At 63.1% G+C, this 112,778-nt stretch carries 101 protein-coding genes, 1 tRNA gene, 2 rRNA genes and 2 pseudogenes (2 of these 106 only partly in view); 58 read left to right on the top strand and 48 right to left on the bottom strand.

Annotation, left to right across the window (positions count from 1 at the left end; translation table 11 throughout):
- The 4 genes from OVA00_RS21130 to OVA00_RS21145 all read left to right on the top strand — a co-directional run.
- Nucleotides 1-1,849: ribosomal RNA gene (locus tag OVA00_RS21130) — 23S ribosomal RNA — on the top strand (it extends 947 nt beyond the left edge of the window).
- Nucleotides 1,850-1,993: 144 nt separating this feature from the next.
- Nucleotides 1,994-2,108: ribosomal RNA gene (gene rrf / locus OVA00_RS21135) — 5S ribosomal RNA — on the top strand.
- Between the two features lie 224 nt (nt 2,109-2,332).
- A tRNA-Met gene (locus OVA00_RS21140) sits at nt 2,333-2,409 on the top strand.
- A 480-nt stretch (nt 2,410-2,889) separates the two neighbouring features.
- On the top strand, nt 2,890-3,972 hold the full coding sequence (locus OVA00_RS21145; protein ID WP_268089579.1) for a sensor histidine kinase: 1,083 nt from the start codon (nt 2,890-2,892) through the stop codon (nt 3,970-3,972).
- Between the two features lie 96 nt (nt 3,973-4,068).
- Here the strand turns inward: OVA00_RS21145 and OVA00_RS21150 are convergent, their stop codons facing one another.
- Nucleotides 4,069-5,109: a DUF2950 domain-containing protein gene (locus OVA00_RS21150; protein WP_268089580.1), complete on the bottom strand. Its 1,041-nt coding sequence runs from the start codon at nt 5,107-5,109 to the stop codon at nt 4,069-4,071.
- Nucleotides 5,110-5,130: 21 nt separating this feature from the next.
- Nucleotides 5,131-6,510: a DUF3300 domain-containing protein gene (locus tag OVA00_RS21155; RefSeq protein ID WP_034787232.1), complete on the bottom strand. Its 1,380-nt coding sequence runs from the start codon at nt 6,508-6,510 to the stop codon at nt 5,131-5,133.
- Between the two features lie 314 nt (nt 6,511-6,824).
- Between OVA00_RS21155 and OVA00_RS21160 the strand changes: the two genes are divergently transcribed.
- Entirely contained in the window at nt 6,825-7,973 is a 1,149-nt protein-coding gene (locus OVA00_RS21160) for an AI-2E family transporter (protein WP_060517439.1), read from the top strand.
- Here OVA00_RS21160 and OVA00_RS21165 read toward each other — a convergent pair whose 3' ends face one another.
- Nucleotides 7,974-9,740, bottom strand: a complete 1,767-nt coding sequence (locus tag OVA00_RS21165) for a hypothetical protein (protein ID WP_268089581.1) — start codon at nt 9,738-9,740, stop codon at nt 7,974-7,976.
- A gap of 294 nt (nt 9,741-10,034) precedes the next feature.
- On the bottom strand, nt 10,035-12,032 hold the full coding sequence (locus OVA00_RS21170) for a putative bifunctional diguanylate cyclase/phosphodiesterase (RefSeq protein ID WP_060517443.1): 1,998 nt from the start codon (nt 12,030-12,032) through the stop codon (nt 10,035-10,037).
- Between the two features lie 313 nt (nt 12,033-12,345).
- On the opposite strand from OVA00_RS21170, the gene OVA00_RS21175 reads away from it, so the two are divergent.
- On the top strand, nt 12,346-13,389 hold the full coding sequence (locus tag OVA00_RS21175) for a class I SAM-dependent methyltransferase (RefSeq protein ID WP_089044899.1): 1,044 nt from the start codon (nt 12,346-12,348) through the stop codon (nt 13,387-13,389).
- A 99-nt stretch (nt 13,390-13,488) separates the two neighbouring features.
- Here OVA00_RS21175 and OVA00_RS21180 read toward each other — a convergent pair whose 3' ends face one another.
- Nucleotides 13,489-13,962 (bottom strand): TetR family transcriptional regulator C-terminal domain-containing protein, encoded by a 474-nt coding sequence (locus OVA00_RS21180; protein ID WP_268089582.1) that lies wholly within the window; start codon nt 13,960-13,962, stop codon nt 13,489-13,491.
- 40 nt (nt 13,963-14,002) lie between these two features.
- Nucleotides 14,003-14,107, bottom strand: a pseudogene (locus OVA00_RS40060) (TetR/AcrR family transcriptional regulator); the annotation flags it as partial.
- A 252-nt stretch (nt 14,108-14,359) separates the two neighbouring features.
- Between OVA00_RS40060 and OVA00_RS21185 the strand changes: the two are divergent.
- On the top strand, nt 14,360-15,517 hold the full coding sequence (locus OVA00_RS21185; protein WP_162733044.1) for an efflux RND transporter periplasmic adaptor subunit: 1,158 nt from the start codon (nt 14,360-14,362) through the stop codon (nt 15,515-15,517).
- On the top strand, nt 15,514-18,612 hold the full coding sequence (locus OVA00_RS21190) for an efflux RND transporter permease subunit (protein WP_089044902.1): 3,099 nt from the start codon (nt 15,514-15,516) through the stop codon (nt 18,610-18,612). The genes OVA00_RS21185 and OVA00_RS21190 overlap by 4 nt, the downstream gene beginning before the upstream one ends.
- Before the next feature lie 97 nt (nt 18,613-18,709).
- Here OVA00_RS21190 and OVA00_RS21195 read toward each other — a convergent pair whose 3' ends face one another.
- The 3 genes from OVA00_RS21195 to OVA00_RS21205 are packed head-to-tail and all read right to left on the bottom strand — an operon-like array spanning nt 18,710 to nt 21,367.
- Complete coding sequence (locus OVA00_RS21195; protein WP_060517449.1) at nt 18,710-19,468, bottom strand: iron ABC transporter ATP-binding protein; 759 nt, start codon at nt 19,466-19,468, stop codon at nt 18,710-18,712.
- Nucleotides 19,465-20,433: an iron chelate uptake ABC transporter family permease subunit gene (locus OVA00_RS21200; protein ID WP_268089583.1), complete on the bottom strand. Its 969-nt coding sequence runs from the start codon at nt 20,431-20,433 to the stop codon at nt 19,465-19,467. Before OVA00_RS21200 ends, OVA00_RS21195 begins: the two co-directional genes overlap by 4 nt.
- Complete coding sequence (locus OVA00_RS21205) at nt 20,423-21,367, bottom strand: ABC transporter permease (protein WP_060604779.1); 945 nt, start codon at nt 21,365-21,367, stop codon at nt 20,423-20,425. The genes OVA00_RS21200 and OVA00_RS21205 overlap by 11 nt, the downstream gene beginning before the upstream one ends.
- Before the next feature lie 252 nt (nt 21,368-21,619).
- On the opposite strand from OVA00_RS21205, the gene OVA00_RS21210 reads away from it, so the two are divergent.
- From OVA00_RS21210 to OVA00_RS21240, 7 genes are all read left to right on the top strand, one after another.
- Nucleotides 21,620-22,549, top strand: coding sequence for a siderophore ABC transporter substrate-binding protein (locus OVA00_RS21210; protein WP_034787212.1), 930 nt, complete (start codon nt 21,620-21,622; stop codon nt 22,547-22,549).
- Nucleotides 22,550-23,660: 1,111 nt separating this feature from the next.
- Nucleotides 23,661-24,461: a helix-turn-helix transcriptional regulator gene (locus tag OVA00_RS21215; protein WP_060530574.1), complete on the top strand. Its 801-nt coding sequence runs from the start codon at nt 23,661-23,663 to the stop codon at nt 24,459-24,461.
- 540 nt (nt 24,462-25,001) lie between these two features.
- Entirely contained in the window at nt 25,002-26,042 is a 1,041-nt protein-coding gene (locus tag OVA00_RS21220) for a UDP-glucuronic acid decarboxylase family protein (protein WP_082566281.1), read from the top strand.
- Between the two features lies 1 nt (nt 26,043).
- Entirely contained in the window at nt 26,044-27,027 is a 984-nt protein-coding gene (gene galE, locus OVA00_RS21225; RefSeq protein ID WP_034787210.1) for a UDP-glucose 4-epimerase GalE, read from the top strand.
- Nucleotides 27,024-28,988 carry a glycosyltransferase family 2 protein gene (locus OVA00_RS21230; protein ID WP_268089584.1) on the top strand — a complete coding sequence of 655 codons (1,965 nt, stop codon included), beginning with the start codon at nt 27,024-27,026 and terminating at the stop codon, nt 28,986-28,988. Before galE ends, OVA00_RS21230 begins: the two co-directional genes overlap by 4 nt.
- A 50-nt stretch (nt 28,989-29,038) precedes the next feature.
- On the top strand, nt 29,039-29,554 hold the full coding sequence (locus OVA00_RS21235; RefSeq protein WP_034787207.1) for a DUF995 domain-containing protein: 516 nt from the start codon (nt 29,039-29,041) through the stop codon (nt 29,552-29,554).
- A gap of 23 nt (nt 29,555-29,577) precedes the next feature.
- The gene (locus OVA00_RS21240) at nt 29,578-30,534 is read left to right on the top strand and encodes a glycoside hydrolase family 26 protein (RefSeq protein ID WP_060517455.1); all 957 of its coding nucleotides are present in this window, start codon (nt 29,578-29,580) and stop codon (nt 30,532-30,534) included.
- A 147-nt stretch (nt 30,535-30,681) separates the two neighbouring features.
- Here the strand turns inward: OVA00_RS21240 and hppD are convergent, their stop codons facing one another.
- A complete protein-coding gene (gene hppD / locus OVA00_RS21245) occupies nt 30,682-31,794 on the bottom strand; it encodes a 4-hydroxyphenylpyruvate dioxygenase (protein ID WP_268089585.1) in 1,113 nt (370 codons plus the stop codon).
- 131 nt (nt 31,795-31,925) lie between these two features.
- Between hppD and OVA00_RS21250 the strand changes: the two genes are divergently transcribed.
- A complete protein-coding gene (locus OVA00_RS21250) occupies nt 31,926-32,405 on the top strand; it encodes an Lrp/AsnC family transcriptional regulator (protein WP_034787199.1) in 480 nt (159 codons plus the stop codon).
- Nucleotides 32,406-32,409: 4 nt separating this feature from the next.
- Here OVA00_RS21250 and OVA00_RS21255 read toward each other — a convergent pair whose 3' ends face one another.
- On the bottom strand, nt 32,410-32,874 hold the full coding sequence (locus OVA00_RS21255; RefSeq protein WP_060604581.1) for a MarR family winged helix-turn-helix transcriptional regulator: 465 nt from the start codon (nt 32,872-32,874) through the stop codon (nt 32,410-32,412).
- A 176-nt stretch (nt 32,875-33,050) separates the two neighbouring features.
- Between OVA00_RS21255 and hmgA the strand changes: the two genes are divergently transcribed.
- The 5 genes from hmgA (at nt 33,051) to purU (ending at nt 38,121) form a co-directional block, all read left to right on the top strand.
- The gene (gene hmgA, locus OVA00_RS21260) at nt 33,051-34,418 is read left to right on the top strand and encodes a homogentisate 1,2-dioxygenase (RefSeq protein ID WP_112976346.1); all 1,368 of its coding nucleotides are present in this window, start codon (nt 33,051-33,053) and stop codon (nt 34,416-34,418) included.
- Complete coding sequence (locus OVA00_RS21265) at nt 34,415-35,284, top strand: MBL fold metallo-hydrolase (RefSeq protein WP_268089586.1); 870 nt, start codon at nt 34,415-34,417, stop codon at nt 35,282-35,284. Before hmgA ends, OVA00_RS21265 begins: the two co-directional genes overlap by 4 nt.
- Before the next feature lie 69 nt (nt 35,285-35,353).
- Nucleotides 35,354-36,379 carry a fumarylacetoacetate hydrolase family protein gene (locus tag OVA00_RS21270; RefSeq protein WP_034787188.1) on the top strand — a complete coding sequence of 342 codons (1,026 nt, stop codon included), beginning with the start codon at nt 35,354-35,356 and terminating at the stop codon, nt 36,377-36,379.
- A gap of 20 nt (nt 36,380-36,399) precedes the next feature.
- Complete coding sequence (maiA, locus tag OVA00_RS21275) at nt 36,400-37,038, top strand: maleylacetoacetate isomerase (RefSeq protein ID WP_268089587.1); 639 nt, start codon at nt 36,400-36,402, stop codon at nt 37,036-37,038.
- Nucleotides 37,039-37,236: 198 nt separating this feature from the next.
- A complete protein-coding gene (gene purU / locus OVA00_RS21280; RefSeq protein ID WP_034787183.1) occupies nt 37,237-38,121 on the top strand; it encodes a formyltetrahydrofolate deformylase in 885 nt (294 codons plus the stop codon).
- Nucleotides 38,122-38,220: 99 nt separating this feature from the next.
- Here the strand turns inward: purU and OVA00_RS21285 are convergent, their stop codons facing one another.
- From OVA00_RS21285 to OVA00_RS21310, 6 genes are all read right to left on the bottom strand, one after another.
- Complete coding sequence (locus OVA00_RS21285) at nt 38,221-39,402, bottom strand: acetyl-CoA C-acyltransferase (protein WP_268089588.1); 1,182 nt, start codon at nt 39,400-39,402, stop codon at nt 38,221-38,223.
- A gap of 135 nt (nt 39,403-39,537) precedes the next feature.
- The gene (gene lpdA, locus OVA00_RS21290) at nt 39,538-40,932 is read right to left on the bottom strand and encodes a dihydrolipoyl dehydrogenase (protein WP_113187293.1); all 1,395 of its coding nucleotides are present in this window, start codon (nt 40,930-40,932) and stop codon (nt 39,538-39,540) included.
- 7 nt (nt 40,933-40,939) lie between these two features.
- Entirely contained in the window at nt 40,940-42,238 is a 1,299-nt protein-coding gene (locus tag OVA00_RS21295; protein ID WP_034787169.1) for a dihydrolipoamide acetyltransferase family protein, read from the bottom strand.
- 1 nt (nt 42,239) lies between these two features.
- A complete protein-coding gene (locus tag OVA00_RS21300; protein ID WP_034787163.1) occupies nt 42,240-43,253 on the bottom strand; it encodes an alpha-ketoacid dehydrogenase subunit beta in 1,014 nt (337 codons plus the stop codon).
- Between the two features lies 1 nt (nt 43,254).
- Nucleotides 43,255-44,487 (bottom strand): 3-methyl-2-oxobutanoate dehydrogenase (2-methylpropanoyl-transferring) subunit alpha, encoded by a 1,233-nt coding sequence (locus OVA00_RS21305; protein ID WP_034787158.1) that lies wholly within the window; start codon nt 44,485-44,487, stop codon nt 43,255-43,257.
- 420 nt (nt 44,488-44,907) lie between these two features.
- Nucleotides 44,908-46,239 carry an NAD(P)/FAD-dependent oxidoreductase gene (locus OVA00_RS21310; RefSeq protein ID WP_268089589.1) on the bottom strand — a complete coding sequence of 444 codons (1,332 nt, stop codon included), beginning with the start codon at nt 46,237-46,239 and terminating at the stop codon, nt 44,908-44,910.
- A 185-nt stretch (nt 46,240-46,424) separates the two neighbouring features.
- Here OVA00_RS21310 and OVA00_RS21315 point away from each other — a divergent pair, with 185 nt between their 5' ends.
- The gene (locus tag OVA00_RS21315) at nt 46,425-46,826 is read left to right on the top strand and encodes a winged helix-turn-helix domain-containing protein (RefSeq protein ID WP_060517635.1); all 402 of its coding nucleotides are present in this window, start codon (nt 46,425-46,427) and stop codon (nt 46,824-46,826) included.
- Between the two features lie 100 nt (nt 46,827-46,926).
- Here OVA00_RS21315 and modC read toward each other — a convergent pair whose 3' ends face one another.
- From modC to modA, 3 genes and pseudogenes are all read right to left on the bottom strand, one after another.
- Nucleotides 46,927-48,000 carry a molybdenum ABC transporter ATP-binding protein gene (modC, locus tag OVA00_RS21320; RefSeq protein WP_060581243.1) on the bottom strand — a complete coding sequence of 358 codons (1,074 nt, stop codon included), beginning with the start codon at nt 47,998-48,000 and terminating at the stop codon, nt 46,927-46,929.
- Nucleotides 47,997-48,698 (bottom strand): molybdate ABC transporter permease subunit, encoded by a 702-nt coding sequence (gene modB, locus OVA00_RS21325; RefSeq protein ID WP_034787131.1) that lies wholly within the window; start codon nt 48,696-48,698, stop codon nt 47,997-47,999. The genes modC and modB overlap by 4 nt, the downstream gene beginning before the upstream one ends.
- Nucleotides 48,699-48,862: 164 nt before the next feature.
- Nucleotides 48,863-49,656, bottom strand: a pseudogene (gene modA, locus OVA00_RS21330) (molybdate ABC transporter substrate-binding protein).
- Nucleotides 49,657-49,891: 235 nt separating this feature from the next.
- Between modA and ung the strand changes: the two are divergent.
- From ung to OVA00_RS21360, 6 genes are all read left to right on the top strand, one after another.
- A complete protein-coding gene (gene ung, locus OVA00_RS21335) occupies nt 49,892-50,596 on the top strand; it encodes a uracil-DNA glycosylase (RefSeq protein WP_034787127.1) in 705 nt (234 codons plus the stop codon).
- A gap of 97 nt (nt 50,597-50,693) precedes the next feature.
- Nucleotides 50,694-51,464, top strand: coding sequence for a precorrin-6A synthase (deacetylating) (gene cobF / locus OVA00_RS21340; protein WP_089044913.1), 771 nt, complete (start codon nt 50,694-50,696; stop codon nt 51,462-51,464).
- Between the two features lie 110 nt (nt 51,465-51,574).
- Entirely contained in the window at nt 51,575-52,942 is a 1,368-nt protein-coding gene (cobG, locus tag OVA00_RS21345) for a precorrin-3B synthase (RefSeq protein ID WP_268090352.1), read from the top strand.
- A gap of 2 nt (nt 52,943-52,944) precedes the next feature.
- Nucleotides 52,945-53,577 carry a precorrin-8X methylmutase gene (locus OVA00_RS21350; RefSeq protein WP_060581247.1) on the top strand — a complete coding sequence of 211 codons (633 nt, stop codon included), beginning with the start codon at nt 52,945-52,947 and terminating at the stop codon, nt 53,575-53,577.
- On the top strand, nt 53,574-54,311 hold the full coding sequence (locus tag OVA00_RS21355) for a precorrin-2 C(20)-methyltransferase (protein ID WP_034787112.1): 738 nt from the start codon (nt 53,574-53,576) through the stop codon (nt 54,309-54,311). The genes OVA00_RS21350 and OVA00_RS21355 overlap by 4 nt, the downstream gene beginning before the upstream one ends.
- Nucleotides 54,308-55,072 (top strand): precorrin-3B C(17)-methyltransferase, encoded by a 765-nt coding sequence (locus OVA00_RS21360; RefSeq protein ID WP_060517485.1) that lies wholly within the window; start codon nt 54,308-54,310, stop codon nt 55,070-55,072. Before OVA00_RS21355 ends, OVA00_RS21360 begins: the two co-directional genes overlap by 4 nt.
- Here the strand turns inward: OVA00_RS21360 and OVA00_RS21365 are convergent.
- Complete coding sequence (locus OVA00_RS21365) at nt 55,051-55,836, bottom strand: cobalt-precorrin-6A reductase (RefSeq protein WP_082566283.1); 786 nt, start codon at nt 55,834-55,836, stop codon at nt 55,051-55,053. The two genes, OVA00_RS21360 and OVA00_RS21365, sit on opposite strands and share 22 nt — an antisense overlap.
- Between OVA00_RS21365 and cbiE the strand changes: the two genes are divergently transcribed.
- Together cbiE and cobM are read left to right on the top strand one after the other, a co-directional pair.
- On the top strand, nt 55,805-57,046 hold the full coding sequence (cbiE, locus tag OVA00_RS21370; protein ID WP_268089590.1) for a precorrin-6y C5,15-methyltransferase (decarboxylating) subunit CbiE: 1,242 nt from the start codon (nt 55,805-55,807) through the stop codon (nt 57,044-57,046). The genes OVA00_RS21365 and cbiE overlap by 32 nt on opposite strands.
- A gap of 68 nt (nt 57,047-57,114) precedes the next feature.
- Nucleotides 57,115-57,876: a precorrin-4 C(11)-methyltransferase gene (gene cobM / locus OVA00_RS21375; protein WP_060517490.1), complete on the top strand. Its 762-nt coding sequence runs from the start codon at nt 57,115-57,117 to the stop codon at nt 57,874-57,876.
- A gap of 53 nt (nt 57,877-57,929) precedes the next feature.
- Here cobM and mnhG read toward each other — a convergent pair whose 3' ends face one another.
- The 11 genes from mnhG to OVA00_RS21430 form a co-directional block, all read right to left on the bottom strand.
- Nucleotides 57,930-58,301 carry a monovalent cation/H(+) antiporter subunit G gene (mnhG, locus tag OVA00_RS21380; protein ID WP_112771886.1) on the bottom strand — a complete coding sequence of 124 codons (372 nt, stop codon included), beginning with the start codon at nt 58,299-58,301 and terminating at the stop codon, nt 57,930-57,932.
- Nucleotides 58,298-58,579 (bottom strand): K+/H+ antiporter subunit F, encoded by a 282-nt coding sequence (locus OVA00_RS21385; RefSeq protein ID WP_034787089.1) that lies wholly within the window; start codon nt 58,577-58,579, stop codon nt 58,298-58,300. Before OVA00_RS21385 ends, mnhG begins: the two co-directional genes overlap by 4 nt.
- Nucleotides 58,576-59,061: a Na+/H+ antiporter subunit E gene (locus OVA00_RS21390; RefSeq protein WP_268089591.1), complete on the bottom strand. Its 486-nt coding sequence runs from the start codon at nt 59,059-59,061 to the stop codon at nt 58,576-58,578. Before OVA00_RS21390 ends, OVA00_RS21385 begins: the two co-directional genes overlap by 4 nt.
- 3 nt (nt 59,062-59,064) lie before the next feature.
- Nucleotides 59,065-60,681, bottom strand: a complete 1,617-nt coding sequence (locus tag OVA00_RS21395) for a monovalent cation/H+ antiporter subunit D (protein WP_090298015.1) — start codon at nt 60,679-60,681, stop codon at nt 59,065-59,067.
- Nucleotides 60,674-61,021, bottom strand: a complete 348-nt coding sequence (locus OVA00_RS21400) for a Na+/H+ antiporter subunit C (protein WP_034787081.1) — start codon at nt 61,019-61,021, stop codon at nt 60,674-60,676. The genes OVA00_RS21395 and OVA00_RS21400 overlap by 8 nt, the downstream gene beginning before the upstream one ends.
- The gene (locus tag OVA00_RS21405) at nt 61,021-63,966 is read right to left on the bottom strand and encodes a monovalent cation/H+ antiporter subunit A (protein WP_113505402.1); all 2,946 of its coding nucleotides are present in this window, start codon (nt 63,964-63,966) and stop codon (nt 61,021-61,023) included. The genes OVA00_RS21400 and OVA00_RS21405 overlap by 1 nt, the downstream gene beginning before the upstream one ends.
- A 284-nt stretch (nt 63,967-64,250) precedes the next feature.
- Nucleotides 64,251-66,890, bottom strand: a complete 2,640-nt coding sequence (locus OVA00_RS21410) for a bifunctional diguanylate cyclase/phosphodiesterase (protein WP_268090353.1) — start codon at nt 66,888-66,890, stop codon at nt 64,251-64,253.
- A gap of 136 nt (nt 66,891-67,026) precedes the next feature.
- Complete coding sequence (locus tag OVA00_RS21415) at nt 67,027-67,209, bottom strand: DUF3008 family protein (RefSeq protein WP_112771888.1); 183 nt, start codon at nt 67,207-67,209, stop codon at nt 67,027-67,029.
- A gap of 63 nt (nt 67,210-67,272) precedes the next feature.
- Nucleotides 67,273-68,892, bottom strand: coding sequence for a cisplatin damage response ATP-dependent DNA ligase (locus OVA00_RS21420; RefSeq protein WP_090298007.1), 1,620 nt, complete (start codon nt 68,890-68,892; stop codon nt 67,273-67,275).
- Between the two features lie 4 nt (nt 68,893-68,896).
- Nucleotides 68,897-69,907 carry a ligase-associated DNA damage response exonuclease gene (locus OVA00_RS21425; protein ID WP_060517502.1) on the bottom strand — a complete coding sequence of 337 codons (1,011 nt, stop codon included), beginning with the start codon at nt 69,905-69,907 and terminating at the stop codon, nt 68,897-68,899.
- Nucleotides 69,908-69,995: 88 nt separating this feature from the next.
- Entirely contained in the window at nt 69,996-70,949 is a 954-nt protein-coding gene (locus tag OVA00_RS21430; protein ID WP_089044921.1) for a nucleoside hydrolase, read from the bottom strand.
- 204 nt (nt 70,950-71,153) lie between these two features.
- On the opposite strand from OVA00_RS21430, the gene OVA00_RS21435 reads away from it, so the two are divergent.
- Complete coding sequence (locus OVA00_RS21435; protein ID WP_034787066.1) at nt 71,154-71,477, top strand: hypothetical protein; 324 nt, start codon at nt 71,154-71,156, stop codon at nt 71,475-71,477.
- Nucleotides 71,478-71,676: 199 nt separating this feature from the next.
- A complete protein-coding gene (locus tag OVA00_RS21440) occupies nt 71,677-72,336 on the top strand; it encodes a hypothetical protein (RefSeq protein WP_060604785.1) in 660 nt (219 codons plus the stop codon).
- 98 nt (nt 72,337-72,434) lie between these two features.
- Here the strand turns inward: OVA00_RS21440 and lysS are convergent, their stop codons facing one another.
- Entirely contained in the window at nt 72,435-73,931 is a 1,497-nt protein-coding gene (gene lysS, locus OVA00_RS21445) for a lysine--tRNA ligase (protein ID WP_034787063.1), read from the bottom strand.
- Nucleotides 73,932-73,941: 10 nt separating this feature from the next.
- Nucleotides 73,942-75,399, bottom strand: coding sequence for a glutamate--tRNA ligase (gene gltX, locus OVA00_RS21450; RefSeq protein WP_034787058.1), 1,458 nt, complete (start codon nt 75,397-75,399; stop codon nt 73,942-73,944).
- 257 nt (nt 75,400-75,656) lie between these two features.
- Between gltX and OVA00_RS21455 the strand changes: the two genes are divergently transcribed.
- On the top strand, nt 75,657-76,004 hold the full coding sequence (locus OVA00_RS21455) for an ArsR/SmtB family transcription factor (RefSeq protein ID WP_043618487.1): 348 nt from the start codon (nt 75,657-75,659) through the stop codon (nt 76,002-76,004).
- Between the two features lie 225 nt (nt 76,005-76,229).
- A complete protein-coding gene (locus OVA00_RS21460; RefSeq protein WP_060581256.1) occupies nt 76,230-76,610 on the top strand; it encodes a VOC family protein in 381 nt (126 codons plus the stop codon).
- Nucleotides 76,611-76,849: 239 nt separating this feature from the next.
- Here OVA00_RS21460 and OVA00_RS21465 read toward each other — a convergent pair whose 3' ends face one another.
- The 3 genes from OVA00_RS21465 to OVA00_RS21475 all read right to left on the bottom strand — a co-directional run bounded on the left by OVA00_RS21465 (nt 76,850) and on the right by OVA00_RS21475 (nt 79,391).
- The gene (locus OVA00_RS21465; protein ID WP_034787044.1) at nt 76,850-77,599 is read right to left on the bottom strand and encodes a TerC family protein; all 750 of its coding nucleotides are present in this window, start codon (nt 77,597-77,599) and stop codon (nt 76,850-76,852) included.
- A 169-nt stretch (nt 77,600-77,768) separates the two neighbouring features.
- Nucleotides 77,769-78,608 (bottom strand): AraC family transcriptional regulator, encoded by an 840-nt coding sequence (locus OVA00_RS21470; protein ID WP_034787039.1) that lies wholly within the window; start codon nt 78,606-78,608, stop codon nt 77,769-77,771.
- Nucleotides 78,609-78,719: 111 nt separating this feature from the next.
- The gene (locus tag OVA00_RS21475; protein ID WP_226020723.1) at nt 78,720-79,391 is read right to left on the bottom strand and encodes a TetR/AcrR family transcriptional regulator; all 672 of its coding nucleotides are present in this window, start codon (nt 79,389-79,391) and stop codon (nt 78,720-78,722) included.
- A 191-nt stretch (nt 79,392-79,582) separates the two neighbouring features.
- On the opposite strand from OVA00_RS21475, the gene OVA00_RS21480 reads away from it, so the two are divergent.
- The 5 genes from OVA00_RS21480 (at nt 79,583) to xylB (ending at nt 86,425) form a co-directional block, all read left to right on the top strand.
- Entirely contained in the window at nt 79,583-80,794 is a 1,212-nt protein-coding gene (locus OVA00_RS21480; RefSeq protein WP_034787034.1) for an HlyD family secretion protein, read from the top strand.
- A 148-nt stretch (nt 80,795-80,942) separates the two neighbouring features.
- A complete protein-coding gene (locus OVA00_RS21485) occupies nt 80,943-82,532 on the top strand; it encodes a DHA2 family efflux MFS transporter permease subunit (protein ID WP_268089593.1) in 1,590 nt (529 codons plus the stop codon).
- 89 nt (nt 82,533-82,621) lie between these two features.
- Nucleotides 82,622-83,737, top strand: coding sequence for a metallophosphoesterase (locus OVA00_RS21490; protein ID WP_268089594.1), 1,116 nt, complete (start codon nt 82,622-82,624; stop codon nt 83,735-83,737).
- Between the two features lie 145 nt (nt 83,738-83,882).
- Nucleotides 83,883-84,920, top strand: coding sequence for a LacI family DNA-binding transcriptional regulator (locus OVA00_RS21495; protein ID WP_034787022.1), 1,038 nt, complete (start codon nt 83,883-83,885; stop codon nt 84,918-84,920).
- Between the two features lie 50 nt (nt 84,921-84,970).
- Nucleotides 84,971-86,425, top strand: coding sequence for a xylulokinase (xylB, locus tag OVA00_RS21500; protein WP_268089595.1), 1,455 nt, complete (start codon nt 84,971-84,973; stop codon nt 86,423-86,425).
- Between the two features lie 35 nt (nt 86,426-86,460).
- On the opposite strand, the gene OVA00_RS21505 is transcribed toward xylB, so the two are convergent.
- Nucleotides 86,461-86,823: a nuclear transport factor 2 family protein gene (locus tag OVA00_RS21505; RefSeq protein WP_090298098.1), complete on the bottom strand. Its 363-nt coding sequence runs from the start codon at nt 86,821-86,823 to the stop codon at nt 86,461-86,463.
- Between the two features lie 142 nt (nt 86,824-86,965).
- Between OVA00_RS21505 and xylA the strand changes: the two genes are divergently transcribed.
- The 5 genes from xylA (at nt 86,966) to OVA00_RS21530 (ending at nt 92,610) form a co-directional block, all read left to right on the top strand.
- Nucleotides 86,966-88,276 carry a xylose isomerase gene (gene xylA, locus OVA00_RS21510; protein ID WP_034787018.1) on the top strand — a complete coding sequence of 437 codons (1,311 nt, stop codon included), beginning with the start codon at nt 86,966-86,968 and terminating at the stop codon, nt 88,274-88,276.
- A gap of 6 nt (nt 88,277-88,282) precedes the next feature.
- A complete protein-coding gene (locus tag OVA00_RS21515) occupies nt 88,283-88,408 on the top strand; it encodes a hypothetical protein (RefSeq protein ID WP_268089596.1) in 126 nt (41 codons plus the stop codon).
- A gap of 193 nt (nt 88,409-88,601) precedes the next feature.
- Nucleotides 88,602-89,654: a sugar phosphate isomerase/epimerase family protein gene (locus OVA00_RS21520; RefSeq protein WP_034787015.1), complete on the top strand. Its 1,053-nt coding sequence runs from the start codon at nt 88,602-88,604 to the stop codon at nt 89,652-89,654.
- Nucleotides 89,655-89,914: 260 nt separating this feature from the next.
- Nucleotides 89,915-91,096: a Gfo/Idh/MocA family protein gene (locus tag OVA00_RS21525; protein ID WP_060517518.1), complete on the top strand. Its 1,182-nt coding sequence runs from the start codon at nt 89,915-89,917 to the stop codon at nt 91,094-91,096.
- Nucleotides 91,097-91,242: 146 nt separating this feature from the next.
- Nucleotides 91,243-92,610: a GH1 family beta-glucosidase gene (locus tag OVA00_RS21530; protein WP_268089597.1), complete on the top strand. Its 1,368-nt coding sequence runs from the start codon at nt 91,243-91,245 to the stop codon at nt 92,608-92,610.
- Nucleotides 92,611-92,664: 54 nt separating this feature from the next.
- On the opposite strand, the gene OVA00_RS21535 is transcribed toward OVA00_RS21530, so the two are convergent.
- Complete coding sequence (locus OVA00_RS21535) at nt 92,665-93,537, bottom strand: NAD-dependent epimerase/dehydratase family protein (RefSeq protein WP_090297985.1); 873 nt, start codon at nt 93,535-93,537, stop codon at nt 92,665-92,667.
- A gap of 414 nt (nt 93,538-93,951) precedes the next feature.
- Here OVA00_RS21535 and OVA00_RS21540 point away from each other — a divergent pair, with 414 nt between their 5' ends.
- From OVA00_RS21540 to OVA00_RS21560, 5 genes are all read left to right on the top strand, one after another.
- Nucleotides 93,952-95,034 (top strand): methionine ABC transporter ATP-binding protein, encoded by a 1,083-nt coding sequence (locus tag OVA00_RS21540; protein ID WP_089044929.1) that lies wholly within the window; start codon nt 93,952-93,954, stop codon nt 95,032-95,034.
- Entirely contained in the window at nt 95,024-95,689 is a 666-nt protein-coding gene (locus OVA00_RS21545; protein ID WP_268089598.1) for a methionine ABC transporter permease, read from the top strand. The genes OVA00_RS21540 and OVA00_RS21545 overlap by 11 nt, the downstream gene beginning before the upstream one ends.
- 37 nt (nt 95,690-95,726) lie before the next feature.
- Nucleotides 95,727-96,503, top strand: coding sequence for a MetQ/NlpA family ABC transporter substrate-binding protein (locus tag OVA00_RS21550; RefSeq protein ID WP_034786995.1), 777 nt, complete (start codon nt 95,727-95,729; stop codon nt 96,501-96,503).
- A 113-nt stretch (nt 96,504-96,616) separates the two neighbouring features.
- Complete coding sequence (locus OVA00_RS21555; RefSeq protein WP_034786992.1) at nt 96,617-97,024, top strand: GFA family protein; 408 nt, start codon at nt 96,617-96,619, stop codon at nt 97,022-97,024.
- Nucleotides 97,025-97,141: 117 nt separating this feature from the next.
- Nucleotides 97,142-97,612 carry a hypothetical protein gene (locus OVA00_RS21560; RefSeq protein ID WP_268089599.1) on the top strand — a complete coding sequence of 157 codons (471 nt, stop codon included), beginning with the start codon at nt 97,142-97,144 and terminating at the stop codon, nt 97,610-97,612.
- 3 nt (nt 97,613-97,615) lie between these two features.
- On the opposite strand, the gene trhO is transcribed toward OVA00_RS21560, so the two are convergent.
- From trhO to OVA00_RS21575, 3 genes are all read right to left on the bottom strand, one after another.
- A complete protein-coding gene (gene trhO / locus OVA00_RS21565) occupies nt 97,616-98,572 on the bottom strand; it encodes an oxygen-dependent tRNA uridine(34) hydroxylase TrhO (protein WP_268089600.1) in 957 nt (318 codons plus the stop codon).
- 109 nt (nt 98,573-98,681) lie between these two features.
- Complete coding sequence (locus OVA00_RS21570) at nt 98,682-99,590, bottom strand: CHAD domain-containing protein (RefSeq protein ID WP_268089601.1); 909 nt, start codon at nt 99,588-99,590, stop codon at nt 98,682-98,684.
- Complete coding sequence (locus OVA00_RS21575; RefSeq protein ID WP_034786982.1) at nt 99,587-100,060, bottom strand: CYTH domain-containing protein; 474 nt, start codon at nt 100,058-100,060, stop codon at nt 99,587-99,589. Before OVA00_RS21575 ends, OVA00_RS21570 begins: the two co-directional genes overlap by 4 nt.
- Before the next feature lie 201 nt (nt 100,061-100,261).
- Between OVA00_RS21575 and OVA00_RS21580 the strand changes: the two genes are divergently transcribed.
- From OVA00_RS21580 to OVA00_RS21595, 4 genes are all read left to right on the top strand, one after another.
- Nucleotides 100,262-100,900, top strand: a complete 639-nt coding sequence (locus OVA00_RS21580; RefSeq protein WP_034786978.1) for a 2-dehydro-3-deoxy-phosphogluconate aldolase — start codon at nt 100,262-100,264, stop codon at nt 100,898-100,900.
- 207 nt (nt 100,901-101,107) lie between these two features.
- Nucleotides 101,108-101,821 carry a tellurite resistance TerB family protein gene (locus OVA00_RS21585; RefSeq protein WP_034786977.1) on the top strand — a complete coding sequence of 238 codons (714 nt, stop codon included), beginning with the start codon at nt 101,108-101,110 and terminating at the stop codon, nt 101,819-101,821.
- Between the two features lie 120 nt (nt 101,822-101,941).
- Nucleotides 101,942-102,637: a GNAT family N-acetyltransferase gene (locus tag OVA00_RS21590; protein WP_034787278.1), complete on the top strand. Its 696-nt coding sequence runs from the start codon at nt 101,942-101,944 to the stop codon at nt 102,635-102,637.
- Between the two features lie 42 nt (nt 102,638-102,679).
- Complete coding sequence (locus OVA00_RS21595) at nt 102,680-102,886, top strand: hypothetical protein (protein ID WP_034786975.1); 207 nt, start codon at nt 102,680-102,682, stop codon at nt 102,884-102,886.
- 22 nt (nt 102,887-102,908) lie between these two features.
- On the opposite strand, the gene OVA00_RS21600 is transcribed toward OVA00_RS21595, so the two are convergent.
- The 3 genes from OVA00_RS21600 to OVA00_RS21610 form a co-directional block, all read right to left on the bottom strand.
- The gene (locus OVA00_RS21600) at nt 102,909-103,961 is read right to left on the bottom strand and encodes a nickel/cobalt transporter (protein WP_090297979.1); all 1,053 of its coding nucleotides are present in this window, start codon (nt 103,959-103,961) and stop codon (nt 102,909-102,911) included.
- The gene (locus OVA00_RS21605) at nt 103,955-104,599 is read right to left on the bottom strand and encodes a DUF1007 family protein (protein ID WP_034786971.1); all 645 of its coding nucleotides are present in this window, start codon (nt 104,597-104,599) and stop codon (nt 103,955-103,957) included. The genes OVA00_RS21600 and OVA00_RS21605 overlap by 7 nt, the downstream gene beginning before the upstream one ends.
- A gap of 101 nt (nt 104,600-104,700) precedes the next feature.
- Complete coding sequence (locus OVA00_RS21610; RefSeq protein ID WP_268089602.1) at nt 104,701-105,594, bottom strand: LysR family transcriptional regulator; 894 nt, start codon at nt 105,592-105,594, stop codon at nt 104,701-104,703.
- A 695-nt stretch (nt 105,595-106,289) separates the two neighbouring features.
- Here OVA00_RS21610 and odc2 point away from each other — a divergent pair.
- The 3 genes from odc2 to OVA00_RS21625 all read left to right on the top strand — a co-directional run bounded on the left by odc2 (nt 106,290) and on the right by OVA00_RS21625 (nt 108,932).
- Nucleotides 106,290-107,429: an ornithine/lysine decarboxylase gene (gene odc2 / locus OVA00_RS21615; RefSeq protein ID WP_218686560.1), complete on the top strand. Its 1,140-nt coding sequence runs from the start codon at nt 106,290-106,292 to the stop codon at nt 107,427-107,429.
- An 88-nt stretch (nt 107,430-107,517) separates the two neighbouring features.
- A complete protein-coding gene (locus OVA00_RS21620; RefSeq protein ID WP_034786966.1) occupies nt 107,518-108,108 on the top strand; it encodes a GNAT family N-acetyltransferase in 591 nt (196 codons plus the stop codon).
- A 197-nt stretch (nt 108,109-108,305) separates the two neighbouring features.
- Nucleotides 108,306-108,932 carry a LysE family translocator gene (locus tag OVA00_RS21625; protein WP_034786964.1) on the top strand — a complete coding sequence of 209 codons (627 nt, stop codon included), beginning with the start codon at nt 108,306-108,308 and terminating at the stop codon, nt 108,930-108,932.
- Between the two features lie 6 nt (nt 108,933-108,938).
- On the opposite strand, the gene OVA00_RS21630 is transcribed toward OVA00_RS21625, so the two are convergent.
- From OVA00_RS21630 to OVA00_RS21640, 3 genes are all read right to left on the bottom strand, one after another.
- Entirely contained in the window at nt 108,939-109,346 is a 408-nt protein-coding gene (locus OVA00_RS21630) for a VOC family protein (protein ID WP_034786961.1), read from the bottom strand.
- A gap of 144 nt (nt 109,347-109,490) precedes the next feature.
- The gene (locus tag OVA00_RS21635; RefSeq protein WP_268089603.1) at nt 109,491-110,063 is read right to left on the bottom strand and encodes a hypothetical protein; all 573 of its coding nucleotides are present in this window, start codon (nt 110,061-110,063) and stop codon (nt 109,491-109,493) included.
- Nucleotide 110,064: 1 nt separating this feature from the next.
- Nucleotides 110,065-110,697: a LysE family translocator gene (locus tag OVA00_RS21640; RefSeq protein WP_090297970.1), complete on the bottom strand. Its 633-nt coding sequence runs from the start codon at nt 110,695-110,697 to the stop codon at nt 110,065-110,067.
- 274 nt (nt 110,698-110,971) lie between these two features.
- Between OVA00_RS21640 and OVA00_RS21645 the strand changes: the two genes are divergently transcribed.
- The gene (locus OVA00_RS21645; RefSeq protein ID WP_089044937.1) at nt 110,972-111,418 is read left to right on the top strand and encodes a glyoxalase superfamily protein; all 447 of its coding nucleotides are present in this window, start codon (nt 110,972-110,974) and stop codon (nt 111,416-111,418) included.
- Nucleotides 111,419-111,728: 310 nt separating this feature from the next.
- Nucleotides 111,729-112,778: the 5' portion of a multicopper oxidase domain-containing protein gene (locus OVA00_RS21650; protein WP_268089604.1), read on the top strand. The gene runs 78 nt beyond the window's last position; the window shows 1,050 of its 1,128 coding nt (coding positions 1-1,050); the start codon lies at nt 111,729-111,731; the stop codon falls past the right edge of the window.

Raw genomic sequence — 112,778 nt, forward strand, 5'->3', positions numbered from 1 at the left:
CTCCGAATACCGAGGAGTACTAGTCGGCAGACACACGGCGGGTGCTAACGTCCGTCGTGAAAAGGGCAACAACCCTGACCTCCAGCTAAGGTCCCCAAGTCATGGCTAAGTGGGAAAGGATGTGAGGATCCCAAAACAACCAGGATGTTGGCTTAGAAGCAGCCATCATTTAAAGAAAGCGTAACAGCTCACTGGTCTAAATAAGGGTCTTTGCGCCGAAAATGTAACGGGGCTAAAGCCATGCACCGAAGCTGAGGATACGTCGCAAGACGTGTGGTAGCGGAGCGTTCCGTAAGCCTGTGAAGGGATACCCGTGAGGGGTCCTGGAGGTATCGGAAGTGCGAATGTTGACATGAGTAACGATAAAGAGGGTGAGAGACCCTCTCGCCGAAAGACCAAGGGTTCCTGCTTAAAGTTAATCTGAGCAGGGTTAGCCGGCCCCTAAGACGAGGCGGACACGCGTAGTCGATGGGAACCACGTTAATATTCGTGGGCCTGGTGGTAGTGACGGATCGCTTAACTTGTTCACACTTATTGGATTGTGTGGGCGGGGACGCGGTTCCAGGAAATAGCTCCACCGTATAGACCGTACCCGAAACCGACACAGGTGGTCAGGTAGAGTATACCAAGGCGCTTGAGAGAACTATGCTGAAGGAACTCGGCAAATTGCACGCGTAACTTCGGAAGAAGCGTGACCCCAAGGGACGCAAGTCTGTTGGGGTGGCACAGACCAGGGGGTAGCGACTGTTTATCAAAAACACAGGGCTCTGCGAAGTCGCAAGACGACGTATAGGGTCTGACGCCTGCCCGGTGCTGGAAGGTTAAGAGGAGGGGTGCAAGCTCTGAATCGAAGCCCCAGTAAACGGCGGCCGTAACTATAACGGTCCTAAGGTAGCGAAATTCCTTGTCGGGTAAGTTCCGACCTGCACGAATGGCGTAACGACTTCCCCGCTGTCTCCAGCATAGACTCAGTGAAATTGAATTCCCCGTGAAGATGCGGGGTTCCTGCGGTCAGACGGAAAGACCCCGTGCACCTTTACTATAGCTTTACACTGGCATTCGTGTCGGCATGTGTAGGATAGGTGGTAGGCTTTGAAGCAGGGACGCCAGTTCTTGTGGAGCCATCCTTGAAATACCACCCTTATCGTCATGGATGTCTAACCGCGGTCCGTTATCCGGATCCGGGACAGTGTATGGTGGGTAGTTTGACTGGGGCGGTCGCCTCCGAAAGAGTAACGGAGGCGCGCGATGGTGGGCTCAGACCGGTCGGAAATCGGTCGTCGAGTGCAATGGCATAAGCCCGCCTGACTGCGAGACTGACAAGTCGAGCAGAGACGAAAGTCGGTCATAGTGATCCGGTGGTCCCGCGTGGAAGGGCCATCGCTCAACGGATAAAAGGTACGCCGGGGATAACAGGCTGATGACCCCCAAGAGTCCATATCGACGGGGTTGTTTGGCACCTCGATGTCGGCTCATCGCATCCTGGGGCTGGAGCAGGTCCCAAGGGTTTGGCTGTTCGCCAATTAAAGCGGTACGTGAGCTGGGTTCAGAACGTCGTGAGACAGTTCGGTCCCTATCTGCCGTGGGTGTAGGAATATTGACAGGATCTGTCCCTAGTACGAGAGGACCGGGATGGACATATCTCTGGTGGACCTGTTGTCCTGCCAAGGGCATAGCAGGGTAGCTATATATGGAATGGATAACCGCTGAAGGCATCTAAGCGGGAAACCAACCTGAAAACGAGTATTCCCTTGAGAACCGTGGAAGACGACCACGTTGATAGGCTGGGTGTGGAAGTGCGGCAACGCATGAAGCTTACCAGTACTAATCGTTCGATTGGCTTGATCGTTCCCATTGCTCATGCTCATCTTCAGATGAGCGACGTGTTCAAAACAAAACGAGTGAAGGCGATAAACCGCAAGCGGTTTACGCCGACCTCACCAGCTTCTCATCCGGTTTGCGTCCGCTAGACGCAAATCTTGCGCTTTGCCGACCTGGTGGTTCTGGCGGGGTGGCTGCACCCGTTCCCATTCCGAACACGGCCGTGAAACGCCCCAGCGCCGATGGTACTTCGTCTTAAGACGCGGGAGAGTAGGTCGCTGCCAGGTCTGCAAAGCGCAAGAAAATCCGGAAAACAAAGATCACCTTCTCTTCATGCCTCGGCCCAGCCGAAACACGGGCCGCCCTCAAGCGGCCCTTTTGTTTTGCTAGACCGAAGTCATCAGTGCGTCCCTTACACGAGACAAATCGCTTCGCAATTTGCTCGGCACAGACCATAAATCCCTTCGGGATTTACGTTACCGCGATAAATCCCATCGGGATTTACGCTTGGCGCGGGGTGGAGCAGCCCGGTAGCTCGTCAGGCTCATAACCTGAAGGCCGCAGGTTCAAATCCTGCCCCCGCAACCAAATCAAAAAAAGCCCGCATGGAGAAATCCAGCGGGCTTTTTGGCGTTTAAACCGCAGGGAAAAGACCCAGACGGGCGCAGGCGGAACGGGCGCAAGCGGACAGTTCAGGCAAGGGCCAAAGAGCCGATCACGCAAGCCAAGTCCGAGGGCATGACGCCGTAACGCAGCGAGCGAGCTTCGCCGGGCGCTTACGTAGTCGCCACCAAAGCCGCGACATGCCATCACATGATCGCAGCCACGCCCGTTTCGTGGTCAAGCCCGTCCCTCAACGCACTCTCGCCCGACGCCTGCCGTCGTCGGCCCACGTGGCTTTCCACGGGGTCGAGCCATCTCCTCGACTTCCGCCGCAATCTTCGCGCGGAAAGACCGAACCGAGTGATCCTTTTAGTTGCTAAATTTCATTATTTGCTTTTTCAAATAGCCGCCCCTCGTCATGCTGGCGCCTGGGGCTTGGACCCGAATTCAGCACGACAGAGTTTGATGAAGCACATCACCATCCCCACCGACAGTTTCCTGGACGGCAACCGGTTTCGCGTCGTCACCCTGCGGCTGGCACTGATCTACGCGGCGGCCGAATTCCTGATCAGCAGTCCCATCTGGCTCACGATCGGGGACAATCCGCTGAAGCCCCTTCTCGGCAAGCTGGCGCTCGAAGCGGTCTTTGTCCTCGTCGCCATCCTCCTGGCGCAGCTTCTCAGCCGGATGCGGCGGCAGAGCTATGGCCGGCAAATCGCGGCGTGTCTGTTGCTGTCGCTGGTCAGCTCTCTCGGCATGTCGCTGCTGGACGCCTATCTCTATAGCCTGATCATGCTGCCCGTGGTCGTGCCGTTCAACATGATGGATTACGCCTATGCGGTCTGCTATCGCATGTCGATCTTCTTCGGCTGGTCGTTTCTCTTCGTCGCGTTGCTCAATCACATGGACGTGCGCGACCGCGACCTGAAGCTGATCGCCTCACGCGAAGAGGCGCTCGCGGCGCAAATGCGCGCCTTGCAGTACCAGATCAACCCGCATTTCCTTTTCAACACGCTTAATTCCATCACCGGCCTTGTCGAGGAGGGGGCCTCCGAGCGGGCCGAACGGATGATCATGTCGCTTTCGGCGTTCCTGCGCTCGACGCTGCAGCTCGACCCCATGCGTGAGCTCAGGCTTGCCGACGAGATGGCGCTGCAGAAGGAATATCTCGATATCGAAAAGGAGCGGTTTTCGGACCGGATGCGCGTTCGAATCGACATTCCCGGCGAGCTCGAGGATGCGAAAGTTCCAAGTCTCATCCTGCAGCCTTTGGTCGAGAACGCGGTCAAACACGGCGTCGGTCGTTCCAGCAGCACAGTCGAAATCCTGATCCGCGCGGCAAGGCGCGGGGACAGGCTCAATCTGATCGTCGAAAACGATGTTGCCGCAGCGACTGCGGCGGGGATGACGCACGGGCTCGGCATCGGTCTTGCCAATGTGGCCCACCGCGTCAGCACCCATTTCCCGGAGGGAGCTTCGCTGACAGCAGGCCCGATCGAGCCGCGCAAATTCCGGGCCTCGCTCGATATGCCCTTGATACTTGTTTGAGGCAGAGGAAGAGGCTGGCGGACGGGCCGGCGAGGTTATTGTCTGACGCCGCCCGACTGGGCGGCGTTATCGTTCATGCCGATGGTAGCATCCCCGTCAATCGTCGACGACGGACCACTTTTCGTCGGGATCGAAGCGGTCGATGAAGGGTACGATTGCTTCCGTGCTCGGCCCGAGGTCGCGCTCGTAGACGATGCCCTGCTGGTTGACGACGAAGGTCTTCACGCCCGTCTCCGCATAGGTGACCGGCCAGGCGATCAGCGCAAAGCCGCCGATCATGTTGCCGTTGATCACATAGTCGTAGCGACCGCCGGCAATGTTGTCGCCCTGCGAGGTCAGGATGCGGAAGCGGTAGCCGAAGTATCCTTCGCCAGCTTTTGCCTTTTCCAGGGCCGCTTCGCTGATCGAGTCTCCGACGGGGCTTTCGCCATCCCCCTGGTCGGCCGGCCAATAGAGACCGTCGGTCTGGCCGGGCGTGCTGATCAGCTTCTGGGCATATTCGAGCACGCCGTCGGAGTCGCGATCCTCAGAAGCGTATTCCTTCTGGGCATCGACATAGGCTTCGACCGTGTCGATCGCCTGCAACTCGTTCTCGCCGACGCGACGATTGACGATCTCTTCGAGTCCGACATAGGTATCGAAGGCCCATTTGCCGTCATCGCCCTTGGTGAGCGGGAAGGGCAAGGGCCAGAGCCGGTCGCCGATCTGCAGGATCTTGCGGCCCTCCAGATCGCGAACGACGACATTGCGGGCTGCCCCTTCGCGGATAAGAGCGAACGTATCCTTCACCCCTTCGCTGTCTTTCAGCTTCTCCGCATTAAGCCCCAAAAGTTTTGCCAGGCCGTCGAAATCATCGGCGGCCAGCCTGGCCTTGAATTCACCGATGGCTTTGTCCGGATCGTCGAAGACCGGCGGGTCTTCTGCGGCGGCATAGGCATCCAGCCCACCCACCATCTGGTCCGCCGGCGGCTGATCGGCCGACGGTTGGTCTCCTGCAGGCTGATCGCCGGCAGCTTGATCGCCAGCAGGTTTATCGGCAGGCGGTTTGTCCTGCGAATAGGCGGAGCCGATCGGCGTCGCTACCAGAACCAGCGCCATCGCTGATCCCAGGAGAAGGGAATTGAAGAGCTTTGTCATGGTCGTTCTCCTGTGATCCGATCAACGTCTGCGGCCGCCGCCGCCGCGTCCGCCACCGCCACGGTGCATCGGCGGCCGGCCGCCACCACGGCTCATCTGTGGCCGCCCACCGCCGCGATGACCACCGCCAAGGCTTTGCCCGCCGCGGCGTGACGAAGCGACCTCACGCCGTCCGGAATTGACATTGCCAAGACCCGATGGCTTCTTCGGCCGGTTCTGCGCCTTTGCCGCCATCTTCTTCTTGCCACCGCTGCGGTTGACCTGCGACGGCTTGTTGCCCGGGCGATTGATGCTCGGCTTTCCGTCCCCAGCGCGGGCCTTGGCGATCGCCTGACCGCCACCGCCGCCGCCGGGCCGAGCCGCCGGTCTCTGCTGCGCTTTCAGCCCGTCGAGCGTGCTCTTGCGCACATCCCTGATCTGGCCGCCGCCACCTCCGCCGGGCCGTGCGTTCGGCCGGTCGCGATTGATCTCGGCGGCGCGGTTGCGCAGGTTGTTGTTGCCGTTCGCCTTGATGTTGTTCTTGATGCTGTTTCGGTCGAAATGCTGAAGCTGGTCACGATTGAAGTTGATCTTGCTGCGATCGACATTCTTCCAGTCGACGTCGTTCCACTTCACCTTGCCGTTGATGTTGTTGAAGCAGTTGTTGCAGTCGATGTCCATGTCGCCGCCGTTCCAGCGGCCACCCCAGACGCCCCAATCGTCCCAGTCGACGATCGCGGCGAAGGCCGCACCCGTGACCGCGCCGGCGAAGAAGGCCGCACCCGGATACCAGTAGGCGGGATAGGGCTCGTCGTAGTAGCCGATCGGCGCCGGCGCATAGTTCGGCTCGTAGAGCATCTCCGGCGGATACTGCGGCACGTAGATCGTTTCCGGGTTGGCCGCCTGGATGACGACGTTGTCGCCTTCCTGGACCACCTTTACCTTGTCGTCGGTCTTGATGATGTTCTTGGCGACCGCCTCGTCACGCAGTTGCTGGATGGCCATCAGCACGTCTTTCTGCTGATTGGCGATCGCATCGCCGAAAGACTGCGTCCACTCGAGATCCTCGCTCATCATCTTGACGATCTGGGGGTAGTTCAGCAGCGATATGATGCTGCCGTCCCAGTCGTCTTTCGGCTTCATGTCGGGTTTCTTCTCGCGAGCCTCAAGAAACCGTTCTGCCTCGACGATCTGCAAAGGATAGAGTGCGGCGGCGGAAATGAGCGCCACCAACTCGTCCGGGTAGAGCGCGATGCGCGCCACCAGCACCTCGAGCTCATCGTCGCTGAGCGGCTCGGGTGCTGTCTGTTGTTCCTGAGCAGCCGGTGCGGCTGCCGTCTGCTGTGCAAGAACCGCCGTGACGGGTGTTGTTATCAAAACCGCGATTGCGCTGCCGAGCGCGATGATCGTCTTTTTGATCATCTATCCAGCCTCCCTCGTGTATTGGGCAATGGCACGGGCGCTTGAACTGGCGCGCGGGACAGCCCCCTGTCGACGCTTCTTGTTCTGCAATTTCAAGCTGATCGCGCAGCAGTCTCTGACCACAGCCGTCATCAGTCAATGGAATCTCTAGAGGAGGCCGGCGGATCGGGAAGCCCGGCAGGCGTATTCTACTGTATGTTACTGCCCCACGGTTGCCGTGGGCGTGCCATCCACGTGACGGTAGAGCTTGCAAGGTGCCGGCGAGCATAGAGCTGCGGGTGTCGGCTGTTTCGCGTGAGGGGGAAGGGGCTAGCATGGACGAGGATCCTTCCCGATCGAATGTGGTCCGCAACGGAACGAACGGGTCGCCTTCCATCGAGGCGAAGATCACGGATATCGCCCGGATCGGCATCGTCGGGCTTCTGGCCTACTGGTCTCTGACGCTGATCGCACCCTTCGCGATCATTCTGATATGGGCGGCAATCCTCGCGGTGGCGCTCTTTCCAGCCTATGCCCGGCTCGGACGCTTGCTCGGTTCGCGGCGCCTTGCCTCATTCCTGATCACGCTGATATGCCTCGCCGTCATCGTCGCCCCACTGACTGCGATCGCGGTCAGCTTTGCCGAAGGGTTGCAGGCGCTGCTTGCCAGGCTTGCCGACGGTTCGCTGAGCGTACCGGTCCCGCCGGAATACATCCGCACGTGGCCTGTCGTCGGCGAGCGCATACATGCGGTCTGGAGCATGGCGTCGGGCAATATCGAAGCACTGCTGAGCAAGATCGAACCGGCGCTGATGCAAGCCGGGACCAAGGTTCTCGGCAAGGTCGCGAGCGTCGGCGCCGAGGTCTTAAGTTTTGTGGTCTCGGTGTTGATCGCAGGTTTTCTCTTCGGTTCGGCGGAGCGGCTGGCGGAAATGGCACAGCGCTTTGCCGGCAGGATCGGCGGCCAGCGGGGCATCGGTTTCCTCAAGCTGGCGACGGCGACGATCCGCAACGTGGCGCGCGGCGTCATCGGCGTGGCGCTGCTACAGGCATTTCTGTGCGGACTGGTGCTCAGCCTGTTCGATGTTCCGGCGCCTGGGGCGATTGCCTTCGTCGTGCTGATCCTCTGCATCATCCAGATCGGCCCCGCGCTGGTATTGCTGCCCGTCATGATCTGGGCCTGGTTCACCATGGATTTCGGTCCGGCGCTGTTGCTGACGATTCTGTTGATCCCGCTGTTCGTCATCGACAATGTGATGAAGCCGATCCTAGTGGCACGCGGGCTGTCGACGCCGACGCTGGTGATCCTGCTCGGGGTGCTTGGCGGCACGCTGTCCTATGGCCTGATCGGTCTTTTTCTCGGGCCGATCGTGCTGAGTGTCGCGCATGATCTGCTGATGGTCTGGGCGCGCTCTGATGCGGCGCCAGAGAAGGCGGCTGAACCCGCCGTCCGCGACGGCGAGCTTGAACCCGGCAACATCTGATCAGCGTATCGCGCTGGTGGTACCTGCCTGCTGATACTCCGCTTCGGGCACAGCAACGCCGGCGGCGCGCAGGCCGTCGAACAGGCGGTGCTGATCCTCGGGACGGTGAAACTGAAGGGCAATGGCTTGCCCGAGGTCACCGAAGAGAGCCGGGGCGTTGGTCTCGAACCACTTTCGCTCCTCACGCGCCTGGTCCGTCTTGCCGAGCTTTCCGAGAATCGCAAGCAGCAGGACCCGGTCGGCCGGGTTGGCGCCCGGATTGGCGAGACGCGCCCACCGTTCGGCGGCGACATAGTCGCCGGCGAAATAGGCGCAGCTTGCCAACGCCCCCTCGAAAACTCCGGTCTGGCCGAGGTTGCGCTCGGTCGCGTCCGACAGGAGCTTGCAGCCCGCATCCCATTGACCCGACTGCGAGAGCCGGAGGCCGTATGCGCCGGCAAGTTCGGTGTCGTTGGGATTGATGGCAAGCGCGCGGGCGCCGACGGCGAGGGCAGCATCGACTTCGCCGCGAGCGAAGAGGACGAGCATCTGTGCTTCGAGGGCGCGAACGTCGAAGGGGGCAAGATCGACGGCGTGCGCCGCCGCTTCGCCAGCCTGTTCCAGCAGCCCTGCTGAGGCCGAGGGATCGAGGCCATTGCTCAGCGCATCTATATAGCTCATCGACAGAAGCGCCCAGGCGGTGGCGTAGGTCGGGAATTGCCGGGTCGCGCGCTGCAGGCACTCCTCGGCGGAGCGACGGGATTGCGGATCGATGTCGCCGCGATGGTCGTAGTAGGTGAGGGAGCAGGCATAGGCCTGCCAGCCCTCGGGAACCGAACGCCTGAGTTCGGCTACGCTTGCCTGGAAGATGGCGCCATAGGGCTCTGCCACCGCGCTCGAGACCGCGGCCGCCGTCCTTGCCTGCTGATCGATGACGTCGCCGGACTGCAGTCGTTCGTCGTAGGTGTTCGCCCAGACGACTGCCCCGTCGGATCGCTGGATGAGCCTCACGACCAGCCGCAGCCGCTCTGCCTCGAGCCTTACCCGTCCCTCAAGCGCATAGGTTTGATCGGCCGGTGTCCGTAACGGATCGCTGACCGTGATCGGTACGATCTCCTTGAATTTGGCGAGGTTGCTCACGACTTCGTCCGTCAGCCCCTGCGCCATCATCGCCGATTGCCGCGTCCCCGAGATGTCCTCGAAAGGCGTGACGATCACCTTCGGAATATTTGGCCGACTGGCCGCCGTACTGTTGTCACCGGAAAGAAGCAGCAAGCCGGCCGACAGACCGGTGAGGCCACAGACAAGCGCCGCAGCGCCAAGCAGGATGCGGCGGCGATGACGCCAGCCGACCGGCGCGGCTTCGGACGGTGGCATTCCGCTTTCTCTAACGGGTGCTGGCTGCTTTTCGGCTCGTCTTTCGAAGGTCGGCACATAGGCGCCCTTCGGCATCCGGATCACGATCGGGTCGCTGCGTCCGGCGACGAGGTAATAGCGTTCGAGTGCCCGACGAATGCGGCCCGCCTCGATCCGAACGGCGGGATCCGTTTGCGGGTCGAAGGAGGAATCCCGGCCGAAAACCTCGGTGGCAATGGAATAGGCCTTGATGCGGTCGCCGCGCCCGGCCAGTGTTTCCTCGATGACATAGGCCAGGAATTTACGGTCGCGGTCTGGAGCATCGAATTCGGCGCTCAGGCGAATGCGCTCAAGCTGTGCCCGAATCTCCACGCTGCTGGGCGGAGATATGGTCGGTTCGACGCCGACGTCCTGCTGGTCCCCGATGGCCATCACGCGCCTCCATGGGCACAATGTGAGATTGTATCCGGCGGCAGTGTAGTCTCCCGTATCCTACGCACCGGTTCGGTCGGAGCGCAACATTTATTCGCGTCGGGCTTCACGTTCCCTGCCGAGGTTGCGCGGGCGGGCGCTGACGATGCCGAGGACGCGGCGCGCGGCCGGGCGTTTCGCTCGCCGATGTCATTGATCAGCGCCGAACGGGAAGCGGCAGCGGCATTCCCGTCCGCCGATACCGGTTTGCCTTCCTTCGACCGCAAATCGTGGCAAATGAAGTCGACAAGGCTACTAGGTACGGACGCCGTTTCGAAGCGGGAGGCGTGGCTTGTCGGTGGGCGTGCGGAACATGTCCGCTGGCGCCGGGCGTCCGACGTGGAAACCCTGGACGTGGTCGATCCGAAAGCGCCGCATCAGGGCCAGTTGCTCGTCGGTCTCCACGCCCTCGATCAGGATCTTGTGGCCGCGGTTGCGCACGAGCCCGATGATGTCCTGCAGCATCGCGCGGCCCTTCGGCGTGGCGCAATCGTGCAGGAACGACCGATCGATCTTCACCGTGTCGAAATCGATCAGGCGCAGCCAGGAGAGACCGGCGAAGCCGGTTCCAAAATCGTCCAGCCAGATGCGGATGCCAAGGGTCTCCAGGTCGCTGATGCAGCGCAGGATGCCCGAGTGCATCTCCATCTCCAGCCCTTCGGTGATCTCGAAGGCGAGCCGGCTTCCGGCAACCCCGGTTTCTCCCAGGATCGCCGCGACCGAGGTCGCAAAACCCGGCGTCTTCAGCTGGATCGGCGAGACATTGACGCTGACCAAGGGAACGTGATTGTCGACAAGCAGTTCGCGGCACACGGTCTTTATCGCCCAGCGGCCGAGATCGAGAATGGCGCCGGTCCGCTCGGCGACCGGAATGAACAGGCTTGGCGGAACCGAGGTGCCATCCAGCATCGTCAGGCGCATCAGCGCCTCGACGGCATCGACCTCGCCGGTCGTCACGTTCGTGATCGGCTGGTAGACGAGGGATACCAGGTTCTGGTCGACGGCGATCTTCAGGAGGGCCGCGATGTTCTCGCTCTCGTCGCTGCTCTGCGGATCGTTCGGATCGAACAGCTTCGAGCAGTTTCGCCCGCTCGCCTTGGCGGCGTAAAGCGCGCGGTCGGCCTCGTGGATGATTTTCTCGAGCTTGGCGCCGGTGTGATTGCGGGTGAAGGCGGCGCCGACGCTGACGGTGACGATGGACACGCCGTCGCGTCGCTGCTCGTGGATCAGCCCCATGCTTTCAACCGTGCGGCAGATGACCTCCGCAAGCTCGGCCGCCTGCTCGCGCGTATCCAGGCGAGCAAGGACGATGAACTCCTCGCCGCCGTAGCGGCCGATCGAGCCGTGATAGTTCCTGATCGCTTCGCCGAGCGCATTGGCCACGAGAATGAGGCAGCGGTCGCCCTCCTGGTGGCCGTAGCAGTCGTTGTATTTCTTGAAGAAATCGACATCGATCAGCATGGCGGTGAAGTTCTTGCCGAGCTTCTGCCAATCGTTCCAGTAGTCGCGCAGCTGCTGATCGATGGCGCGGCGGTTGTCGAGACCGGTCAGCGGATCGGTGTTGGACAGCCGCAGAAGCGCCATTCCCCGCTCGGAAGCTTCGTTCTGCTGGATCTTCGCCTCGAAGGCGTTGAGGAAAACCTTGTAGCGCTCGCGGTTGAGCTTCCAGTTCACATAGGAGGTGAAGACGAAGCAGGAGACGTAGAACGTTCCGAAGGCGATCAGGTAGGCCGGATCGTGTTCGGAGAAGAACGACAGCGCGATGAAAAACGTCACCAGCACGATGCTGGAGGCGACCACCGAGAGGCGGAACCGTAAGCTGAAAAAGAGATTGGCGCCCATCATGAAGATGGCGCCGAAGATCATGTAGTAGGACATGCTGCTCGTATCGGCCGTCATCATCGCCGGAACGAGCCAGCCTATGTAGCCGAAGACGAGGGCTGCGGCGCAGGTGCCGTCGAGCCATTTGGTCTGGGCCTTCAGCCGAAACAGGATCTCGAAGGTCAGAAGCGAGCCGATGCCGACAAAGAGGCGCGAGACGATCGTGTAGAAGGCGACGTCGGGGACGAGCAGGATGTCCGGGATGAAGAAGAGCAGGTAGACGACGACGGCAACCCACAGCCCCTGCCGGGTCGAGGCGCGCCGGCCAGCCTCGCCCTCCATGCGATAGAGGGTCTGAAGCTCAGCCAGGTGCGGCCTGTGCGGCTGCTTGTGTAGGTCGATGTCAACTACGTCGGCCAACGTGTGCTTCATGCACTGATCCATCGCGCTGCGTCACGGTCAACGGAAATCTGTCGTCGCTTTTCCATCAATGGACGTTGTTTCGGACACTCCCTGCGTGTTCGCCGCGGCCCATATGCAACAAGGGCGGGAAACGCTGCGAGGCATGATAGGAGGTGTCCATTAAGTTTTGTTAAATTAATGGGTCAGGGCATCTGCGAATCGGTATCACCCAAAGGGGTGAGCTCCGAGTATTTACCTTATTATATACAAAAACTTGCATTCCGAGCCGTAATGCGCGCATCTTCGCGACTATTGTTAACAAAGCTTTAACGGATGGTCTCGCGTGCGCCAATTTCAGACTGTTTTCGACGGTCAGAGCCTCATTACTCCCAAGGCAATGGCTGATGAGTTCGTTTCGCCCCGCGGCGAACGACATGACGAACAGCTCTCGACCGCCAAGGCCGAGCTCGCATTGATTCTCAGGGTCGCTCAGGAACAATTCATTCAAGGAACGGATGCGTCGAAAATTATCGACCGGCTCGCGGCCTCCCTCCACCAGACCCGTGCCAAATACCACCCGAGCGTGTGGCAGGAGCTAATCCCGATCGCCCAGGATCACCCGGTTTCGGAGTACTTCCTGCAGGATCCGTTCACCCGGTGGTCGTTCGACAAGCCCAGGGGATATTCGGGTGACGCGCAGTTGCTCGACTTCATCTACGGCCATGCAAGCGTTGCCGGCGAAATCGAGCAGGCGTCGCCGGTCGGGCGCGCCCTTTACGACTACACGAAGGACGCTTCGTCCTCGGTGGCGGTGCGCGAGCGCCGCGATATCCTCACGCGCCACGTCGACGAGATCGCGGCGAGCCGGGGTTCCGAGGCGGAGATCCTGACGATTGCCGCGGGTCATCTGCGGGAAGCCAACCGCTCCAAAGCGCTCGAGGAACGCCGCATCAAGCGTTGGGTGGCGCTCGATCAGGATCCTCTCAGTGTCGGATCGATCAGCCGCGATTTCTCCGGCACGGCGATCGAAGCGGTCGACGGTTCCGTTCGCAGCCTGCTCGGCCGCGACCAGAAGCTCGGCACGTTCGACTTCATCTATGCGGCCGGTCTCTACGACTATCTCGCCGACAAGGTGGCCATCAAGCTGACGCATCGCTGCCTGCAGATGCTGAAGCCGAACGGCGTCTTCCTTTTTGCCAACTTCGCCCAGGACATCGGTGTCGACGGTTACATGGAGACCTTCATGAACTGGGCCTTGCTGCTGCGTTCCGAAGTGGACATGTGGAACATCATCCACAAGAGTGCCGGGAAGTCTGCAATCGATGCGCGCGTCTTCTTCGGTGCCAACCGCAACATCGTCTACGGCGTCATCCAGAAGCATTCCTGAGATTGCTTCGACGAACTGCCTCGGCTTCAAGCCGAGGCGGGCCGGCAACAGGAGACCGCAGGGTGCCGAAGGGCCGCTGCGGTTTCGTATTTCTCACGCTCAGTCTTGCGTGCGCAGAAAGCGGCTTAACAGGCGGTGTAGCAGCACGCCTTCCTCCTTCGGCTTGAAGCCGGGATCGACCGCGACCCTGCTGAAGATGCCGTCGATGATCGCGGCGATCCAGCGGGCAGCGCCCTCCGCGTCGAGGGTCCTGTCGATCTGGTTTCGGCTGGCGGCGTTGCGCAGGAGTGCCACGAGCGCCGACTGGAGTTCCGCGTCGTTCGTCGCCGCTAGCGTCCCGATGCGCTCGTCACGCATCGCTTCGGCGGCGATTTCGAGCGCGAGGCTCGAATAGGCAGGATCGCCCGCGAGTTCGAGAACGCTATCCATAAAGCCCAGCAAGGCGGCGAACAGATCCTCCTCTTCGCCCAGCTTTCGGAAAATCTCCGCCGTTTCTTGACGTTCCTCTTCCACGATCGCCGCGATGATGGTGTGCTTGGTCGGAAAATAATGGAAAAGATTTCCCGGGCTCATGCCTGCCTCGGCGCCAGATCTCGGCCGTCGACGTGCCGTGAAAACCCTTGCGCGAAAAGCAGGCGATTGCCGCATCGAGAATCAGCCGACGCCTGGCCGCATGTTTTTCGGGGTCGATCTTGCGCATCGCCGGTTCTCCTTGCATGCCGTTCAATTATTAGATCAAGCACTCTGATTTCGGTGGGCAGACGATCGGTGTCAAGGCCGCCGGCCGTTTGCATGATCTCCGCCATCTTCCCGCAATGCTCGTGTGTGATCTGCCTTACAATTGTCGCGTTTGATGAATTCTATTGTTAGATTGAATGATCTAATAAATTATCGACGCCCTTTGCCCGACCCGGGATCCGGTATCGCAGGCGCATCACGCCGCCGGCCCCGCCAATGGAAAGCCAATGAAATGAGACGTACAATTGAGTTGAACGTCGCTCTTGCAGCGTTGCTTGTGATTGCGGCGGCTGCTGGTCCGGCGCGCGCCTCGGGGGAGGCCGCCGCCTCCGTTCCCGCCCCGTCTGCCACCCGCACGGTAACGACGCTCGTTGCCGACAGCCGCCCACAGCAATGGACACGCTCCTTTGCCGGCATCTTCGTTGCCCGCGAGGAGATTGCCGTCGGCACAACCTTGACTGACCAGCGTATCGCCAGTGTCGAGGTCGAGATCGGCGATCGGGTAGCCGCGGGGCAGGTGCTCGCCCGGCTGGAAACCGACATGCTGGAGAACCTTCTGCGCGAGGCCAAGGGCCGCGTCGCGCGCGCCAGTGCAGCGATGGCGCGGGAGGAAGAGACGGTCACGCAGGAACAGCGAAAACTCGCGCGCGCCCGCCAGTTGAGCCACCTTCAGGCCGCGACCATTCTCGAGGAACGCGTCTCCGCGCTCGCCCTTGCCGAACAGGCTGTCGAGGTCGCGCGGGCCGATTACGACCAGGCGGAAGCGCTTGAGGCCGAGGCGCGCCGGAGGCTCGATCGTGCCGTGATCGTGGCACCTGCCGACGGGATCGTTTCGGAACGGCTGGCGCGCGCCGGTGCGCTTGCGGGCTCGGACCCGCTGCTCAAGCTCATTCGCGGTGGCGAAATCGAGTTTGCGGCCGACGTGCCGGAAACCGAACTGCCGTTGCTCGCGGTTGGCCAGACCGTGAAGGTCAAGCTTTCGGGCCGAGCCGACTGGCTCCAGGGGCATGTGCGGGTAATCAACCCGAAGATCGACCGCGAGACCCGCCTTGGCACCGCGCAAGTCACGCTGTCCACCGGGCGCCCGCCTTTTGCGGGCACGTTCGGCCGGGCGGAGATCGTGGTGGGCGAGCGCAAGGCGATCATGGTCGACGATTCCGCCCTACTTTTCGGTGCGCCGGATGGCGCCGTCTCGGTCTTCGTCGTCGATGGGGGCCAGGTCGTGCGCAAGTCGGTCAAGCCGGGCATGCGCCAGGGCGGCAAGGTGGAGATTACCTCGGGCCTTTCGACCGGCGAACGGGTCGTCCTTAAATCCGGGGCGTCGCTGCGCGAAGGCGAAGCGGTCGCAACGAAAGACGTCCAGCCGACGCAGACGGGCGACCAGCAATGACGAGCAACATCTCCGCCTGGGCGATCCGCAAGCCGGTTCCGACGATCGTTCTCTTCGTCGTGCTGACGCTGATGGGGATCGCCTCGTTTCTGAGGCTGCCGGTTAACGCCAATCCGAGCGTATCCTTCCCGATCGTCACGGTGACGATCACGCAACCGAGCGCGCAGCCGGGCGAAATGGAAACGCAGGTGACGCGCCGCGTCGAAGGGGTCGCCTCCGGCCTTGTCGGGGTCAGTCACATCCGCTCGACCATTACCGACGGCGTCTCCACGACCACGGTCGAATTCAAGATCGGCACGGATCCGGACCGGGCGGCAAACGACGTGCGCGAGGCCGTGGCGCAGATCCGCGCCGACCTGCCGCAATCCATTCAGGAGCCGATCGTCTCGCGCCTCGACGTCGACGGTAGCGCCATCGTCTACTACGCCGTGCGGGCGCCCCACATGTCGGAAGTGGAGCTGTCCTGGTTCGTCGATGACACGATCACCAGCGAATTGCTGACACTGCCCGGCGTGCAGAAGGTGCAGCGCCTCGGCGGCGTCAGCCGCGAAGTGCGCGTTTCGCTCAATCCCGAACGGCTGCTGGCGCTTGGCGTAACGGCCGACCAGGTGAACACGGCGCTCAGGGAAATCAACATCAACATCCCGAGCGGTCGCGGCGAAATCGGCGGGCGCGAGCAGTCGATCCGCACCGTCGGCAGTGCCGGCTCGGTGGACGAGCTCCGGCAGCTTTCGATCCCGCTTGCAGGCGGCCGCTGGCTGCAGCTCTCCGACATCGCGACGATCGAGGACACTTCGTCCGAGCCGCGCAGCTTTGCCCATTTCGATGGCGAACCGATCGTGAGCTTCTCGGTTTCGCGCAGCAAGGGAGCGAGCGACACGGTCGTTGCCGAGCGCGTCATCGAGCGGCTGAAGGAAATCCAGGCGCGCACCCCCGGCGTCGAGATGACCGAGCTGATCTCTCTCGTCGAGTATACGCAGGAGAGCTACGATGCGGCCGTCACGGCCCTGATCGAAGGCGCACTTCTGACCATCGTCGTCGTCTTCGCCTTCCTGCGAAACTGGCGGGCGACACTGATCTCGGCGCTTGCCATGCCGCTTTCCATCCTGCCGACCTTCGCGGTGATGGACCTGCTCGGCTTCACGCTCAACGGCATCAGCCTTCTGGCCCTGACGCTGGTCATCGGCATTCTCGTTGACGATGCGATCGTCGAAATCGAGAATATCGAGCGGCATGTCGACATGGGCAAGCGGCCGTTCATCGCGGCAATCGATGCGGCCGATGCGATCGGCCTTGCGATCGTCGCAACGACGCTGACGATCGTCGCCGTCTTTGCGCCGGTGAGCTTCATCGGTGGTGCGGTCGGGCAATATTTCAAGCAGTTCGGCCTGACCGTCGCGATCGCCGTTCTGTTCTCGTTGCTGGTGGCACGCCTACTGACGCCGCTGATGGCGGCCTATCTGCTGCGGCCGAAGCCTGGTCACGGCCATGCCGTCAAGCCGTCGCGCATCAGCGACGCCTATCGCAGCATGCTCGGCTGGACCCTCGATCACCGCAAGACCGCGCTCTCGATGGTCGCGCTGATCTTCGTCGGCTCGATCGCGCTTTTGAGCATGCTGCCGACGGGTTTCATGCCGACGAGCGACAGCAACGTCTCGCAGCTTAAGATCACGCTGCCGCCCGGCACGAGGCTCCAGGAAACCGCGCGCATTTCCGACGATCTGGTGGCCAAGCTCAAGGAACGCAAGGAAGTCGAGAACGTTCTGGCGACGACCGACAGTCTCAACGAGGTATCGCTGCGCATCAAGCTCAAGCCGCGCAAGGAGCGTGAACTCGACCGCAAGTCCTTCGAACTGTCGTTGCGGCCCCTGCTGGCGGAGACCCCCGACATCCAGGCAACCTTCTCCTCGACCGAAGGCGCGAAGGACCTCTCCATCTACCTGACGGGCGATGACCCGGAAACGTTGATGGCTTCGGTGCGGCGTCTGGAAAACGAGATGCGTGCACTCCCCGGGCTGGTCAGCGTTCGCTCGACCGAGCCGCTGCTTTCGCCCGAGCTTCTGGTCAAGCCGCGCTTCGACGAGGCGGCAAGGCTCGGCGTGTCGGTGACCTCGATCGGCACCGTCGCCCGTATCGCGACGATGGGCGACAGCGAGAGCAACTCCGCGCGGTTCAACCTCGGTAACCGCCAAGTGCCGATCCGGGTGATGCTCGACCGGTCGGCCCGCGGCGATTTCGACACCTTGCGCAATCTGCGGGTGGGCACGAATGCGGGTGCCCTGGTGCCGTTGACGTCCGTCGCCGACGTCTCCTTCGGCGCCGAGGAAAGCAGCGTCGAGCGTCTCGATCGCAAGCGTCTGATCGCCGTCGAGGCAAACCTCAACGGCATGACGCTCGGCACGGCCTTCGAGGCGATTTCGGCATTGCCGGCCATGAAGGAACTGCCCGCGGGCGTGACGCAGGCCAACTATGGTGACGCGGAATACATGTCGGAGATGTTCCGCAACTTCGCCCTGGCGCTGCTTGCCGGCATCCTGATGGTCGTGGCGGTTCTGATCCTGCTGTTCAAGGATTTCCTGCAGCCGGTGACCATCCTTGTTGCCTTGCCGTTGTCGATCGGCGGCGCGGCGCTGGCTTTGATCCTGTTCGGTGCGGCACTCGACCTTTCGTCGATGATCGGGATCCTGATGCTGATGGGGATCGTCTGCAAGAACTCGATCCTGCTGGTCGACTATGCGATCGAGTGCCGCAACGACGGTGCCGACCGGCGCACGGCGCTGCTGACGGCGGGCGTCACCCGCGCGCGGCCGATCATCATGACGACGATCGCCATGGTGGCGGGCATGGTCCCGGCAGTCATCGGCGTCGGCGCCGGTGCCGCCTTCCGCGCGCCGATGGCGGTTGCGGTGATCGGCGGCCTGATCACCTCGACGATGCTGAGCCTTGTCTTCGTGCCGGTGATGTTCACCGTGATGGACGACATCAACACGAAGATGGGCCGCTGGCTGAAGCGCTTCTCCTCCGTGACGGACGAGGACCACGCGGCGGATGCGGCCCGGATCGGCAAGGAGGGCGCACCCGGCGCGGCCGGATAGCGTCCGCGCTGTTCCGGCATGATCATTGTCGAAGCGCGCTGCATGGGTGCCCGTGCAGCGCGCTTCGCGCATTCGGGCCAAGGCGTATGTCTGCGTTCTAGTCGAAATAGTTGACGAGGCGCGTGTCGCCGACGGCATGGACGCGGCAGTCGACATCGAAGATCGCCTGCAACCGCGACGGCACGATCATGTCTTGCGGCGGTCCCTCGAAGGCGAGGCGGCCGCCCTGCATGGCGACGATGCGGTCGGAATAGGCGGAGGCGAAGTTGATGTCGTGCAGCACGACGACCACCGTCTTGGCGAAATCGTCGGCCAGCCGGCGCAGGAGCTTCATCGTCTCGACCGCATGCTTGATGTCGAGATTGTTGAGCGGCTCGTCGAACAGCATGTAGTCGGTGTCCTGGCACAGCACCATGGCGATGAAGGCGCGCTGGCGCTGGCCGCCGGAGAGTTCGTCGAGAAAGCGGTTCTGGTAGGGTTCGAGCCCGAGATAGGCGATCGATCGGTCGATATGCTCCGCATCGGCCGCGGTCACCCGTCCCTTGGAATAGGGATAGCGGCCGAAGGCGACGAGGTCGCGCACGCTCAGGCGCGCGCTGATGTGGTTGTCCTGGCGCATGATCGACAGCCGCCGGGCAAGCACGTCGCCGGCGGCGCGGCTGACGTCGAGGCCGTCGACCAGCACCTTGCCCGTATCCATCGGCATCAGCCGGCTGACGATCGACAAAAGCGTCGACTTGCCGGCGCCATTTGGGCCGATGATCGAGGTCAGGCCGCCTGCGGGTAGCGTCAGCGACACCCGGTCGACGACCGCGGTGCCGCCATAGGATTTCGTTACCTCTTGGATCTCGATCATCGCGCGGAGCCTCGGACGAGCAGGAAGATGAAGACTAGGCCACCGAAGAATTCGATGACGATGCTGAGCGCCGTGTTGAAGGAAAACAGCCGCTCGAGGATGACCTGGCCGCCGACGAGCGTCGCGACCGCGATAAAGACTGCGACCGGCAGGACGAAGCGGTGGCTGGCGGTGGGTGACAGCTGCCAGGCGAGACTTGCAACGAGCAGACCGAAGAAGGTGACCGGCCCGACGAGCGCGGTGGAGACCGAGACCAGCACGGCGATCAGCACCAGGAGAAGCGTCACCACGCGCTGATGGTCGACGCCAAGCCCGATCGCCGCCCCGCGCCCGAGCGAGAGCACGTCGAAGGTGGGCGACAACCGCCACAGGACGAAGGTCACGGCGAGGGTGGCTGCGGCGGCAATGCCGAGCAGGTTGGCATCGATACTGTTGAAGCTTGCAAACAACCTGTCCTGCAGGACGATGAAGTCGTTGGGGTCGAGAATGCGCTGCAGGAACGAGGAGAGGCTGCGGAACAGGCCCCCGAGAATGACGCCGACCAGCATCAGGAGATGCAGGCTACGGCTGCCGCCCGAAAAGAGGGCGCGGAACAGGAGCAGCGACAGGCCGACCATCACGGTCGTTTCGAGCGTGAACTGCATCTGCGGGTTCATGCTTGCCGCGCCGGCGGCGCCGAGGAAGAACACCATGACCGTCTGCAGCAGCGTGTACATGGCGTCGAAACCGATGATCGACGGCGTCAGGACGCGGTTACCGGAAATCGTCTGGAACAGCACCGTCGAGACGGCGATCGCGTAGGCGACCAGCACCATGCCGAGAAGCTTTGTGCCGCGGAAAGAGAGGATGAAGCTCCAGCTTCCCTTCGCGCCGATGGTCATGAAGGCGATCATCGACAGCAGCGCCAGCGCAGCGGACGCAAGAAGGACGGTCGACGGAGAGATCCGCTTGGCATCAGCCTGCATGGGACCGCCTCGAAAGCAGGAGATAAAGGAAGACGAGGCTGCCGATCACGCCCATGACCGTGCCCACCGGCACCTCGTAGGGCGCAATCACCATTCGCCCGACGATGTCGCAGGCGAGAACAAGCCCAGCGCCGGAGATGGCGACCACCGGCAATGTGCGCCTGAGATTGTCGCCAAGGGTCAGGCTGACGATATTGGGAACGACGAGGCCGAGGAACGGGATCATACCGACGGTCGCAACCACCGTCGCCGTGACCATGGAGACGATGGCAAGTCCGAGGGTGACCACCTTGTCGTAGTCGAGCCCGACATTGCGGGCGATCGCCTCGCCCATGCCAATGACGGTGAAGCGCGCGGCGGTCGCGTAGGCGACCAGCGTCAGCGCGAAACCGATCCACAGCAGCTCGTAGCGTCCGCGAAGGACGACCGAGAAATCGCCGGACATCCAGGCGCCCATCGACTGCATAAGGTCGTAGCGATAGGCGATGAAGGTGGTAACGGCGTTGACCACGCCGCCGAGCATGAGGCCGATCAGCGGCACCATCAGCGCCGAGCGCAGCGGAACGCGGCGCAGGATCTGCAGGAACAGGGCGGTTCCGGCAAGCGCGGTCAGGGTGGCGAAGGCCATCTTGCCTGCCACCGGCAGGCCCGGCGCGATCAGCATGGCCAGAAGCATTCCGAGGGCGGCGGACTCGGCGGTGCCGGCGGTCGACGGCTCAACGAAGCGGTTGCGCGCCAGCATCTGCATGATCGTGCCGGACACGGCGAGGCCGGCGCCTGCGAGCATCAGCGCAAGTGTGCGTGGCAGGCGGCTTTCGACGACCAGAAGCCAGCCGCGGCCGTCGTCGCTGGCCGCAAGACTGCCGACACCGGTAAAGACGCTGACGGCGGCAAGCAACAGGACGACCGGGATGGCGAACAGGACCGGCCTCATGGTTGCGTCACGCTCCAGCTGCTTTTCGTTCTGATCACCGCTCTCGTATCCGTGGCTGCATTTTTCCATCGACCGCCGCAACGAACCCCTGAGGCTTGCGGCCGTGAGGAGGTGCTCGATCGAAGGCTCGCCTTAGTCATATATATGATCGGCTTCGTCAAGTTTTGTGAGGCGGGAATGACGCGGAATGCGCGCATTGCCCTCCCGGCAAAATCGCGCTAGGGAGGAGGAGAAAACATGAGGTAAATAGTCATGAATATATCTCCCTTCTCTAATGGTTTGCGCGGACTGCTCGTCGCGGCCGTGATGACGGTTGGCGGTGCATCGGTGGCGATGGCCGAAACCCTGAAGATCGAACACAGCAGCGGCGTCACCGAGGTGGAGAAAAACCCGAAGACCGTGCTGGTCTATGATTTCGGCATGTTGGAAACGCTGGATATGCTCGGCGTAGCTGTCGCCGGCGTCCCCGGATCGGCCGTCCCGCCGTCGCTCGAAAAGTACAAGGCCGACACCTATGCGAAGATCGGCACGCTGTTTGAACCCGACTTCGAGGCGATCAATGCGGCGGAGCCCAACCTCGTCATCGTCGGCGGGCGGTCGCAGGCGAAATATGCTGAAGTCGCCAAACTGGCACCGACGATTGACCTGACCTCGGACGACAAGGATCTGATCGGCAGCGTCAAGAAGAATGCAGAGATCCTCGGCGAGATTTTCGGCAAAGAAGCCGAGATCAAGGCAAGCATCGCCAAGCTCGATTCCTCGATCGAGGCGCTGCGTGGCCTTGCTGCGGAACGTGGAACGGGTCTCATCCTGCTGACGACCGGCGGAAAGATCAGCGCCTATGGCAAGGGATCGCGCTTCGGCGCGTTGCATGACGTCTTCGGGATCAAGCCGGCCGATCCCGAGCTGCAGGTCGCGACCCACGGCCAGGCGGTTTCCTACGAATACATTCTCGAAACCAACCCCGACTGGATCTTCGTCGTCGATCGCGATGCAGCCATCGGCCAGCAGGCACAGCCGGCGGCGGCCCTGCTCGACAACGAACTCGTGCGGCAGACCAAGGCCTGGAAGGACGGACACGTCGTTTATCTCGACTCCGCCAAGCTTTACCTCACGGCATCGGGCCTGAAGTCGCAACAGGACATTGTCGATCAGCTGGCGCAGGCGCTGAGCAAGAAGTGATCGCAGCGGCGAGCCGCGTTGCGGTGTCGCCGCGTGGTGCCCGATTGCATCATTGAGTGACAGGCAGCGCGCCGCTTTCCAGGCGCGCTGGTCATGGCTGCCTCTTTCGGCGTTGCCTGACGTCGCCGGGCGCGGTTTTCGTTGCTGGAGCGGATTTCGGAAAAAGGGGAGGCCAACACCAAATACCCTTAACTCTTACGGTATTTTTCCGGTGTTGGCTCCGTTTGGAAGAACGATAATATCTTGATTTAGAGATTTTCGCTTTTTTGCTAAATTTATTTTAGTTTTTACTTTTTTATATAATTTATGCCCGGATTTAGGTCCGGTCTTTATGTTGACTTGCTTTACGCTTACTCGGTGGAACGCTGACGCTACTCTCCGGAGGTCGAGGCTTCTCACGGCTGGAAGCGCTTGGTGGCGCTCAGCCGGTCCCTTTTGATCTTCCGGAACGAACGCTCAATTTGACACCAAATGGCGTGGCGCGGAAGATACCAATTCTAGTTAGTGGTTTGTAATTACTGACACTTTCTCGCCTAGCCATCGACCGCAAGCCATTGGCGCAGCGAGGAAATCCCCTGCTTTTTCAGGGGCATCTGCCGACCGGTACCTCCGCGCTTTCCACGATTTGCGCTTGGCTTCGGGCTATCGTCGACAGCAGCGGACGGGCCTCCTAGTACCAACTAAGTATTCCTGCGTATATCGGAGCGGAAGAGGGGGGTTAAGCGCGGCTGCACGAGGCCGCTTAACTAATCCATTTATCGCGTGCCGTAGGGTCCGTCTTGGCAGAAATGCATAGGACGCTCGCTCTGCTGGGGGTATCCTAGAGGCTTGTTTTTGAGAGCGTTCCGCGTCTTGGTAAACAGAACGTTGGCAATATAACCCAAAGATGGTTCGATTTATAACGATTTAAGTGCCCTTCCGGCGCTTCTCTAATCCTTTTGGGCTGTTTCGTTGCGGAGATCTTTACGTTACATTAGCTATCGCGAATTTTATCGCACAGGAATAATCGTGACGCATAAGTGGTTCCGAATAAATTTTTTGAAAGTGGGGCGTGCCCACGGCCAGACCGGGGCACCCATAAAAATAAATGGAAAAATCCTAGGAGGGCGTAATGTATCCTGGAAGCTCCAACGTGGGTGATTTTGAAGATAACAACAAGGCTTTGTCACAAAAGAAAAAAATCGTAATGCTCGCCAAGATCGACCTGTTCGCCGAATGCCTGATGCAGGCCGTCGGGTCCAGGTTTCAAGGGCACGATATCGTCAGCTTCTCCGATCCCGACAATCTGCTTGACGGTAGTCTCGTCGATGTCACGCTGATCATGCTGTACCGGATGCCTCCCAAGTCCTTTCCGGCTATCTTGCGGACCATTCACGAGTTCCACCCGCGGGCATCGATTGGCCTGGTGGTGGAGAATGCCGAGGAACTCGATCCGTCGATTGCCGGCTTCGTCGAAGAGCGCCTCATCCATGGCGTCCTGCCGTTGAACCTCAATCTGGATGTCTGCCTTGCTGCCATCGACTTACTGATGAAGGGCGGCGAACATTTCCCGGCGGCTCTGCTGCGGCGGCTTTCTCCCGAGCCTTTCGCGGCGAACAGCCTTTATGGCCGGCGCGGGGAGGCCCCGGGCCAGACGACCGTTTCGGGAACAGGACGGCGCAAGCGCGATGCTGGCCCCGATGGCCTGACGACACGCGAGGTCCAGATCCTCGATCTGATCTGCAAGGGCACGCAGAACAAGATCATCGCGGACCGGCTCGGGCTGTCGGAAAATACCGTCAAGGTTCACGTCCGCAACATCTATAAGAAGATGAACGTTCGCAACCGTACGGAAGCGGCGTCTCGATACTTCACCAACGATGCGGCGACGGAGCGCAACGGCGACGTCCTCCTGTCGCGTTGGAAGAACTAGGCGCGACGTAAGGCAGACATTTGTCTGCTTGAGGGCTTGGCCGTCGTCGAAGGCGTGCCAAGTTCTATTCGGCCCCAGGTGCGTTCTCCTGGGGCTGATTCCCGAAATCAAATGCTACTTTGAACCTGCCCCGGCGAATGGCCGGGCGGTCCCGCTGTGGCATGTCTCCTCGACAGGTGCGTGAAAGCTCGAAAGATCACACCGAAAATTACCCTAGAATATACTGGTAAATATTTCGTTACTTTTGGCCTGGATTGGCTGAGATGTAATCACATATGATTATGTCAATAGTAATTTGTTGTAATTTCGGATTATTTACTGGAAATAAATTCCATACATATTGACTGGACGGTTCGTATTTGATAATTAGCTAATATTGAAATTGAGAATCTAAAAAATATTGATTGAAATTGAATAGTTTATTTTTTGTCGGGTTGTGCGTGTCGTTGTAATAAAGAGAATATTTTTATTATCTATTGCGCTCGCATCCCGTCTCCAAATCACCAACGAAAATGGTGAGTTTAATAATTGGAGGTGCGCATGCGAAAGGTCGTCACGGGACCGCTGTCCGTGGTCGGACAGCGGGAGTTTCTTAAGAAGATCGCAGGAATACCGAAGAGAATACTAGTAACGGGTGGAAGTGGTTTTCTCGGATCTCATATTTGCGAAAGACTTATTTCCCTGGGTCATACGGTCATCTGTCTTGACAACTTTTCGACCGGCCGGCGCGAAAATCTCTCTCATCTGGCGCAGGACCCCCATCTCCACATCATCGATCACGACGTTCGAAAGCCCTACCTGATCGATGCCGATGTCATCTTCAACTTTGCCTCCCCCGCGTCACCACCGGACTATCAGGCGGACCCGGTCGGGACATTGATGACGAATGTTCTCGGCGCGCTGCATGCGCTCGAAAACGCCAAGGCCACTGGCGCCACCGTCATCCAGTCCTCGACTTCGGAAGTCTATGGCGATCCGCTGACCAGTCCGCAGCGGGAAACCTATTTCGGCAACGTCAACACGATCGGGCCGCGAGCCTGCTATGACGAAGGCAAACGGTCGGCCGAGACGCTGTTCTTTGACTACCACCGGACTTACGGCGTGAAGATCAAGGTCGCGCGTATCTTCAACACCTACGGTCCGCGCATGCGTCCCGACGACGGGCGGGTGATATCCAACTTCGTCGTCCAGGCCCTCCAGGGCAAGGACCTGACGATCTATGGTGACGGGCACCAGACCCGGTCCTTCTGCTATGTCGACGACCTGATCGACGGTTTCCTCCGCCTTTCGGTCTCGGCCGACCCGTGCACCGGGCCGATCAATCTCGGCAATCCCGGAGAGTTCACGGTTCTCGAGCTCGCGCGAATGGTGCTTTCGATGACGGGCTCGCGCTCGCGCATCGTGCATCTGGCGGCGGCCACCGACGATCCTCGCCAGCGGCGACCCGATATCACCCAGGCGCGTGGTGAGCTCGCATGGGAGCCGAAGGTGATGCTGCGCGAAGGCCTCGAGCGCACGATCGCCCATTTCGACGAGCGCCTCAGTGCGGCCGGTCGCGCAGTGGCCGGAGAGGCGGTATGACATGTCTCGCGTCGCACTGGTCACCGGCGGAGCCGGCTTCATAGGCAGCCACACCTGCAAGCGTCTGGCTGAGCAGGGCATCGTTCCCGTCGTCTACGACAATCTCTCGACGGGGCATCGAGCCAACGTGAAATGGGGCCCCCTCGTGGAGGGGGCGATCGAGGACAAGGAACGACTGGCGGCGGCAATCCGGACCCATTCGCCCGAATGCCTCATCCACTTTGCCGCATCCGCCTATGTCGGGGAATCGGTCGAGGATCCGGGAAAATACTACACAAACAATGTCGCCGGCAGCATCGCGCTTCTGGAAGCCTGCCGGGCGACCGGACTTGGACGCATCGTCTTTTCCAGCTCGTGCGCCACCTACGGTATCCCGCCGCAGCTGCCGATTACCGAGGACATGGTTCAGCTGCCGATCAATCCCTACGGCCGCACCAAGCTGATGATCGAACTGATGCTTGGCGACTATGCCCGCGCCTACGGCATCCGCTCGGTGGCGCTGCGCTACTTCAATGCGGCCGGCGCCGATCCGGAAGGGCAGCTGACGGAAAAACACGATCCGGAAACGCATCTCATTCCCCGTGCGCTGATGGCGGCGGCCGGGCGGATCGACAGGCTCGATGTCTTCGGCGACGACTATGCGACACCGGATGGCACCTGCATCCGCGACTACATCCACGTGACCGATCTTGCCGACGCGCATGTGGCGGCGGTGAACTATCTGCGCGACGGCGGCGAGGTGTTGCACGCCAATCTCGGTTCTGGCCATGGGACGTCGGTCCGGCAGGTGCTGTCGGCCATCGACCGGGTCACCGGTCGGCCGGTTCCGGTGCAGATGCTGCCGCGCCGGCCCGGCGACCCGCCGGTTCTCTATGCCGACACGAACTGGGCGCGCCAGAGGCTGGGTTTCCGTCCGCAGCTTTCGGACATCGACACGATCATCGCGACGGCCGCGCCGAGCTTCGGCCTGGAGGTGCGCTCATGAACTGGTCGCTGGAAACCGCGAAACCGGATGAGACGATCGCCTTCCGGCAGAGCCGGAAGGCCGCTTCGGCGCCCGCCGCCCTGTTTTCGGGCCGGCTGCGACTGCTCCATGTCCTCGGCATTGCCACATGGTTTGGCGCCCTCCTGTATTTCTGGCAGTGGTGGCTTGATCCTGCCCACGTCGTCGACTGGCCGTCCTATGTGCTGATCACGGTGGTCGTCGGATGGATCACGCTGCTGCCGGTCTATTTCATCGTGATCTTTTCCGGCGCGAAGGTTATGGCGGCAAGCGCCGGCCCGGTGCCGCAGGGGCGGGTCGCGATGGTGGTGACCAAGGCGCCTTCGGAACCCTTTTCGGTGGTGCGCAAGACGCTGCTCGCCATGCTCGACCAGACCGGCTGCGAATTCGACGTGTGGCTCGCCGACGAAGATCCGTCACCGGACACGATTGCCTGGTGCGCGGCGCGCGGGGTGATGATCTCCACGCGAAAGGGCGTCGCAGACTACCATCGCTCTTCCTGGCCGCGCCGGACCCGGTGCAAGGAGGGAAACCTCGCCTATTTCTACGATCACTATGGCTACGAGCGCTACGATTTCGTCGCCCAGTTCGATGCCGATCATGTGCCGGAAACCACCTATCTCGTCGAGGTGCTGCGCCCGTTCAACGACCCGTCGGTCGGTTATGTCTCGGCGCCGAGCATCTGCGATGCCAACGCCGCCACCAGCTGGGCAGCGCGCGGGAGGCTCCACGCGGAGGCCAGCATGCACGGCTCGCTGCAGGCCGGCTACAACAACGGCTGGGCGCCGCTGTGCATCGGTTCGCACTATGCCGTTCGGACCAAGGCCCTGAAGCAGATTGGCGGGCTTGGGCCCGAACTTGCCGAAGACCATTCGACAACGCTGATCATGAATACCCATGGCTGGCGCGGCGTGCATGCGCTGAACGCGATCGCCCATGGCGACGGACCGGCCAATTTCGCCGATCTCGTGGTTCAAGAATTTCAATGGTCGCGAAGCCTCGTCACGATCCTGTTGAAATACTCGCCGGTCTACGTGCCGAAGCTGTCGCCGCGGCTGAAGTTCCAGTTCCTGTTTTCGCAGCTCTGGTATCCCCTGTTTTCGTCGTTCATGGCGCTGATGTTCCTGATGCCGATCGTGGCGCTCGTCTCCGGTCGGACCTTCGTCGCCGTCACCTATCCGGAATTTCTGCTGCATTTCGCGCCGCTCTCGTTGATGCTGATCGCGCTTGCCTATTTCTGGCGCTCGACGGGCACGTTCCGGCCCTATGACGCACGCGTCCTGAGCTGGGAAGGCACGCTGTTCCTGTTTGCACGCTGGCCCTGGTCGCTGCTCGGTTGCCTTGCGGCGGTGCGCGATCATCTGACGGGTTCCTTCGTCGACTTCCGCATCACGCCGAAGGGTGGCGGTGCCGCCGCGCCTTTGCCGCTGCGGGTGCTGATGCCCTATCTGGTGCTCGCCTTGGCATCGGCTCTGGTCGCCTGGGGTATCTCCGATGCCGGCACGGCGCGCGGGTTTTATGTCTTCGCCGGCATCAACGCGCTCATCTATGCGGGGCTGGTGGCGGTGATCCTCATTTGCCACGCACGCGAAAACCGGTTGGCCCTGATCCCGCGGTCGACGATGACGGCGGCGACGGCCGGGTGCCTGGTGCTGGTCTCGGTGCTCTCGGCTCAATCGGCCGTGCGCCATGGGGCCGAGGCAACCCAGGCGCTGTCGCACGGCCTGCAGTTCGTGAGCTTCACCGAAACGAGATACACGGTCGCCGGTGCCGGCAGCGGCACCAATCTCAAAACCGTTCGCTTCCGCCTGAAATGGAGAGGGTTTTCACAGCCATCCGACGGGCAGGCGCGCGGCGAAATCAGTGCATCGAATGTCTTCCAGCAAAGTAACAGGGAAACGATAACGACCAGGAAGGTCGGTCGGTTTCATGTGCCGTCATGACGACGGCAAGCAGTCGAGTGTGTGTGGTCTCCAATGCGAGGAGAAATGCAATGAAAGGGTCGTTGAAAGTCATAGCTCTCCCGCTGCTGGTGCCTTTGGCAGCGGCCGCGGTCTATTTCGGCGCCGAGCCGGTCAAGGCGAAGATGGAAGTCAAGCCAAAGCCGCTCAGCGCCTATGAGGTCTACTCGCTCTACCGCAACAAGACCTGGGAGTGGTCGACAGGCGGTGCCCGGTTCGAAGCCCACGGGCGCAAGCTCGTGGCGTTCGTCGACAAGGGCAAGGGCGATCGTTCCTTTGCCGAAGGCAACTGGTACGTCAGCGACCTCGGCATGATGTGCATGCAGGCCACCTGGACGACCTCGGCCAATGCCGGCAACGCCCGGAGCTGCTTCGGTCACGCCCGGATCGGCGACACGGTCTATCAACGCAAGGTGCCCAACGGGAAGTGGTACGTCTTCAGCCATGCCAAGCCCCGCGCCGGTGACGAGTACAAACGCTTCGTCGCCCACGACAACATCACGGCCAAGGCACTCCGGCTGAAGGAACAGTTCCTGGCCAAGAAATAGACGTTCTGCTGCAGGAGGATGAAATGAAACGCAAATTGGCATTCGCGCTATGCACGGCTCTGGCTCTCCAGCTGGATCTCAGTGCAAGCTTGGTATCCGCGTTGGCGCAGGAGAAAGCCAATCCTGCGACCAGTGCAGAACAGACGATGAGCGATAAACGTCCGGTCATTCACCCGGGCGGAACGAAGTTCGGGGCCTATGATCCGCATGGCGATTTCGGCGCCCAGAGCGATGTCTCGACCGAGGCCCTGTTCCTGCCTTGGGAAGACGTGGACCTCGCTTCCCTGCAGGTCGCCGACGAGTACGCGCTCCAGCGCAATCGCAACCTGCTGATCACCATCGAGCCCTGGTCCTGGTCGCTGGATTGGAAACTGACGCCGACGCAGCTTCGCGACCGCATGCTCAGAGGTGAGTATGACGCCAACATGGAAGCAATCGCCAACACGATTGCCGGGCTGAAGAGCCCAGTCATCGTGCGCTGGGGCCAGGAAATGGAAGATACGTCCGGGCGTTTCTCCTGGGCCGGCTGGGAGCCCCAGGACTGGATCAAGGCCTACCGGCACGCGATGGACATCGTGCGGGCGAAAGCGCCAAAAGCGCAGATCATGTGGTCGCCCAAGGGGCTGCCGAACCTGGTCGACTACTATCCGGGCGATGACTACGTCGATCTCGTCGGCCTCTCGGTCTTCGGGCTCGAACCGTTTGACAAGATCGAATACGGCGCGCCGAAGACCTTCACCGAGGCACTGAAACCCGGCTACGATCTGGTCGCCAAATACAACAAGCCGATATGGGTGGCCGAGCTCGGATGGGAAGGCAGCCAAGCCTATATGCAGCCCTGGATGAACGCCGCGACGCAAGCGGATTCGCAGTTCCCCAATCTCGCCGAGGTCGTCTACTTCAACGACCGCGACGTCATCGATTGGCCGCACGACCTTGGTCGGCCAAACTGGCGGGTGGTCAACGACGCCACGAACTGAGGCTTTCGCCGATGCGTGCCCCTCTTGGGGCACGTTGGGGGGTACACTGGGCGCGGCTGGCTCAGGTCTCCAAAGTAAAAAGCCCCTCGCTTGAGGCGAGAGGCTGATTTGATTGGGCGGTGCCGTCCGGCCGATGCCGGACCTGACTTACTCGGCCGCCTGCGGACCCAGTTCGCCGCGACGGATCTGGTCGGCTTCGATCGATTCGAACAGAGCGCGGAAGTTGCCCTCGCCGAAACCCTCGTCGCCCTTGCGCTGGATGAACTCGAAGAAGATCGGGCCGATTACGGTTTTCGAGAAGATCTGCAAGAGGATCTTTGTCATGCCACCGTTCACGACACCTTCGCCGTCGATGAGGATGCCGTGCTTCTTCATCCTGTCGATCGGCTCATCATGGCCGTGCACACGGTCGTGAGACATGTCGTAGTAGGTCTCCGGCGGGCCCGGCATGAACTTCAGGCCATTGTCCGACAGCTTGTCGGTGGCATCGTAGATGCCTTCGGTGCCGACGGCGATGTGCTGGATGCCTTCGCCCTTGTACTTGCGCAGATACTCCTCGATCTGGCTCGTATCGTCCTTGGACTCGTTCAAGGGGATACGGATCTTGCCGCAGGGCGAGGTGATCGCGCGGCTGACGAGGCCGGTGATGCGGCCGTCGATGTCGAAGAAGTGGATCTGCGTGAAGTTGAAGAGTTCGCGGTAGAAGGCCCACCACTTGTCCATATTGCCGCGATAGACGTTGTGGGTCAGGTGGTCGAGATAATAGAAGCCGACACCCTCGGGCTTCGGATTGCGCTCCCCGGTCCACTCGAATTCGGCCTCGTAGGCCGAGCCCTTGGCACCGTAAGTCTCAACGAAATAGAGCAGCGAACCGCCGATGCCGACGATCGCCGGGACATCGAGACACTTGTCCTTGCCTTCGTAAGGGATGGCGCCCTTCGAGACTGCATGCTCGAAGGCGTGCTTGGCATCGACGACGCGCCAGGCCATCGACGGGGCGCAGGGGCCGTGTTCGTCGACGAAGCGCATGGCGTGCGAGCCAGGCTCGGCGTTCAGGATGTAATTGATGTCGCCCTGGCGCCAGACGGTGATGTTCTTGCTTCTGTGTTTGGCGACCGGGCTGTAGCCCATGCGAATAAAGAGCTCGGCCAGCTTTTCCGGTTCCGGATGGGCGAATTCGACGAACTCGAAGCCGTCGGTGCCGGCGGGATTGTCAGCGGTAATCGTTGCCGGCGGGGCGTCATGCGGGAAGGGGCCCATCGGAAGTCTCCTCTTATTCTTCCAAACTTTGCTGGAGTATGACGCAATTCCCATGCATGATGCTTGTATTCTTGCGCGGTTTAGACAGAATGGCGCACGAAACATGCAAAATTGCGTATTAGGATGCACGAATGGAGCAGCTTGACGGGTTCGATCTCAAGATCCTCAGCGAATTGCAGCGTGACGGGCATCTGACCAACAACGAACTGTCGGAACGCATCGCGCTTTCGCCATCGCAATGTTCGCGCCGGCGCACCCGGCTTGAAGCGGAAGGCTACATCACCGGCTACCAGGCACAGATCGACCGGCAGAAGCTCGGCCTCGATCTGATGGTGGTGATCTCGGTCACGCTAGCCACCCACAATCGCGACAATGCCAAGCGCTTCGGCAAGCTCATTTCCGGCCTGCCGGAGGTGCTGGAGGCCTATGCGCTCACCGGCGAGATGGACTACCACATGCGGGTGGTGACGCCGGATCTTGCGGGGCTGTCGCGCTTCGTCAATGACGTGCTTCTGCCGCACGACAGCGTGCAGCATGTGAAGACGTCGATCGTGCTTGAAACGTTAAAGAGCTTCGAGGGCGTGCCGATCCCCGAGCGGATGAAGGGCTGAAGCCTCAGGCAGAGGGCGGAGGGTCGAACCTGCCGATAGCGCGTTCCACTGCTTCCAGCCCGACGGCGAGCGCCTGTATCCCGGCCGGCCCGATCAGCGTGTCGAGTTCCGCCTGATAGCGGACGGCGAGCTCCGTCAATTCGCCATAGGCCCGGATGCCGGTCTTCGTCAGTTCCAGATGTTCGATGCGGCGGTCGTTTTCGTCTTCGCGCCGAGTCAGCCAGCGGCGTTTTTCGAGCAAGGCGACGGCGCGGCTGACCTTGGTCTTGTGCATGGCCGAGTGCGCGCCGACTTCGGTGGCCGTCATCGGGCGGCTTGTGCTGCCGAGGGCGGCCAGAGTGCGCCATTCCGGGCGCGTGAGCTGGTAGCGCGCCTTGTACTGGGCGGCAAAGCGCAGCGCGACGAATTCCGCGGCGCGGTTCAGCCGATAGGGCAGGAAGGCATTGAGTTCGAAGCCATCGGCGGCCATCGGGCATCCTTGATAGTTACAAAATCGATAGTTACGATTGCAACTAATATGCCGAAGGCGACGCCTGCGTCCACCCTGGGAAAAGGCCGCCGCCGCGGTATTTGGAATTGCGCCGGACCTGTGAACAGGTCGCTTCGCGAAGCCGAAGCAGGGTGCCATGAGGAGGAGGATCGACGATGCTGGACAAGGCAGGAAAACAGGCCGGGACACAGGCCAAGGCCAACGAAGCGCTTGGCTACATGCCCGGCTTCGGCAATGATTTCGAGACCGAGAGCCTGCCGGGCGCCCTGCCGCAAGGGCAGAACAGCCCGCAGAAATGTGCCTATGGCCTCTATGCCGAGCAGCTTTCGGGCTCCCCCTTTACCGCGCCGCGCGGCACCAACGAGCGGTCCTGGCTTTATCGCATCCGCCCGAGCGTTCGCCACACCGGACGTTTCAACAAAATCGACTATCCGCATTGGAAGACGGCGCCGCACGTCGCCGAGCATTCCCTGGCGCTTGGCCAGTTGCGCTGGAATCCGCTGCCGGAGCCGACGGAAAAGCTGAACTTCCTGCAGGGCATCCGCACGATGACGACGGCGGGCGATGCGCCGACGCATTCGGGCATGGCAGCGCATGCCTATGCCTTCAACGCCGACATGGTGGACGACTATTTCTTCAATGCCGACGGCGAGCTGCTGATCGTTCCGGAAATGGGCGCGATCCAGGTGTTCACCGAGCTCGGCAAGATGGACGTCGAACCCTCCGAGATCTGCATCGTGCCGCGCGGCACCATGTTCAAGGTGACGCGGCTTGGCGACGAGAAGGTCTGGCGCGGCTATATTTGCGAAAACTACGGCGCCAAGTTCACGCTGCCGGATCGCGGTCCGATCGGCGCAAACTGCCTGGCCAATCCGCGCGATTTCAAGACGCCGGTCGCCGCCTTCGAGGAGAAGGAGACGCCCTGCCGCGTGCATGTGAAGTGGTGCGGCGGTTTCCACGTAACCGAGATCGGCCATTCGCCGCTCGACGTCATCGCCTGGCATGGCAACTACGCGCCCTACAAATACGACCTCAAGACCTATTCGCCTGTTGGCGCGATCCTCTTTGACCATCCGGATCCGTCGATCTTCACGGTGCTGACGGCGCCCTCGGGCGAAGAGGGCACGGCGAATATCGATTTCGTAATCTTCCCGCCGCGCTGGCTGGTGGCTGAACACACTTTCCGTCCGCCCTGGTACCACCGCAACATCATGAGCGAATTCATGGGGCTGATCTACGGTCGCTACGACGCAAAGGAAGAGGGCTTCGTGCCTGGCGGCATGAGCTTGCACAACATGATGCTGGCGCATGGGCCCGATGCGTCGGGCTACGACAAAGCGACGAATAGCGAGTTGAAACCGGTGAAGCTCGACCATACGATGGCCTTCATGTTCGAGACCCGCTTCCCGCAGCAACTGACCCGCTACGCCGCCGAACTGGAGACGTTGCAGGACAATTACATCGACTGCTGGACGGATCTCAAGAAGCGGTTCAACGGGACGCCGGAAGGCGATTGGTCTTGAGTTCACGCCTGGTTTTGCTCGGCAGCAAGGGCGGTCCGGCGATCCGGCCGGGCGGCCCGTGGCCGACGTCGTCTCTGCTTCAAATCGGCGGCCGGACTGTTGTCGTCGATTGCGGCCTTGGCGTCACGCGCGGACTGACCGATGCCGGTGTGGCGCTGAAGACGCTGGACCTGATCGTCATTACCCATCTGCATTCGGATCATGTGCTGGAACTCGGGCCGCTCATTCACACGGCCTGGACCGCGGGGTTGTCGCAGCCGGTACGCGTCTACGGACCCACAGGCACTCGCGCCTATTGGCAGGGCTTCCTGCAATCGATGGCCTTCGACATCGAGATCCGTATCGTCGATGAGGGCCGGCCCGACCTGCGGATGCTGGTCGAGGTCATCGAGTTTTCGGAAGGCGAGATCTTCTCCGAGAACGGCCTGACGCTCTCGGCGCTGCGCGTCGACCATCCGCCGGTGACCGATTGCTTTGCGCTTCGGTTCGAAGATGCGGAAGGCTCGGTCGTGTTCTCGTCCGATACGGTCTATTTCCCGCCGCTTGCTGATTTCGCCAAAGGAGCTGACATCCTCGTGCATGAGGCGATGCTCGCCGAAGGCGTCGACCGGCTGGTGGCGCGCACCGGCAATGGCGCGCGGCTGAAGGAGCATCTGCTGGCGAGCCACAGTTTCGCCGAACAGGCGGCGGCGATCGCGGCGGCTGCCGGCGTCGGCCGGTTGGTGCTGCATCACCTCATCCCCGCCGACGACCCCGAGATATCTGAGGCCCACTGGATTGCGGCGGCTCGCAAAAACTGGGCGGGCGCCTTGACGATCGCCACCGACGGCCTTGTTGTGAAGATTGCGGACGATTCGTCCGCGTAAAGAAACTCCGCGACGGCCGCGAAGCGGTCTTCGGTCTGGAACAATGAGAAGTTTGAGAGGGAGGACTGCATGAAACTGGCGACACTCAAGGACAGTACGCGCGACGGAAAGCTCGTGGTCGTCTCCCGCGATCTTACCCGCTGCTCGGAGGTCGGGCACATCGCCCGCACGCTGCAGGCAGCGCTCGACGACTGGGCGCATGCGGGCCCTCGGCTTGCGCGCGTCGCCGAAGGGATCGAGACCGGTTCGCAGCCGACGATCCGCTTCCATGAACATGATGCGCTGTCGCCGTTGCCGCGCGCTTACCAATGGGCTGACGGCTCGGCCTACGTCAATCACGTCGAGCTGGTGCGCAAGGCCCGCAATGCCGAGATGCCTTCAAGCTTCTGGACCGATCCCTTGATGTACCAGGGCGGCTCTGACAGCTTCATCGCGCCGCGCGATCCGATCCCGCTTGCCGACGAGACCTTTGGCGTCGACATGGAGGGCGAGGTCGCCGTCATCGTCGACGACGTGCCGATGGGTGCGACCATCGACGAGGCACGGGCGGCGATCCAGCTCGTCATGCTCGTCAACGACGTGTCGCTGCGCGGGTTGATCCCGGCCGAGCTTGCCAAGGGTTTTGGTTTCTTCCAGTCAAAGCCGTCGTCGGCCTTTTCGCCGGTTGCCGTTTCGCCGGATGAACTGGGCGACGCCTGGGACGGCGGCAAGCTGCACCTGCCGCTCCAAGTCGACCTCAACGGCAAACCCTTCGGCCGCGCCAATGCCGGCATCGACATGACCTTCGATTTTGCGCAGCTGGTCGCGCATGCGGCCAAGACCCGGCCGCTTTCCGCCGGCACGATCATCGGTTCGGGCACCGTTTCCAACAAGCTCGACGGCGGACCGGGCAAGCCCGTTGCGGAAGGCGGTGCCGGCTATTCCTGCATCGCTGAACTCCGGATGATCGAGACGATCGCCGGCGGTGCGCCGAAAACCCAGTTCCTGAGGGTCGGCGACGTCGTGCGCATCGAGATGAAGGACAAAACCGGTCATTCCATCTTCGGAGCTATCGAGCAGACCGTCGAAGCTTACAACACAGTCGCAAACGGCTGACTGACACGAACGGGCAAGGCATGAGCGAGACCGTCCTTTACGACTACTGGCGTTCGTCGGCGAGCTATCGGGTGCGCATCGCGCTCAACAGCCTCGGTGAAAGCTATCGTTCTGTGCCGGTCGACCTGCTTGCCAAGGCACACAAAGCGCCGGAGCATCTGGTCCGCAACCCGCAAGGGCTCGTGCCTGTCCTTGAGATCGATGGCGAGCGCTTCACGCAATCGCTCGCCATCATCGAGTACCTCGCCGAGACCCGGGCGACCTCCGGCTTCCTGCCGGAAGACGCCATCGGTCGTCAGCGGGTGCGCAGCCTGTCCTATGCGATCGCCATGGACATCCACCCCGTCTGCAATCTCAGCGTCGTGTCCCACGTCATGGCCAATGCCGAGGACAGCGAGGCGGCGCGGCGCAACTGGATGCGCAAGTTCATCGGCGAGGGGCTTGCCGCCTTCGAACGGTTGCTCGACCATTCCGCGACCGGGCGCTTCTGCCATGGCAACATGCCGACCATGGCGGATTTCTGCCTTGTGCCGCAGGTCTACAATGCCCGCCGATGGGACGTCGATCTTTCGGCCTGTCCGCGGCTGGTCGCGATCGACCAGAACTGCGCGGAGATCGAGGCTTTCGCCCGCGCGCACCCGGACCGCACGCCGCGCTGAGGGGCCACGCGGCTTCCCGCTTGATCCCTTCTCCTTGCACCTTCGGGCGCGCCCGCATCCTGCGGGCCGCCTTCTCTGGCCGGTTCCGTCAAGCGAATGTCGCGAATGGATCGACGGCGGCGAAAAGGCCGCGCTAGTTTTTGTATGACTGGCCGTATAAGGGGGGCCGGAAAAACCTCTGGAGCGAGAGACATACCGATGAAAAGCTATGTGCTGAACGTCAGCTGCAAGACCACCCGTGGCATCGTCGCCGCGATCACCGGCTATCTCGCCGAAAAGGGCTGTTATATCTCCGACAGTTCGCAGTTCGATGACCTCGAAACCGGCCTGTTCTTCATGCGTCTCAGCTTTATCAGCCAGGAAGGCGCAAAACTCGACGAGTTGAAGGCAGGTTTCGAAGCGGTGGTGAAGCGCTTCGACATGAACGCCGAGATCCGCGACAGCGAGGAGCGCATGAAGGTGCTGCTCATGGTGTCGCGTTTCGGCCATTGCCTCAACGACCTGCTCTATCGCTGGAAGATCGGCGCACTGCCGATCGATATCGTCGGTGTCGTCTCCAACCACTTCGACTACCAGAAGGTGGTGGTCAACCACGATATCCCGTTCCACTGCATCAAGGTGACGAAGGAGAACAAGCCGAAGGCGGAAGCCCAGCTGCTGGAACTGGTCGACCAGACCGGCGCCGAACTGATCGTGCTTGCCCGCTACATGCAGGTCCTGTCCGACGCGCTCTGCAAGAAGATGTCGGGCCGCATCATCAACATCCATCACTCCTTCCTGCCGTCGTTCAAGGGCGCCAACCCCTACAAGCAGGCCTATGAGCGCGGCGTGAAGCTGATCGGCGCGACGGCGCACTACGTCACCGCCGACCTCGACGAAGGCCCGATCATCGAGCAGGACATCGCCCGCATCACCCACGCCCAGAGCGCCGAAGACTATGTCTCGATCGGCCGCGACGTGGAAAGCCAGGTGCTGGCGCGCGCCGTGCACGCCCATATCCACAACCGTTGCTTCATCAACGGCAACCGTGTCGTCGTCTTCCCGCCGAGCCCGGGCTCCTATGCTTCCGAGCGTATGGGGTGAGGCGTCAGGCAAATCGCATGCTGAAAACGAGAAACGCCGCCGGTTCGATCGGCGACGTTTCTCGTAGGTTGGAGCGCGAGGCGACCGGAACGCGCTACGCTATTGCAACAGCTCAAGCCCGACCGCCGTCGCCTCGCCGCCGCCGATGCAGAGCGAGGCGATGCCGCGCTTGACGCCGTTGGCGCGCATGGCGTGAAGCAATGTCACGATGATGCGGGCGCCGGATGCTCCGATCGGATGGCCGAGCGCGCAGGCGCCGCCGTTGATGTTGACGATCTCGTCCGACAGGCCGAGGTCGCGGATCGCCGCCATCGCCACCACGGCGAAGGCCTCGTTGATTTCGTAGAGGCCGACGCTGCCCTTCTCCCATGCGAGCCTTGCCAGCAGCTTGTCGATTGCGCCAATCGGGGCCGTCGTGAACCAGGCCGGCTCCTGGGCGTGGCCCGCATGGCCCGCGACGATAGCAAGCGGGGTCAGCCCACGCTTTTCCGCTTCGCTGGCGCGCATCAGGATCAGCGCCGCTGCCCCGTCTGATATCGACGACGAATTGGCGGCCGTCACGCTGCCGCCGTCGCGGAAGGCGGGTTTCAGCTTCGGGATCTTTGACGGATCCGATTTGGTCGGCTGTTCGTCGCGGTCGAGATTGGCGGTCTGGCGCTTGCCGGCGCCAGCGACTGCCACGACTTCCGCGGCAAAGGAACCATCCTCAGTTGCGCGGGTTGCGCGCTCCAGGGATCGCAGCGCAAAGCCGTCCTGATCGGCGCGCGAGAACTGATAGTGCTCGGCCGTGTCCTCGGCATAGGTGCCCATCAGCCGGCCGGAATAGGCGTCTTCGAGGCCGTCGAGGAACATGTGGTCCTTGACTTCGCCATGACCCAGGCGGAAGCCGCCGCGCGCTTTCGGCAGCAGATAGGGCGCGTTGGTCATCGACTCCATGCCGCCGACCGCAAGCACCGACGCGCTACCGGACAGCAGAGCATCGTGGCCAAGCATCAACGCCTTCATGCCGGAGCCGCAGACCTTGGAGATGGTCGTCGCCGGCGTTTCCTTGCCGAGGCCGGCGCCAAGGGCTGCCTGGCGCGCCGGGTTCTGGCCAATGCCGGCCGGCAGCACATTGCCCATCAACACCTCGTCGACAGCATCAAGGCCGGCACGATCGAGTGCGGCTTTGAGCGCTATGGCGCCGATTTCCGGCGCGGTCAAATCCTTGAGGCTGCCCTGAAAGGCGCCCATTGGTGTGCGGGCCGCCGAAACGATGACGATCGGGTCAGTTCTGCTCATGTCTTTCTCCCATACGGCAAAAGGCAATGGTTGGCGCGAGTGCGTGCCCCGCGTGTGTCCTTCTCCCCGCGTGGCGGGGAGAAGGTGGCCGGCAGGCCGGATGAGGGGCACTTTTGCCCCAACCGCCCCTCGACGTCAGATATGCAGCGCGTGCCCGAGCGCCTTCAACGCGGACTCCTGGAAAGCTTCCGATTGCGTCGGATGCGCATGGATCGTGCCGGCGATGTCTTCGAGGCGCGCGCCCATTTCGATCGCCAGGCTGAAGCTTGCCGAGAGTTCCGAGACGCCGTGGCCGACGGCCTGGATGCCGAGCACCAGGTGGTTGTCGGCGCGAGCGACGATGCGAACGAAACCGTCTTCGGCAAGCGTCGTCATGGCGCGGCCATTCGCCTGGAAGGGGAACTGGCCGATCTTGATCTCGATGCCGCTCGCACGCGCCTCGTCGGGCGACAGCCCTGCGGTGACGATCTCCGGATCGGTGAAGCAGACGGCCGGGATGCAGCGCTTGTCCCAGCTGCGCTTGTGACCGGCGACGATCTCCGCCACCATTTCCCCCTGCGCCATGGCGCGGTGCGCCAGCATCGGCTCGCCGGTGACGTCGCCGATCGCATAGATGCCGCGCATGGACGTCCGGCACTGGTCGTCGATGCGGATGAAGCGGCCAGTGCGGTCGAGGTCGATTTCCTCAAGGCCGACGCCCTCGGTCACGGGTTTGCGGCCGACGGTGACCAGCACCTTTTCGGCGGCGACATCGATTGCGCGACCGTTGTGTTCGGCTTGCAGGCTGCCGGTTTCGGCGGAGTAGCTCTTGGCGACCGTCTGGGTGAAGACCTCGATGCCGAGTTCGCCGAGACGCTTGGCGATCGGTTTCGTCAGATCGGCGTCATAGAGCGGCAGAATGCGCGGCTGCGCTTCGAGTACGGTCACGTGGCTGCCGAGCTTGGCGAAAGCGGTGCCAAGTTCGAGACCGATGTAACCGCCGCCGATGACGGCGATGCTCTTCGGCACGCTTTTCAGCGACAGGGCCTCGGTCGAGGAAATGATCGACCCGCGGAAAGGCAGGTCGGGCAGCTCGACCGGCGCCGAGCCGGTGGCAATGACGATCGTCTCGGCGCGGATGCGCTGCAGTCCGATCTCGGTCTCGACATCGACGGTCTTGCCGTCGACGAAACGGGCGGTGCCGATCACCGCCTTGACACCCGCCTTCTTCAGAAGGCCGATGACGCCGCCGTTCAGCCGTCCGACGATGCCGTCTTTCCAGGCGATGGTGCGGGCAAGGTCGATTGTCGGGTTGGCGAGCGACAGACCGAGCGGGCTGCGGCCGGAAGCGGCCGAGCGCAGCTTATGAAACTCTTCCGCCGCGTGGATGAGGGCCTTGGAGGGAATACAGCCGACATTGAGGCAGGTGCCGCCGGCTTTCGCCTTTTCGACGATGACCGTGTCGATGCCGAGCTGGCCGGCGCGGATTGCGCAGATGTAGCCGCCGGGGCCGGCGCCGATGACGAGCAGCTTGCAGGAAATTTCCTTCATGATCGCCTCAGGCCTCCACGAAAATAAGCGCCGGCGTTTCGAGCAGGGTCTTCAGCCGCTGCACGAAGACGGCCGCATCCCAGCCGTCGATGACGCGGTGATCGAAGCTCGAGGACAGGTTCATGATCTTGCGCGGCACGAACTGCGTGCCATCCCAGACCGGGCGGACGGCGAGCTTGTTGACGCCGATGATCGCGACTTCCGGATGGTTGATGACCGGCGTGGAGACGATGCCGCCGAGCGCGCCGAGCGAAGAGATGGTGATGGTCGATCCGGTGAGCTCGTCGCGGGTGGCCGTGCCGGTGCGGGCAGCGTCCGCCAGGCGATTGAGCTCGTTGGCACAATCCCAGATGCCGCGGGCTTCGGCATGGCGCACGACCGGAACGGTGAGGCCGGCCGGGGTCTGGGTCGCGATGCCGATATGCACGCCGTGATGGCGGCTGATGATGCCGGCGCCGTCGTCGAAAGTGGCATTGACGGCGGGTTGATCGGCAATGGTGCGCACGAGCGCGCGCATCAGATAGGGCAGGATGGTCAGCTTCGGCTGGTCGGGTTTGCGGTCGCGGTTCATCGTCGTCCGCAGGTCCTCGAGCGCCGTCATGTCGACCTCTTCCACATAGGTGATGTGGGGAATGCGCGAGGTCGAAAGCGACATCTTCTCGGCGATGCGACGGCGAAGGCCGGTTACCTTGATCTCGTCGACGGCGGTCTTGCGCTGCAGGCCGGCCGGCGCAAGCGCCGGCTGGGCGCCGCGGGCGATGAACTGGTCGAGGTCATCATGGGTGATGCGGCCAGCCGGACCGGTGCCGGTCACCTGGCGCAGATCGACGCCGCTTTCCTTGGCGCGCAGGCGCACCGCCGGCGAGGCAAGGGCCTTCTCCAATCGTTCGCCAGCGGCATGTGCGCCGTTGGCGTGGACACCGTTCGTGGTCGGCGCCTTGACCTCGACCTTGGCGGGCTGGGCCGGCTTGGAGACCGGCGCGGGCGCCTCAGTCTTCACTGCGGGTTTTTCTTCCACCTTCGCGACAGGCTTCTCTTCCACGGGAGCAGCCGTTTCGCCTTCGCCTGATATTTCGATGCGCACGAGCGGCGCCTTCACCGCAACGGTGTCGCCTACCTCGGCGCCGAGCCAGAGCACGGTGCCGGTGACGGGCGAGGGGATTTCGACGGTCGCCTTGTCGGTCATCACGGCGGCGAGCACCATGTCCTCGCGCACGGGGTCACCGGGCTTCACATGCCATTCGACGAGTTCAGCCTCGGCCACGCCTTCGCCGACATCGGGCATCTTGATTACGAATTCGCCCATGTCAGGCCTCCATCACTTCGACGAGCGCGCGTCCGACGCGCGCGGGGCCGGGGAAATAGTCCCATTCCTGCGCGTGCGGGTAGGGCGTGTCCCAGCCGGCGACGCGCACGACGGGCGCTTCGAGATGGTAGAAGCAGTGCTCCTGCACGAGGGCGGCCACTTCGCCGCCGAAGCCCGACGTCAGCGTCGCTTCGTGCACGACGACGCAGCGCCCGGTCTTTTCCACCGACTTGACGATCGTATCGAGGTCGAGCGGCAGCAGACTGCGCAGGTCGATCACCTCGGCGTCGATGCCGGTTTCCTCGGCAGCCGCGAGCGCCACGTGCACCATGGTGCCATAGGCGACGACGGTGACGGCGGAGCCCTCTCGGCGGACTTCCGCCTTGCCGATCGGAACGGTGTAGTGGCCTTCCGGCACCTCGCCGAGATCGTGTTTCGACCAGGGAATGACCGGCCGGTCATGATGGCCGTCGAAGGGGCCGTTGTAGAGCCGCTTCGGTTCCAGGAACATCACCGGATCCGGATCCTCGATCGAGGCGATCAGCAGGCCCTTGGCGTCGTAGGGATTGGAGGGCACGACGACTTTCAGGCCGCAGACATGGGTGAAAAGCGCTTCGGGGCTCTGACTATGCGTCTGGCCACCGAAGATGCCGCCGCCGGTCGGCATGCGCAGGACGATCGGGCAGGTGAAATCACCGTTGGACCGGTAACGAATACGGGCCGCTTCCTGGGTGATCTGGTCGTAGGCCGGATACATGTAGTCGGCGAACTGGATCTCGACGCAGGGCTTCAGCCCGTAGGCGGCCATGCCGATCGCCGTGCCGACGATGCCGCTTTCGCTGATCGGCGCGTCGAAACAGCGGGTCTTGCCGTATTTCGCCTGGAGGCCTTGCGTGCAACGGAAGACGCCGCCGAAATAGCCGACGTCCTCGCCGAAGACGACGACATTGTCGTCGCGTTCCATGGAGACATCCATGGCGCTGCGCACGGCTTCGATCATTGTCATTCTGGCCATATCAGTATCCTGCCTTCTGCCGCTGGCGGCGAATGTGCGGCGGCATCTCGGCATAGACGCCCTCGAAGATATCGCGCACCGACGGCTTGCCGCCGGCATGCAGCGTGCCGTGGCCCTCGGCCTGTTTCTGGGCCTGGATCACTTCGTCGGTGATCTCGGCTTCCGCCTGCGCATGACGCTCTTCCGACCAGGCGCCGCGAAGGATGAGGTGCTTCTTCAATCTCAGGACCGGGTCGCCGAGCGGCCAGGCCTCGGATTCCGTCTTCGGGCGATAGGCGCTCGGATCGTCGGAGGTCGAATGGGCGCCGACGCGGTAGGTGACGTATTCGATCAGGGTCGGGCCGAGATTGCGCCTTGCACGCTCGGCCGCCCATTTGGCGACGGCGTAGACGGCGAGATAGTCGTTGCCGTCGACGCGCAGGGCCGGAATGCCGAAGCCGAGGCCGCGGGCGGCAAAGGTGCCGGAGCCGCCGCGGGCGATGCCCTGGAAGGTCGAGATCGCCCACTGATTGTTGACGATGTTGAGGATAACGGGCGCCTTGTAGGTGGAGGCAAAGACGAGCGCCGAGTGGAAGTCCGATTCCGCCGTCGAGCCGTCACCGATCCAGGCGGCTGCGATCTTGGTGTCGCGCTTGATGGCCGACGCCATCGCCCAGCCGACCGCCTGCACATATTGGGTGGCGAGGTTGCCGGAGATGGTGAAGAAGCCATGCTCCTTGGAGGAATACATGATCGGCAGCTGCCGGCCGCGCAGAGGGTCGCTCTCGTTCGAGAAGATCTGGTTCATCATCTCGACCATGGGATAGCCGTCGGCGATCAGAAGACCGGCCTGTCGATAGGTCGGGAAGTTCATGTCGCCCTTCACCAACGCCTTGCGGAAGGCGCAACTGACGGCCTCTTCGCCCAGATGCTGCATGTAGAAGGAGGTCTTGCCCTGGCGCTGGGCCATGACCATGCGCGCATCGAAGGCGCGCAGCAGCATCATGTGCCTGAGGCCGGAGAGCAACTCGTCATCCGAAAGCAGCCCGGCCCAGGGGCCGACCGCTTCGCCGTCGCGGTTCAAGACGCGGATGATCGAATAGGCGAGGTCGCGCATCTCTTCCGGCGCGACGTCCACCTCCGGGCGCGGCACGGAGCCGGCCTTCGGGATCTTGACGTTGGAGAAATCCGGCTGGCCGCCGGGCCGAACGGCGGGTTCGGGGACATGCAGGCTAAGTCGATCGAGATCGCTCATGCGGTTTCCGGCCTCCTCCGGAGTGCGCAGTGCACCAAATCAAGATCGGTTCGAGTCGAACCGCTCTTCATTTCTGTTCTCACGCATTTCCGGACGCAAAGGCGCTAGGACCCTCGCTGGAAATGCTCTGGGACGGGATAACGATGGGCCTGAGGTGTACGAGGACGTGCAATGTGACCGGCAAGGCTCCTCCGCCCAAGGTCTGCACAGACTCCTCCTAAAAGCCCCCGCTCTCCCGACGGGAATGCTCACAGACTGCCACGAGTTCCGGGGCTTATGAAGGTCTTTCCGTGTTGCGGGGCAGGGGCAGGCGAAGAAAGATAGAATCCTGCCGGGAGTGCGCCCACGCGTTGTGTCGTTCACCTTCCTGCCGGTCGTTGCCGGTAATTTTCTTTCGCGGCGATCCGTCGGCGGTAGCGTTCAGACCGGCGGGACGATGGTGATCGGCGTTCCATCGAGGAAGCGCGAGAGCCGGAATGGCGTCGGATCGACGATCGGTTTCTCGCCCGTTACGAGGTCGGCGACGAGGTGTCCGGCGCCAGGCCCGATGCCAAAACCGTGGCCGGAAAAACCCGTCGCGACAATGAGGCCCGGAACGGTTTCGGCGGGTGAGATGACGGGGACGGCATCGGGCATCACATCGATCAGTCCTCCCCATATCTGTTGCACCTTGGTTTTGCGCAGGAATGGCAAGGCCCTGCCGGCGGCGTCGAGGGCCCGCAGGGCGCGCCGCGAATCCGGATTGGGATCGAGCACGCGGTGGCGCTCGAAGGCGCCGGGCCGGTCGAGCGGGACGGTGCCGATCTCGAACAATTCGTTCCAGCTCTGGGCGTTGATGCCCACCTGCACGGCATCGCCCTCCGCCTTTCGCGCCGGCTGGAAATCGCGGAAGAATGCGAAGCTGTCGGGCACGACCGCGTGCAGGTTGGCGGCACCGTCGGCAATCGTGTAACCGCCATCGAGGCGCTTGCGATAGGCATAGGTCGCGGTTGCGCCGGCCCCTTCCGGACCGCCGGAGACCGGCCCGGTTCTCAACACCGTATTCCGCACCTTCAGCTGCGGCAGCCGGATGCCGAGGCTTTTGAGAAAGAGCCTGGACCAGGCGCCGCCGGCGACGATGACGGTCGACGTCTCGATGCGGCCTCTCTCGGTGACGACGGCGGAGATCCGGCCCGCTGCCTTTTCGACCCCGCGCACGGCGCAGCCCGTCAGGATACGGGCACCGGCGCGGCGTGCACCGGCGACAATCGCGGGCACCGCCTTCTGCGGTTCTGCCCGGCCGTCGCTCGGCGTGAAGAGCCCGCCTTGGTAGCGGATGGCGGCGCCCGGCATCATCGCCTCTGTCGTGTCGGAACTGAGTTGCACGCTGTCGACGCCGTAGGGTCGGGCCATGGCAAGCCAGGCGTCGCGATTGGCGATGTCGCGCTCATTCTCGGAGACATAGAGGATGCCGCTGCGGCGAAAGCCGGTCTCGCCATTGATGCGCGCGTCGAGCGTGTCCCAGATCTTCAGCGCCTCGATCGCCAGCGGGATTTCGCGCTCGTCACGGCCCATCACCCGAACCCAGCCCCAGTTGCGGCTCGATTGCTCGGCGCCGGGCGTACCCTTCTCGCAGAGCACGACGTCGATACCGCGTTCGGCAAGGAAGAGGGCGGTGCTGACGCCGATGATGCCGCCGCCGACGATGACGACGTCAGCCCTGGCGGGCAGGGTGGTGTCTGTGGCGATGGGATCGAGCGTGGGACCGGGCATGGGGAGGGCACTTTCGGGCAGGAGGTGTCGCGGTCATCGGTGCATGCCGCCGCCGCGAGATCAAGACCTGCAATCTGGCCGTCGTCGGCCGGCGCTCGGTTGTTGGCAATCTTTTATCGCCAACCCGTCCGGTTCGCCGCGAGACGGTCTTTCGGAATTTTGCGCGTGCTTCTATGCTCGCGCGCATGAGTGAGAGCCGCCCCGATCTTCGCCCCGTCCTGCGCATCGATTTTCCGCCCGCCGACCGGCTCGGCCGCGGCAAGATCCTCTTGCTCGAACTGATCCGCGAGACCGGCTCCATCTCCGCCGCCGGCCGGGCGATGGACATGTCGTACCGCCGCGCCTGGCTGCTGGTCGATGCCCTGAACCGGATGTTCAGCGAGCCTTCGGTAGAATCACAGCGCGGCGGCAAGCAGGGTGGCGGAGCCCTGGTGACGCCGTTCGGCGAAGAGCTTATCCGGCGCTACCGCGAGATGGAGGAGAAGGCACGCCTTGCGATCGGCGAGGATTTGGCCTGGCTCGAATCCGTTCGGAGCAGCGATACACCAGCGTTCGATACGGCCGAGGCTGTTTCCAAAAAGGCCTAATGCATGTCGCGCAAAAGTGTGCAGCGGTATCGCGGCAACGACATGCATAAAAACAAGAGCTTAGAGCCTGGCGCGCGAATGCGTTTTCATGCGACAGGCTTTAGTGATCGATCGCGACCGACTTGATGACGGCATAGACGGTCTTGCCGGGAACAAGCTGCAGCGCGTCGCAGGAAAAGCGGGTGATGCGGGCGGCAATCGTCGCATCGCCGCAAGTCACCCGGACATCGACGCTGCCATCCTCCTCCGATGTCAGCGTCAGAATGCGCCCTTCGAGCACATTGAGCGCACTGATTTCCACTGGCCTTGAGGTCGCCAGCATGACGTCGCGGGCGGCTATGTGCAGGCGAAGCCTGACGCCGGCCGTCGCGCTGACACCGGCGATGCGCAGCCGTTCCCGTCCGACCCGGACGGTCGTCAGTTCGTGCACCGGATCGGTTCCCTCGACTTCGCCCTCCAGCAGGACACCGGCCTCGCGCCTGCCGGTGGCAAGCGTTGCGGCGGGCGCGCTCAACACCTCGGCGGCCGCGCCCGATGCGGTGACCCGACCGCTTTCGAGCACGACCACGCGCCGGGCCAACCGGGCGACTTCGCTGACGGAATGGCTGACATAGACGATCGGGATGCGCGCATCGTCGCGCAGCCGTTCGAGATAGGGCAGGATCTCCGCCTTGCGCGCCTCGTCGAGGGCGGCGAGCGGTTCGTCCATCAGCAGCAGCCGCGGTGCCGCGAGCAACGCCCGTCCGATCGCGACGCGCTGGCGCTCGCCGCCGGATAAAGCCGACGGGCTCCGATCGAGCAGATGGCCGATGCCGAGCATGTCGACGATGCGGATAAACTCATTGCCGGTGCCGCTCTTGCCGGCGAACCAGCGGCCATAGGCGAGGTTGCGGCGTACACTCAAATGCGGAAACAGCCGCGCCTCCTGGAAGACATAGCCGAAGCGCCGGCGATGCACCGGCGTGAAGATTCTCCTCTCGCTGTCGGCGATAACGTCGCCATCGAGCAGGACACGTCCGCTTTCGGGCTTCAGAAGCCCGGCGATGATGTTGATGAGCGAGGTCTTGCCGGAGCCGGAGCGGCCGAACAGTGCGGTCACGCCTCCATCCGAGGTGAAGGCGGCGTCGAGCGCAAAATTTCCGAGTTGATGATGAGCTTCGACGGTAAGGCTCATTGGGCTGCCACCCGGCGCGCGGCAAATGTCGCCAGCAGTTCCGAGAGGATCAGCGCGGCCATGGAAATGATGACGGAAATGATTGTCAGCCGCATGGCGCCGGCATCGCCACCGGGCACCTGGGTGAAGGTGTAGATGGCGGCCGAAAGCGTCTGCGTCTCGCCGGGAATGTTGGAGACGAAGGTGATCGTGGCGCCGAACTCGCCCATCGCCTTGGCAAAGGCGATGATCATGCCGGCGATGATGCCGGGAATGATCAGCGGCAGCGTGACGGTGGCAAAGACCCAGAGGGGGCTCGCGCCGAGCGTGGTCGCTGCGTCCTCGAGCTTGCGGTCGACCGCCTCGATCGACAGGCGGATGCTGCGCACCATCAACGGGAAGGCCATGACGGCGCAGGCAAGGGCGGCACCGGTCCAGCGGAAGGAAAAGACGAGGCCAAAATAATCGGCGAAAAAGGCGCCGAGCGGGCCGCGGCGGCCGAAAAGCAGGAGCAGCAGGAAGCCGGTGACGACAGGCGGCAGGATCAGCGGCAGATGAACGAGGCCGTTCAGCAGTGTCTTGCCCCAGAAGCGCCCGCGGGCAAGCAGCATGGCGACCACGAGTGCGAAGGGCAGGCTGCAGATCATTGCGACGGTTGCGACACGCAGGCTCAAGAGGATCGCCGTCCATTCCGCATCGCTCACTGCAAGCCAGTCCAATGGATATCGCTCCCCGATACGAGGCTTGTGGGACGCGGCTGTCTGCCCCCTATTGCCTCTGACAAATGTTCGCGTCGTCCGCGTTTGGGCGCGGGCGACGCGAACATGACGTTAGATGCTTCGCCTGCCTCTGGACAGACGGCACTAGCGCCTATTTCAGCCGGCTACTTCAGGACTGTGAAGCCCTGCTTTTCAAAGAGTTCAGCAGCCTTTGCCGACTTGACGAAGTCGATGTAGGCGGTACCGCATCAGGGCTCTTGCTCTCGGCCGTGATCGCGATCGGGTAGATGATCGGCGGATGGCTGTCTTCCGGGAAGGTGCCGACGACCTTGACGCCCGGGTCTGCCGCGGCATCGGTCTGGTAGACGATGCCGTACGGCGCTTCGCCGCGCGAAACGAGCAGGAGGGCGGCACGCACGCTTTCAGCGCCGGCGACCTTGGCCTCTACGGCCTTCCAGGCGTCGAGCTTTTCGAGCGCAGCCTTGCCGTACTTGCCGGCCGGAACGGAATCGACGGCACCCATGGCAAGGCGACCGTCACCGAGAATGGCTGCGAGATCGAAGCCCTGATTGATTTCGACCGGGGCAGCGTCCTGCTTGCCGGAGACGAGCACGATGCGGTTGCCGAGCAGGTTTGCGCGGGTGTCGTCCTTGATCAGCTTCTTTTCGGCGAGGTAGTCCATCCAGGCGAGGTCGGCAGAGATGAAGACGTCGGCGGGCGCGCCCTGTTCCACCTGCTTGGCCAGTGCCGAGCTGGCCGCGTAGGAAACGGTCGTTTCCTTGCCACTTTCCTTCTGCCACTCGGCATTGATCGCATCGAGCGCGTTCTTCAGGCTCGCAGCCGCAAAGACCGTCACCTTCTCTTCCGCCTGTGCGGACGCCGGCAGAACACTTGCGCCGGCCCAGGCGAGGCCGAGCGCCAGCACCAGTCCCTTCAGCCAGTCTCTTCTCTTGATCATCGATTTCCCTCCAACGATGCGTGATATCTCTTAGGATACAACGATATCGCCTCCTGATTACCGTTGTATCTGTTGAAATACAATGCTCCTCAAAAGGGCTAGCGTAATACCCGTGTGGTTGTGGCCGCCCGGCAAAACCGGTGCAGCATTCCTGCGGCGGGCGCGATTGGGCTTGCGATGATGTCCGGGCGGCCTAAATTGCGGCCTCGATGCCCTGACATGGAGCGGACGTGCAATGGAAACGGCAGTGAAGCTTGAAGAAAGCTGGAAGGAAGCGTTGGCACCGGAATTCGCCAGCGCCTACATGGCTGACCTCAAGCAGTTCCTCGTGGCCCAGAAGAACGAGGGCCGGCAGATTTTCCCTCGCGGGCCTGAGTATTTTCGCGCGCTCGACCTGACGCCGCTCGACAAGGTGCGCGTGGTCATTCTCGGCCAGGATCCCTATCACGGTGACGGCCAGGCGCATGGGCTCTGCTTCAGCGTTCGCCCCGGTGTCCGGACGCCGCCCTCGCTCGTCAATATCTACAAGGAGCTGAATACAGATCTCGGCATTCCGCCGGCGCGACACGGCTTTCTCGAAAGCTGGGCGAAGCAAGGTGTGCTGCTCCTCAACAGCGTGCTGACGGTAGAGCGCGGCAACGCGGCATCACACCAGGGTCACGGTTGGGAAAAGTTCACGGATGCGATCATCCGTGCGGTCAACGAGGCCGAGCATCCCGTCGTCTTCATGCTCTGGGGCTCCTATGCGCAGAAGAAGGCGGCCTTCGTCGACCGCTCGCGCCATCTTGTCCTGAGAGCACCGCATCCGTCGCCGCTCTCGGCCCATTCCGGCTTTCTCGGCTGCCGGCATTTTTCCCAGGCCAATGCCTTCCTTGAAGGCAAAGGCTTCGATCCGATCGACTGGCGGCTGCCGGAAAATCCGGCTGCGGACATCAACTGAAGGCTTGGCGCGAATGACGGCTTTGTCGTCGCCCCGAGGCCTTGCCTTGGCGGCGGCGATCCGCCTAAGACGCCCGAACGAAATGGCGGAGGCGGGCATGCGCAAAATTCTGATCATCGGCATCGGTTCGGGCAATCCCGAACACATGACCGTGCAGGCGATCAACGCGCTGAACCGCGCCGACGTGCTCTTTATCCCGACCAAGGGAGCGAAGAAGACCGAGCTTGCCGAAGTGCGCCGCGACATCTGCGCCCGCTACGTCACGCGCAAGGACAGTCGCACCGTCGAGTTCGCGGTGCCCGTGCGGCGCACCGAAGGCGTCAGCTATGACGGCAGCGTCGATGACTGGCACGCCCAGATCGCTGGGATTTACGAAGCGCTTCTGTCGAAGGAGTTGGGCGAAGAGGGAACTGGCGCGTTTCTCGTCTGGGGCGACCCGATGCTCTATGACAGCACCATTCGCATCGTCGAGCGGGTCAGGGCACGCGGTGAGGTCGCCTTCGCCTACGACGTCATTCCCGGGATCACCAGTCTGCAGGCGCTTTGCGCCAGCCACCGCATTCCGCTGAACCTCGTCGGCAAGCCGGTGGAGATCACCACGGGGCGTCGGCTGCACGAAAGCTTTCCCGAGAAGAGCCAGACCTCGGTCGTCATGCTCGATGGCGAACAGGCGTTTCAGCGGGTCGAGGACCCGGAGGCGGAGATCTATTGGGGCGCCTATCTCGGCACGCCGGATGAGATCGTCATTTCCGGCCGCGTGGCTGAGGTGAAGGACCGGATCCTTGAAACGCGGGCGGCGGCGCGCGCGAAGATGGGATGGATCATGGACATCTATCTCCTGCGCAAGGGCGCCGACTTCGACGAGTGACGGGGAGGGCCGATCTGCGTCGTGTTTGATCTCACTCAAGGTTTGCGGCTGTGTTATAGCGTCTTAAGAGGCTTCTTCAGGGAGGAGAGCCTCAAGTGATGACGGATTTGATGACCAGCTGCGCCCTTCCATTGACCGGAGAAACCGGCACCGTCGCTTCGATGCGCCGCGGCGCCTGCCCGTCCTTGGCAGAGCCGATGCAGACCGGCGACGGCCTGCTCGTCAGGCTGAGGCCAACGGATGACAGTCTGACGCTACCGAAGGTCATTGCCCTTGCCACGGCTGCCGAGCGCTTCGGCAATGGCATCATCGAGATTACCGCGCGCGGAAACCTGCAGCTTCGCGGCCTGAGTGCGGCTTCGGTGCCAATGCTGGCGCAGGCGATCGGCGATGCGGAGATCGCCATTGCCGAGGGGCTCGCGATCGAGGTGCCGCCCCTGGCCGGCATCGACCCGGACGAGATCGCCGATCCGCGGCCGATTGCCACCGAGCTTCGTGAAGCGTTGGGTGCGCGCCAGGTGCCGTTGAAGCTTGCACCCAAATTATCCGTCGTCATCGATAGCGGTGGCCGGTTTGGTCTCGGCGCTGTCGTCGCCGACATTCGCCTTCAGGCGGTTTCGACTGTCGTGGGGGTGGCCTGGGTGCTGTCGCTTGGCGGCACGTCAACGAAGGCATCGATCGTCGGGACGTTGGCCGGCAACGCGGTCGTGCCGGCCCTGGTCACCATTCTCGAGAAACTGGCGATCCGGGGCACGACGGTGCGCGGGCGCGATCTGGACCCGTCGGAAATCCGCGCGCTCTGTCGCTGTGAGACATCGTCCGAACGCCCGGCCGCTCCGCGTTCGGCCGCAATACCCGGCATTCATGCGCTGGGTAACGCCGACACCGTTCTCGGCCTCGGTCTGGCCTTTGCTCAGGTGGAGGCCGCCGCGCTGGCATCCTACCTGCATCAGGTCCAGGCGCTTGGCGCCAATGCGATCCGGCTTGCGCCCGGGCACGCCTTCTTCGTCCTCGGCCTTTGCCCCGAGACCGCGGCTGTGGCGCAGAGCCTGGCAGCGTCACACGGTTTTCGCATTGCCGAGCAGGATCCGCGCAATGCGATCGCCACCTGCGCCGGCAGCAAGGGTTGCGCCTCGGCGTGGATGGAAACCAAGGGCATGGCCGAGCGCCTCGTCGAGACGGCGCCGGAATTGCTCGACGGGTCGCTCACCGTGCATCTCTCCGGCTGCGCCAAGGGTTGCGCCCGGCCGAAGCCGTCCGAACTGACGCTTGTCGGTGCGCCATCAGGATACGGGCTTGTCGTAAATGGGGCTGCCAATGGCTTGCCAAGCGCCTACACCGATGAGAATGGAATGGGATCCGCCCTTGCCCGGCTCGGCCGGCTGGTGCGGCAAAACAAAGACGCTGGCGAATCGGCGCAGTCCTGTCTTACACGGCTCGGAGCTGCGCGCGTCTCGGCAGCGTTCGAACAGGGATAGACATGCCTGAGTATGATTACATTCGCGATGGCAACGCCATCTACGAGCGTTCCTTCGCCATCATCCGCGCCGAGGCCGATCTGTCGCGCTTCTCCGAGGAGGAAGCGGATCTGGCTGTGCGCATGGTGCACGCCTGCGGTTCCGTCGAGGCGACCAGGCAGTTCGTGTTTTCTCCCGATTTCGTAAGCTCGGCCCGTGCGGCGCTGAAAGCCGGTGCGCCGATCCTCTGCGATGCCGAGATGGTTGCGCACGGTGTCACCCGCGCCCGTCTGCCGGCCGGTAACGAGGTGATCTGCACGCTGCGCGATCCTCGCACGCCCGCACTTGCGGCCGAGATCGGCAACACCCGCTCCGCCGCAGCCCTGAAGCTCTGGAGCGAGCGGCTGGCCGGTTCGGTGGTCGCGATCGGCAACGCGCCGACGGCGCTGTTCTTCCTCTTGGAAATGCTGCGCGACGGCGCGCCGAAGCCGGCGGCAATCCTCGGCATGCCCGTCGGTTTCGTCGGTGCGGCGGAATCGAAGGATGCGCTGGCCGAGAACTCCTATGGCGTTCCCTTCGCCATCGTGCGCGGCCGCCTCGGCGGGAGTGCCATGACGGCGGCAGCGCTTAACTCGCTCGCGAGGCCGGGCCTGTGAGCGGCGTCGGCGTGGGGCGCCTGATCGGTGTTGGGACCGGCCCCGGTGATCCGGAACTTTTGACGGTCAAGGCGGTGAAGGCGCTCGGGCAAGCCGATGTGCTTGCCTATTTCGCCAAGGCCGGGCGAAGCGGTAACGGCCGCGCGGTGGTCGAGGGTCTGCTGAAGCCCGATCTTGTCGAGCTGCCGCTGTACTATCCGGTGACGACCGAAATCGACAAGGACGATGGCGCCTACAAGACCCAGATCACCGACTTCTACAATGCGTCGGCCGAAGCGGTAGCGGCGCATCTTGCCGCCGGGCGCACGGTCGCCGTGCTCAGTGAAGGCGACCCGCTGTTCTATGGTTCCTACATGCATCTGCATGTGCGGCTCGCCAATCGTTTCCCGGTCGAGGTGATCCCCGGCATTACCGCCATGTCCGGCTGTTGGTCGCTTGCCGGCCTGCCGCTGGTGCAGGGCGACGACGTGCTCTCGGTGCTTCCGGGCACCATGGCCGAGGCCGAGCTCGGCCGCAGGCTTGCGGATACCGAAGCCGCCGTGATCATGAAGGTCGGGCGCAATTTGCCGAAGATCCGTCGGGCGCTCGCTGCCTCCGGCCGTCTCGACCAGGCCGTCTATGTCGAACGCGGCACGATGAAGAACGCGGCGATGACGGCTCTTGCGGAAAAGGCCGACGACGAGGCGCCCTATTTCTCGCTGGTGCTCGTTCCCGGCTGGAAGGACCGACCATGACCGGTACGCTCTATGTCGTCGGTACCGGACCGGGCAGCGCCAAGCAGATGACGCCGGAAACGGCGGAAGCCGTTGCGGCCGCTCAGGAGTTTTACGGCTACTTTCCCTATCTCGACCGGCTGAACCTCAGACCGGATCAGATCCGTGTCGCCTCGGACAACCGCGAGGAGCTCGATCGGGCACAGGTCGCGCTGACGCGGGCTGCGGCAGGCGTGAAGGTCTGCATGGTCTCCGGTGGCGATCCCGGTGTCTTTGCCATGGCGGCCGCCGTCTGCGAGGCGATCGACAAGGGACCAGCGGAATGGAAGTCGGTTGAACTGGTGATCACGCCCGGCGTGACCGCGATGCTCGCCGTTGCCGCCCGCATCGGCGCGCCGCTCGGTCATGATTTCTGTGCGATCTCGCTTTCCGACAATCTGAAGCCCTGGGAAGTCATCACCCGGCGCCTCAGGCTGGCGGCGGAAGCGGGCTTCGTCATTGCCCTCTACAATCCGATCAGCAAGGCGCGGCCCTGGCAGCTCGGTGAGGCCTTCGAGCTTCTGCGCAGCGTTCTGCCGGCAACGGTTCCGGTCATCTTCGGCCGTGCGGCCGGGCGGCCGGACGAACGGATCGCGGTGATGCCGCTCGGCGAGGCCGATGCCAACCGCGCCGACATGGCGACATGCGTCATCATCGGCTCGCCGGAGACGCGAATCGTCGAGCGCGACGGCCAACCCGATCTCGTCTACACGCCGCGCTTCTATGCAGGGGCGAGCCAGTGAGCGATGCGGTTGAGTGCCTCGTCGCAACTGCCGACCGTCGGCACGTCCGCGGGCTTGCGCCGCTCGACCATGATCACCTCGATGCCGAGCCGGCGCGCTGCGGCAATCTTGCCGTAGGTGGCGCTGCCGCCGCTGTTCTTGGCGACGATCACATCGATCTGCCGGCTCCTGAGCAACGCGGCTTCATCGGCTTCCGCAAAGGGACCGGTCGCCAGGATCGCCTCCTGGTCGGGCAGATTAAGCGGCGGCGTCACCGGATCGACGCTGCGGATGACGTAGCTGTGCTGCGGCGCGACCTCGAAGTGGAAAGCTTCCTGTCGACCTATCGCCAGGAAGACGCGGCGTCGCCGATCACCGAGCGCGCTGACGGCCTCGACAACGCTATCGACAGCAGTCCAGCGGTCGCCAGGCAGGGGCACCCATTCCGGTCGGCGGAGGGCGATAAGCGCAACGCCGGTTCTTTGCGCTGCGTCCGCGGCGTTGTGCGAAATGCGTGCGGCAAAGGGGTGCGTCGCATCGACCAGCAGCGCGATGTTTTCGTCATGCAGGAAATGCGCCAGCCCATCGGCGCCGCCAAAGCCGCCGATGCGCGTCTTGACCGGCTGCGGCCGCGGGTCCGCGGTGCGGCCGGCCAGCGAGATGGCGGTGTCGTAGCGGACATCTTCGGCCAAGCGGCGCGCGAGTTCGCGTGCCTCGGTGGTGCCACCCAAAATCAGAATACGAGGTTTTTCCATGGCTGACGTGTCGAACAGCGAACCCGCCATCGTCTCCCCCTGGCTGACCGTCATCGGTATCGGTGAGGATGGTGTAGCGGGTCTCGGCGACGAGGCCAAGCGGCTGATCGGCGAAGCGCCGGTCGTCTACGGCGGCCATCGTCATCTGGAGCTCGCCGCCTCCCTCATCACCGGCGAAGCGCACAATTGGCTAAGCCCCCTCGAACGCTCGGTCGTCGAGATCGTCGCACGTCGCGGCAGCCCGGTGGTGGTGCTTGCCTCGGGCGACCCGTTCTTCTTCGGCGTCGGCGTGACGCTGGCGCGCCGCATCGCCTCGGCCGAAATACGCACGCTTCCGGCGCCGTCGTCGATCAGTCTTGCCGCCTCGCGCCTCGGCTGGGCGCTGCAGGATGCGACGCTCGTCTCCGTCCATGGGCGGCCGCTGGATCTCGTCCGGCCGCATCTTCATCCGGGCGCCAAGGTGCTGACGCTGACCTCCGATGGCGCCGGCCCCAGGGACCTTGCCGAGCTCTTGGTTTCGAGCGGCTTCGGTCAGTCGCGGCTGACGGTTCTCGAGGCGCTTGGCGGCGCCGGCGAACGGGTGACGACGCAGATCGCCGCGCGCTTCATGCTCGGCCTCGTGCATCCTTTGAACGTCTGCGCCATTGAGGTGGCGGCCGACGAGGGCGCGCGCATCCTGCCGCTTGCCTCCGGCCGCGACGATGCGCTGTTCGAACATGACGGGCAGATCACCAAGCGCGAGGTCCGGGCGCTGACGCTGTCGGCACTCGCACCGCGCAAGGGCGAACTGCTATGGGACATCGGCGGCGGCTCCGGCTCGATCGGCATCGAATGGATGCTCGCCGATCCGACCATGCAGGCGATCACCATCGAGGTGGAGCCGGAGCGGGCAGCGCGCATCAGCCGCAACGCGACGATGTTCGGCGTGCCCGGGCTGACGGTTGTCGAAGGCGAGGCGCCGGCGGCGCTTGCCGGCCTGCCACAACCGGACGCGGTCTTCATCGGCGGCGGCGGCAGCGAAGACGGCGTCATGGAAGCAGCGATCGAGGCGCTCAAGTCAGGCGGACGGCTGGTTGCCAACGCGGTGACGACGGACATGGAAGCGGTGCTGCTCGATCATCACGCGCGGCTCGGCGGTTCGCTGATCCGCATCGATATCGCGCGTGCAGGACCCATCGGTGGCATGACCGGCTGGAAGCCGGCCATGCCGGTCACCCAATGGTCGTGGACGAAGGGCTAAAGCAGTTCCAGCGAAAGTGTGACGCGGTTTTGCGTCCGGAACTGCGTAAGAAAAAGAAAGAGTAACCTATGACGGTACATTTCATCGGCGCCGGCCCGGGAGCCGCAGACCTGATCACGGTGCGCGGTCGCGACCTGATCGGGCGCTGCCCGGTCTGCCTCTACGCCGGCTCGATCGTCTCGCCGGAGCTGCTGCAATATTGCCCGCCGGGCGCCCGCATTGTCGATACGGCACCTATGTCGCTCGACGAGATCGAGGCGGAGTATGTGAAGGCCGAAGCCGAAGGGCTCGACGTGGCGCGGCTTCATTCGGGCGACCTCTCGGTCTGGAGTGCTGTGGCCGAACAGATCCGCCGGCTCGAGAAGCATGGCATTGCCTATACGATGACGCCGGGCGTTCCTTCCTTTGCGGCGGCGGCTTCAGCGCTCGGTCGCGAACTGACCATTCCGGCCGTGGCCCAGAGCCTGGTGCTGACCCGCGTTTCGGGCCGCGCCTCGCCGATGCCGAACTCAGAAACGCTTTCCGCTTTCGGCGCTACGGGATCGACGCTGGCAATCCACCTTGCGATCCATGCGCTTCAGCAGGTGGTCGAGGAACTGACGCCGCTCTACGGTGCCGACTGCCCGGTCGCCATCGTCGTCAAGGCCTCCTGGCCGGACGAACGCGTGGTGCGCGGCACGCTCGGTGACATCGCCGCCAAGGTGGCGGAAGAGCCGATCGAGCGTACGGCACTGATCTTCGTCGGTCCGGGGCTCGAAGCCTCCGATTTCCGTGAAAGCTCGCTCTATGATCCCGCCTATCAGCGGCGCTTCAGAGGGCGCGGCGAATAGGCCGCACTCCCTCGGGGGGCGGCCTAAGTTTCCCGCTGAGAGGGTTTTGAAACCTATTCTGCCGGTTCTTCGCGCGGCGGCCGCTGCTTGAGCGGGACGCCGCGCTTTTCCTCGACGCGGTCGCGGTAGAGCGCTGCCTGTCCAAGCAGCATCAGCGTCACCGGCGTGGTGGCGACGACGAAGACGATGATCAGGATTTCGTGGAATACCCAGCGGCTCTGCAGCACGGCGAAGCAGATGATAGAGGCGGTGCAGATCATCAGTACGCCGCCGCTGGTCGCCAGCGTCGGGGCGTGCAGGCGCTCGTAGAAGCTGGTGAACCGGAGCAGGCCGACGGAGCCGATCAGCGCCACTGCGGCGCCGAGCACGGTGAGCCCGCAGATGAGAACGGCGGCCCAGACGGGAAGGTCGGTGAGGTGGCTCATTCGATGATCTCCCCGCGCATCAGGAACTTGCCGAAGGCGATCGACGAGACGAAGCCGATCAAAGCCACGATCAGGGCGGACTCGAAATAGAGCGAGTTGGCCGTGCGGATGCCGAAGGTCAAGAGCATCAGCATGGCGTTGATATAGAGCGTGTCGAGGCCGAGGATGCGGTCCTGGGCGCGCGGCCCCCTCACCATGCGATAGAAGGCAAAAGCCATCGCCAGGCCGAGCATGATCTGGGCAATCAGGATCGACCAGATGATTGAAAGTTCCATCATCCGAATATCTCCTTCAGGGCGGTCTCATAGCGCTTGACCGTATCGAGCCAGATGTCCTCGTTCTCCATGTCGAGCACGTGGAAGAGCAAGGACTTGCGGCCGCGATCGTATTCGAGCCAGGCCGTTCCCGGCGTCGCTGTCATGACACAGGCAAGCAGCGCCAGGGCGTTTTCGTCTTCCAGATCGAGATCGATGGTCAGGAAGCCCGAGTTCGGCGGTCGGCGCTGGCCACGCAGGATGACGGCGATGACGGCGATGTTCGAGCGGACCACGTCGACGGCGACGGCAAAGCCGAAGCGCACGATCAACAGAACCCGGCGCGGGTGCGAGCGCACGAGGCCAAGCTTCAGCGTCACCCAGCCAAGACCGGTTGCCAGTACCGTCCCCATCAGGAAGGTGCCGGGCGCAACCGACTGATTGAGCAGGAGCCAGATGATGAGCAGCCCGACGGAGAGCAGGGGATAGGGGAGCCAGGTGCGCATCGCCTACTGCCCTCCCGCCCGCGGCGCTGAGAGCACCCGCTCCGTATAACCCGCAGGATCGAAGAGCGAATCCGCTGTTGCCTGCATGTAGCGCATCGCCGGCCCGGCCTGCACGCTTAAGAAGATGCAGGCAGCGAGCAACACGACGACGGGGGTGATCTCGATGACCACGACGCGCGGCACGGTGTTTTCGATCGACGCCCAGAAGGTGCGGATGCCGACGCGGTTCATAGCGATCATCGCGGCGAGACCGGAAACGATCAGCAGCGTGACATAGGTCCAGTCGGCGGCGGAGACCGCCGGGGCGGCTTCCGCTCCCGACAGGCCGAAGAGACCGCCGAGGATCGCGAACTTGGCGACGAAGCCGGAGAGCGGCGGCAGGCCGGCAAGCAAGAGGGCGCAAAGGCAGAAGCAGAGGCCGAGGATCGCCATCGTGCCGGGGATCGCCGAGCCGACTTCTTCTTCCTCCTCGTCCTCGTCGGCGTCGCCGTAGGCTTCCATCGTCACCGCAAGAACGTCGGCGCCGGCGTCACGTCCGCGCTCGACCAGTTCGATCAGCAGGAAGAAGGCGGCGATCGTCAGTGTCGAGCTGACGAGGTAAAATAGCGCACCGGCGATCATGCTTGGGTGGCCGAGGCCGATGGCGGCGAGCAGGGTGCCGGAGGAGACCAGCACCGAATAGGCGGCGAGGCGGCCCATTGCCTGCGATGCGAGCACGCCGATGGCGCCGAAGGCGATCGTCAGCAGGCCGCCGGCAAGCAGGATCGGCTGGCCGAAACCGGCAGACGCGCCGGCACTCGCGCCGAAGACCAGCAGCGACAGCCTGAGGATGACATAGATGCCGACCTTGGTGAGGATCGCAAAGACGGCGGCGACCGGCGGCGTCGCGGCTGCATAGGCCGTCGGCAGCCAGAAGCTCAAGGGCCACATGCCGGCCTTCACCAGGAAGGCGACGCCGAGCACGCCGGCACCGACCTCGACCATCTGGCGATCCTCCGGCGAGAGCGTCGCCAGCTTCATGGAGAGATCAGCCATGTTGAGCGTGCCGGTCGCGCCATAGATCAGGCTGACGCCGATCAGGAAGAGCGAGGAGGCGGCGAGGTTGATCGCGACATAGTGCAGGCCGGCCTTGACGCGCAGCGGCCCGGAGCCGTGCAGCAACAGCCCGTAGGACGCCGCCAGCATGATCTCGAAGAAGACGAAGAGGTTGAAAAGGTCACCGGTCAGGAACGACCCGTTGAGGCCGGCGATCAAGAGCTGGAACAGCGAATGGAAATGATGGCCCGCGGTGTGCCAGCGCGCGATCGAATAGGCCTGGGCGGCAAGCGCCAGTCCGCTCGTCAGGCACAGCATCAGTGCCGAAAGGCGGTCGAGCACCAGCACGATGCCGAAGGGGGCGGGCCAGTTGCCGAGCTGATAGACGCCGTTGCCTGCGGGCGCCCCATCCATCGAGGCTATCCGCATCAGCACGATCGAGAGGATGAAGAGCGCGAGCGTCGAGACGAAGCTCAGCACACCCTTGAGCGAGCGGTTGCGCTCGTCGATCGGGATCATCGCGGCGCCGACCATCAGCGGCAGCAGGATCGGCAGGATCAGCAGGTGGTGCATCCAGTTAGTCATGGCGCTGCTCCCTGCCGTCGACGTGGTCGGTGCCGGTGAAGCCGCGCGAGGCGAGCAGCACGACGAGGAAGAGCGCGGTCATGGCAAAGCCGATGACGATCGCTGTCAGCACCAGGGCCTGCGGCACCGGATCGGTGAAGCGGCTGAGATCGCCGACACCACCTGGCTCCAGCACCGGCGGCGCGTTCACGCGAAGGCGCCCCATGCCGAAGATGAAGAGATTGACCGCATAGGAGAGCAGCGAGAGGCCGATGATCACCTGGTAGGTGCGCGGGCGCAAAAGCAGGTAGACGCCGGATGCCGTAAGCACGCCGATGGCGGCAGAGAGAATGATCTCCATCAGCGTGCCTCCTTTCGCATGGCGCGTGCATGGGCACGCGGCGCGCGGATCGACTGGTGGGCGAGCGCGATGAGGATCAGCACGGTTGCGCCGAGCACCAGCGAGAAGACGCCGAGATCGAAGAACAAGGCGCTCGCCAGCGGAAACTTGCCGATGATTGGCAGCGTCACGTATTGCGAATGCGACGTCAGGAACGGATAGCCGAAGAGCCAGGAGCCGATGCCGGTCGCAGCGGCCACCAGAAGCCCGATGCTCATCCAGCGCAGCGGATGGATGCGCAGCCGCTCCTCGACCCAGCGGGTTCCGCCGGACATGTATTGCAGGATGAAGCCGATCGACATGGCGATGCCGGCAGCAAAGCCGCCGCCCGGCAGGTCATGGCCGCGCAGGAAGAGGTAGGCTGCGAGCATGCCGATGACCGGGAACATCCAGCGCATGATCACCGATGGCACGAACAGGTATTCAGCCACGCTGTCACCCTTGTTGCGATCCGGGTGATCGTCGTCGAAGGCGTTCTGGACGCGCTGCTGTTCCGGAGCCTCCAGGCTGTCGGCCTGCGGGCGGAAGCGCAGCAGCAGGGCGAAGACGGTAAGCGCGACGATCGCCAGCACCGCGATCTCGCCGAGCGTGTCGAAGCCGCGGAAGTCGACGAGGATGACGTTGACGACATTGGTGCCGCCGCCCTCCTTGTAGGCGCGCTCGAGGAAGTAGCTCGCGATCGTGTCAGGCATGGGCCGGGTCATGATCGTATAGGCGATCAGCGCCACGCCGCCGCCGGCGACGACCGCCAGCAGGAAGTCACGCAGGCGCCGGAAGCGGACCTTCAGCGACAAGAGCTCGGTTTCCTCGGTGTCCTCGATGCGCTTCGGCAGCCATCGCAGGCCGAGCAGGATCAGCACCGTCGTGACGATCTCGACGAGGAGCTGTGTTACCGCCAGATCCGGCGCCGAAAGCCAGACGAAGGTGAGGCAGGTGGTGAGCCCGGCGCCGCCGAGCAGCACGAGTGCCGCCAGCCGGTGGAACTTCGCCAGGATCGCAGCACCGATCGCACAGGCGATGCCGACCGCCCAGAGGAGGGCAAAGGCCGGATCGATGCTGCGCACGAGAAGCGGCGGCAGCTCGAAATGACTGAGAAGCAGCGGCAGCGCGCCGGCGGCGATCGCGATGAAGACGAGGAAGCGCATCTGCGGCTGCAGCCGCCGCGTGCCGAGGCGCTGCTCCAGCGAACGCGCCCATTTCCAGGAGAGCGTTACCAGCACGCGCTCGAAGATGCGCTGGCCGTGCAGCAGGCGGAAGATCGGTGGCCCCTCGACGCTGGTGGCGAGGTAGTTGCGCATGAGGAAGTAGAGACCGATGCCGCCGGCAAGAGCGACGAAGCTCATGATCAGCGGCAGGTTCCAGCCGTGCCAGACGGAAAGGCTGTAATAGGGCGTGTTGGCGCCGAGAATGGAGACGACAGCCGTGTGCAGGAACGGGCCGATGGTGATCGCCGGAATGATGCCGACGACGAGGCAGGCGAGCACCAGGAACTCGATCGGCACACGCATCCAGCGCGGCGGCTCGTGTGGCACCTTGGGCAGGTCCTCCGGCGTCTTGCCGAAGAAGACGCTGTGGATGAAGCGCAGCGAATAGGTAACGGCAAACATGCCGGCGAGCGTCGCGACATAGGGCGTCATCGTATCGAGAATGTTGGCCTGGTGCGTTTCGATCGCTTCGGCGAAGAACATTTCCTTCGAGATGAAGCCGTTCAAGAGTGGTACGCCAGCCATGGCCGCGCTCGCGACCATGGCGAGCACCGCCGTTCCAGGCATGTACCTGATCAGCCCTCCGAGCTTGCGCATGTCGCGCGTTCCGGTCTCGTGGTCGATGATGCCGGCCGCCATGAACAGCGACGCCTTGAAGGTCGCGTGGTTGACGATGTGGAAGACCGCGGCGACCGCGGCCAGCGGGCTGCCGAGGCTCAGGAGCACGGTGATCAGGCCGAGATGGCTGATGGTGGAATAGGCGAGCAGGCCCTTGAGGTCCTGCTGGAAGATGGCGAAATAAGCGCCGAGCAGCAGCGTCGAAAGACCGGCAAGGCCAACGATCCAGAACCAGGCCTCGGTGCCGGCCATGACCGGCCAGAGGCGCGCCAAGAGGAAGACGCCGGCCTTCACCATGGTTGCCGAATGCAAATAGGCCGAAACCGGCGTCGGCGCCGACATGGCGTGCGGCAGCCAGAAATGGAACGGGAACTGCGCGCTCTTCGTCAGCGCCCCGAGCAGCACCAGGATCAGTACCGGCATGTAGAGCGGCGAGTTGCGGATGAGGTCGCCGGAGGCGAGCACCACGTCGAGATCGTAGCTGCCGACGATGCGACCCATCAGCAGAAGGCCGACGAGCATGCAGAGGCCGCCTGTGCCGGTTACGGTCAGCGCCATGCGGGCGCCGTCACGGGCGTGGGCATTGTGGTGCCAGTAGCCGATCAAAAGGAAGGAGACGATGCTCGTCAGTTCCCAGAAGACGGCGAGCAGGATGAGATTGCCTGAAAGCACGACGCCGAGCATCGAGCCCATGAAGGCGAGGAAAAGCGACAGGAAGCGCGGCACCGGGTCTTCCGCGGCCATATAGTAGCGGGCGTAAAGCACCACGAGCACGCCGATCGCGGTTACCAGAACCGTGAAGAGCCAGGCGAAGCCGTCCATCCGAAGCGTGAAGTTGAGGCCGAGTTCCGGCAGCCAGGCGATGTCATAGCGCAGGACGCCGCCCGAGGTGACGAAGGGATAGAGGCCGGCGGCGACGAGGAAACAAAGGAGCGCGATCGCTCCTGCAAACCAGGCTGTCGCACCGCGCTGATCGGGCGGAAAGAAGATTGCAAGGAGGCTTCCCACAAATGGGGCGAGAATGAAGACAGAAAGCAATTTTCCCGCGTATTCGATCGTACCGTTCCCTTCGTTCGGGTTCATGGAGAGCGGGCACCCGAGCGCCGTGCTTTCCAAAAGAATGCACAAGGGACGCACCAGGATTTTGATTCTAGAGCATCTTTTCCGCTTTCAGTGGTTCCACTTGAAGCGGGACACTCTAGAGGCCCGAAAGGGCGGTCGCATCAGCGACTGCCGCAGGTGATGCCGCCATTCCCAAGAATGTGGAGGCAGGCAATTGTTTTTATGGCGATTCGCGGCAGGGCTGCCAAGCCTCAAGCCTGCGAAAAATGCACGCACCTGCGCTTTTTAGCTGTGGCCGAAGCCTCTCAGGCTGCCAGCCACCGACGCTCGAAGGCGAAGGTCGCAAGGTCGTTGGCGCTCATGGGCCGCGCGAAAGCATAACCTTGCAGCCCATGGCAGCCGAGTTCCTTCAGGATGGCCGCGTGTTCGAGGGTCTCGACGCCTTCGGCGATCACTTCGATGCCGAGCGACGTACCGATGTCGATGATGGACTCGACCAGACGCTTTTCGGCTGGGGATTTGAGGATCGGCAGGACGAGCTGGCGGTCGATCTTCAAGCGCCGCGGCGTCAGCTTCAACAGGCTGACGATGGATGCATAGCCGGTGCCGAAATCGTCGATCTCGATGGCGATGCCGAGTTCCTTGATCCGGCGGATGTTCGACAGGACCGTCATGTCGCTTTCGTCGAAGGAGATCGACTCCAACAGTTCAAACGACAGGCGGCCGGCCGGGATCTGCAACTGTTCCAGGCGCTCGATCAGATTTTCGTCGTGAAGCCGGGCATAGGAGAGATTGACAGAGACTTTGGGGATACGAATGCCGCTTGCTTCCCAGCGATAGATCTGGAACAGCGCCTGCTCCAGGATCGCCTGGTCGATCGCGGCCACGACGTTGATGTCTTCGGCCGTCTTCAGGAACGTGTGCGGGCCGAGCAGGCCCTTGGTGGGATGGTCCCAGCGCGCCAGCGCCTCGACGCCGATGATGTCGAGCGAGCGCGGGCAGAACTGCGGCTGGAAATGCGCGATGAATTCGTTGTGTTCGAGCCCGCGCAGGATCTCGTCGGCCGTCTGCTTGGTCTTGAAGACGGCCGTCTTCAGTTCGCCGGTAAAGATCTCGTGGCGGTTGCGGCCGCGGCGCTTGGCTTCATAGAGCGCGATGTCGGCGTTGACGAGCACGTGCGACAGCTCTTCGCTCGTCTGGCTTTGGGCGGCGATGCCGATGCTGACGCCGATGCGGCACTCCTGGTCCTTGTAGCGGACGGGCACGCTCATCGCCTCGATGATGCGTGACGCCAGCCGGGCATCCGGCTCGATGCCTCCATCCTGGCGGACGAGCACGAATTCGTCGCCGCCGATGCGGGCGACGAAGTCCTTTTCGTCGGCATTGCCGCGCAGAAGCTCGGCGGCATGCCGCAGGATCTCGTCACCCGCCGCGTGGCCGAGCGTATCGTTGATCTGCTTGAAGCGGTCGAGGTCCATGTGGAAGATGCTGAGTTTCGCCTCCCGCGCGAAATGCCGGTCGCGATCGGCCAGGACCTGGTCGAGGAAACGCCGGTTTGGCAGGCCGGTCAGCGGATCGTGCAGCGCGTTGAACTCCATGCGATGGCGCGCCGCTTCGAGTTCGACGCTGTGCGCCTCGGCCGTGCGCTTGGCTTCGAAAAGCGTTTCGCGGGTCTCGAAGTCGGCGGTCACGTCCCAGTTGACCCCGACGATCTTCCTGTGGCCGTCGGCGCCGATATAGAAGGAGCCGTTGGCCCGGATGTGGCGCGTGCTGCCGTCGGGCAGGCGAACGCGGAAGTCGGAATTGTAGGCGAGCCCGGATTCCAGCGCCTCGGCAAACTCCCGCTCGGCGCGGTCGAGGTCGTCCGGGTGCAGCGCGTCCTTCCAGTCGTCATAGGCCTGACGCAACGACGTCTTTTGCCCATAGAGTTCCTTGGTCCGCTCGTCCCAGAGCAGCTTCTTGCTGGCGATGTCGAGTTCCCAGATGCCGATCTGGGAGGAGTCGAGCGCGATCTTCAGCCGATGGGACAGTTCCTGGAGCTGCACCTTGCTGTATCTGAGCGCACGAATGTTGCCTTGCCGCTCGCTCAAGAGGCGCCCGGTCAACACCATCGGCAGGATGATCATCAGTCCGCCGATGACGATGAGGCCGCGGATGAGCCAGGCGTTGCCCGCCGTCGTCGGCCAACCGCCCTTCGGAACGGCTGCGATATGCCAGGAACCGCCGGGTAGGAGCACGGTCATCTCGACCGGCGAGCCACGGAAAATATTGGCGTCGCCGTAAAAGACCGGACCTTGCGCGCCTGTGCCGTCCTGACCGGCAATGGCGACGTCTATGCCGAGTTCATCGGAAGAAAGGCCGCTGTCGCGATAGAGCCGGTCCACGTCGATGATGGCCGAGACGATGCCCCAGAAGCGGTTGCTGCCGCCGCCGGCGTCGATCGATACGGGGAAGCGGCCGATCAGCCCTTTGCCGCCCTGGACGAGATCGACAGGCCCGGCAAGCACCATTTGGCCGGTGTCCTTTACGCGCATGACGGCGGCGCGCTGCGCTTCGTTCCGGCGGTAGTCGAGGCCGAGTGCGCGGCGATTTTGTTCGAGCGGGTAGACGAGCGAGACGATCAGATTGGGCGCAGCCGCGATGCTGCGCAATTGCGAGCGCTCGGTGAAGACGCTGCGCGACAGCGCGGCGAAGCGCTGCTGATCCATTGCCGGCTCGGTGACCAGCGTGCCGATCAGCCCGCGCACGAGCTGGATGTTGCCGTTGACGTTGGCCTCGAGCTTGGAGCGGATGGGATTGAGTTCCTCGGCGACGCGCGCGCGCTGGCGCGCCTCGTCGACCACCTGGTTCTGGTTGTCCGCAAGGATGCCAGCGACCAGAACCACGAAGGCGGCAATGATCGCCGGAAGATAGCTCGGCGTCAAAACCCTGGCGAGCCTCTTCATCCCGAGGTTGAAAGCATGTCTGGCAGGCACGAAACACCCCGGCGGCACGCGAATGGCTATGTCTTGAGCCGGATAATCCCAAAAGGGTCTTAATAAACCTTGTTTTAGGTTCCGCTTTTATTCCTTCGCGTCTCAGTCACCTTTGTGCTCGGGCAAGCTTCTTGTGCTTGGTTTCTGCAAGGTCTTCGAGTTCACCTTCGCTCATGGATTTTTCCATTTCGCGCGAGGCGCCCTTGAGGCTGGATTTCTTGACGTCGCCGCGCTTGGCGGCAAGGGCAGCGCCGGCTGCACGCTGTTGGGCTTTCGACTGGGCTGGCATGGCACATCGCCTTTCGGTTGGTTGCCCTGGCCAACGCGAGGCAGCGCCGGATGTTCCGCGAAGCTAGGTATTCTCCCGCGCCTCGATCATCGCCTGCAGCGTCTCCAGCCGGTCGGCGTCACGCGGCAGCTTGTCCTGTCTCAGGCGCGCGATGCGCGGGAAGCGCATGGCGACGCCCGACTTGTGGCGGCTCGAGCGGTTGATACCCTCGAAGGCGACCTCGACAACGAAACCGAACTCGGGCTCGGCCCTGACGGCGCGCACCGGCCCGAAGCGCTCGGTCGTATTGTCCCGGACGAAACGGTCGAGAATTTCCAGTTCGGCGTCGGTGAAGCCGAAATAGGCCTTGCCGACCGGTACCAGCGTTTCCTTTCCGTCGATGTCGGTCCAGACGCCGAAGGTGTAATCGGAGTAGTAGCTCGAGCGCTTGCCGTGGCCGCGCTGGGCATACATCAGCACCGCGTCGATGTTGAAGGGCGCGCGCTTCCACTTGAACCACGGGCCTTTGGCGCGGCCCGGCGTATAGGGCGAATCCAGCCGTTTCAGCATGATGCCCTCGATCACCGGATCGGGCGGGTCGGCGCGCAGGCTGTCGAGTTCTTGCCAGGACGCGAAGGGCACCAGCGGCGACAGGTCGAAATGCTGCGGCGAGGCGCGCTCGACGAGGTCGGCGAGCCGCGCGCGTCGTTCGACGAAACCCAGTGGGCGAACGTCCTCTTCGCCTGAGAAGAGAATGTCATAGGCGCGGACGAAGGCCGGATAGGTCTCGATGAGCTTAGGGCTGACCGTCTTGCGGTTCAGCCGTTGCTGCAGGTCGGCGAAAGTTCGGGTTGCGCGGTTGGTGCGCGCGGTGCCGCCGACGAGCAGTTCGCCATCGATCACCCCGGTGAAGTCGGCGGCCTCCAGGACGTCGGGAAAGGCGCCGGAAATCTCGTCGCCACTGCGGGAATAGAGCCGGCGCACGCCGCCGATATTGGCAAGCTGCACGCGGATCCCGTCCCACTTCCATTCGGCAGCGAAGTCCTTGGGGTCGAGCCCGTCGAGATCGCCGTCGCCGACAGGATTGGCGAGCATGACCGAATGAAAGACGGCCGGCGTCGAAAGCTCGGGCTTTTCCGCCTCGCCCGAAAGCCAGCGGAAGAGCGGCAGATAGGGCGGCGACAGGCCGTGCCAGAGGGTCTCGATCTCGGCGACGTCCTTGCCGCCCATGTCGGCGAGCGCCTGCTTGGCGAGCTTCGCCGATACCCCGATGCGAAGGCCGCCCGTCACAAGTTTGAGGAAGGCGAAGCGCGCCGACGTATCCAATCGGTCGAGCATGTCGCGAACGACGCCGCGCACATCGGCCCGTCCGGTCCTTTGCAGACGCTCGATGGCCTCGCCAAGCGGAATGTCCGCCTCTACGGTGCCGGTAGGCGGCTCCCAGACGAGCGACACCGTTTCGGCGAGGTCACCGACATAGTCGTAGGAATACTGGAAAAGCACCGCGTCCATGCGTTCGAGCAAGAGGTCGCGGATCATCGCCGGCTTGACGGTGTTGAGCGACAGCGTGCCGGCGATCGCCGCGAGCGCATAGCCGCGATCCGGATCCGGCGCGGTCCGGAAGTAATCGACAAGCAGGCGGATCTTGGCATTGCGCTGCGGGCTGAGGACGAGGCGGTCGAGCAGTTCGGCGAAGGCGCGCATCTCGTCACTCTCCCTCGTCGTCGTAGCCGACGAGGTGAAGCGGGCGGGCGGCGATGCCCTTGAGCTCGCACCAGCGCACCAGCGCTTCCTCGCGTCCGTGCGTGACCCAGACCTCGGCCGGCGCGATCTCGGTGATCGTTGCCGTCAGTTCGGCCCAGTCACAATGGTCGGAGATGATCAATGGCAGCTCGACGCCCCGCTGTTTCGCTCGTTGCCGGATCAACATCCAGCCGGAAGCGAAACTGGCAATCGGGTCGGAGAAGCGCCGCGACCAGCGATCGGCGAAGGCGGCGGGCGGGCCGATCACGATCGTGCCCCTGAAATCCTGCTTTTCGTCGGCGGCAAGCGTTGCCGGGCGCAGGTCGCCGAGGTCGATGCCCTGGCTCTGATAGTAGTCGCACAGCCGTTGCAGGGCGCCATGGATGAAGATCGGCTGGTGATACCCCTCTTCGCGCAGGAGTGCGATCACCCGCTGCGCCTTGCCGAGCGCATAGGCACCGACCACGTGCGTGCGCTCGGGAAACTGGGCGAGCGACGTCAGCAATTTGCGGGTTTCCGCGCGATCGTCCGGGTGGTGGAAGACCGGCAGGCCGAAGGTCGCTTCGGTGATGAAGACATCGCAGGCGACTGGCTCGAAGCCGGCGCAGGTCGGATCCCGTCGCCGCTTGTAGTCGCCAGACGCGACGATGCGCACGCCGTTTGCACGAACGGAGATCTGCGCCGAGCCGAGTACATGACCGGCCGGATGGAAGCCCACGTCGACGCCATTGACGACAAGGGGTTCACCGAGGCTGATCGCCTGGCTCGTGCCGCAGAAGTCGTCGCCGTAGCGGATGCGCATGATGTCGAGGGTCTCGCGGGTGGCGAGCACGTGGCCGTGCCCCGCGCGGGCATGGTCGGAATGGCCGTGTGTGATCAGCGCCCTTTCGACCGGTTGAACCGGGTCGATGTAGAAGTCACCGATCGGGCAATAGAGGCCTTTGGGGGCGGGGTAGAGCAGGGCGTCCGGTTTCATGGACTGAAAGATAGCCGGCGAATGCGCATTCGCCAGCCGTCTTGTTCAAGTTTTTCAAGGCGCAACATTTGCTGCGCCTCGATCAGGTTCAGCCGGGCAGAACCAGCGTGTCGATAATGAGCTTCAGCGTGCGGGCGGCATCGATGTCGATGCAGGCCTTCTGGCTCGGAAGATCGTCCCAGGGGCTTGGCGGGAACAAACGGTTGTCGGGGCTCTGGATCGTCTGGCCGTCGGCAATGCCGCCGCAGACGACACGGATCGATCCGCTCCTGACGGTGAAGAGGTCGGGCGCCACGACATAGGCGCAGGCGCAGCTGTCATGCACGACCATGCCGTCGGGCACGTGCTGCTCGTAGAAGGTGACGTAGAATTTCGAGATATCGGCAAGCAGCTTGCCGGCGTCGCCGCCGCGTTCGGCGATATCGGCGATCATCGCCTTGGTCATCACGGTCTGGGTGGTGACGTCGAGGCCAACGACGGTGACCGGCCAGGGGGCCGTCATGACGACGTCGGCGGCTTCCGGGTCGCCGTGGATGTTGGCCTCGGCAGCCGGCGTGATGTTGCCGTTGACGTCGAAGGCGCCACCCATGATGACGACTTCGCGCACGAGCGCTGCGAAATCGGGATCCTCGCGCAGCGCCAGCGCCAGGTTGGTCATGCGGCCAACGGCGATCAGCGTCACTTCGCCGGGATGGGCGCGAACGGTGTCGATGATGAAGCGGTGCGCCGGGCGCGGATCGACCGGCAGGTCGACCGTCTCGGGCACGTCGATGTTGCCGAGGCCATCGTCACCGTGGATGAAGGTCGGCCAGCCGACATGCGGGCGGTCGGGATTGAAAGTCTTGTCGAGACCCTTGGCGACGGGCGCACCGATGCCCCAACGCTGCTTCAGGAACAGCGCGTTGCGGGTAGTGGTTTCGACCGAGGCGTTGCCGAATACGGTGGTGATGCCGATCAGGTCGATGGCCGGGTGACGGTGCAGGAAAAGCAGCGCCATTGCATCGTCGATGCCCGGATCCGTATCAAAGATGACTTTATGCATTCTCGTTCTTCTTTTCTTGTTCTTGTGTTTGACGGCTCGCAATGGAGGCAAGATGGCCGCGAATGTCAATCGCCATCCGGGTTGACGCGAGGAGCGGCCGTGCCTCTGGCCATGGTTTCCATGGGAACATCACCAACCGGGCGAGCATGGCAAGCTTTGCGTGTGGATGGGAACGGCTCATCCAGTCAATCGGGAGGTAATGTCATGCATCGGCTGGTCCTTGTTTCCATGATCGTCGTCACCGCGGCAACGTCGTTTGCCGCTCCCTCCTTTGCCCAAAGCGCCGGTGGCAAGGGCCGCGGCGGCGGTGGCGGCGGACACGGTTCTTCCGACAGCAGCGACTGGTATGCCGGCATCGGTTCCTTCACCCATGCCAACGACAGCTACAGCCGGCGGCGCCCAAAGGTCATCCTGACGAAGTCGGGCGCCTATTGCGTTGAAAACCGCCGGTGGATCGATGCCTCGGGCAAGGTGCATCTTTCGCCTTACCGCGAGTGCCGCGACCGGATCGATATCGCCGTCGACTGATCGGCGTGCATGCTTCAGACAGGAGGCCGGCGCACAATCACCGGCCTCCTGTCTGTTGATCTGCCACCCGCCGGTGTCTTGCGGGTTGCCGGCAGATCGCTACCGCAATTTAAACTTTCCGAAAGGTCGCGCGCCTAATGTTGTGCTGCCCGTTCCGGGCTTTCTGCAATTTCTGGATATGATGGCGGAGTCCACGCTCGTGAAGGCTATCCTCGGCAAGATCAGGCCATCAAAGAGACTGCTCGTCATTCTCACGGCGGCTTTCGGTGTTTCCGCCGCTTCGGGCGGTGCTGCCGTCTATGTCAGCCGCGATGCGCTCATGGCGGAGCTTTCCAAGCCGAAGGTTTCGGGCCTCGAGTGCACGACCATTCGCACGTTGAAGCTCGGCCACAACGGCCAGCGCTGGATCCGCATGCACGTCAAGACCGACCGCGCCGACGGCCAGGCGCGCATGCGCACGGCGTTGCGCGTCGTGGGCGCCCTCGCGAAGGCCGAGCGGGCAGATCTCTATCAGGTCGTCGTGCTCGATTCCGCCGGTCCCGAAAACCGGGCTGACGTGCGCGGTGCGGCGATCGGTGCGGAGGTGCTCTTCGCCCCCGGTCCGCAGAGCGTTCCGGGCATGAGCGAGACGTTTCGGGCGTTCTACAATGACGGCACGGCAAATTCTGTCGGCGTCTTCCATGGCAAGACCGTCGACCTTTCGATGGACGACATCCGCACGATGATGGCGGCCATGGACGACCATTCGCCATGCATCGACCCGTCGGCCGCACCGGCCGATGGCGTGAGCGACGAGGGCGGCGCCGGTGAGCAGGAGGCCAAGCCGGCCGAGACCGCCGAGGCGCCTGCGGGCCACTAGGCCCGGGTTACGTTCGGTAATCCGTTCTTTCTGAGAATTGAAAAAAGGCCCGGCGCGTGAGCGGCGGGCCTTCGTGTTCGTGGGTTTTGCGACCTTGATCAGTCAGCCTTCTGCCGGCGGGCCGGGAAGAGGATGACGTCGCGGATCGACGGTGCGTTGGTGAGCAGCATGATCAGGCGGTCGACGCCGATGCCGAGGCCACCGGCCGGCGGCATGCCCTGGTCGATCGCGTCAAGGAACTCGTCGTCGAGCTGCTTGGCCTTTTCGCCGCGGGCGTGCGCCTGCTCGAGCTGCTCGACCATGCGGGCGCGCTGCTCTTCCGGATCGTTGAGTTCCGAGAAGGCGTTGCCCAGTTCCCAGGCGTTGCAATAGGTCTCGAAACGTTCGACGAGGCGCGGTTCGCCCGGCACTTCCTTGGCAAAGGGCGAGATGTCCTTCGGGAAATGCGTGACGTGGGCCGGCTGGATCAGCGTGCCTTCGACCTTCTCTTCGAAGATGAAGGCGAGGCACTCGCCCCAGGTCCAGTCCTTCTCGACCTCAAAGCCTGCAGCCTTGGCGGCAGCGCGGGCTTCTTCGTCGGTCTTCATCGCCAGGAAGTCGATGCCGGTCGCTTCCTTGACAGCGTCGGGCATCGGCACGCGGCGGAACGGACCCTTGAAGGAGATTTCCTTGTCGCCATAGGCAAACTCGGTCGAGCCGTGGATCGCCATGGCAAGCTCACCGAACAGCCGCTCGACGAGGTCCATGATGTCCTCGTAGTCGGCATAGGCCCAGTAGCACTCCATCATGGTGAATTCCGGATTGTGCCGGGTGGAGACGCCTTCGTTGCGGAAGTTGCGGTTGATCTCGAAGACCTTGTCGGTGAGGCCCGAAACCAGCGTACGCTTCAGGTACAGTTCCGGCGCGATGCGCAGGAACATGTCGAGCTTCAGCGTGTTGTGATGCGTCTTGAACGGCTCGGCGGTGGCGCCGCCGTAGACCGAGTGCAGCATCGGCGTCTCGACTTCCATGAAGCCGTCGTTTTCCATGAAGCGGCGGATGCCCGAGACGATCTTGCTGCGCTGCTGGAAGCGCAGCTTCGATTCCTCGTTGGTCATGATGTCGAGGTGGCGCTTGCGGTAACGGATCTCGATGTCCGACAGGCCGTGCCACTTTTCGGGCATCGGCAGCAGCGACTTCGTCAGCATGGTGATTGCCTGGGCGTTGATCGTCAGCTCACCACGCTTGGTGCGGCGAACGACGCCGGTCACGCCGATGATGTCGCCGATGTCGATCATCGGCAGCAGCGCGCGGGCGTCTTCCGGCGTGGTGTCCTTGTGGCTGAAGATCTGGATCTTGCCGGAGGCGTCATGGATGTCCATGAACATGCCGGAGTTGCGCGAAGAATAGACGCGGCCGGCGACGGTCACGACATCCTGGGTCTCGGTGTCCGGCTCCAGGCTCTCGTACTTTGCGGTCAGCTCGGCATTGCTCATCGTCCGGTGGAAATGCGCCGGATAGACGTCGCCGATCTGCTCGCGCAAAAGCTTCAGCTTCTGTGCGCGCACTTCCGTGGCGTCGGAGGAGAGGCCAGTGGTCTCGGTCTTGTCGTTCATCGTGCTCTCCTTACTTTCCGCTGCCGACCATGGAGGCGACCACCTGGGACGCGACCTTGAGACGCTGGCGGACCACGGCGCGGCCGAGGATTTCCATGCTGTCGAACAGCGGCAGCGAGCGCTGCGAGCCGGATACAGACACGAAGAGCGGCGCCAGGATCACCTTCAGCTTCTTGCCCATGCGCTCGGCGACCGCGCGCAGTTCGGCTTCGATCGATTCCTTGTTCCATTCGAGGATCTTTTCAAGGTCCGGCTGAACGGTGTTGAGGATCTCGAGCAGTTCTTCGGGCGTCGACTTGACGCCGGCGAAGGCTTCGGGCTTGAGGCCGAGGTCGGACTTCAAAAGGAAGCTTGCGAGATCAGGCAGTTCGCCGAGCTTCGAAATGCGCGACTGGCTAAGCTTCAGGCCCTGTTTCAGGCGGTCGTTTTCCATGGCCCAGGCAAGGACGCGGGCAGCGAATTCTTCTTCCGAAAGCTTCTCGCGGATCCAGCGGGCGTTCAGCCAGTCGAGCTTCTGGATGTCGAAGATCGCGCCGGCCTTGGAGAGGTTCTCCGAGTCGAACTTTGCAGCCAGTTCCTCGATCGTCAGCAACTCCTCGCCTTCGGCGATCTGGATGAAGAACAGGCCTAGGAAGTTCATCAGCGCTTCCGGCAGATAGCCAAGCGCCGTGTAGTACGAGATCGACGTCGGGTTCTTGCGCTTCGACAGCTTCGACTTGTCGGCATTGCGCATCAGCGACAGGTGCATGAAGACCGGCGGCTCGAGGCCGAGATAGCGGTAGATCAGGATGTGCTTCGGCACGGAGGCCAGCCACTCCTCGCCGCGGGCGACGTGGGTGATCTTCATCAGGTGGTCGTCGACGACGTTGGCCATGTGGTAGGTCGGCATGCCGTCGGCCTTCAAGAGGACCTGCATGTCGACGGCATCCCACGGAATTTCCACGTCACCATAGACGCCGTCAGTAAACTTGCACGAGCCCTCGGTCGGGATCTTCATGCGCACGACATGCGGCTCGCCGGCGGCAACGCGCGAGGTCACTTCTTCGGCGGACAGGTGGAGACACAGGCCGTCATACTTCGACGGCTTGCCGGCGGCGCGCTGGCTCTCGCGCATCTGCTCGAGCCGCTCGGGCGTGCAGAAGCAGCGGAAGCCGTGACCATTCTCGACGATCTTCTCGACGTAGGGGCGGTACATGTCCTTGCGGTCGCTCTGGCGGTAGGGACCATAGGGACCACCGACATCAGGACCTTCCGACCATTCGAGCCCGCACCATTTCAGCGCGTCCAGCACCTTCTGTTCGAACTCGGGCGTCGAGCGGGTGGCATCGGTGTCTTCGATGCGCAGGATGAACTCGCCGCCGTGCTTCTTTGCGAAGAGGTAGTTGAACAGAGCGATGTAGGCGGTGCCGACATGCGGCTCGCCGGTGGGAGAGGGTGCGATGCGTACCCGGACTGCTGAATTTGCCATGGTCTTTGCCCGTCTGACGTGCTTTTCGCCCCTTGCCGGAGAAGAAACCGGCCGCCGGGGGCGCGCATTTTATGGGAAGGAAAGGCCCGCAAGGGTGCCGCAACAACGGTATCGGCAGGCTATTCCAATAGGCTCGCGTGAGACCATAGAACGCCGATCATGTCAACGGAAACCCGATCACGCCGGTTTTTGTTGACACTGCCGCCAGCGGGCGTTAATGAACCAAAAGGTTATTTAACTGAAAGGTTTTTTAGAAAATGCCGGAAGATCGCTTGTCGACGACGCTCTCAGCCCTGGCCGATCCAACGCGAAGGGCCATTCTCGCCCGCCTCGCACTTGGAGAGGCCTCGGTCGGCGAGCTGGCGGAGCCCTTCGAAATGAGCCTGCCGGCAGTCTCCAAGCATCTTAAGGTTCTCGAGCGCGCCGGGCTGATCAGCCGTGGCCGCGAAGCGCAGTGGCGACCATGCAAGCTTGAAGCCGCCCCGCTGAAGGACGTCAACAGCTGGCTCGATGGCTATCGTCGCTTCTGGGAGCAGAAGTTCGACCGTCTCGACGCCTATCTGCAGGAACTCCAGCATATCGACCCCGGTGCCGGCAAGAACTGATCGCCGCCCCGTCTTCCGTCCTTGGCCGTTCTGCGTTAAGCAGGGACGTCGAAAAAGGCAGGACCGGATAAGGTAAGCCCGGTCCCTTCGGTTTTCTAAACGAAGCTCTGCTCGAACGTCCCGTTCGAACCCGCGACGTGGTTCCGATGCAATCGCATCGGTCCGCGGCGGGGTATATGCAATCGACGCAGTCCGCCGCGTTTCTCGAACACGGAGACTGTAAACATGCGACTGAACCATATCGACCTCTATAGCCCTGTCGTTGCCGAAACGGCGTCCTTCCTCATCGATCATTTCGGCCTGACGCTGGTCGAAAAGCGCGGCAACGATGCCTTTTTCCGCCTGACGGACGGTTCCGGCCTGGTGCTCGTCGTCAGCCCGCCGATCACTGCGCTCGGCGGCGGCGACCAGGTCAGCCTCGGGACCCAGACCTACCACATCGGCTTTTTGCTGCCGGTGCGGGCCGACGTCGACGATGCCTATCAGCGGGTGCTTGGATCCGGCGCCCAGGTGATCCCGCCTGCCGATCGGCACGGCGCCTATGTTTTCTACGTAGTGATACCCGGCAACATTCTGGTCGAGGTCGGCCATCGCCCGGATGTTTGAGCGGCTGAAACCGGATCGGAACGTTTCCTGAGGAGATGCGTTGTCCAACCAGAAGGCGTGGGGACTGGCCCCGGCAAGCTTGGCGGAAAGAGGAAACGACCCCGTTTGTCTTGCCGCTGATGGCTCGCGGTTGACGGCCGGTCAGCCGGGCTCCGCGTCTTCCAGAACTCCCGCAAGCAGAAGGCCCGCATCTTGGATGCGGGCCTTTCTCATGACGGGATTGTTTTCGGCCCGGCGCGTCAGTCGAGCTTTCCGGCCTTCCTCAGGCGCGCATTGCGCGCGACCATGTTGAGGATTTCGACGAGCGCCGAGAAGGCCATGGCGGCGTAGATGTAACCCTTCGGCACATGCAGGCCCATGCCTTCGGCGATCAGTGTCGTGCCGATCATCAGCAGGAAGGCGAGCGCCAGCATGACGATCGTCGGGTTCTTCTCGATGAAGTTGGCGAGCGGGTTGGCGGCAACGAGCATGACCGTGACGGCGGCGATGACGGCAATGACCATGATCGGCAGGTGCGGTGTCATGCCGACGGCGGTGATGATGCTGTCGACGGAGAAGACGAGGTCGAGCAAAAGGATCTGGGCGATCGCGGCGCCGAAGCTGTTGATCGCCGAGGAGGCGATAAAGTCCTCGCCGTGATCGGCCGGATCGACATTGTGGTGGATTTCCTTGGTCGCCTTCCAGACGAGGAACAGGCCGCCGGCGATCAGGATCATGTCCTTCCAGGAGAAGCCGTGGCCGAAGGCCTCGAACACCGGCGTCGTCAGCTTAACGATCCAGGCAACCGTGCCGAGCAGCGCAAGGCGCATGACGAGGGCAAGGGCGATACCGATGCGCCGGGCCTTTTCGCGATGCTCGACAGGCAGCTTGTTGGTGAGGATCGAGATGAAGATCAGGTTGTCGATGCCGAGAACCACCTCCATGACGACCAGGGTGACGAGGGCGACCCAGGCGGCGGGGTCTTGAGCAAGCAACAGGATATCCTGCATCGGCGATCTTTCTCTTTCAGCACTTCAAAAGTTCCACAGCGCCGCGCGTCCGATGGACGCGCGGCGCTGTGGGGGATGGCGCGTCGACGCGCAAGAATCGCCGAAAGTATTTAAGAAACATTGCGGAAGAGACAAGCGCCGCTGCCCGATTGCAGCGGCGCTTTACCGTTTACGATTTGACAGGAATCCACATTTCGACCACGCCCATGCCCGAATGCGGGTCAAAGCGCGCATCATAGCGTTCGATGAGGTCGGGCGTTTCTCCATGCTGCAGTCCGGATTCGGGCAGCCATGTGCCGAAGACGTAGTCGGCGGTTTTGGCGATCGCGGAGATGTGCCCGCGATGCAGAAAGACGGCGTAGCGCTGCTTCGGCAGCCGTAGCGTCGAAAAGCCTTCCGCCAGGTCGTCGGCGTCGCTGATTTCGGCCGCCGCCATGTAGCGGAAGGTGCCAGCCTCGCCGTTGCTGTCGGTGCACACACCGTAGGCGATGTCGCCTCTCTGTCCGGGTATCGCGCCGAAATGGCGATTGAACCGTTGCCAGAGCGACGGGATGCCTTCGGTGCGGCCGTAGGTGTAGGTTTCCGAAAGGCCGGCCAGAAGCAATGGCGGGCTGTCTTCGAAGCGGGGCGGGTCGATCTTGAGAAGGCGGGTATCGTCCATTCTTAAAGGCTCCATCAGCTCGATGTTTCGAATGTGCCTTTGCTTGCGAACCGTTTCGGGTGTCACGCCGAACTGGTCGCGAAAGGCACGGGTGAAAGCCTCGTGCGAGCTGTAGCCCGCATCGAGTGCCACCGAGAGAATGCTGATGGAGCCATCGGCAAGCGCGCTGGCGGCATCGCTGAGACGCCGTCCGCGGATATAGGCGGTGATCGAGCGGCCGGTGACCAGCCCGAAAACGCGCGAAAGATGGAAGCGCGAAAGGCCCGCGGCCCCGGCGATTTCATCCAGCGATATCTCTTTTGCGAAATGGCTCTCGATGAACCAGACCGCCCGTCCGATGGCACTCATCTTCACTCCCCTGGCAACGCCCTTTTGATAGGGGCTCGGCTGAAGGCGCGCTTGATCGAAATTGCTCGATTGAAACGCAGGAGGGCTGAAGGAGGTTCGGCGTCAGTCCGCCTATTTCTTCTTCTTCGGACCGTAGGCGGACATGAAGACGCGGACGGCGGCGGTCACTGTCGCCTCGATCTGTTCTTTCGGCGGTGCCGAACACATGCCGCCGAAAAGCCGGTGCTTGAAGAGGCCGGCTTGGGCCATCTCGATAAACTGGCGGGCGGCCATTTCTGTGTTGTCGATGTCGAGCACGCCGGTCGGGACCTGGCGGTCGAGATAGGCCTTGAGCACAGTGTAGCCGTTCTCCGGTGCTTCGCTGAAGAAGCGTTCGGCCAGATGCGGCATGCGGTCGATCACCCCGATCACCATGCGCATGGAGCGGATCGTCTCTTCCGCCGTCATGCTCGTCGTCAGCGTCACGCCGAAATCGTAGAGTGATTCTTCGACGTCGTCGTGATCGTTGAGCGCGTGCTTGGCGGTCTGGACCACCCGGGTCTTGCCCTTGATGATCAGTGCCTTGAACAAGTCTTCCTTGTTCTCGAAATAGACGTAGAGCGTGCCCTTGGAGACGCCCGCCTCGCGGGTGATGTCGTTCATGCTGGCGGCATCGAAACCCTGGCTCAGGAACGCGCGTCGCGCGCCTTCGAGGATCTGTTCACGCTTGGCTGGATCCTCGCCGGCGGCGTGACGGCCGCCACCCGAACAGAGATCCTCATCCATGCCGGCTGCCGGCTGCATGACGTCCTGGGTTCCGTTCTTTGCCTCGCTCATGATGGTCGCTTGTTTCCGCCCTGCTCATATTAAATTTAAGTCATCGAACCACGCGGTTCGATTTCCTCTTGATATGCGACCAGAAAGGGCCTATGTCAAGTTCCAATCGAACCGAACGGTTCAGTTCGTTCAGCAATCCTTAACCAGGCCGGTGCCCAATGTCCGCATCCAACACGTCCAGCGCTGCCCGCGTCCGTCCCGTCGACGAGACTTTCGAAGTGCAGCAGGAAACCGCGCTTGAGGCGAAGGCGCCCGCTGCGGAGCAGGCGGTCGCGCCGGCTCCGGCAAAGGAAGCCGCTGCGCCGCAGAAGAAGGCGCGCAAGCCCATCCTTCCCGTACTCGGCCTGGCGCTTCTGGCTGCTGGTGCCTGGTATGGCTACGACTGGTGGACCAATGGCCGCTTCATGATCTCGACCGATGACGCCTATATCGAAGGCGACATCGCGACGATTTCGCCGAAGGTTTCCGGTTATGTCGCCAAGGTCGACGCCGTCGCCAACCAGAAGGTGAAGGCCGGCGACCCGCTGGTCACGCTCGATGACGGCGACTACCGCATCGCCGCCGAGCAGGCCGAGGCGAAGATTGCCACCCAGAAGCTTGCGCTCAGCCGCTTCGATGCGCAGATCGCCGGCGCCAAGGCGAGCCTTGCCCAGACCGAAGCGCAGAAGAAGGCTCTCGAAGCGACGGTGCGCGGCGCCGAGCTCGCGCAGAAGCGCGCGAGCGACCTCCAGTCCAAGGCCGTTGGCACCGTCGCTTCGCTCGATAACGCCGATGTGGCGCTCGATCAGGCACGGGCAAATCTTGCCGGGGCAGACGCCAACATCGCCGCTGCCAACGCCAGCATCACCGTTCTCGAAGCGCAGCGCACGGAAGCCGAAAGCGAGATCCGTTCGCTGGAGCTTGCGCGCGACAAGGCCAACCGCGACCTCGGCTTCACCGTGCTGAAGGCGCCCTATGACGGCATCGTCGGCAACGTCGCGGTGCAGGTCGGCGACCTCGTGTCGGCCGGCCAGCGGCTTGCCGCCCTGGTTCCGGTCGACCAGCTCTATATCGACGCCAACTTCAAGGAGACCCAGATCGCCCATCTGGTGCCGGGCTCCAAGGTGAAGGTGCATGTCGACGCCTATGAGGATCATGCGATCGAAGGCACGGTCGCCTCGATCTCGCCGGCCTCCGGTTCGGTCTTCTCGCTGCTGCCGGCGGAAAACGCCACCGGCAACTTCACCAAGGTGATCCAGCGCGTGCCGGTGCGCATCACCCTGCCGGCCGACGTGCTGGCTGAAGGTCACCTGCGCGCGGGCTTGAGCGTTGTCGTCGATGTCGACACGCGCACAGCGCCGGATCAGACCAAGGTTGCCGCGACCAAGTAAGCGGACGAAATGCCGGCGCGCCCTTGGGCGCGCCTTTTGTCGAGACCCCGGCGCTACGGAGCGCGGTGAAGTCCGGAACGCCGGCGCGGCGAAACGCGCATGTCCAGAACGCTGGCGCCCAAGCGCGCCCATGCAAGGAGTGGCTGAGATGGCCGCAACGGCAACAGCAGGCTCGGTGGCGGCCGCCGCACCGAAGGTCGAGGAACATATGGACCCGAAGAGGCTGATCGCCTTCTTCGCCATGGTCGTCGGCATGTTCATGGCCATCCTCGACATCCAGATCGTCTCGGCCTCGCTTGCCGAAATCCAGGCCGGCCTTTCGGCCGGTTCCGACGAGATCGGCTGGGTGCAGACCTCCTATCTCATTGCCGAAGTCATCATGATCCCGCTCTCGGGCACGCTGGCGCGCATCGTTTCGACGCGCGTGCTGTTCTCGGTTTCGGCTGCCGGCTTCACCGCGGCGAGCGCGCTTGCCGCGACCGCGACCAATATCGACCAGATGATCGTCTATCGCGCGATCCAGGGCTTCATCGGCGGCGGCATGATCCCGTCCGTATTCGCGGCCGCCTTCACCATCTTTCCGCCGTCGAAGCGCAACATCGTCTCGCCGATCATCGGCCTGATCGCGACCCTGGCGCCGACGATCGGCCCCACGGTCGGTGGCTATCTCAGCCACGCCTTCTCCTGGCACTGGCTGTTCCTCGTCAACGTCATTCCCGGCATCATCGTTGCGACGCTCACCTGGACCTTCATCGACTTCGACAAGCCGGAGCTTGGCCTGTTCAAGAAGTTCGACTGGTGGGGTCTCGCCTCGATGGCGATCTTCCTCGGCGCGCTCGAATACGTGCTGGAAGAGGGCAACACCAACGACTGGTTCAACGACGAGCACATTGTCATCGGTGCCGTCGCTTCGGCGATTGCCGCCATCGTGTTCTTCTACCGCGCCTTCAAGGTGGAGTTCCCGGTCGTCGACCTCAGGGCCTTTGCCAACCGAAACTTCGCCTTCGGCTCGATGTTCTCCTTCGTCATGGGCATCGGCCTTTATGGTCTCACTTATCTCTATCCGCTCTATCTCGGCCGTATCCGCGGCTACGATTCGCTGATGATCGGCGAGACCATGTTCGTCTCGGGCCTTGCCATGTTCTTCACGGCGCCGGTCGCGGGTATTCTCTCGGGCAAGCTCGATCCGCGCGTGCTGATGACGATCGGCTTCACCAGCTTTGCCAGTGGCACCTGGATCATGGGGCACCTGACGGCCGACTGGGACTTCTACGAGCTGTTCATCCCGCAGATCCTGCGCGGCGTCGGGCTGATGCTGTGCATGGTGCCGATCAACAACATCGCGCTCGGCACCATGCCGCCGGCGCGCATGCGCGGCGCATCGGGCCTGTTCAACCTGACCCGTAACCTCGGCGGCGCGGTGGGGCTCGCGGTTATCAACACGATCCTGACCCAGCGCCAGGACTTCCACTATGCCCGCCTTGCCGAGCATATCCAGTGGGGTAACCCGGAAGCCATGGAACGCTTCAACAACATGGCCGCCAACTTCAACGCCCATGGTCTCGACGGCACGACGATCGCGATCAAGCAGCTTGCGGGCATGGTGCAGAAGCAGGCGATCATCCTGTCCTTCGGCGATATTTTCATGCTGCTGACGGTGCTGTTCCTGTCGCTGATCCTCGGCGTCATGATGATCAAGAAGCCCGAGGGCGTCGGCCCTAGCGGCGGCGGTCACTAGCTCCCCCTCTTAAGCAGGACGCGACTCTCGGTTTACGCGAGCCGCGCCTTGCGGCACACTTCTGTCCCAAGTGTGAGAGGGGGAGCGGCATGCGGCGATCGGGTTCGGACGGCATATCCAGGCGATCATTCGTTGCGGGCCTTGCCGGTCTCGGGGCAGCGCTTGCAGCCTCCCGAAGCCGCGCCGCAGTCCCGGCCATCGACGCGACATTCCTGTTTTCCAACGATATCCATGCCTGCCTCGTTTCAATCGAAGGGCTTGCTCCCAACTGCGCGGCCGAAGGCAAGACGGACGCCAATCTGCTGCGCCACGTCGCGGCGCTGAATGCCGTGCACGCCATGCGCTGGCCGGAGACGGTTGCCGGCAAGCCGAGCGGGCTTGCAAGCGCCGGGCGAGAGATCGGCAAGCCGCTCGGCCTGGTGCTCGGCGGCGATCTCACCGATGACGGCGGCGGCCAGGTGCGCCAGCCGCGCGAGGGGCGGCAGTTGCAGCAATTCTCAAGTCGCTACCAGGAAGGGGCGGGACCCGACCACGTCCACATGTCCGTCTATGTCGGCCTCGGCAACCACGACCTCGACCAGGATGGGCCCACGCCGCATGTCGACTGGTATCGCCGCGAACTGCGCGACTATGTCGAGCTCAACCACCGCCAGTCGGTGTTCTACAAGCCTCCGGTGCCGGTCACCAACTACGATCCGCTGTCGGATTGCTACTCCTGGGACTGGGGCGGGCTGCATCTGGTGCAGTTGCAGCGCTTCGGCGGCGACGAGACCAAGGGTGCGGTCAATGCGCTGCCCTGGCTGAAACAGGATCTGGCGTCCTATGCCGCCGACGGCCGGCCGGTGATCCTCTTCCAGCACTATGGCTGGGACGCCTTTTCGACGGAGGTCTGGGATGCGAAGGCCAGGACTTTCGACGACGAAGGCGACGGCGCTCCGCATTGGTGGAGCATCCCTCAGCGCCAGGCGCTGCTCGACACCGTCAAAGGCAGCAACGTCATCGGCCTGTTCCACGGGCATCAGCACGAAACCGCAATGATCTACCGGCAGGGCGGGCTCGATCTCATCAAGCCGAAGGCGGCCTACATGGGCGGCTTTGCCGTCGTGCGCGTGACCGATGGCTTCATGGACGTGGCGCTGGCGGAGGCTGGACAGAGCCATGGCGAGGTTGTCTTTACCGATACCTTCAGCAAGCGCCTTTCCTAGGTCGAAAACTCTATCTGAATCAAATATTTAAGGTGTCGAATCCCCTGTCTCCGGACAGCCGTGCGGCGCTCCGTTTTCCACGTCTTGTGGATTTTTGATTTACGTACATCAGAAATTCCTCTAAAGGCAGAACCCGGAGGAAAACATGCGCCCGACAGTTCACGATATCGCTGCTAGAGCCGGGGTCAGCCTCGCGACCGTCGACCGGGTTCTGAACAACCGGCCGGGCGTGCGTGGTGTCACCCGCGACAAGGTCGAGCGCGCCATCGAAGCGCTCGGCTATGTGCGCGACGTCGCCGCCGCCAACCTCGCCAAGAGCCGGATCTACCCGCTGGTCTTCATCCTGCCAGAGGGCGACAACACCTTCATGCGCGGCCTTGCGGCCGAGGTGGAGGCGGCGAAGGCGCGCTCGGCAGTCGAGCGCACGGCGATCACGGTCTTTTCCGTGCCGGCCTTCGACCCGGAAGCGTTAGCTGCAGCGCTTCATAAAGCGCGGGCGCTTGACCCGGCCGGCGTCGCGGTCGTTGCGATCGATGCGCCCGAGGTCGTCAGTGCGGTAGATGCGCTGCGTGAAGACGGCGTCGCCGTCGTGACGTTGGTTTCCGACCTGCCGGGGTCGTCGCGCGATCATTTCGCCGGTGTCGACAACGTTGCCGCCGGCCGGACCGCCGGCACCCTGATGGGGCGTTTCCTCGGTGGCCGAAACGGCCCGGTGGCGATCGTAGCCGGCTCGATGCTGGTGCGCGACCATCGCGACCGTCTCGAAGGCTTTGGCGCAGCCATGGCAGAAAGTGCGCCTGGCCGCCGGCTGCTGCCCGTCGTCGAAGGCCATGACGATCCGGCCGAGGTCGATCGCCTCGTCTCCAACCTTCTCGCCGATCAACCGGAACTTGCCGGCATCTACAGTCTCGGCGCCGGCAATCGCGGCCTGATCGCGGCGCTGGAAAAGGCAGGTCGCGAAAAGGCTGTCTGCGCCATCGCCCATGAACTGACGCCGCACAGCCGCGCGGCACTTCTTTCCGGCACGCTCGACGCTCTCCTCAATCAGGACGGCGGCCATGAGGTGCGCAGCGCCATCCGGGTGCTGAAGGCCCGCGCCGACGGCCTTTCGGTGATCGGGGCGCAGGAGCGCATCCGCATCGAAATTTTCCTGAAGGACAACCTGCCGGTCGATCCGGCGTAGCGCTTTGAATTTACGCAGTTCTTTCGAAGAATTGCTCAATGGAGGCAAGCATGTATCTCGGACTGGATCTCGGCACCTCGGGCGTCAAGGCAATGTTGATCGATGGCGGCCAGCGCATCGTCGGTTCGGCCTCCGGCGCGCTCGACGTGTCGCGGCCGCATCCCGGCTGGTCGGAACAGGACCCGGCTGATTGGGTGCGCGCCACCGAAGAGGCAATTGCCGGGCTGAAGGCGGCACACCCGGCGGAGCTTTCGGCGGTGCGCGGTATCGGCCTTTCCGGCCAGATGCACGGTGCGACGCTGCTTGATGCCGACGACCGGGTGCTTCGGCCCTGCATCCTCTGGAACGACACCCGCAGCTTCCGAGAGGCGGCAGCGCTCGATGCGGACCCGCAGTTCCGCGCCATCACCGGCAACATCGTCTTCCCCGGCTTCACCGCACCGAAGCTTGCCTGGGTGCGGGCCAACGAGCCCGACATCTTCGCCAAGGTGCGCTGGGTGCTGCTGCCGAAGGATTATCTGCGCCTGTGGCTGACCGGCGAGCACATGTCGGAAATGTCCGACAGCGCCGGCACTGCCTGGCTCGATACCGGCAAGCGGCAGTGGTCGGAAAGCCTGCTTGCCGCCACCGACATGGACGAAAAGCAGATGCCGAGCCTGGTCGAGGGAACCGATGCGGCCGGGAAGCTGCGTTCGGAACTGGCCGCGCGCTGGGGCATTTCCGGTGACGTCGTGGTTGCCGGCGGTGCAGGCGACAATGCGGCTTCTGCCTGTGGCATGGGCACGGTCGGCGAGGGCAATGCCTTCGTCTCGCTCGGTACCTCGGGTGTACTCTTCGCGGCGAATGCAAGCTACTTGCCCAACCCGGAAAGCGCCGTACACGCTTTCTGCCACGCACTGCCGAATACCTGGCACCAGATGGGCGTGATCCTGTCCGCGACCGATGCGCTGAACTGGTACTCCGGCATCGCCGGCCGCAGTGCTGCCGACCTGAGCGCCGAACTCGGCGATCATCTGAAGGCGCCTTCGGGCGTCACGTTCGTTCCCTATCTGTCGGGCGAGCGCACGCCGCACAATGACGCGGCGATCCGTGGCGCCTTTGTCGGGCTTGGCCATGAGAGCGGCCGGGTGGTGCTGACCCAGGCGGTGATGGAGGGCGTGTCCTTCGCCATTCGCGACAGCCTGGAAGCCTTGCGCGCCGCCGGCACGACGCTTTCTCGGGTGACGGCGATCGGTGGGGGTTCGCGCTCGCGCTACTGGCTCAAATCGATCGCCACGGCGCTCAACCTGCCGGTCGATCTGCCCGCCGACGGCGATTTCGGCGCTGCCTTCGGGGCGGCCCGCCTTGGCCTGATCGCCGCGACCGGTGCCGATCCCGTTGTCACCTGCTACGCCCCACAGACGGCCGAGACCATTGCGCCGGAGGCGTCGCTGGTTTCGGCCTATGAGGCGAGCTACCAGCGCTACCGCCGGCTCTATCCGGCGATCAAGGGCGCCGTGTCGTGATACGGCGCCCCCTGTCTCGATCCGCCGCCGCGTGCTCAGCGGGCCGGAACCTTGTCGAGGAAACCGGTGACCGTCTTCAGCCGACCATCTTCGATCTGGCAGACATCGGTGCCTTCGATGACAGAGGGAACGCCGTCCGGACCGAGTGCCCAGGAAAAGCGGATCGTGTCGGCGTAACCGTCGGCGGCACCCTTCAGCGTGAAGCGGAAGCCGGGGAACTGTCCGTGCACGCCGGCAATGAGCGCATCCACGCCGGCATGGCCGTCGCCCTGCATGATCGGGTCGCGATAGGCGACGTCGGCGGTGAAGGCCTTCTCGATCTGGCCGGCGCGGCTTGCGGCGTCGGTCGTGTTCCAGGCGGCGATGTAGGCTCTAGCGATGGCGTTGAAGTCGTGCATCGAAGTGTTCCTTTCGTTTGGCGTTTCGATGCTTCCGGTATCGCCGGACGAGGGAATGAAACCAATTACCTTCCACGTAATGGCCGCGCCTATCGCATGGGCGACGCCGGCCGACACCACTCTTGAAAGAGGAGCAAGACCCGTGAGCACTGGCTTTTTCGGCGATATCGCCAAGATCAAATATGAAGGACCGGATAGCGCCAACCCGCTCGCCTTCCGCCATTACAACAAGGACGAGGTTGTGCTCGGCAAGCGCATGGAAGATCACCTGCGCTTCGCGGTTGCCTACTGGCACACCTTCGTCTGGCCGGGCGGCGACCCCTTCGGCGGACAGACCTTCGAACGTCCCTGGTTCAAGGACGACATGGCTGCGGCCAAGCTGAAGGCCGACGTCGCCTTCGAATTCTTCGACCTGCTCGGCGTGCCGTTCTATTGCTTCCACGATGCCGACGTGCGCCCGGAAGGCAAAAGCTTCGTCGAGAACACGAAGAACCTCAACGAGATCGTCGACTACTTCGAAAAGAAGCAGGCCGAGACCGGTGTCAACCTGCTGTGGGGCACGGCGAACCTCTTCTCCAACCGGCGCTACATGTCGGGTGCGGCGACCAATCCGGATCCGGATGTCTTCGCGTTCGCAGCCGCGACGGTGAAAACCTGCCTTGACGCCACCAAGCGCCTCGGCGGCCAGAACTACGTGCTCTGGGGCGGTCGTGAAGGCTACGAGACGCTGCTCAATACCGACATGAAGCGCGAGCTCGACCAGCTCGGCCGTTTCGTCAACCTCGTCGTCGAGTACAAGCACAAGATCGGCTTCAAGGGCGCGATCCTGATCGAGCCGAAGCCGCAGGAACCGACCAAGCACCAGTACGACTACGACGTCGCGACGGTCTACGGCTTCCTGAAGAACTACGGCCTGGAAAACGAGGTGAAGGTCAACATCGAGCAGGGCCATGCGATCCTCGCCGGCCACTCCTTCGAGCACGAGCTGGCGCTTGCCAACGCGCTCGGCATCTTCGGCTCGATCGACATGAACCGCAACGACTACCAGTCCGGCTGGGATACCGACCAGTTCCCGAACAACGTGCCGGAAATGGCGCTCGCCTATTACCAGGTTCTTGCCGGCGGCGGCTTTGCGACCGGCGGCACGAACTTCGACGCCAAGCTGCGTCGCCAGTCGATCGATCCGGAGGACCTGCTGATCGGCCATATCGGCGGCATGGATTGTTGCGCGCGTGGCCTGAAGGCAGCGGCAAAAATGATCGAGGACAAGGCGCTCTCCGCACCGCTCGAAGGCCGCTATGCCGGCTGGCAGGTGCCGGAAGCCAAGAAGATGCTCGACGGCGGCTTCTCGCTGGAAGAGATCGAGGCCTGGGTGCTGAAGTCGGACCTCAACCCGCAGCCGAAGTCCGGCAAGCAGGAGCTGCTCGAAAACGTCGTCAACCGCTACGTCTGAGCGGAGATGGATATCGAAGGGCGCTTCGAAAGCGCCCTTTCTCTTCGTCGACGCGCACGGGAGGCGATCATTGATGTCGCGGATTTCTGCAGCAAGGGCGTGCCGTGGCTGGCCCAATGCCGTTTGCAATGAAATCGATTACAAAACTTTTCGGAATCCGGTCGTGCGCTGTTGCCCCTCGCTGAAAATCTGCTAGCTTCGGCGCCTGCAACGTTTCAGATCCGGCAGTTCTGGGAGAAAACAAAGGCGTGCAATCGCCTTTCATGCCGGCTGTCAGGACAAGGCCAACACCAATTTCGGCCGTTCCATCGGGAGGAAAATCAGCATGAAGACCATCAAGGGGCCAGGGCTCTTTCTTGCGCAATTCGCCGGCGATGCCGCGCCGTTCAATTCCTGGGATGCGATCACCAAATGGGCGGCCGATTGCGGCTACAAGGGCGTGCAGGTGCCGAGCTGGGACGCGCGGCTGATCGATCTGAAAAAGGCGGCGACCTCGAAAGCCTATTGCGACGAGTTCGCCGGCACGGCGCGCGACAATGGCGTCGAGGTAACCGAGCTTTCGACCCATCTGCAGGGTCAGCTCGTCGCCGTGCATCCGGCCTATGATGAAGCCTTCGAGGGGTTTGCAGCACCCGAGGTGCGCGGCAATCCCAAAGCACGCCAGGCCTGGGCGGTGGAACAGGTGAAGCTGGCGCTGACGGCCTCGAAGAACCTCGGCCTCAACGCCATGGCAAGCTTCTCCGGCGCGCTCGCCTGGCCTTTCGTCTATCCCTGGCCGCAGCGGCCGGCCGGTCTCGTCGAGACCGCCTTCGATGAACTGGCGAAGCGCTGGAAGCCGATCCTCGACCATGCCGAGGATTGTGGCGTCGACGTCTGCTACGAGATCCATCCGGGCGAGGATCTGCACGACGGCATCACCTACGAGATGTTCCTGGAGCGCACCGGCAACCATGCCCGCGCCTGCATGCTCTATGACCCTTCGCACTACGTGCTGCAGTGCCTCGACTATCTCGACAATATCGACATCTACAAGGACCGCATCCGCATGTTCCACGTCAAGGACGCGGAGTTCAACCCGACCGGGCGCCAGGGCGTCTACGGCGGCTACCAGGGTTGGGTCAACCGTGCCGGCCGCTTCCGCTCGCCCGGCGACGGCCAGGTGGATTTCGGTGCGGTGTTCTCGAAGATGGCCGCCAACGATTTCGCCGGCTGGGCGGTGGTCGAGTGGGAATGCGCGCTGAAACATCCAGAGGATGGGGCACGCGAGGGTGCCGATTTCGTCAAGCATCACATCATCCGCGTGACCGAGAAGGCGTTCGACGACTTTGCCGGGGCTGGCACGGACGAGGCGGCCAACCGGCGCATGCTGGGGATCTGAGGCAGGTAGGACCTGAGGGTGCGACTGCCCGCTCTCCTCGGGTTAACCCGAGGACTGGCCCTCTTCCCGCAGGCGGGGAGAGGGGACGTGGATTGCCGCTGACCACGGGTTATCGTGGCTGCTGTTGCTGCGGTTTCGCAAGCGGGTGCGGCATGAGCCCTTCTCCCCGCGTGCGGGGAGAAGGTGCCGGCGGGCGAATGAGGGGCATCCCTTGCGCCAGGAAACGAACAAACAACACGGAACGAACAGGGGAGAAGATCATGGCAATCGAAGGAACGAGCGAGAAGCGCGAGCGTCGCATCCGGCTCGGCATGGTGGGCGGCGGCTCCGGCGCATTCATCGGCGCGGTGCATCGCATCGCAGCCCGTATCGACGATCACTATGAGCTGGTGGCCGGCGCGCTGTCGTCGACGCCGGAAAAGGCGGAAAGCTCAGGCCGAGAGCTCGGGCTCGATCCGTCGCGGGTCTATTCCGACTTCAAGCAGATGGCGATCCGCGAGGCGAAGCTGAAGGATGGCATCGAGGCGGTGGCGATCGTCACGCCAAACCATGTGCACTACGCTGCGGCCAAGGAATTCCTGAAGCGCGGCATCCACGTGATCTGCGACAAGCCGCTGACTTCGACGCTTGGCGACGCGAAGAAGCTGAAGAAAGCGGCGGACGAGAGCGATGCGCTGTTCGTGCTGACGCACAATTACACCGGCTATCCGATGGTACGGCAGGCGCGCGAGATGGTCGCCAATGGCGAGATCGGTGCGGTGCGGCTGGTGCAGATGGAGTACCCGCAGGACTGGCTCACCGAAAACATCGAGCAGTCGGGCCAGAAGCAGGCGGCCTGGCGCACCGATCCGGCGCGCTCGGGTGCCGGCGGCTCGACGGGTGATATCGGCACGCACGCCTATAATCTCGGCGCCTTCGTATCGGGTCTCGAACTCGAAGAACTCGCTGCCGATCTCGACAGCTTCGTTGGCGGCCGCCAGCTCGACGACAACGCCCATGTGATGATGCGCTTCAAGGCGAAGGACGGCGAGCGCGCCAAGGGGCTGCTCTGGTGCAGCCAGGTGGCGCCCGGCCACGAGAATGGCCTGATGGTGCGCGTTTACGGCACCAAGGGCGGGCTTGAATGGACGCAGAAGGACCCGAACTATCTCTGGTACACACCGTTCGGTGAGCCGAAGCGCCTGCTCACTCGCGCCGGCGCCGGGGCGGGTGCGGCCGCAAACCGCGTCAGCCGTATTCCGTCGGGCCATCCGGAAGGCTATCTCGAGGGCTTCGCCAACATCTACACGGAGGCGGCGCGCGCCATCTTTGCCAAGCGCAAGGGCGAGAAGATCGATCCGGCCGTCACTTACCCGACCATCGACGATGGCATGAAGGGCATGGTCTTCGTCGACGCCTGCGTACAGTCATCCAAACGAAATGGGGCGTGGGTAAAGGTATAGCCGCAGGCCAATACCGGCGGAAGGGCGGGGCTTTCCCGCCCTTTTTCGCGAGTTGACATTTGCCGGCATGGATTTAGGTCGGCCCGCTACAAACCGAAAACCAAGGTCCCGCTGGCAGCGGGGCCGGAACGAGACGAGACAAAGAGATGACCGATCCCAAGATCCTGGCAGAGCGCTTCCCGGGCGATTTCGTATTCGGGGTGGCGACCGCCTCCTTCCAGATCGAAGGCGCGACCAAAGCTGACGGGCGCAAGCCGTCGATCTGGGATGCCTTTTCGAACATGCCGGGCCGTGTCTTCGGGCGTCACAACGGCGATGTCGCCTGCGATCACTACAATAGGCTCGACGAGGATCTGGACCTGATCAAGAGCCTCGGCGTCGATGCCTATCGGTTTTCCGTTGCCTGGCCGCGGATCATTCCTGAAGGCACCGGCCCGATCAACGAAAAGGGTCTCGATTTCTACGACCGCCTCGTCGACGGTCTGAAGGCGCGTAACATCAAGGCCTTCGCCACGCTTTATCATTGGGATCTGCCGCTGGCACTGATGGGCGATGGCGGCTGGACGGCCCGCACGACGGCCTATGCCTTCCAGCGCTACGCCAAGACCGTGATCGCCCGCCTCGGCGACCGGCTCGACGCGGTCGCGACCTTCAACGAGCCCTGGTGCTCGGTGTGGCTCAGCCACCTCTATGGCATCCATGCGCCGGGCGAGCGCAACATGGACGCAGCCCTGCATGCGCTGCACTTTACCAATCTGGCGCACGGGCTCGGCGTCGACGCCATCCGCTCCGAGCGGCCGAGCTTGCCTACGGGCATCGTCATCAATGCGCATTCGGTCTACCCGGGTAGCGACAGCGCGGCCGACAGGAAAGCCGCCGATCGCGCCTTCGACTTCCACAATGGCGTCTTCTTCGGTCCGATCTTTAAGGGGGAGTACCCCGAAAGCTTCATGAGCGCGCTCGGCCATCGCATGCCGGCGATCGAAGACGGCGACATGGTGACGATCTCCCGGCCGCTCGACTGGTGGGGGCTCAACTACTACACGCCGATGCGGGTCAGTGCCGATCCGGCCAAGGGCGCAGAATATCCGGCAACCATCAATGCCAAGCCGGTGAGCCAGACAAAGACGGATATCGGTTGGGAGGTTTACGCTCCGGCGCTCGGCAGCCTGGTCAAGACGCTGAACGCGACCTACCAGCTGCCCGACTGCTACATCACCGAGAACGGCGCCTGCTACAACATGGGTGTCGAGAACGGCATTGTCGACGACCAGCCGCGGCTCGACTATATCGCCGACCACTTGTCGGTGACGGCGGATCTGATCGCCGAGGGTTATCCGATGCGCGGCTATTTCGCCTGGAGCCTGATGGACAATTTCGAATGGGCCGAAGGTTACAAGATGCGTTTCGGCATCGTCCATGTCGACTACGACACGCAGGTCCGCACCATCAAGAAGAGCGGTGAGTGGTACCAGGCTCTGGCCGAACAGTTCCCGAAGGGCAACCACATCTGACGCTCAAGCGGGCGGGCTCACCCGCCCGCAACGCTTCCGTGCGGCTCGGTCAATTCACCGCCGGACCGGCAGGACTTCCAGGCTCTGCCGGTCGAGCTGGGCCAGCACTTCCTTGAAACCGTAGCGCGGCTTCCAGTCGAGCTTTTCGATCGCAGCACTCGGGTCATACACCCGGTCGATGGTCGCGGGCAGCGGCCAGTCGCGATCGGCAAAGGCCTGCGACAGTTTTGGCGCACGCTCACGCAGGAGCCCTGCGGCATCCTCCGCCAGCCGGCGGCAATCCGTTGGAAGGAACGGCGTTTCGCCCGAGATGATGTAGCGCTGAAAAGCCGGGCCGCCATTGTCGAGTGCTGCCACATGCGCGGCAGCCACGTCGCGCGCATCGATGCCGCGGTGCAGGCGGTAGCTTGCGATACGATCGGCGACCTCCGGGAAACAGCGCGACATGCGCAGCACCCGCACATGCAAAGCACGATCCGCCGCGTTTTCGAGCAGAGCTTCGGCCGCAAGCTTGGTGTGGTGGTAGATGGTGTGCGGCTTCGGCGGCGTCTCCTCGGTGATCCAGGCGCAGCCGCCTTCCGTGACCGCATGACCATAAAGTGCCGTCGTGCTGGTAAAGACGATGCGGCCGACGCCGGCGGCCTGGGCTGCGGCAATCACCAGATGGGTGCCCATCACATTGACGCGCTCGAACTCCTGGTCGGCGACGGCGTCTACATGTGGCGCGTGCAGGGCCGCCGTATGGATGACGGCGTCCGCCCCTTCCATCGCGCGCTCCAGCAGTTCGCCATCGACGAGATCGCCGACGATGGCCGTCGTGCCGAAGGGCGCGCGATCGATGCCGATGACGTCATGGTCGGCGGCGGCGAGCGCGTTGTAGATCGCTCTGCCGATGCGGCCGGAACTTCCGGTCAAGACGATGCGCATTTCTCACCTCATATTCCTGTTCCTGCCCGTTAGCATGAAATGCGGTCGGACACAGTCCGCCCGAACAAGGATTTCCAAGATGGCGATTTGCGGGATGACGGCGCGTTGCGAAGCAAAAGAGCATGGTTTTGCCGTTGCTTGGCAAATTCGGAAAAATCATGCCTGTGAAAGGGCATGGCAATTCTCCATAAGAGCCGTAGATTATGTCGCATGCGGGCCATGCGGCAGCAAAGTTGAACTGACTGGTTGCTTGATGTTAGAGAAGTGCTCCCTGTTCCGAATGCGTTGTCGAATGTCGGCCTGACCAGACGCGCGTTCCATCCCGGCCAGGCCCGGGATCATGAGTTTTGAACATCCGAGAGCACTTATGTACCCGCACATTCCGACTGCGCCTCATTCGGGGAATTCCGAACGATGAGCGTTTCCGCCCAAAACGCCGCGCCATCGGCTGACGCGGCCGTCGTCTTCGACGGCGTTTCCAAGCATTTCCCCGCGTCCGGCACCAGCGGCGCCTTCACTGCGCTCGACAAGGTCTCGCTGACCGTCGACCGTGGTTCGATCACCGGCATCATCGGCCGCTCCGGCGCTGGCAAGTCGACGCTGATCCGACTGGTCAACGGGCTCGAAAAGCCGACGGGCGGCAAGGTGCTGGTTGACGGCGTCGATGTCGGCGGGCTCGACGAGGCGGCGCTGCGCAGCCTTCGCCGCTCCGTCGGCATGATCTTCCAGCACTTCAACCTGCTGTCCTCGCGCACCGTGTTCGGAAACGTCGCGCTGCCGCTCGAAATATCCGGCATGGACAAGCGCGCGATCGAACAGCGCGTTCGGCCGCTGCTCGATCTCGTCGGTCTCGCCGACAAGCACGGGCGCTATCCGGCCGAACTTTCAGGCGGCCAGAAACAGCGCATCGGCATCGCCCGGGCGCTTGCGACCGAGCCGAAGCTCCTGCTCTCCGACGAGGCGACCTCGGCGCTCGATCCGGAAACGACCCAGTCGATCCTGGAGCTTTTGAAGCGCATCAATGCCGATCTCGGCCTGACGGTGCTGCTCATCACCCACGAGATGGAAGTGGTGAAGGCGGTGACCTCAGACGTCGCCGTCATCGATCATGGCCGCATCGTCGAGCGTGGCCACACCTTCGACGTCTTCACCCATCCGAAGCACGAGACGACGCGGGCGCTGCTCTCGGGGCTGCCGGGGTCGAAGCTTCCAGACGCGGTCGCCCGCGCCCTGAAGTCTGCACCCGCGGCCGGCGATCGCGCCGTCGTGCGGCTCACCTTCTTCGGGGCTGCGGCCGAGAAGCCGCTGATCTCGCAGCTGATCAAGTCTGTCGGCGCCGAGGTCAACATCATCGCCGGCACGATCGACGAGATCGGCGGCGCGCCCTATGGCTCGCTGGTCGTCGCCTATGGCGCGGATGCCGAGACGTCCGGCCGCGCCGAACGCTTCTTTGTCGAAAACGGTCTGGTCACGGAGGTGCTCGGTTATGTCGCCTGATATTCTCCTGCGCATCGGCGGGGCCACCGTCGACACGATCTATATGGTCGCCATCGCCGGCCTGATCGGCTCGCTGATCGGCGGGCCAATCGGCATCTTCCTCGCCACCAGCGGCAAGGGTGAACTCTTCCCGGCGCCGACGCTCAACCGCATCATCGGGCTGATCGTCAACGCCACGCGCTCGACGCCGTTCATCATCCTCGTCGTCGCCATCATTCCGTTTACGCGACTGCTCACCGGCACCTCCATCGGTACGAAGGCTGCGATTGTGCCCTTGACGATTGCCACCATTCCCTTTGTCGCGCGGCTGGTGGAAGCGGCGATCCGCGAGATCGACAAGGGCCTGATCGAGGCGGCGCGCGCCATGGGCGCGACCCCGATGCAGATCGTCTTCAAGGTGCTGCTCGCCGAAGCGCGGCCCGCGCTGACCCTGGCGCTCACCATGACCGCCGTCAGCCTCATCGGCTATTCGGCGATGGTCGGTGCCGTCGGCGGCGGCGGGCTCGGCGACCTTGGCATCCGCTACGGCTACCAGCGCTTCATGCCCGACGTGATGCTCGTCGTCGTCATCGTGCTGATCGTGCTGGTGCAGTTCGTCCAGAGCGCCGGCGACGGGCTGGCGCGGCGCTTCGACAAGAAAAACCGCAAGACCTGATTTCCTCCCAAGACTGAACGTGAACAAGGAGACGACCATGAAGAAGCTTATCATCGCGGCAGCGATTGCCGCTCTTTCCGCCGGCACGGCACTCGCCGAAACCATCAAGGTCGGCGTCACGCCGGGCGAACACGCCCAGATCATGGAGAAGGTGAAGGAAATCGCAGCTCCCAAGGGCCTCGATATCGAGATCCTCGAATTCTCCGACTATGTCGTCCCGAACCAGGCTCTGGCTGACGGCGACCTCAACGCCAACTCGTTCCAGCACCAGCCCTATCTCGACAACCAGATCGCCGATCGTGGTTTCGACATCGTCAGCGTCGGCACCACCATCACCACCCCGATGGGCGTCTATTCGCAGAAGGTGAAGAGCCTCGACGAGCTCAAGGACGGCGCCACGATCGCCATTCCGAACGACCCGACGAACGGCGGCCGCGCGCTGCTGGTTCTGGCGTCGAAGGGCCTGATCAAGGTCAAGGAAGAGGTCGGCCTCAAGGTCACGCCGGCCGACATCACCGAGAACCCGAAGAACATCACGTTTGCCGAGCTTGACGCTGCCCAGTTGCCGCGCTCGCTGCAGGACGTCGATGCCGCCGTCATCAACACCAACTACGCGATGGAAGCCGGCCTGCACCCGAAAAAGGACGCGATCGCGATCGAAGGCGAGAAGTCGCCCTACGCCAACGTGATTGCCGTGCGCAAGGCCGACAAGGATGCTCCGTGGGTGAAGACCCTGGTCGAATCCTACCACGACGAAAAGGTGAAGGCCTTCATCAACGACACCTTTAAAGGCGCGTTGATCCCGAGCTGGTAAGCGTCTCTGGTAAAGGGAAACATGGACCGCGCGCTGCAACTTGCGGCGCGCGGTTTTTCTTTGACCGCATGGCTTGCTTGGCTATCCTCCTGGCACTTCGAGGAGGACGAACCATGAGCGTCTTGAAAGGCGGATGTCTCTGCGGTGCAATCCGGTATGAGCTGAACCGTGAGCCGCTTTTTTCCGGTTTCTGCCATTGCCGCGATTGCCAGCGCACGACAGGCACCGGTCATTGCTGTTACATGATCTTCGAGCGGGCCGATGTGACGATGTCGGGAACCGGCCGCGGTTACGAGACGCGCGCTGAAAACGGCAATCCTTCGATCCGCTATTTTTGCGAAACCTGCGGCAGCCAGGTTTATGGCTCCGGCCCGCCGGACGATCCGCGTGTGTCGATCTATGCCGGCACGCTCGACGACCCGTCGGTATTTCGACCGACAGACGCCATTTTCACCCGCAGCCGCCATGAATGGGACCGCAGTGCATTGGCACTTGAGGAATGCGAGGCGTTGCCGGGCTGACAGGGGGAAGTCGGTGCTGTGTTGCTCTGGAAAACTGCCCTTGAGATTGTGGTGCTCACAAATACGCCTCAGAGTCGTGTTCATTGCGGTGCAACCATGTCGCCATTCGAGGCTTAGATGAGATATAGAAACAGCGGTGTTCGCCGGTTGTTTGTTGTGGCACTTGCCATGTTTCTGCCGACGGAGAGAGGGGCTGCGGAGCCGCTTGGCGAGGGCAAGTTTCACGTTCGCTACGCATTTTCGTTGGGCGGTAAGCTTCTTTCTTACGCTGAAGTCGCATGCGATTATGGAAAGACCTGCCTGCTCTTCACCGATCAAAAAGGTGTGGAGCTGAGTCTGCGTCCGGATAGGGACGGTGAAGGCGGAGCGCTGATGGTCAGCTGCGGTGACACTCACTGCGGCTTCTCAAGCCCGGCAATATGGTCGACTGACAACAGCCGGCTGGAAGAGTTTATTGTGGTTGAACGGTCGCCATCCGACTTTGGTCAGGAACTTGTCATCCAGATACGCCGCCGAATCGGTAGTATCCTTCTGAAGTTTCCTCCAACCGAAAGCCCGGTGATCGTACAACCCGACATCAAGCTATGATTGTCAGCTACCGAGGTGGCGCTCGCCGCGCTTCTTCGCAAGTTCGATCTGCCGTTGGCGCTGGCGGTAGCGTTCGCGGTCCTCGTCGGTGCGGACCTCGTGGCAATGGATGCAGGAGACGCCGTCCTCGTGGTGCGGTGAAGTGAGGTCCGCCTTGGTCAGCGGCTGGCGGCAGGCGTGGCAGAGCGTGTGCTCGCCTTCCTCGAGGCCATGGGTGACGGAGACGCGATCGTCGAAGACGAAGCAGGCGCCTTCCCAGAGGCTTTCTTCCTGGGGCACTTCCTCGAGATATTTCAGGATGCCGCCCTTGAGGTGGTACACCTCATCAAAGCCCTGCTCCTTCATGAAGGCGGTCGCCTTCTCGCAGCGGATGCCACTGGTGCAGTACATGGCGATCTTCGGCTTGTTGTGCAGGCCGGTGTTGTTGCGCACCCAATCGGGAAATTCGCGGAAAGTTTTGGTGTTCGGATCGACCGCACCCTTGAAGATGCCGATGGCGGTTTCGTAGTCGTTGCGCGTATCGATGACGATCGTCTCGGGATCGGAGATCAGCGCATTCCAATCCTTCGGATCGACATAGGTGCCGACGATCTTGTTGGGGTCGATATCCTCGACGCCCATGGTGACGATTTCCTTCTTCAACCGCACCTTCATGCGCAGGAACGGCATGGACGATGCACGGCTTTCCTTGTGCTCCAGTGCGCCGAATTCGGGCTGCGCGCGCAGGAACGAGAGCACCGCGGCGATGCCGGCATCCGTGCCGGCGATCGTGCCGTTGATGCCTTCATGCGCCAGAAGCAGCGTTCCCTTGACGCCGTTTTCGTCGCAGACGGCCTGCAGCGGTTCGCGAAAATCGGCGAAACGCGGGAAGCGTGCGAAATGATAGAGCGCGGCCACCAGAAATTGGCCATGCGTCTCACCATGGGGCTCAGGGCGCGGGGTCGTGAAAATGTCGGTCATGGCCCGTGCAAATACAGCTTTCGCGCCGCAAGCGCAATCGCGGCGGGGGCCAGGGGCACTCTGTCGCGGCGCGGACAGTCGGTCCGCCCGCCGAAATTTCGCCGAAGCATCAGCGCGCGGCGTCGAGCCAGAGCAACCGGATCGTTCGGCTTTCGTCGTCCGGTTCCTCCTGGAAGACCTCGGCGGCGAGATCAAGAGCGTGCTTGCGCAAGCTTCCCTGTCGGTCGATGACGGCTGCGATGAGGTGGGCCTGATCCTGACTGTTACCGGCAAGCCCCGGATCCTCGTTGATCAACTGGGTCATGACCGCGAGATCGTTGAGGTGCCCGAGCGTGTCGACCAGCGCTTTAGCCTCGGTGCGCTTGGCCTGCAGGGCGGAAGGCCAGACCGCGTGCATCAGGCCGAGATGCATGCGGTAGTCCTGCGCCCGCTTTCGCAGCTCGTGGAACGCCGGGGCTTCCGAAGTCTCGCTGCATGCCTGCCTGGCGCGCTTGGCCCGCCTCAGAGTGCGCCGCCATCCCTTCGTCAGCCGGTTTGCGGTCTTGCGGCGTCGATCGTCGAATGTCACTTGGCTGAGGGCCTGCAGTGCCTGCTCGCAGCGCACGATGGTCGCTGCCACGCGGTCCTCGATATCGGTCGCGCTTGCCGTGATGCGGTCCCGGCGTGTCGTCAGCCGCTCGCAGACATGGGCGAGCGCCCGTTCTTCCTCCTCGTTGCAAGCGGCTGCCTTGAGGTAATGGGCATTCTCGACCAGTGCGGCCGCGTCCCGAACGGTTGAGAGGTTGCGGGCCATGTCGCGGATGCGCGCATTTTCGTGCTTCTGAAAAAGCGGCACGTCCGCTGCGACGAGACGGTACAGCGAGCGCAGGCGCTTGAAATTCTTGCGGGCGTCATGGATCGCCTCGTGCACCCCGTCAGGCCGATCCTCGAGCGTCATCACCGCCTGTGTGAGCTGTTCGGCGGCGATCGTGCGGAAGTCTTCGGAAAAAGGCCGTCCAGGTTCGAAGGCGTAAGTCATGGTTGCGGTTCCGTCAGTCCTTCTGTGGCGAGGGACTGGTTGGAGTAGCGGCGATCGCCCGTGATTTCCTGCCCGACCCAATCGGGCAGCGCCGGCATGTCGGTTTCGCGCTTCATCTCGACTTCCGCAACGACGAGGCCTTTGAGCGCGCCTCCATAGACGTCGACTTCCCAGGTGAACCCCTTGTGCGGCACCCGGTAGCGCCTCTTCTCGATGACGATCCCGACCGCCTGGGTCAGCATCTCGCGGGCATCGTCCATCGGCAGGTCGTACTCGTATTCGTTTCTGACCAGTGCCGACTTGCCGATCTTGATGGTCAGCCGCGCCCATTTGTCGCCGTGGATGCGCACGCGCAGCGAGCGGTCGTCCATGGTCACGACATAGGCCTGCCTGAGGTCAATGCCCTTGTCCGCACGCTCTCGCCACCCATCGGAAGCGACGAGAAACTTGCGCTCTATTTCCTTCGCCATGGAAAATCCGCCATTTCGAGGGCCCGCGGCCTTCAACCTATCGCTTTCACGCAAAGGCTCAAGTCATCTCTTTGTCGCAAGTTGCATATTACCGTTGCCTTACATGCGAAAGCCGCGCTCCCGCCGCCTTGGGTCTCGACAACCGGTGGCCGGGGGAGTATGCGGAGGGCATATTCAATCGTTTTAAAAAGGACGATCGGCATGAGCGCGAAATCCGACAGGCTTCTTTCAACCCTCAAACTGGCGCCGGTTGTTCCGGTGCTGGTGATCGACGACGTGGCGACCGCCGTTCCCCTGGCGCGCGCGCTCGTTGCCGGCGGGTTGAAGGCGATCGAGATCACGTTGCGCACGCCGGCCGCACTCGAAGCGATCCGCGCCGTTGCCAACGAAGTCGAAGGCGCTGTTGCTGGTGCCGGTACGATCCTCAACGCCGCCCAGTTCGAAGCCGCGGTCGAAGCCGGCTCGAAGTTCATCGTCAGCCCCGGCACGACGCAGGAACTGATCGATGTGGCCAACGACCACGAGGTGCCGCTTTTGCCGGGTGCGGCGACGGCGAGCGAAGTCATGGGTCTGCGTGAAGAAGGCTACGACGTCATGAAGTTCTTCCCGGCCGAGCAGGCCGGCGGCGCCGCCTACCTCAAGTCGCTGTCCTCGCCGCTTGCCGGCACGCTCTTCTGCCCGACGGGCGGCATTTCCCTTGCCAATGCGCGCGACTATCTGACGCTGCCCAACGTCGTTTGTGTCGGCGGCTCCTGGGTTGCGCCGAAGGAACTGGTTGCCAAGGGCGACTGGGCCGGCATCACCAAGCTTGCGGCAGAAGCCTTCGTGCTCAAGGGCTGAGCGGCAAGCAACGCCTTCCGTTTTTTTGAAAGGCCGGGTGGAGAGCCCGGCCTTTTTCTTTGGCTGTACGGCGTCGCTCGCCTCTGGCGCGAATTTGTATTTTCCCTGCAACGTTCCTATGTCTCAATCCATTCAGCGACGGGCGCGCGGGCGGCGCACCCTTGAGCTCGCCTTCAACCGCCCGGAACCGACAAGGAGCGAAACCCGATGTTCGACGCGAAGAAATTGCTGGATCAGTTTCTGGGATCGCAGGTGCCCGGTGCCGGCGGCACGGTGCGCGATCGCGCGACCCAGGCGACGCAGCTTGCCAAGGACAATCCACTGGCGAGCGGCGCCATTGCCGCTGTTCTGCTCGGCACCAAGTCGGGTCGTCAGCTGGCCGGCAACGCCGCCGTGCTTGGCGGTCTCGCGGCGATCGCCGGTCTCGGCTACCAAGCCTACAAGAATTATCAGGCCGGCAATACGCCGGGCGGTGCAACGGTTGCCAAGGGCGAGCCGGAACTTCTGCCGCCGCCGGCCGATTCCGGCTTCGCCTCTGCTCCGGAAGCCGTCAGCCATGATTTTGCGCTGACTCTCGTGCGCGCAATGATCGCCGCTTCGCGTGCCGACGGCCATATCGACGAGGCCGAGCGCCAGCACATTATGGACAAGTTGTCGGTCTCGGGCCTTTCGGCCGATGCCGCGGCCTTCCTCGAAGGCGAGCTTGCCAACCCGGTCGATATCGACGCGATCGTCGGCGCGGCAAAGACCGAAGAGGAGCGCGTGGAGATCTACACCGCGTCGCGCCTGACGATCGAGCCGGAAACCCGTGCGGAGCGCGGCTATCTCGACCTGCTCGCCGGACGCCTCGGACTTCCCGACGCGCTCGTCGATCACATCGAGGCGACGGTCTCGGCCGCCAAGGTGCCGGCCACCGCGTAGGATACCGTTCGGGGGGCATGGTTTCATCACCGGTTCGAACAGGGTTCATCACCAGTTTGAATTTGTGTCGGCCGCCACTCTGGCCTATGCCGAAGGGCAGGGATGAAGGAGGAGCGGCCGATGCAGGATCTGAAGAACTGGAAAGGGTGCCCGGCGCCGAAGGGCGTCGCGCTCGAAGGGCGTTTCGTCAAGCTCGAGGCCTATGAGCGCGACCGGCATCTGCAGGACCTCTGGGAAGGCCTCGGCGGTATGGCGATCAACCCGCTGCTCAAATACTTCACGCAGCCGGATTTTAGGGATATCGACGCTTTCGATGCCTGGCTGACGGCGGCGCAGGAGAAATCCGGCTGGGTTACAGAGGTCTTCCGCGACAAGGCGACCGGCATCGTCGTCGGCATGGCCAATTACATGCGTGCCGATCCCGCCAACGGCGTCGTCGAAGTCGGCTCCGTGGCACACGGCGCCGCCATGGCCCGCTCGCCGCTCTCGACCGAAGTGCATTACCTGATGGCGAAGCACGCCTTCGAGGATCTCGGCTATCGCCGCTACGAGTGGAAATGCCATAGCGAGAACATGGCGAGCCGCAAGACCGCCGCCCGGCTCGGGTTTACCTTCGAGGGCATCTTCCGCCAGCACATGATATCCAAGGGCGGCAACCGTGATACGGCCTGGTTTTCGATGATCGACAGCGAATGGCCGCTGCTCAATGCCGCATTCGAAACCTGGCTTGCAGCTGATAATTTCGATGAAGACGGTCGCCAGAAGCGGCGGCTTGAAGATATACGCTCGGATCTGGAGCTGCAGGCGTCGAAATAGGCGCTGGCTGCTTAAGCCGCAGCAGACAACAACAGGGAAGTCATGCAGAACAAGGAAAAGTCACCGGCGATCGCCGCTGCGATCATTCTCGTCGTCGCCGGTCTCGGCTTCTTCGTCCTGCCGTCGATCATGCTCAAGCTCGGCGATATCTCGCCCTGGCTTGCTGCCGCCTTCGGCGTGATCTTCGTGCTCGGCTTCTTCCTGCTCTTCTGGCTGCGCGCCCGCTACCAGCGCAAGCGCGGGCTCTGACGGCCCGATCAGGCCGCGTGCGTCAGCTCTGCAGAGCCGCGCCGAGCAGCGCCAATCCCAGCAACAGAACCAGGGCAGCGCCGGCGATCTCGATGCCGTTCGAGATCCGGGCAGCCGCCGCGCCGTTTGCCGCATAGCGCAGCGCAACGCCCTTTGCGGTGACGGCCATGGTCGCAAGGATTGAGACGGTGATCGCCGTACCGATCGACATGGCGAAGACCGAAAGCACGCCGCCGAGGTAAAGCCCGTTCAGGAGTGCGAAGGACAGCACGATGAGTGCGCCGGAGCACGGGCGCAGGCCGACGGCGATGACTGCCGACCAAGCTTCGCGGAGCGCAAAACGATCCCCTTTCAGCATCGACGGGTCGGGCGCATGCGCATGGCCACAGCTCGAGCAGACCTCGCCCGGGCCATGGCTGTGCCCGTGGTGATCATGATGGTGGCTATGATGATGATCATGATGATCATGATGGTGATCGTCCGCGAGCTGGACGTGCCCGCCGCCGGCAACGGAAGCCAAGGCAACCGGACGCAGCATCGACCGTAGCTTGCGCAGGAGAAGCCAGCCGCCGAAGGCGGCGATCAGCGCGTAACTTGCGATCTCCAGCCAGCGCGTGGCGCTGGTCATGCTGATCGAGGTACCGCGCAGGATGAGGTAAACGGCGCCGATCAGGAGGATCGCGACCACGCCCTGCAGCAGCGAGGACAGGAAGGAGAGCAGCACGCCGCGCTTCAGTTCCGTCTCGTTGGCGATCATGTAGGACGAGATCACCGCCTTGCCGTGGCCGGGGCCGGCGGCATGCAACACGCCATAGGTGAAGGACAGGCCGACCAGCGACCAGAGCTGCCAGGGGTTCTCACGCATCCCCTTCAGCGCATTGGTCATCAGCCGGTAGAAGCCCTGCTGCTCCATGTTGATCCAGGCGAAGAAGCCGCCGAGAAAACCGGTCGTCTTGAACGCGGGCTCGGCCGTGCCGATGCCGAGGGGCGACTGCGCCGCGGCGATCGTTGCAGAAAGCGCCGTGACGACGAGCGCGGCCGTAACCAGACGTGCGATCCCGCGGGTGTTCAGCATGTGATCTCGATCCTGGTTGCAAACAGCTTCGACATGTCGGTGCCCGTCGGGTCGCTCCAGAAGGCGTCGGTCAAGGTGTCCTTGTTCTCGGCGAGAACTTCGTCGGGATCAGGGCGGACGACCTTGTGCTCACAGGCATTGATCTTGTCGCCGACGACGGTCAGGTCATCGTCGGTGGCGAAGTCCATGGCCGTATACATCGTTGGATCGTAGACGCCGAAGGAGAGCTTGCCCTTGAGCGGCATCGGCTCGGCCGGCTTGACCGCGAACATCATCAGCAATTGCCCGTCCTTGTAGTCGACGGTGATGTGATCCGGCTTGTTGACCTTGATGGTTTTGCCGTTGTCGAGGATCGTCGTGTAATAATTGTACTCGGACAGGGACTCCATCACCGTCTGCCCGACTTCGGCCAATTCATCCGGATCGAGCGTCGCGTTCGAGTTCTTGTCGAAATCGAGCACCACGCTGGAGGAGAACAGTTCGTCGAAGCGCCAGACGTTCCTGAGTTCGCTGATCTCGTCCTTGTCGTCGGAGACGACCTCGAGGCGCGCTTCCGCAAAGATGTGCGGGTGGGCAAAGGCCAGCGACGGGGCAGCCAGGGTGGCAAGGCCGGCCATGACGAGGCGTTTGGTTCTCATGTGGCGGCAATCCTTTCGGCTGGAGCGATCGCTCCGCGATTCGTTTCCGGGAATGTACCGGAAATGGGACGGAATTGGGACTTTGAGGTGCCGGCGCCCGATCACCGTGGCTTGCGAAACCAGGCGTGCAGGAAGTCGACGAGGGTTCTGACCTTGGCCGGGAGGTAGCGGCGATGCGGATAGATCGCATAGATGCCGCGGTCGCGGGGGAGGAAATCGTCGAACAGCGTGACGAGTTCGCCGGTAGCGATTTTCGGGCGGGCGATGAAATCCGGGATGATCGATACGCCGAGGCCGGAGACGGTGGCTCTGAGGGCTGCAAGCGGGCTGTTGACCTCGATCGGGCCGCTGACGGGCACGGTGAAGGCCGAACCATCGGGCTCGACGAAGCGCCAGTTGGAGTAGGAGCGGCCATTGGTATCGAGAATGCAGGGCAGCTTGGAAAGGTCCGTCGGGTGCGAGATGGGGCCAGATTTTTCCAGGAATTCCGGGGCAGCGCAGATCAGCACCTGGAAATCGTCGAGCTTGCGGGCGATCAGCGTCGAATCTTCGAGCCGGGTGATGCGGATGGCGACGTCGAAGCCTTCCTCGACCAGATCGACGAAACGGTCGTCGGAGATGATTTCGAGCGAGAGTTCGGGATGCTGCTTGCCGAAATCGACCAGCGACTGGCCGATGTCGGCATCGACGAAGGTGCGCGGCGCGGTGATGCGCAGCCGTCCCTTGAGGTCGGAGTTGTTGGCGCGCACGAGATCGGCGAGATTGTCGATCTCCTTCAGGATTTCCGATGCGGTGCGATAGTAGGTGTGGCCAGCCTCGGTCAGCGAGAACTGCCGTGTCGTGCGGTTGAGGAGCAGCGCACCGAGTTCATCCTCGAGCTCGCGCACATATTTCGAAAGCAGCGCCTTCGACTTGCCGACACGCCTTGCGGCGGCCGAGAACCCCTCGGCGTCCACGACATCGATAAAGGCGCGGATGCGGGTGAGTGTGTCCATGGCGATCTTTCTTTCGTGCTCTCAATCGTGCTTCGCCGATTCGCCGGCGAAGGCCTCTTTCCGCGTCGATAATGCAGACGGCAGATTGTCCGTCGCTTGCGTCATTGCGCCGGGTTCTGCCTTCAGTGCCGGTTCTTATAAATAATAGTCTTCTTTCAATGCTTTAGCGTTGTGGACGATCTGGCGCCAAGCGTTCAAAATTTGTGAACATCGACAGTTTTGCCCGGCTGGAAAAAAATTCAACCGCGGTTGTGAAAAAACTCTTGATTACGACGGGCTTTTTTCTTACCTACGCCCTTGCCCAAAGTCGCACGTGCCTGTGGGTGTCCGCCGACCCTCGATTAGGTGAGGGTATCGGTAAGGTACCTGGAACTAACCCCTCCAGTCGCTATTCCGGCCAACCGGGAAATGCGAGGACATCTTGAAGCAACGACGGTGCGGGCCTTTCTGGTGTCTGCCGGCTTTCCAACAGCCGGGGTTACTGAAGAGGCACACCTTCATTGCCGGAAGTGCGGTTGGGTTATTCCCTCCAATCCATGGCAGACAAAGCCGAATTGAAGCCTAGGCGGGCTTTGATTCACCGTTCGCGCATCGAGCGCATGCATGGTTCCGGGGTCTCCACCGGCTGGTTCCAGAGCATGTGCGCGTATGCCCTTTGTCCTCCGCGAAAGCGGGGCATCTTGGATCAGGGGAATATGGCCATGACCACGGCTCGCATCATCGACTTCATCAACACCCGACGACCGGAAGGCCCGTGCCTTGTTGTCGACCTCGACGTCGTGCGCAACAATTTCAAGGCTTTCCGCCATGCGATGCCGGACAGCTCGATCTATTATGCGGTCAAGGCAAACCCGGCGCCGGAAATCCTGCGCCTGCTCGCCGGCATGGGCTCCTCCTTCGATTGCGCGTCCGTCGCCGAAATCGAAATGGCGCTCGACGCCGGTGCGACCGCGAGCCGCGTCTCCTATGGCAACACCATCAAGAAGGAGCGCGACATTGCCCGCGCCCACGCGCTTGGGGTCAACCTGTTCGCGGTCGACAGCCACGAAGAAGTGGAGAAGGTTGCCCGCGCAGCCCCCGGCGCTCGCGTGTTCTGCCGCGTCCTGACTGATGGTGAAGGCGCCGAATGGCCGCTGTCGCGCAAGTTCGGCTGCGTCCCGCAGATGGCCGTCGACGTGCTCGTCTACGCCCACCAGCATGGCCTCGTTTCCTACGGCGTCTCGTTCCATGTCGGTTCGCAGATGACGAAGCTGGATGCCTGGGATCAGGCCCTTGCAGATGCCAAGCGCGTCTTCGTGCAACTGGCCAAGCAGGGCATCGAGCTCAAGATGGTCAACATGGGCGGTGGCTTCCCGACGAAGTACCTGAAGGACGTGCCGACGGCGGAAGCCTACGGCCAGGCGATCTTCGGCGCGCTGAAGAAGCACTTCGGCAACCACATCCCGGAAACGATCATCGAGCCCGGTCGCGGCATGGTCGGCAACGCCGGCGTGATCAAGGCGGAAGTCGTTCTCGTCTCGAAGAAGTCGGACAACGACGCCCATCGCTGGGTGTTCCTCGACATCGGCAAGTTCGGCGGACTCGCCGAAACCATGGACGAAGCGATCCGCTACCCGATCCGTACGGCGCGCGATGGCGACGAAATGGAGCCTTGCGTGCTCGCCGGCCCGACCTGCGATTCGGCCGACGTGCTCTATGAGAAGAACATGTATCCGCTGCCGATCACCCTTTCGATCGGCGACGAGGTTCTGATCGAAGGTACCGGCGCCTATACGACGACCTACTCGGCCGTCGCCTTCAACGGCTTCGAGCCGCTGAAGGCCTATGTGATCTGATCCGGCCTGCTCCCGTCCTCGGGCGGGAGCGCCACTTCACAATTTTCGTTCGGTCCGCCTGAAGCGGTTTTGATGACGGGAGGCCCCGATGGCCGCTGTTGTTGACGCCCTGCGCGCGTTTTTCGCGCCCACTACATTTGTAATCGATGCGGAGAATCCGGGCGACGTCGTCGCGCGCGAGAACCTGCTCGACCGTGCCATGGGGCCGGAGCGCCGCCGCAAGTCGTCGGAGAAGCTGCGCAGCGGCCGGCTGCCGGCCGAAGGCCTTGCCTTCGTCGCCCGCGATGTCGATGGTCACGTGATCGGCACGGTCCGGCTCTGGAACGTCGAGGCCGGCGTCAGCCGTGAGGGCCATGCCGTGCCGGCGCTGCTGCTCGGTCCGCTCGCAGTCGACCCCGCCCATGAGGGCAAGGGCATCGGCGGCATGCTGATGCGGGCCGCGATCGAAGAGGCCAAGAACCGCGGCCATGGCGCGATCCTGCTCGTCGGTGATGCTGCCTATTACGAGCGCTTCGGCTTCTTTGCCAGCCGCACCCAGCATCTGGTGATGCCAGGGCCGTTCGAACGCGACCGGTTCCTGGCGCTCGAGCTTCGGGACAACTGGCTCGAGGGCACCGCCGGCCTGATCGTTGCCAGCGGCCGCAAGCTCGCCATGCCGCCGGTTCGCCGCGCCGCCTGAGATCTCTTTCCGCCGCCAACCCTGCGGTGGCGGATTTTTCGCTGCTCCCTCGCTGGTCCGATCTGATCGGCGAGGGGGCAGACGCATGACATGCCGGGCGCTCCCTGCTGATCGGTTTGTGATCTTCCTTGACAAGGCAGCGCCGCTGACCTGTCCTTGCGCCAAGGCCTCGTTGCAGGCGGATGGAAGTCTCGCGCATGGATCCGTTCATTTTCGGGGCAGCGACCCTGCTGCCCTTTCTACTGACATCCTTCATCATCGAACTGACGCCGGGACCGAACATGGCCTACCTCGCCATGGTCGCGGCCTCGGAGGGGCGCAGGCCCGGCATGGCGACCGTCGCCGGCGTGGCGCTCGGCCTGGCGATCGTCGGCCTTGCCGCATCCTTCGGGGTCGCCGAGTTCGTCGGCCAGTCGGACATGCTCTATGGGGCGCTTCGCTGGGCAGGCGTCGGCTTCCTGCTCTATCTCGCCTTCGAGGCCTGGAACGGTGACGGTGAGGAGGCGGGGCCGAGCGGCAAGCCCGCATCCTTCTATTTCCGGCGCGGCCTGATCACAAATCTGCTCAATCCGAAGGCGGCGCTGTTCTTCGTCACCGTGCTTCCGACCTTCGTCGACGATACACGCCCGCTCTTGCCCCAGAACCTGACGCTTGCCGCGCTCTATGTGGGGGTCGCGACCGCGGTTCATGCCGCGATCGTGCTTCTGGCCGGGGCGTTGGAGCCGGTCCTCAACTCGCCGGCACGCGAACGGTTGGTGCGGCGTGTGCTCGCGCTGATGCTTGCGGCCGTGGCGATCTGGTTCGGCTGGTCGACGCGACGCTAGGACCGATCAGGACGGGCTCTCGACCTCACGGGCGTCGTAGCAGACGAAGGCCAGCTTGTTGCCGTCGGGATCACGCACATAGGCCGCGTAGAAGCCATCGCCATATTGCGGACGGAAGCCTGGTTTTCCCTCTTCGCTGCCGCCGCGCGCCATGGCGGTCTCGAACAGCCGGTCGATGACCTCCGCGCTTTCCACCAGGAAGGCGGTCATCGCACCGTTGCCGACCGAGGCGGCTTTCCCGTCGAAGGGGTGGCAGGCAAAGAAACGGGGCGCCTTGTCATCATCCTTTCGACCCCAGGAGGAAACCTGCTCGTCGCAGTAGCAGCGCTCCTGGCCGATCAGCGCCATCACCGGATCGTAGAAGCGCTCTGCGCGCCTCAGGTCCGCCGTTCCGACCATGGTGTAGCCGATCATGCCTGTCTCCTCGCCTTGCCTGATGGGGGTGGTCCGTTTCGGTGGCAAGTCGTCTCACACCTGCTCTAGGCACGCAACAGCGGCGATCGGGATTGGAAGGAATGACCGATCGTGTCCGCGTCACCGCCCGCTTTTTCACGCGGGCTATTCGCCGTCGAGATAGGCGCGCCCGCGGCCGGACAGGCGATAGCCGACATCGAGGCTTTCGGTGAGGCCGAGCTCCTTCAATTTGCGGATGCGCGCCTTGAGCTTCAGTTTCTCCATGCCGATGGAGGCGCTCAGCTCCGCTGCGGTCGTCCCGTCACGGACGGCGATCAGCTGCAGTACCGGACGCGTCCAGCCCATGCCGGTGCTGTCGTCGAAGCGCGCGAGCTTGCGGTCGATTTCTGCCCGTCCTTCACCGTCGAGGTCAGCCGCTTCCCGCAGGGCGATGCGTGGATCGTCGCCGGCCCGGTGGAAGGCGATGCGATAGCAGCGCCCTTCGGTGCGCGCGGTAAGCTCCTTCGCGAGGGCGGCGCGATCGGCAAAGCCGGCTTTGCGGGCATCGCTGTCGGTAATCGCGCCTTCGTCGATCTCGTCGACGGCATCGATAGCGAGAACACCGACTGCGGTGCGCAAACTACCGCCGGCCTTGACAGTCGGCTTGGTCCAACGCCGGAAGGCCAAGGTTACGTCGCCGCTGGCGATGCCAGCGAGCACGTTTTGGCGAAACAGCATTTCAGGCGGTGGCGCGGCGATAGAGGGCGAGCGAGCCGGCGAGCGCCAGCAACGCGCCGCCGCAGAGGCGGTCGAGCCAGACGGCGCCGGAACGCTTGAGGAAAGCTGCAGCCTTCGCGCCGAGCAGCGCATAGCCGAACATCACGGTGAAATCGACGGCTGCGAAGACGAGCGCAAGCATGGCGTATTGCGACGCCTGTGGTGCCGCCGGATCGATGAATTGCGGCAGGAAGGCGGTGAAGAACAGATAACCCTTGGGATTGGTGACAGCGACCAGGAAGCTTTTGAGGAAAATCGCGGCAGAGGAAACGGGAGCCGCGCCGCCGGCTTCGTTTGCCACCTGAATCGTCCCTTTCGACCGCAACAGCATGATGCCGAGAAAGGCCAGATAGCCCGCGCCCAGCCATTTGACGACGGTAAACCAGAATTCGGAGGCCGCCAGCAGCGCACCGAGGCCAAGCGCGACCGCGCCGATCAGCACGAAATCGGAGAGCACGGCGCCGACCATGCCGGCGATTGCGCGCCGCACCCCGTAGCGCGATCCGTTGGTGAGTGCGAGGAGGACCGTCGGGCCCGGTGTCGCGATGCCGATGAAGGCAACCAGCGCAAATGCGAGTATCGTCATTTCGGTCATGAGTTCCTCCCTCGTCGTCTCCTTCAGTCGTCCCACAGCTTTTGCGCGTGCGCAATCGTGTTTCGCGCGGACGCAGCCGCATTTCCGGGCCTGGTTTGACAGTCGAGGCGGCATCCCCTATGGAAGCGGCAGGGTGAAGGTCCCTGCCGTCCGCGAGCGTCATGCTTTGGTGAAGTCCTTCTTTTGAGACACGGTCAGCCGAAACGGCATGCGAACCGGTGGCAATGCGGGCTCCCATCTTCAAGGAATGCATGCCGCTGCAGGAGACCTTCTCATGACGCGCGGATCAATCCCGCTTCCCTCGCTCGACGCCCTGAAAGACCAGGCCAAGCGTCTGCGCATCCGCCTCGCATCCGAAGGCGAAACCATCGGCCATTCCCGCTCGCTCGAACTGATCGCCGCCCAGTACGGCTATCGCGACTGGAACACGCTGCATGCCGCCGCCGGCAACCGGCCGCCCTTCAATCCCTGGATGCTCGGGTCCCGCGTGAAGGGGCGCTATCTCGGCCAGGCCTTCGAAGGCGAGATCCTGGGCGTCCAGGCGATCGCGGCGCAGCCGGGACGCTATCGTCTGACGATGAAATTCGACCAGCCGGTCGACGTCGTCACCTTCGAGAGCTTCTCGGCCTTCCGCCAGCGGGTTACCGCGACGGTGGACGAGAGCGGCCGCACGATCGAAAAAACCTCCAACGGGATCCCGCAACTCGAACTTGAATGGTGAGGCGCGAGCACCGCCTTCCGAGGCCCTGCGGACATGTCCGTTTCCGGTCCGGCGCCGAAGTTCAACCCAACGTCCCCGAGGCCGGCGCCTTCCGGGGACGTTTTGGTTTCCGGGATGATGACGGGCGCGCCGTGCTGAGCGCGCGGTCCTGCCGGCCCCTTCGGACATCACGCTTCCCAAGTCAGTTGCGAATGGGATGCATTTGCACTATTGATGTTGTTGCAAATGATTTGCAGAAGCAGGTGGATCGTTGCTGGCCCCAGTCAGGCGCGGTGCGGTGCGTGTTACCCAATGAGGGAGAGGGGCGAATATGGACAAGCCGACAAGACCGGACCTGCTGCGAAGGCGCAGTCTGCTGATGGGCGGGCTGGCGGCAGCGGGTGGAACGGCGATCTGCACCAGCGCCGCCTTGGGTCAACAACAGGCGAGCCATGTCGGTCATGCCGCGCCATCGGGAGCGGCGGGACAGGAGCCGATGCCGGCCATGGGACATGGCGCGATGATGACGGTCGGCGAGGTCGATAGCGCCGTCAACGGCTTCGACCCGACGGAGATGCTCACAGATTGGGACACGGGTACGGTTTCGACGCTGCCGGACGGACGGACGCTGCGCACCTTCGAGATGACGGCGGAGGACCGCGAGATCGAAATCGCGCCCGGCATCAAATTTCCCGCCTGGACCTATAACGGTCGGGTCCCCGGGCCGGCGCTCCGGGCGAAGGAAGGCGAGCGGCTGCGGATCGTCTTTCGCAACTATTCTTCGCATCCGCACTCGATCCATTTCCACGGTATTCACCCGGCGCGCATGGACGGCGTTCCTGGGGCCGGCATGGTCGATCCGGGTGACGAATTTATCTATGAGTTCGATGCCAAGCCCTTCGGCTGCCATCTCTACCACTGCCATGCGATGCCGTTGCGCCGGCACATCCACAAGGGCATGTACGGCGCCTTCGTGATCGATCCCGACCCGGAGCGCCGGCCGGAGCATGTGGAGGTCGCCCGCTCCAGGCTGCTCGGCACACCAGAGAATGCCGGCTGGCAGGAACTGGTGATGGTGATGAACGCCTTCGACACCAATTTCGATGCCGAGAACGAATTCTATGCGGTCAACACCATCGCGCACGCCTTCATGAAACGGCCAATCCGGATCGTGAAGGGCAGGCCGGTGCGCATCTATCTCATCAACGTCATCGAGTTCGACCCGATCAACTCCTTCCACCTGCACGCCAATTTCTTCGACTATTACGATCAGGGCACGACGTTGACGCCGACTTTGAAAACCGTCGATCTCATCACCCAGTGCCAGGCGCAGCGCGGCATCCTCGAATTCACCTTCGCTGAGCACGAACCCGGCCTCTAC

The sequence above is a fragment of the Ensifer sp. SL37 genome (assembly GCF_026672675.1).
GTDB lineage: Bacteria > Pseudomonadota > Alphaproteobacteria > Rhizobiales > Rhizobiaceae > Ensifer > Ensifer adhaerens.

Excerpts from the sequence above, each read along its gene's own strand:
- OVA00_RS21145 (WP_268089579.1), top strand. The coding sequence starts at position 2,890 with ATGAAGCACATCACCATCCCCACCGACAGTTTCCTGGACGGCAACCGG.
- OVA00_RS21150 (WP_268089580.1), bottom strand. The coding sequence starts at position 5,109 with ATGACAAAGCTCTTCAATTCCCTTCTCCTGGGATCAGCGATGGCGCTG.
- OVA00_RS21155 (WP_034787232.1), bottom strand. The coding sequence starts at position 6,510 with ATGATCAAAAAGACGATCATCGCGCTCGGCAGCGCAATCGCGGTTTTG.
- OVA00_RS21160 (WP_060517439.1), top strand. The coding sequence starts at position 6,825 with ATGGACGAGGATCCTTCCCGATCGAATGTGGTCCGCAACGGAACGAAC.
- OVA00_RS21165 (WP_268089581.1), bottom strand. The coding sequence starts at position 9,740 with ATGGCCATCGGGGACCAGCAGGACGTCGGCGTCGAACCGACCATATCT.
- OVA00_RS21170 (WP_060517443.1), bottom strand. The coding sequence starts at position 12,032 with ATGAAGCACACGTTGGCCGACGTAGTTGACATCGACCTACACAAGCAG.
- OVA00_RS21180 (WP_268089582.1), bottom strand. The coding sequence starts at position 13,962 with ATGAGCCCGGGAAATCTTTTCCATTATTTTCCGACCAAGCACACCATC.
- OVA00_RS21185 (WP_162733044.1), top strand. The coding sequence starts at position 14,360 with ATGAGACGTACAATTGAGTTGAACGTCGCTCTTGCAGCGTTGCTTGTG.
- OVA00_RS21190 (WP_089044902.1), top strand. The coding sequence starts at position 15,514 with ATGACGAGCAACATCTCCGCCTGGGCGATCCGCAAGCCGGTTCCGACG.
- OVA00_RS21195 (WP_060517449.1), bottom strand. The coding sequence starts at position 19,468 with ATGATCGAGATCCAAGAGGTAACGAAATCCTATGGCGGCACCGCGGTC.
- OVA00_RS21200 (WP_268089583.1), bottom strand. The coding sequence starts at position 20,433 with ATGCAGGCTGATGCCAAGCGGATCTCTCCGTCGACCGTCCTTCTTGCG.
- OVA00_RS21205 (WP_060604779.1), bottom strand. The coding sequence starts at position 21,367 with ATGAGGCCGGTCCTGTTCGCCATCCCGGTCGTCCTGTTGCTTGCCGCC.
- OVA00_RS21210 (WP_034787212.1), top strand. The coding sequence starts at position 21,620 with ATGAATATATCTCCCTTCTCTAATGGTTTGCGCGGACTGCTCGTCGCG.
- OVA00_RS21215 (WP_060530574.1), top strand. The coding sequence starts at position 23,661 with ATGTATCCTGGAAGCTCCAACGTGGGTGATTTTGAAGATAACAACAAG.
- OVA00_RS21220 (WP_082566281.1), top strand. The coding sequence starts at position 25,002 with ATGCGAAAGGTCGTCACGGGACCGCTGTCCGTGGTCGGACAGCGGGAG.
- galE (WP_034787210.1), top strand. The coding sequence starts at position 26,044 with ATGTCTCGCGTCGCACTGGTCACCGGCGGAGCCGGCTTCATAGGCAGC.
- OVA00_RS21230 (WP_268089584.1), top strand. The coding sequence starts at position 27,024 with ATGAACTGGTCGCTGGAAACCGCGAAACCGGATGAGACGATCGCCTTC.
- OVA00_RS21235 (WP_034787207.1), top strand. The coding sequence starts at position 29,039 with ATGAAAGGGTCGTTGAAAGTCATAGCTCTCCCGCTGCTGGTGCCTTTG.
- OVA00_RS21240 (WP_060517455.1), top strand. The coding sequence starts at position 29,578 with ATGAAACGCAAATTGGCATTCGCGCTATGCACGGCTCTGGCTCTCCAG.
- hppD (WP_268089585.1), bottom strand. The coding sequence starts at position 31,794 with ATGGGCCCCTTCCCGCATGACGCCCCGCCGGCAACGATTACCGCTGAC.
- OVA00_RS21250 (WP_034787199.1), top strand. The coding sequence starts at position 31,926 with ATGGAGCAGCTTGACGGGTTCGATCTCAAGATCCTCAGCGAATTGCAG.
- OVA00_RS21255 (WP_060604581.1), bottom strand. The coding sequence starts at position 32,874 with ATGGCCGCCGATGGCTTCGAACTCAATGCCTTCCTGCCCTATCGGCTG.
- hmgA (WP_112976346.1), top strand. The coding sequence starts at position 33,051 with ATGCTGGACAAGGCAGGAAAACAGGCCGGGACACAGGCCAAGGCCAAC.
- OVA00_RS21270 (WP_034787188.1), top strand. The coding sequence starts at position 35,354 with ATGAAACTGGCGACACTCAAGGACAGTACGCGCGACGGAAAGCTCGTG.
- maiA (WP_268089587.1), top strand. The coding sequence starts at position 36,400 with ATGAGCGAGACCGTCCTTTACGACTACTGGCGTTCGTCGGCGAGCTAT.
- purU (WP_034787183.1), top strand. The coding sequence starts at position 37,237 with ATGAAAAGCTATGTGCTGAACGTCAGCTGCAAGACCACCCGTGGCATC.
- OVA00_RS21285 (WP_268089588.1), bottom strand. The coding sequence starts at position 39,402 with ATGAGCAGAACTGACCCGATCGTCATCGTTTCGGCGGCCCGCACACCA.
- lpdA (WP_113187293.1), bottom strand. The coding sequence starts at position 40,932 with ATGAAGGAAATTTCCTGCAAGCTGCTCGTCATCGGCGCCGGCCCCGGC.
- OVA00_RS21295 (WP_034787169.1), bottom strand. The coding sequence starts at position 42,238 with ATGGGCGAATTCGTAATCAAGATGCCCGATGTCGGCGAAGGCGTGGCC.
- OVA00_RS21300 (WP_034787163.1), bottom strand. The coding sequence starts at position 43,253 with ATGGCCAGAATGACAATGATCGAAGCCGTGCGCAGCGCCATGGATGTC.
- OVA00_RS21305 (WP_034787158.1), bottom strand. The coding sequence starts at position 44,487 with ATGAGCGATCTCGATCGACTTAGCCTGCATGTCCCCGAACCCGCCGTT.
- OVA00_RS21310 (WP_268089589.1), bottom strand. The coding sequence starts at position 46,239 with ATGCCCGGTCCCACGCTCGATCCCATCGCCACAGACACCACCCTGCCC.
- OVA00_RS21315 (WP_060517635.1), top strand. The coding sequence starts at position 46,425 with ATGAGTGAGAGCCGCCCCGATCTTCGCCCCGTCCTGCGCATCGATTTT.
- modC (WP_060581243.1), bottom strand. The coding sequence starts at position 48,000 with ATGAGCCTTACCGTCGAAGCTCATCATCAACTCGGAAATTTTGCGCTC.
- ung (WP_034787127.1), top strand. The coding sequence starts at position 49,892 with ATGGAAACGGCAGTGAAGCTTGAAGAAAGCTGGAAGGAAGCGTTGGCA.
- cobF (WP_089044913.1), top strand. The coding sequence starts at position 50,694 with ATGCGCAAAATTCTGATCATCGGCATCGGTTCGGGCAATCCCGAACAC.
- cobG (WP_268090352.1), top strand. The coding sequence starts at position 51,575 with ATGACCAGCTGCGCCCTTCCATTGACCGGAGAAACCGGCACCGTCGCT.
- OVA00_RS21350 (WP_060581247.1), top strand. The coding sequence starts at position 52,945 with ATGCCTGAGTATGATTACATTCGCGATGGCAACGCCATCTACGAGCGT.
- OVA00_RS21360 (WP_060517485.1), top strand. The coding sequence starts at position 54,308 with ATGACCGGTACGCTCTATGTCGTCGGTACCGGACCGGGCAGCGCCAAG.
- cbiE (WP_268089590.1), top strand. The coding sequence starts at position 55,805 with ATGGCTGACGTGTCGAACAGCGAACCCGCCATCGTCTCCCCCTGGCTG.
- OVA00_RS21365 (WP_082566283.1), bottom strand. The coding sequence starts at position 55,836 with ATGGCGGGTTCGCTGTTCGACACGTCAGCCATGGAAAAACCTCGTATT.
- cobM (WP_060517490.1), top strand. The coding sequence starts at position 57,115 with ATGACGGTACATTTCATCGGCGCCGGCCCGGGAGCCGCAGACCTGATC.
- mnhG (WP_112771886.1), bottom strand. The coding sequence starts at position 58,301 with ATGAGCCACCTCACCGACCTTCCCGTCTGGGCCGCCGTTCTCATCTGC.
- OVA00_RS21385 (WP_034787089.1), bottom strand. The coding sequence starts at position 58,579 with ATGATGGAACTTTCAATCATCTGGTCGATCCTGATTGCCCAGATCATG.
- OVA00_RS21390 (WP_268089591.1), bottom strand. The coding sequence starts at position 59,061 with ATGCGCACCTGGCTCCCCTATCCCCTGCTCTCCGTCGGGCTGCTCATC.
- OVA00_RS21395 (WP_090298015.1), bottom strand. The coding sequence starts at position 60,681 with ATGACTAACTGGATGCACCACCTGCTGATCCTGCCGATCCTGCTGCCG.
- OVA00_RS21400 (WP_034787081.1), bottom strand. The coding sequence starts at position 61,021 with ATGGAGATCATTCTCTCTGCCGCCATCGGCGTGCTTACGGCATCCGGC.
- OVA00_RS21405 (WP_113505402.1), bottom strand. The coding sequence starts at position 63,966 with ATGAACCCGAACGAAGGGAACGGTACGATCGAATACGCGGGAAAATTG.
- OVA00_RS21410 (WP_268090353.1), bottom strand. The coding sequence starts at position 66,890 with ATGAAGAGGCTCGCCAGGGTTTTGACGCCGAGCTATCTTCCGGCGATC.
- OVA00_RS21415 (WP_112771888.1), bottom strand. The coding sequence starts at position 67,209 with ATGCCAGCCCAGTCGAAAGCCCAACAGCGTGCAGCCGGCGCTGCCCTT.
- OVA00_RS21420 (WP_090298007.1), bottom strand. The coding sequence starts at position 68,892 with ATGCGCGCCTTCGCCGAACTGCTCGACCGCCTCGTCCTCAGCCCGCAG.
- OVA00_RS21425 (WP_060517502.1), bottom strand. The coding sequence starts at position 69,907 with ATGAAACCGGACGCCCTGCTCTACCCCGCCCCCAAAGGCCTCTATTGC.
- OVA00_RS21430 (WP_089044921.1), bottom strand. The coding sequence starts at position 70,949 with ATGCATAAAGTCATCTTTGATACGGATCCGGGCATCGACGATGCAATG.
- OVA00_RS21435 (WP_034787066.1), top strand. The coding sequence starts at position 71,154 with ATGCATCGGCTGGTCCTTGTTTCCATGATCGTCGTCACCGCGGCAACG.
- lysS (WP_034787063.1), bottom strand. The coding sequence starts at position 73,931 with ATGAACGACAAGACCGAGACCACTGGCCTCTCCTCCGACGCCACGGAA.
- gltX (WP_034787058.1), bottom strand. The coding sequence starts at position 75,399 with ATGGCAAATTCAGCAGTCCGGGTACGCATCGCACCCTCTCCCACCGGC.
- OVA00_RS21455 (WP_043618487.1), top strand. The coding sequence starts at position 75,657 with ATGCCGGAAGATCGCTTGTCGACGACGCTCTCAGCCCTGGCCGATCCA.
- OVA00_RS21460 (WP_060581256.1), top strand. The coding sequence starts at position 76,230 with ATGCGACTGAACCATATCGACCTCTATAGCCCTGTCGTTGCCGAAACG.
- OVA00_RS21465 (WP_034787044.1), bottom strand. The coding sequence starts at position 77,599 with ATGCAGGATATCCTGTTGCTTGCTCAAGACCCCGCCGCCTGGGTCGCC.
- OVA00_RS21470 (WP_034787039.1), bottom strand. The coding sequence starts at position 78,608 with ATGAGTGCCATCGGACGGGCGGTCTGGTTCATCGAGAGCCATTTCGCA.
- OVA00_RS21475 (WP_226020723.1), bottom strand. The coding sequence starts at position 79,391 with ATGCAGCCGGCAGCCGGCATGGATGAGGATCTCTGTTCGGGTGGCGGC.
- OVA00_RS21480 (WP_034787034.1), top strand. The coding sequence starts at position 79,583 with ATGTCCGCATCCAACACGTCCAGCGCTGCCCGCGTCCGTCCCGTCGAC.
- OVA00_RS21485 (WP_268089593.1), top strand. The coding sequence starts at position 80,943 with ATGGCCGCAACGGCAACAGCAGGCTCGGTGGCGGCCGCCGCACCGAAG.
- OVA00_RS21490 (WP_268089594.1), top strand. The coding sequence starts at position 82,622 with ATGCGGCGATCGGGTTCGGACGGCATATCCAGGCGATCATTCGTTGCG.
- OVA00_RS21495 (WP_034787022.1), top strand. The coding sequence starts at position 83,883 with ATGCGCCCGACAGTTCACGATATCGCTGCTAGAGCCGGGGTCAGCCTC.
- xylB (WP_268089595.1), top strand. The coding sequence starts at position 84,971 with ATGTATCTCGGACTGGATCTCGGCACCTCGGGCGTCAAGGCAATGTTG.
- OVA00_RS21505 (WP_090298098.1), bottom strand. The coding sequence starts at position 86,823 with ATGCACGACTTCAACGCCATCGCTAGAGCCTACATCGCCGCCTGGAAC.
- OVA00_RS21515 (WP_268089596.1), top strand. The coding sequence starts at position 88,283 with ATGGATATCGAAGGGCGCTTCGAAAGCGCCCTTTCTCTTCGTCGACGC.
- OVA00_RS21520 (WP_034787015.1), top strand. The coding sequence starts at position 88,602 with ATGAAGACCATCAAGGGGCCAGGGCTCTTTCTTGCGCAATTCGCCGGC.
- OVA00_RS21525 (WP_060517518.1), top strand. The coding sequence starts at position 89,915 with ATGGCAATCGAAGGAACGAGCGAGAAGCGCGAGCGTCGCATCCGGCTC.
- OVA00_RS21530 (WP_268089597.1), top strand. The coding sequence starts at position 91,243 with ATGACCGATCCCAAGATCCTGGCAGAGCGCTTCCCGGGCGATTTCGTA.
- OVA00_RS21535 (WP_090297985.1), bottom strand. The coding sequence starts at position 93,537 with ATGCGCATCGTCTTGACCGGAAGTTCCGGCCGCATCGGCAGAGCGATC.
- OVA00_RS21540 (WP_089044929.1), top strand. The coding sequence starts at position 93,952 with ATGAGCGTTTCCGCCCAAAACGCCGCGCCATCGGCTGACGCGGCCGTC.
- OVA00_RS21545 (WP_268089598.1), top strand. The coding sequence starts at position 95,024 with ATGTCGCCTGATATTCTCCTGCGCATCGGCGGGGCCACCGTCGACACG.
- OVA00_RS21550 (WP_034786995.1), top strand. The coding sequence starts at position 95,727 with ATGAAGAAGCTTATCATCGCGGCAGCGATTGCCGCTCTTTCCGCCGGC.
- OVA00_RS21555 (WP_034786992.1), top strand. The coding sequence starts at position 96,617 with ATGAGCGTCTTGAAAGGCGGATGTCTCTGCGGTGCAATCCGGTATGAG.
- OVA00_RS21560 (WP_268089599.1), top strand. The coding sequence starts at position 97,142 with ATGAGATATAGAAACAGCGGTGTTCGCCGGTTGTTTGTTGTGGCACTT.
- trhO (WP_268089600.1), bottom strand. The coding sequence starts at position 98,572 with ATGACCGACATTTTCACGACCCCGCGCCCTGAGCCCCATGGTGAGACG.
- OVA00_RS21570 (WP_268089601.1), bottom strand. The coding sequence starts at position 99,590 with ATGACTTACGCCTTCGAACCTGGACGGCCTTTTTCCGAAGACTTCCGC.
- OVA00_RS21575 (WP_034786982.1), bottom strand. The coding sequence starts at position 100,060 with ATGGCGAAGGAAATAGAGCGCAAGTTTCTCGTCGCTTCCGATGGGTGG.
- OVA00_RS21580 (WP_034786978.1), top strand. The coding sequence starts at position 100,262 with ATGAGCGCGAAATCCGACAGGCTTCTTTCAACCCTCAAACTGGCGCCG.
- OVA00_RS21585 (WP_034786977.1), top strand. The coding sequence starts at position 101,108 with ATGTTCGACGCGAAGAAATTGCTGGATCAGTTTCTGGGATCGCAGGTG.
- OVA00_RS21590 (WP_034787278.1), top strand. The coding sequence starts at position 101,942 with ATGCAGGATCTGAAGAACTGGAAAGGGTGCCCGGCGCCGAAGGGCGTC.
- OVA00_RS21595 (WP_034786975.1), top strand. The coding sequence starts at position 102,680 with ATGCAGAACAAGGAAAAGTCACCGGCGATCGCCGCTGCGATCATTCTC.
- OVA00_RS21600 (WP_090297979.1), bottom strand. The coding sequence starts at position 103,961 with ATGCTGAACACCCGCGGGATCGCACGTCTGGTTACGGCCGCGCTCGTC.
- OVA00_RS21605 (WP_034786971.1), bottom strand. The coding sequence starts at position 104,599 with ATGAGAACCAAACGCCTCGTCATGGCCGGCCTTGCCACCCTGGCTGCC.
- OVA00_RS21610 (WP_268089602.1), bottom strand. The coding sequence starts at position 105,594 with ATGGACACACTCACCCGCATCCGCGCCTTTATCGATGTCGTGGACGCC.
- odc2 (WP_218686560.1), top strand. The coding sequence starts at position 106,290 with ATGGCCATGACCACGGCTCGCATCATCGACTTCATCAACACCCGACGA.
- OVA00_RS21620 (WP_034786966.1), top strand. The coding sequence starts at position 107,518 with ATGGCCGCTGTTGTTGACGCCCTGCGCGCGTTTTTCGCGCCCACTACA.
- OVA00_RS21625 (WP_034786964.1), top strand. The coding sequence starts at position 108,306 with ATGGATCCGTTCATTTTCGGGGCAGCGACCCTGCTGCCCTTTCTACTG.
- OVA00_RS21630 (WP_034786961.1), bottom strand. The coding sequence starts at position 109,346 with ATGATCGGCTACACCATGGTCGGAACGGCGGACCTGAGGCGCGCAGAG.
- OVA00_RS21635 (WP_268089603.1), bottom strand. The coding sequence starts at position 110,063 with ATGCTGTTTCGCCAAAACGTGCTCGCTGGCATCGCCAGCGGCGACGTA.
- OVA00_RS21640 (WP_090297970.1), bottom strand. The coding sequence starts at position 110,697 with ATGACCGAAATGACGATACTCGCATTTGCGCTGGTTGCCTTCATCGGC.
- OVA00_RS21645 (WP_089044937.1), top strand. The coding sequence starts at position 110,972 with ATGACGCGCGGATCAATCCCGCTTCCCTCGCTCGACGCCCTGAAAGAC.